This window comes from Corynebacterium sp. LK28, assembly GCF_014335105.1.
Taxonomy (GTDB): domain Bacteria; phylum Actinomycetota; class Actinomycetes; order Mycobacteriales; family Mycobacteriaceae; genus Corynebacterium; species Corynebacterium macclintockiae.
Genome location: NZ_PDGZ01000010.1, coordinates 115,344 through 217,563 on the forward strand (window position 1 = coordinate 115,344; position 102,220 = coordinate 217,563).

General features: G+C 61.6%; 87 protein-coding genes and 1 pseudogene (1 of these 88 running past the window's edge). 70 read left to right on the top strand and 18 right to left on the bottom strand.

Annotated elements, in window-relative coordinates; genetic code table 11:
- The 8 genes from CRD15_RS05265 to CRD15_RS05300 all read left to right on the top strand — a co-directional run.
- On the top strand, nt 1-1,031 hold the 3' portion of the coding sequence (locus tag CRD15_RS05265) for an amino acid adenylation domain-containing protein (RefSeq protein ID WP_034972471.1). It extends 637 nt beyond the left edge of the window; only the last 1,031 of its 1,668 coding nucleotides appear in the window; its start codon lies beyond the left edge, outside the window; it ends in the stop codon at nt 1,029-1,031.
- A gap of 95 nt (nt 1,032-1,126) precedes the next feature.
- The gene (locus CRD15_RS05270) at nt 1,127-2,134 is read left to right on the top strand and encodes an ABC transporter substrate-binding protein (protein WP_034971081.1); all 1,008 of its coding nucleotides are present in this window, start codon (nt 1,127-1,129) and stop codon (nt 2,132-2,134) included.
- Between the two features lie 128 nt (nt 2,135-2,262).
- A complete protein-coding gene (locus CRD15_RS05275; protein ID WP_187402090.1) occupies nt 2,263-9,612 on the top strand; it encodes a condensation domain-containing protein in 7,350 nt (2,449 codons plus the stop codon).
- 57 nt (nt 9,613-9,669) lie between these two features.
- Nucleotides 9,670-11,727 carry a siderophore-interacting protein gene (locus tag CRD15_RS05280; RefSeq protein ID WP_187402091.1) on the top strand — a complete coding sequence of 686 codons (2,058 nt, stop codon included), beginning with the start codon at nt 9,670-9,672 and terminating at the stop codon, nt 11,725-11,727.
- Nucleotides 11,728-12,044: 317 nt separating this feature from the next.
- The gene (locus CRD15_RS05285; protein ID WP_034971083.1) at nt 12,045-13,001 is read left to right on the top strand and encodes an ABC transporter substrate-binding protein; all 957 of its coding nucleotides are present in this window, start codon (nt 12,045-12,047) and stop codon (nt 12,999-13,001) included.
- A 126-nt stretch (nt 13,002-13,127) separates the two neighbouring features.
- A complete protein-coding gene (locus CRD15_RS05290; protein ID WP_080716627.1) occupies nt 13,128-14,105 on the top strand; it encodes an iron ABC transporter permease in 978 nt (325 codons plus the stop codon).
- Between the two features lie 5 nt (nt 14,106-14,110).
- On the top strand, nt 14,111-15,151 hold the full coding sequence (locus CRD15_RS05295; protein WP_034971306.1) for an iron chelate uptake ABC transporter family permease subunit: 1,041 nt from the start codon (nt 14,111-14,113) through the stop codon (nt 15,149-15,151).
- The gene (locus tag CRD15_RS05300; RefSeq protein WP_034971085.1) at nt 15,151-15,945 is read left to right on the top strand and encodes an ABC transporter ATP-binding protein; all 795 of its coding nucleotides are present in this window, start codon (nt 15,151-15,153) and stop codon (nt 15,943-15,945) included. Before CRD15_RS05295 ends, CRD15_RS05300 begins: the two co-directional genes overlap by 1 nt.
- Here CRD15_RS05300 and CRD15_RS05305 read toward each other — a convergent pair.
- Together CRD15_RS05305 and CRD15_RS05310 are read right to left on the bottom strand one after the other, a co-directional pair.
- Nucleotides 15,942-16,865, bottom strand: coding sequence for a siderophore-interacting protein (locus CRD15_RS05305; protein ID WP_034971086.1), 924 nt, complete (start codon nt 16,863-16,865; stop codon nt 15,942-15,944). The genes CRD15_RS05300 and CRD15_RS05305 overlap by 4 nt on opposite strands.
- Before the next feature lie 145 nt (nt 16,866-17,010).
- Nucleotides 17,011-17,382 carry a hypothetical protein gene (locus CRD15_RS05310; RefSeq protein WP_043012330.1) on the bottom strand — a complete coding sequence of 124 codons (372 nt, stop codon included), beginning with the start codon at nt 17,380-17,382 and terminating at the stop codon, nt 17,011-17,013.
- Between the two features lie 650 nt (nt 17,383-18,032).
- On the opposite strand from CRD15_RS05310, the gene rplN reads away from it, so the two are divergent.
- The 3 genes from rplN to rplE are packed head-to-tail and all read left to right on the top strand — an operon-like array spanning nt 18,033 to nt 19,291.
- Nucleotides 18,033-18,404: a 50S ribosomal protein L14 gene (gene rplN, locus CRD15_RS05315; protein ID WP_034971088.1), complete on the top strand. Its 372-nt coding sequence runs from the start codon at nt 18,033-18,035 to the stop codon at nt 18,402-18,404.
- Nucleotides 18,405-18,719: a 50S ribosomal protein L24 gene (gene rplX / locus CRD15_RS05320; protein ID WP_005291939.1), complete on the top strand. Its 315-nt coding sequence runs from the start codon at nt 18,405-18,407 to the stop codon at nt 18,717-18,719. It abuts the gene before it with no gap.
- 2 nt (nt 18,720-18,721) lie between these two features.
- Nucleotides 18,722-19,291: a 50S ribosomal protein L5 gene (gene rplE / locus CRD15_RS05325; RefSeq protein ID WP_034971089.1), complete on the top strand. Its 570-nt coding sequence runs from the start codon at nt 18,722-18,724 to the stop codon at nt 19,289-19,291.
- A gap of 125 nt (nt 19,292-19,416) precedes the next feature.
- On the opposite strand, the gene CRD15_RS05330 is transcribed toward rplE, so the two are convergent.
- On the bottom strand, nt 19,417-19,791 hold the full coding sequence (locus CRD15_RS05330) for a hypothetical protein (protein ID WP_187402092.1): 375 nt from the start codon (nt 19,789-19,791) through the stop codon (nt 19,417-19,419).
- 249 nt (nt 19,792-20,040) lie between these two features.
- Here CRD15_RS05330 and CRD15_RS05335 point away from each other — a divergent pair, with 249 nt between their 5' ends.
- The 17 genes from CRD15_RS05335 (at nt 20,041) to rplQ (ending at nt 32,028) form a co-directional block, all read left to right on the top strand.
- Nucleotides 20,041-20,748 carry a hypothetical protein gene (locus CRD15_RS05335; RefSeq protein WP_187402093.1) on the top strand — a complete coding sequence of 236 codons (708 nt, stop codon included), beginning with the start codon at nt 20,041-20,043 and terminating at the stop codon, nt 20,746-20,748.
- A 285-nt stretch (nt 20,749-21,033) separates the two neighbouring features.
- The gene (gene rpsH / locus CRD15_RS05340; protein ID WP_034971093.1) at nt 21,034-21,432 is read left to right on the top strand and encodes a 30S ribosomal protein S8; all 399 of its coding nucleotides are present in this window, start codon (nt 21,034-21,036) and stop codon (nt 21,430-21,432) included.
- A gap of 18 nt (nt 21,433-21,450) precedes the next feature.
- Nucleotides 21,451-21,987: a 50S ribosomal protein L6 gene (rplF, locus tag CRD15_RS05345; protein ID WP_034971094.1), complete on the top strand. Its 537-nt coding sequence runs from the start codon at nt 21,451-21,453 to the stop codon at nt 21,985-21,987.
- Nucleotides 21,987-22,391, top strand: a complete 405-nt coding sequence (gene rplR / locus CRD15_RS05350) for a 50S ribosomal protein L18 (protein ID WP_034971095.1) — start codon at nt 21,987-21,989, stop codon at nt 22,389-22,391. Before rplF ends, rplR begins: the two co-directional genes overlap by 1 nt.
- Nucleotides 22,392-22,431: 40 nt before the next feature.
- Entirely contained in the window at nt 22,432-23,085 is a 654-nt protein-coding gene (gene rpsE, locus CRD15_RS05355; RefSeq protein WP_187402094.1) for a 30S ribosomal protein S5, read from the top strand.
- Between the two features lie 3 nt (nt 23,086-23,088).
- The gene (rpmD, locus tag CRD15_RS05360; protein WP_034971097.1) at nt 23,089-23,274 is read left to right on the top strand and encodes a 50S ribosomal protein L30; all 186 of its coding nucleotides are present in this window, start codon (nt 23,089-23,091) and stop codon (nt 23,272-23,274) included.
- 2 nt (nt 23,275-23,276) lie between these two features.
- The gene (rplO, locus tag CRD15_RS05365) at nt 23,277-23,726 is read left to right on the top strand and encodes a 50S ribosomal protein L15 (protein WP_034971098.1); all 450 of its coding nucleotides are present in this window, start codon (nt 23,277-23,279) and stop codon (nt 23,724-23,726) included.
- 324 nt (nt 23,727-24,050) lie between these two features.
- The gene (gene secY / locus CRD15_RS05370; RefSeq protein ID WP_034971099.1) at nt 24,051-25,385 is read left to right on the top strand and encodes a preprotein translocase subunit SecY; all 1,335 of its coding nucleotides are present in this window, start codon (nt 24,051-24,053) and stop codon (nt 25,383-25,385) included.
- Nucleotides 25,382-25,927, top strand: coding sequence for an adenylate kinase (locus CRD15_RS05375; RefSeq protein ID WP_035001359.1), 546 nt, complete (start codon nt 25,382-25,384; stop codon nt 25,925-25,927). Before secY ends, CRD15_RS05375 begins: the two co-directional genes overlap by 4 nt.
- A 145-nt stretch (nt 25,928-26,072) precedes the next feature.
- Nucleotides 26,073-26,867, top strand: a complete 795-nt coding sequence (gene map / locus CRD15_RS05380; protein ID WP_034972460.1) for a type I methionyl aminopeptidase — start codon at nt 26,073-26,075, stop codon at nt 26,865-26,867.
- Nucleotides 26,868-26,989: 122 nt separating this feature from the next.
- On the top strand, nt 26,990-28,183 hold the full coding sequence (locus tag CRD15_RS05385) for a dicarboxylate/amino acid:cation symporter (protein ID WP_034992874.1): 1,194 nt from the start codon (nt 26,990-26,992) through the stop codon (nt 28,181-28,183).
- A gap of 191 nt (nt 28,184-28,374) precedes the next feature.
- Nucleotides 28,375-28,596, top strand: coding sequence for a translation initiation factor IF-1 (gene infA / locus CRD15_RS05390; RefSeq protein WP_005519800.1), 222 nt, complete (start codon nt 28,375-28,377; stop codon nt 28,594-28,596).
- A gap of 240 nt (nt 28,597-28,836) precedes the next feature.
- Complete coding sequence (gene rpsM, locus CRD15_RS05395; protein ID WP_005291872.1) at nt 28,837-29,205, top strand: 30S ribosomal protein S13; 369 nt, start codon at nt 28,837-28,839, stop codon at nt 29,203-29,205.
- Nucleotides 29,206-29,208: 3 nt separating this feature from the next.
- Nucleotides 29,209-29,613, top strand: a complete 405-nt coding sequence (rpsK, locus tag CRD15_RS05400; RefSeq protein WP_005291870.1) for a 30S ribosomal protein S11 — start codon at nt 29,209-29,211, stop codon at nt 29,611-29,613.
- A gap of 26 nt (nt 29,614-29,639) precedes the next feature.
- On the top strand, nt 29,640-30,245 hold the full coding sequence (rpsD, locus tag CRD15_RS05405; RefSeq protein WP_034971104.1) for a 30S ribosomal protein S4: 606 nt from the start codon (nt 29,640-29,642) through the stop codon (nt 30,243-30,245).
- 142 nt (nt 30,246-30,387) lie between these two features.
- A complete protein-coding gene (locus tag CRD15_RS05410; RefSeq protein ID WP_034972456.1) occupies nt 30,388-31,401 on the top strand; it encodes a DNA-directed RNA polymerase subunit alpha in 1,014 nt (337 codons plus the stop codon).
- Between the two features lie 54 nt (nt 31,402-31,455).
- Nucleotides 31,456-32,028, top strand: a complete 573-nt coding sequence (gene rplQ / locus CRD15_RS05415; RefSeq protein WP_187402095.1) for a 50S ribosomal protein L17 — start codon at nt 31,456-31,458, stop codon at nt 32,026-32,028.
- Between the two features lie 581 nt (nt 32,029-32,609).
- Here the strand turns inward: rplQ and CRD15_RS05420 are convergent.
- A complete protein-coding gene (locus tag CRD15_RS05420) occupies nt 32,610-33,224 on the bottom strand; it encodes a cation transporter (RefSeq protein WP_187402096.1) in 615 nt (204 codons plus the stop codon).
- A 105-nt stretch (nt 33,225-33,329) separates the two neighbouring features.
- Between CRD15_RS05420 and truA the strand changes: the two genes are divergently transcribed.
- The gene (gene truA, locus CRD15_RS05425; RefSeq protein ID WP_187402097.1) at nt 33,330-34,232 is read left to right on the top strand and encodes a tRNA pseudouridine(38-40) synthase TruA; all 903 of its coding nucleotides are present in this window, start codon (nt 33,330-33,332) and stop codon (nt 34,230-34,232) included.
- Here the strand turns inward: truA and CRD15_RS05430 are convergent.
- Nucleotides 34,136-35,395 (bottom strand): hypothetical protein, encoded by a 1,260-nt coding sequence (locus CRD15_RS05430; protein ID WP_187402098.1) that lies wholly within the window; start codon nt 35,393-35,395, stop codon nt 34,136-34,138. The genes truA and CRD15_RS05430 overlap by 97 nt on opposite strands.
- 137 nt (nt 35,396-35,532) lie before the next feature.
- Here CRD15_RS05430 and eccB point away from each other — a divergent pair, with 137 nt between their 5' ends.
- Nucleotides 35,533-36,813, top strand: coding sequence for a type VII secretion protein EccB (gene eccB, locus CRD15_RS05435; RefSeq protein WP_187402099.1), 1,281 nt, complete (start codon nt 35,533-35,535; stop codon nt 36,811-36,813).
- A 185-nt stretch (nt 36,814-36,998) separates the two neighbouring features.
- Here the strand turns inward: eccB and CRD15_RS10115 are convergent.
- Together CRD15_RS10115 and CRD15_RS05440 are read right to left on the bottom strand one after the other, a co-directional pair.
- Nucleotides 36,999-37,814: pseudogene (locus tag CRD15_RS10115) on the bottom strand (S8 family serine peptidase); the annotation flags it as partial.
- Complete coding sequence (locus CRD15_RS05440) at nt 37,814-38,965, bottom strand: EsaB/YukD family protein (RefSeq protein WP_043012321.1); 1,152 nt, start codon at nt 38,963-38,965, stop codon at nt 37,814-37,816. The pseudogene CRD15_RS10115 and the gene CRD15_RS05440, both read right to left, overlap by 1 nt.
- A 275-nt stretch (nt 38,966-39,240) precedes the next feature.
- On the opposite strand from CRD15_RS05440, the gene CRD15_RS05445 reads away from it, so the two are divergent.
- From CRD15_RS05445 to CRD15_RS05495, 11 genes are all read left to right on the top strand, one after another.
- A complete protein-coding gene (locus CRD15_RS05445) occupies nt 39,241-42,417 on the top strand; it encodes an FtsK/SpoIIIE domain-containing protein (RefSeq protein WP_187402125.1) in 3,177 nt (1,058 codons plus the stop codon).
- Between the two features lie 51 nt (nt 42,418-42,468).
- On the top strand, nt 42,469-43,818 hold the full coding sequence (locus tag CRD15_RS05450) for a type VII secretion-associated protein (protein WP_255463751.1): 1,350 nt from the start codon (nt 42,469-42,471) through the stop codon (nt 43,816-43,818).
- A 193-nt stretch (nt 43,819-44,011) separates the two neighbouring features.
- Nucleotides 44,012-44,299, top strand: coding sequence for a WXG100 family type VII secretion target (locus CRD15_RS05455; RefSeq protein ID WP_034971117.1), 288 nt, complete (start codon nt 44,012-44,014; stop codon nt 44,297-44,299).
- A 39-nt stretch (nt 44,300-44,338) separates the two neighbouring features.
- Nucleotides 44,339-44,620, top strand: coding sequence for a WXG100 family type VII secretion target (locus CRD15_RS05460; RefSeq protein WP_034971118.1), 282 nt, complete (start codon nt 44,339-44,341; stop codon nt 44,618-44,620).
- Between the two features lie 395 nt (nt 44,621-45,015).
- Nucleotides 45,016-45,951 (top strand): PRC and DUF2382 domain-containing protein, encoded by a 936-nt coding sequence (locus tag CRD15_RS05465; protein ID WP_187402101.1) that lies wholly within the window; start codon nt 45,016-45,018, stop codon nt 45,949-45,951.
- Between the two features lie 251 nt (nt 45,952-46,202).
- Nucleotides 46,203-46,646: a 50S ribosomal protein L13 gene (gene rplM, locus CRD15_RS05470; RefSeq protein ID WP_034971121.1), complete on the top strand. Its 444-nt coding sequence runs from the start codon at nt 46,203-46,205 to the stop codon at nt 46,644-46,646.
- On the top strand, nt 46,646-47,206 hold the full coding sequence (rpsI, locus tag CRD15_RS05475) for a 30S ribosomal protein S9 (RefSeq protein WP_034971122.1): 561 nt from the start codon (nt 46,646-46,648) through the stop codon (nt 47,204-47,206). Before rplM ends, rpsI begins: the two co-directional genes overlap by 1 nt.
- A 180-nt stretch (nt 47,207-47,386) precedes the next feature.
- Nucleotides 47,387-48,730, top strand: coding sequence for a phosphoglucosamine mutase (glmM, locus tag CRD15_RS05480; RefSeq protein WP_187402102.1), 1,344 nt, complete (start codon nt 47,387-47,389; stop codon nt 48,728-48,730).
- Nucleotides 48,731-48,821: 91 nt separating this feature from the next.
- Complete coding sequence (locus CRD15_RS05485; protein ID WP_034971124.1) at nt 48,822-49,130, top strand: hypothetical protein; 309 nt, start codon at nt 48,822-48,824, stop codon at nt 49,128-49,130.
- Nucleotides 49,127-50,542: a hypothetical protein gene (locus tag CRD15_RS05490; RefSeq protein WP_187402103.1), complete on the top strand. Its 1,416-nt coding sequence runs from the start codon at nt 49,127-49,129 to the stop codon at nt 50,540-50,542. Before CRD15_RS05485 ends, CRD15_RS05490 begins: the two co-directional genes overlap by 4 nt.
- The gene (locus CRD15_RS05495) at nt 50,536-50,766 is read left to right on the top strand and encodes a hypothetical protein (protein WP_034971125.1); all 231 of its coding nucleotides are present in this window, start codon (nt 50,536-50,538) and stop codon (nt 50,764-50,766) included. The genes CRD15_RS05490 and CRD15_RS05495 overlap by 7 nt, the downstream gene beginning before the upstream one ends.
- 51 nt (nt 50,767-50,817) lie before the next feature.
- On the opposite strand, the gene CRD15_RS05500 is transcribed toward CRD15_RS05495, so the two are convergent.
- Nucleotides 50,818-51,693, bottom strand: coding sequence for a dienelactone hydrolase family protein (locus tag CRD15_RS05500; RefSeq protein WP_034971309.1), 876 nt, complete (start codon nt 51,691-51,693; stop codon nt 50,818-50,820).
- 61 nt (nt 51,694-51,754) lie between these two features.
- Between CRD15_RS05500 and glmS the strand changes: the two genes are divergently transcribed.
- The 6 genes from glmS to groL all read left to right on the top strand — a co-directional run bounded on the left by glmS (nt 51,755) and on the right by groL (nt 60,790).
- A complete protein-coding gene (glmS, locus tag CRD15_RS05505) occupies nt 51,755-53,617 on the top strand; it encodes a glutamine--fructose-6-phosphate transaminase (isomerizing) (RefSeq protein WP_035001340.1) in 1,863 nt (620 codons plus the stop codon).
- Nucleotides 53,618-53,695: 78 nt separating this feature from the next.
- The gene (alr, locus tag CRD15_RS05510; RefSeq protein ID WP_237743897.1) at nt 53,696-55,381 is read left to right on the top strand and encodes an alanine racemase; all 1,686 of its coding nucleotides are present in this window, start codon (nt 53,696-53,698) and stop codon (nt 55,379-55,381) included.
- Between the two features lie 286 nt (nt 55,382-55,667).
- On the top strand, nt 55,668-58,184 hold the full coding sequence (gene tsaD / locus CRD15_RS05515; RefSeq protein ID WP_187402104.1) for a tRNA (adenosine(37)-N6)-threonylcarbamoyltransferase complex transferase subunit TsaD: 2,517 nt from the start codon (nt 55,668-55,670) through the stop codon (nt 58,182-58,184).
- 80 nt (nt 58,185-58,264) lie between these two features.
- Nucleotides 58,265-58,693 carry a hypothetical protein gene (locus CRD15_RS05520; RefSeq protein WP_034971136.1) on the top strand — a complete coding sequence of 143 codons (429 nt, stop codon included), beginning with the start codon at nt 58,265-58,267 and terminating at the stop codon, nt 58,691-58,693.
- 165 nt (nt 58,694-58,858) lie between these two features.
- Nucleotides 58,859-59,158, top strand: coding sequence for a co-chaperone GroES (gene groES, locus CRD15_RS05525; protein WP_013889160.1), 300 nt, complete (start codon nt 58,859-58,861; stop codon nt 59,156-59,158).
- Between the two features lie 12 nt (nt 59,159-59,170).
- Complete coding sequence (gene groL, locus CRD15_RS05530) at nt 59,171-60,790, top strand: chaperonin GroEL (protein ID WP_187402105.1); 1,620 nt, start codon at nt 59,171-59,173, stop codon at nt 60,788-60,790.
- A 122-nt stretch (nt 60,791-60,912) separates the two neighbouring features.
- Here the strand turns inward: groL and CRD15_RS05535 are convergent, their stop codons facing one another.
- Nucleotides 60,913-61,218, bottom strand: coding sequence for a WhiB family transcriptional regulator (locus CRD15_RS05535; RefSeq protein ID WP_034971141.1), 306 nt, complete (start codon nt 61,216-61,218; stop codon nt 60,913-60,915).
- A 376-nt stretch (nt 61,219-61,594) separates the two neighbouring features.
- Between CRD15_RS05535 and CRD15_RS05540 the strand changes: the two genes are divergently transcribed.
- Nucleotides 61,595-62,224: a sigma-70 family RNA polymerase sigma factor gene (locus tag CRD15_RS05540; RefSeq protein WP_370546845.1), complete on the top strand. Its 630-nt coding sequence runs from the start codon at nt 61,595-61,597 to the stop codon at nt 62,222-62,224.
- A gap of 130 nt (nt 62,225-62,354) precedes the next feature.
- On the top strand, nt 62,355-63,257 hold the full coding sequence (locus tag CRD15_RS05545; RefSeq protein ID WP_187402106.1) for a hypothetical protein: 903 nt from the start codon (nt 62,355-62,357) through the stop codon (nt 63,255-63,257).
- Between the two features lie 43 nt (nt 63,258-63,300).
- Here CRD15_RS05545 and CRD15_RS05550 read toward each other — a convergent pair whose 3' ends face one another.
- A complete protein-coding gene (locus CRD15_RS05550; RefSeq protein WP_034971311.1) occupies nt 63,301-63,699 on the bottom strand; it encodes a DUF5319 domain-containing protein in 399 nt (132 codons plus the stop codon).
- Nucleotides 63,700-63,855: 156 nt separating this feature from the next.
- On the opposite strand from CRD15_RS05550, the gene CRD15_RS05555 reads away from it, so the two are divergent.
- The 6 genes from CRD15_RS05555 (at nt 63,856) to CRD15_RS05580 (ending at nt 70,970) form a co-directional block, all read left to right on the top strand.
- Nucleotides 63,856-65,106: a DUF4143 domain-containing protein gene (locus CRD15_RS05555; protein WP_187402107.1), complete on the top strand. Its 1,251-nt coding sequence runs from the start codon at nt 63,856-63,858 to the stop codon at nt 65,104-65,106.
- A 181-nt stretch (nt 65,107-65,287) separates the two neighbouring features.
- Nucleotides 65,288-66,823: an IMP dehydrogenase gene (guaB, locus tag CRD15_RS05560; protein WP_034971145.1), complete on the top strand. Its 1,536-nt coding sequence runs from the start codon at nt 65,288-65,290 to the stop codon at nt 66,821-66,823.
- Nucleotides 66,824-66,862: 39 nt separating this feature from the next.
- Entirely contained in the window at nt 66,863-68,029 is a 1,167-nt protein-coding gene (locus tag CRD15_RS05565; RefSeq protein WP_034971146.1) for a GuaB3 family IMP dehydrogenase-related protein, read from the top strand.
- Nucleotides 68,030-68,054: 25 nt separating this feature from the next.
- Nucleotides 68,055-68,486 (top strand): hypothetical protein, encoded by a 432-nt coding sequence (locus tag CRD15_RS05570; RefSeq protein WP_034971147.1) that lies wholly within the window; start codon nt 68,055-68,057, stop codon nt 68,484-68,486.
- Nucleotides 68,487-68,535: 49 nt separating this feature from the next.
- Nucleotides 68,536-70,125, top strand: coding sequence for a glutamine-hydrolyzing GMP synthase (gene guaA / locus CRD15_RS05575; protein ID WP_187402108.1), 1,590 nt, complete (start codon nt 68,536-68,538; stop codon nt 70,123-70,125).
- A 158-nt stretch (nt 70,126-70,283) separates the two neighbouring features.
- Nucleotides 70,284-70,970 (top strand): hypothetical protein, encoded by a 687-nt coding sequence (locus tag CRD15_RS05580; RefSeq protein ID WP_187402109.1) that lies wholly within the window; start codon nt 70,284-70,286, stop codon nt 70,968-70,970.
- Between the two features lie 90 nt (nt 70,971-71,060).
- Here CRD15_RS05580 and CRD15_RS05585 read toward each other — a convergent pair whose 3' ends face one another.
- Entirely contained in the window at nt 71,061-71,492 is a 432-nt protein-coding gene (locus CRD15_RS05585; protein WP_034976979.1) for a hypothetical protein, read from the bottom strand.
- 233 nt (nt 71,493-71,725) lie between these two features.
- On the opposite strand from CRD15_RS05585, the gene CRD15_RS05590 reads away from it, so the two are divergent.
- The 3 genes from CRD15_RS05590 to CRD15_RS05600 are packed head-to-tail and all read left to right on the top strand — an operon-like array spanning nt 71,726 to nt 75,341.
- Nucleotides 71,726-72,496, top strand: a complete 771-nt coding sequence (locus CRD15_RS05590; RefSeq protein WP_187402110.1) for a hypothetical protein — start codon at nt 71,726-71,728, stop codon at nt 72,494-72,496.
- 29 nt (nt 72,497-72,525) lie between these two features.
- Nucleotides 72,526-74,247: a DNA polymerase Y family protein gene (locus tag CRD15_RS05595; RefSeq protein WP_370546847.1), complete on the top strand. Its 1,722-nt coding sequence runs from the start codon at nt 72,526-72,528 to the stop codon at nt 74,245-74,247.
- Between the two features lie 38 nt (nt 74,248-74,285).
- Nucleotides 74,286-75,341 carry a sucrase ferredoxin gene (locus CRD15_RS05600; protein WP_187402112.1) on the top strand — a complete coding sequence of 352 codons (1,056 nt, stop codon included), beginning with the start codon at nt 74,286-74,288 and terminating at the stop codon, nt 75,339-75,341.
- Between the two features lie 91 nt (nt 75,342-75,432).
- Here the strand turns inward: CRD15_RS05600 and CRD15_RS05605 are convergent, their stop codons facing one another.
- The 3 genes from CRD15_RS05605 to CRD15_RS05615 are packed head-to-tail and all read right to left on the bottom strand — an operon-like array spanning nt 75,433 to nt 78,119.
- Nucleotides 75,433-76,113 carry a methionine ABC transporter permease gene (locus CRD15_RS05605; RefSeq protein WP_034971153.1) on the bottom strand — a complete coding sequence of 227 codons (681 nt, stop codon included), beginning with the start codon at nt 76,111-76,113 and terminating at the stop codon, nt 75,433-75,435.
- Complete coding sequence (locus CRD15_RS05610; protein WP_187402113.1) at nt 76,110-77,210, bottom strand: methionine ABC transporter ATP-binding protein; 1,101 nt, start codon at nt 77,208-77,210, stop codon at nt 76,110-76,112. The genes CRD15_RS05605 and CRD15_RS05610 overlap by 4 nt, the downstream gene beginning before the upstream one ends.
- A gap of 48 nt (nt 77,211-77,258) precedes the next feature.
- Nucleotides 77,259-78,119 (bottom strand): MetQ/NlpA family ABC transporter substrate-binding protein, encoded by an 861-nt coding sequence (locus CRD15_RS05615; protein ID WP_187402114.1) that lies wholly within the window; start codon nt 78,117-78,119, stop codon nt 77,259-77,261.
- A 156-nt stretch (nt 78,120-78,275) separates the two neighbouring features.
- Between CRD15_RS05615 and CRD15_RS05620 the strand changes: the two genes are divergently transcribed.
- Together CRD15_RS05620 and CRD15_RS05625 are read left to right on the top strand one after the other, a co-directional pair.
- The gene (locus tag CRD15_RS05620) at nt 78,276-81,746 is read left to right on the top strand and encodes an error-prone DNA polymerase (protein WP_255463752.1); all 3,471 of its coding nucleotides are present in this window, start codon (nt 78,276-78,278) and stop codon (nt 81,744-81,746) included.
- A gap of 68 nt (nt 81,747-81,814) precedes the next feature.
- A complete protein-coding gene (locus CRD15_RS05625) occupies nt 81,815-83,254 on the top strand; it encodes a PHB depolymerase family esterase (RefSeq protein ID WP_370546849.1) in 1,440 nt (479 codons plus the stop codon).
- A gap of 19 nt (nt 83,255-83,273) precedes the next feature.
- Here CRD15_RS05625 and CRD15_RS05630 read toward each other — a convergent pair whose 3' ends face one another.
- Nucleotides 83,274-84,551, bottom strand: a complete 1,278-nt coding sequence (locus CRD15_RS05630; protein ID WP_187402116.1) for a DUF4272 domain-containing protein — start codon at nt 84,549-84,551, stop codon at nt 83,274-83,276.
- A 76-nt stretch (nt 84,552-84,627) separates the two neighbouring features.
- Here CRD15_RS05630 and CRD15_RS05635 point away from each other — a divergent pair, with 76 nt between their 5' ends.
- Nucleotides 84,628-86,421: a S9 family peptidase gene (locus CRD15_RS05635; RefSeq protein WP_034980250.1), complete on the top strand. Its 1,794-nt coding sequence runs from the start codon at nt 84,628-84,630 to the stop codon at nt 86,419-86,421.
- Nucleotides 86,422-86,595: 174 nt separating this feature from the next.
- The gene (locus CRD15_RS05640; RefSeq protein ID WP_035007025.1) at nt 86,596-87,873 is read left to right on the top strand and encodes an alpha-hydroxy acid oxidase; all 1,278 of its coding nucleotides are present in this window, start codon (nt 86,596-86,598) and stop codon (nt 87,871-87,873) included.
- 10 nt (nt 87,874-87,883) lie between these two features.
- Here the strand turns inward: CRD15_RS05640 and CRD15_RS05645 are convergent, their stop codons facing one another.
- Nucleotides 87,884-89,152 carry a trans-acting enoyl reductase family protein gene (locus CRD15_RS05645; RefSeq protein ID WP_187402117.1) on the bottom strand — a complete coding sequence of 423 codons (1,269 nt, stop codon included), beginning with the start codon at nt 89,150-89,152 and terminating at the stop codon, nt 87,884-87,886.
- Nucleotides 89,153-89,182: 30 nt separating this feature from the next.
- Between CRD15_RS05645 and CRD15_RS05650 the strand changes: the two genes are divergently transcribed.
- The 8 genes from CRD15_RS05650 to CRD15_RS05685 all read left to right on the top strand — a co-directional run bounded on the left by CRD15_RS05650 (nt 89,183) and on the right by CRD15_RS05685 (nt 98,986).
- Entirely contained in the window at nt 89,183-89,731 is a 549-nt protein-coding gene (locus tag CRD15_RS05650; protein ID WP_034992960.1) for a tRNA (cytidine(34)-2'-O)-methyltransferase, read from the top strand.
- Between the two features lie 850 nt (nt 89,732-90,581).
- Entirely contained in the window at nt 90,582-93,188 is a 2,607-nt protein-coding gene (locus CRD15_RS05655; protein WP_370546852.1) for a SpaA isopeptide-forming pilin-related protein, read from the top strand.
- 247 nt (nt 93,189-93,435) lie between these two features.
- Complete coding sequence (locus CRD15_RS05660; RefSeq protein ID WP_043014973.1) at nt 93,436-94,926, top strand: SpaH/EbpB family LPXTG-anchored major pilin; 1,491 nt, start codon at nt 93,436-93,438, stop codon at nt 94,924-94,926.
- Nucleotides 94,927-94,959: 33 nt separating this feature from the next.
- Complete coding sequence (locus CRD15_RS05665; RefSeq protein WP_034971168.1) at nt 94,960-95,880, top strand: class C sortase; 921 nt, start codon at nt 94,960-94,962, stop codon at nt 95,878-95,880.
- Between the two features lie 12 nt (nt 95,881-95,892).
- Nucleotides 95,893-96,873 (top strand): pilin N-terminal domain-containing protein, encoded by a 981-nt coding sequence (locus CRD15_RS05670; RefSeq protein WP_187402128.1) that lies wholly within the window; start codon nt 95,893-95,895, stop codon nt 96,871-96,873.
- A gap of 175 nt (nt 96,874-97,048) precedes the next feature.
- Nucleotides 97,049-97,678 carry a hypothetical protein gene (locus tag CRD15_RS05675; RefSeq protein WP_034992890.1) on the top strand — a complete coding sequence of 210 codons (630 nt, stop codon included), beginning with the start codon at nt 97,049-97,051 and terminating at the stop codon, nt 97,676-97,678.
- A 74-nt stretch (nt 97,679-97,752) separates the two neighbouring features.
- Entirely contained in the window at nt 97,753-98,610 is an 858-nt protein-coding gene (locus tag CRD15_RS05680; protein WP_034972408.1) for a bifunctional methylenetetrahydrofolate dehydrogenase/methenyltetrahydrofolate cyclohydrolase, read from the top strand.
- Entirely contained in the window at nt 98,603-98,986 is a 384-nt protein-coding gene (locus CRD15_RS05685) for a DUF3017 domain-containing protein (protein WP_080716620.1), read from the top strand. The genes CRD15_RS05680 and CRD15_RS05685 overlap by 8 nt, the downstream gene beginning before the upstream one ends.
- 30 nt (nt 98,987-99,016) lie before the next feature.
- Here CRD15_RS05685 and CRD15_RS05690 read toward each other — a convergent pair whose 3' ends face one another.
- Complete coding sequence (locus CRD15_RS05690; RefSeq protein ID WP_187402119.1) at nt 99,017-100,183, bottom strand: homoserine O-acetyltransferase; 1,167 nt, start codon at nt 100,181-100,183, stop codon at nt 99,017-99,019.
- Between the two features lie 28 nt (nt 100,184-100,211).
- Nucleotides 100,212-101,543: an O-acetylhomoserine/O-acetylserine sulfhydrylase gene (locus tag CRD15_RS05695; protein WP_187402120.1), complete on the bottom strand. Its 1,332-nt coding sequence runs from the start codon at nt 101,541-101,543 to the stop codon at nt 100,212-100,214.
- Nucleotides 101,544-102,220 lie beyond the last annotated feature (677 nt).

The following is a 102,220-nucleotide window of genomic DNA, read 5'->3' on the forward strand; positions in this document are numbered from 1 at the left end:
AATGGAGCGCCCGGATCGTGGGGCCTGGCGAGGAACTTCGTGTGCTGCAGAAGGCGCCGGCGGTGTTTGATGTGGGTATCGCGGAGATCCTGAACCCCCTGGCTAATGGTGGAACGGTGGTGATGCCCGATTCACAGTGGTGGATGGGGGATATCGATGGCTTTTTGGATTTGCTGGTGGATTACCAGGTCAGTGTGCTGTCGATGGTGCCGAGTATGCTCGGCACGCTGTTGGATGTCATGGACGACATGGGTGAGCCTCTGGAAAGGTTGGCTGGGCTCAAGCATCTGCTGCTAGGTGGCGAGGCTGTGCCCAGTGCGCTGGCAGAACGGTGCCTGCGACAGATTGGTTGCCGGGTGCATGGACTTTATGGGCCCACGGAGGCCGCGATGGATGTGCTGTGGGTTGAATATACCGAGGAATTGCTGGCTGAGCTGGCGGGATACAGCGCGGGGGATGGTCGGCAACCGTCGCTGTTGGGTCTGCCTCAAGACAATGTGAGCTGTTATCTGCGCGATGAGGATGGGAAAGAGGTTACCGATCCGGGCCAGGTGGGTGAGCTCTGCATTGCCGGGGTGCAGGTGGCTACTGGCTATTGGCGCCGCCCGGAGCTAACGGCACAATCTTTTGTGCCCAGTTGGTGCCCACAGGTCGATGGCGGCCGTATGTACTGCACCGGAGATCTAGCACGATGGAACCAGGCGGGGTTGCTGGAATTCGTAGGTCGGGTGGGTGACCAGGTGAAGATCCGGGGCAACCGAGTGGAGTTGGGAGAGGTGGATGCGGCGCTGCGACGGGTTCCTGGTGTGCGGCAGGCGGCCAGTCGTGTCGTTGGCGAGGATTCATCAGTGCTGGTGGGCTATGTGGTGTGGGATCAGGAAGCAGTGGTGCTACCGCCTACGGAGGTGGCTGCTGTGCTGCGCGAATCGGTACCGGAGTACATGGTTCCCAGCCGTGTAGTGACTCTCCAGGCATTGCCGCTGAGCAGTAATGGGAAGCTGAATCGTCGCGCCCTCCCCGATCCAAATTAAGTTAAAAAAGTCTCAGATTACCCTTGTTAGCCTATCCTAGGTAATGGTAGCCTTACCTAATCTTGTTCGTTTAGTGAAATGGAAACCCATTCAGAATGAAGAACTCAAACGTTGTCCGTGCGCTCAGCGTCGCCGTGCTCTCCACTACCCTGGTGTTGGGAGCCTGCAGCTCCGATGCAGATGACAAGGCGGAAAATACTTCCTCAGGCGCAAACTCCGCAGCGAATTCCGGCGATAATGCCTCCGAAGTCAACATCAAGCACGCCAGGGGGGAAGACACATACCCCGTAAACCCCGAGCGCGTCGTTGCCATTGGTCCAGCCATCGACAACCTGCTGGCTATGGGCATCAAGCCCTCCGCCGTGGTGGTGTCTGCTAAGGACATGAATGCCCCGTGGCGCGACGGCAAGTTGGATGGCGTGGAGATTATCAAGCAGACCGATTTCAAGACTCTGCCGAAGGAAGAGATCGCCGCCGCTGCTCCGGATTTCATCGTCGGGGACTACTGGACGATCTCCGAGGATAACTACGCACAGCTCTCCGAGATCGCGCCCACTCTGGGTGGTATTGGCACCGAGGGTGAGGGGATCGGCTGGAAGTCGCAGCTGAAGGAGCTCGGCAAGATCTTCAACAAGGAAGATAAAGCTCAAGAAGTCATCGACCAGGATGAGAAAGTCTTCTCCGATGCGAAGTCCGAGCTGCCGAATATCGAGGGTAAGACCGGTGTGGTCTCCCAGTTCGCTCAGGGATCCTTTGGAGCTGTGGCCGACCCGAAGGATCCAGGAGCCTCCTTCATCTACGACCTGGGTATGAAGTTCCCGGAATCTCTGACCGACGGTTCTATTGAGGTAAAGCAGGGGCGCGTGACTCTGTCGCCAGAAAACGTCTCCGCCCTGGCTGCGGACTTCATGGTGATCTATAACCGCACCGGTGACATCGCGGAGGTGGAGAAGATCCCGGGCTACTCAGACCTGCCACAGGTCCAGTCCGGCGCCACCCTGGCGGGTAACGAGGCTGTGGTTGCCGGCCTGAACACGCCGACCGCCCTGTCCCGTGCATGGGTCTTGGAGCAGGTCAAGCCTACCTTGAAAAAGATCTCTTAGTCTCTTTTTCTCCAGCACCCCTCGCGAGTGTGTCGCCCGGTGTGGCAGCGTGGGGTGTTTTCTTATGCCTTTTCTTGTTCGCGCACTCGCCTCCCCGCTGCCGCCCGCCGACTCACAAGGAACTTTACTTGTCTTCTACGCTGCCGTTAACGAGCGCTCAATACGGTGTCTGGAACGCCCAAAAGCTCAACCCCGAATCGCCCTACTACGTGGTTGGTGAGGTACTGCACCTGGGGCCAGGGCACATTGAGCTGGAAACTCTGCAGCACTCCATTGCACAGCTGCAACAGGAAGCTGAGACATTGCGCGTGCGCGTCACGACGGATGGCCTTACCCCGCAACAGTCCGTGGTACAGGAAGGCCCCGGCGTCGACCGCGTGATTGACGTGCGGCACGCCGCGGATCCCCAGCGCAGCGCGGAAGCCTGGGTGGATGCGCTACGCGCCGAATGCGCCGAGACGATGCGCACCATGGTGGATCAGCCGTTGTGTCGTTATGTCATTATTCTTCTCGACGACACCGAGACCTGGGTTGTCCAGCTTTATCATCACCTTATTGTCGATGGCTTCTCGGCTTCCCTGCTCACGCGTCGCCTTAGTCAGATTTATACCGCTCGCGTGGCAGGAAAGCAGGCTCGTCCATTCCGGGCAGCTTCGCTGTCCGAACTGGTGGCGCTGGATCAGGAGTACCGCGAATCCGCGGAGCATACCCGGGATAAACAGTATTGGACGTCCGTACTCGCACAGCTTCCGGAAGTTCCTGAGCGCGCCACGATGAATACGGCCACAAAAGCAGAAGGCACAGGGCAAACCACAATCACCACCACCGTGCGTCTGGGGTCGGAGATCATGGAGACGGCCACGAAAGCCGCTACTGATGAGCAGATTACGTGGGTAGAGCTCATGATCGCACTGTACGGGGCGTTTGTTCACCGTCTGTTGGCTCCACGCTCGACCAGCGAACAATTCCTGGCTGTGCCCGTGATGGCACGCTCGCATACGCGAGAGCTCCGCACGCCTGCAATGGCCGTCAATGTGCTGCCACTGCGAGTCAACGTCGACAATCAACAAACGGTGCAAGAGTATCTACACCATGCGGTGGAGTCGCTGCATGGTCTACTGGCCCACCAGCGACTGCGTGGAGAGAGCCTACCGCAGATCACGGGGGACTCCCGGGTGGCTGATGTGCTACACGGAGTGGGAGTGAATGCTAAGGCCTTCACCACCCGGGCGGATTTCGCGGGGGTTCCGGGGCGGTTGCGCAATGTGGCGGGTGGGCCGCCGGAGGATTTGGGATTGGTGCTCACCCCGGCCGAGGATGGCGGACTGGACATGGCTTTTGAGACGGATCCGGCCCGCGTGAGTGCCGAGCATGCGCGGGCTCGGTTGGAGGCACTGCGGGAGTTCACGTGTCAGGCGCTTGAAGACACGTCCCGAAAGATCGGGGAGCTGCCACTGCATAGCCAGAGACGGCGCGTGGAAATGTTAGAGCAGCGGCGCGCCCAAGGTGTCGAAGTGGCCGAAAATAGCCGATCGCAGGACGCTCTGAGCACCGCTTTGTCCACGCTGCGAAACCACACACAGGCACATCTGGTGGTTCACACTGCCGATGGCTGGGATACCGAGCCCGGAACTGAGATGTTGGATCGCGAGATACTGGGCGCTGCAGTGCTGAACAGCAAGGATCTCCACGCTGCAGTACATCGCCTGGCTAGTTACTTTCGCCGTGAGGTTCTGGGAAGCGACAGGTGGCGCCAGGCGGAACAAGTCACCGAGCAAGATAGGGCGCGACCAGTGCTCGCTCTCGAGATGGAGCGGGGGCGCGAATTGGCCCTTGCTGTGCTAGCCGCTTTCGCCGCGGGTGTGCCCTTCGTCTATATCGATCCCACCAGTCCTGCCCAGCGCCGTGAGCAAATCCATGCGAACGCTGAACCGGTAGCTAGTGTGGATGCGGCGGCCATCCGCTACGCCCTAGCCTTGGGCAGTACCACCTCGGAGGAGAACGCCGTAGAACGGTCCGCGGAATCGGCAGCCTGTCCAGACCTGGAGCAATTGGCCTACCTGATCTATACTTCTGGATCCACCGGCAAGCCCAAGGGCGTGGAGGTTCCCCGCCGTGCCATTAGCTCTCTGTTTGCCCAACACCGCAGCGGATTGTACGACAGGCCGCACGCGGTGGTGGCGCATACGGCGTCTTTCAGTTTCGATGCAGCATTCGACCAGTTGCTGTGGCTGCTGGCGGGCCACGACGTGCACCTCTACCCAGAACAGGCCACTGGGGATGCAGACAAGCTGGTGGAACACTTCGCTACACAGCAGATCAATGTGGTGGATACGACTCCCTCCATGATGAAGGCGTTGTTGGCCGCGCAGTTATTGGAGAAAGTACCGAGCCTGCAGTTAGTGGTTTTGGGTGGCGAAGAGCTGCCCGCTGAGCTGTGGGATCACCTGGCGGCCACCGGCCTGGAGGTCGTCAATGCCTATGGCCCCACCGAAAGCACTGTAGATGCCCTTTTGGCCCGAGTGGAGCCGGGCGTGGCACACCTGGGGCGGCCCGTTGCCGGTATGCGTGCCTACCTGGTGGATAACGCCCTGCAGCTGGTAGGAGACCAAGAAGTAGGCGAACTGGTTCTAGCCGGTCCACAGCTGGCACTCGGCTACCGTGGCCTTCCGGAGGCCACCGATGCGGCGTTCAAGGAGGACGTTCGCATCGACCCGCGTCGGGCTCCGGAGCGCATTTACCGCACCGGGGATCGGGCACGATGGATTCCTGGGCGGGGCTACCAGTTTCTGGGGCGTGCCGATGAGCAAGTCGAGATCAATGGGCAGCGCGTGGAGCTGGCCGAAGTGGAAGCTGTACTAGCCAGCGTGAACGGCGTGCGGCACTGCGCCGTGGCACCACTGAATCGCAGTGGGCAGGCCGCTGTGTTGGTTGCTGCGGTGGTAGGGGATTGGCCCATGGACGCTTCAGATCTGACCGCTATCCGGCACCAGTTGCAAGCTGCTTTACCCGCCGCGGCGATCCCCCGGCGCATCCATCCAGTGCGAGCGCTGCCCACCACCACCTCCGGCAAGATCGACCGGGAGGCCATCGCCGGATACGGACTGCAGCCGCCGACCGCTGGTGCGAAGGAGGATACCGCAGCCCCCGAGGCGACCGAACGCGTGGAGGTCTCTAGCGCAGGTAACGCAACTACAAGCGGTAAAAACGACCCGCTTGCGCCGCTCGACCCTGCCCACCTCCTGCTGCATCGCACGGTGTGTGATGTCCTCCATCTACCGCCGCAGCAGACTGATCCTGATCAGGACTTCATCAGTTTGGGAGGGGAGAGTATTGCTGCTCTTCATGTGGCCTCTCGCGCACGTCAGCAGGGGCTGCTGTTGCAGCCGAAGGACCTAATGGGCGGCATTGCGTTAGCGCAGATTCCATTGGCCTTCCGTCCTCCGCAGAATCCGCAGGCTCCGCAGGCTGCGCGCCCGACCGACCTTAGTTCTGGTGAAGACCTGGGCAAGGGGGGTAATTCGATCTCCAATAATGGGGACAATCAATGGCTGGATTGGGGTGTATTGCCGTGGAGTCCGGTGGCACGCACGCAGATTGCAGCTGCGCCCACTGTGCATGCGATGCGTCGCCACGTGATGTACCGGTGGCTAGATATGCCACCCGGGTGCGGCCAAACCGATGTGCTACGCGCGGTGGAGGTGCTTCAGCGCCGGCATGCGAGCCTGCGGATGTTGCTGGACTGGGACAACGTAGTGCAGCTGATCCCGCGTGTGCCACTGGCCAACGCCGAGGAGATTGTGGTGGAGCTTGCGCCGGACGGCCCAGATCCGGTGGAGCAGCTGGCCGCCCGCATAGCCCCCGATCGTGGAGTGATGTGGCAGGTCGGACTGTGCGGGGAAGGCGCGCTGGTGATGGTGCACCACCTGGCAATCGATGCGCTGTCCTGGCCGAACCTGCAGCGCGAGTGGAATGCTGTATTAATTGACGCCAACGTGAAGCTTCCCGCGCTCACCGGCCTCCTGCGCGCCCACGGGATGCAGAGTGCCGTGGAGCACCAGGCCGTGCAGAACGTGCCACCGGGATCGGCGGAGCTGTCGGTCTTGCCGGAGTTGCCGGAGAAACTGCTATGCCCACGGGGACAGGCCACGATGATGTGGCGAAAAATTGCGATGCCGGATGCTGCGGCGATGAGTGCCGAGCTGGCGCAGCGTTTTCGAACAGACCGACAGGTCGTGGTGGTGTCATTGTTAGCGCAAGCGCTGCAGGCCGTAGGTTTGACCGAGCTTCAGCTGGTGGTGGAAGGGCACGGCCGCGATGGCGGCACCGGTGCCACTCGTTCTGGTGACTATGGCAGCACCGGTAGCGCGGTGGATTGCATGGAGCTGATCGGTTGGTTCACTATGGAGGAGCGTTGGGCTTTCTCTGCGAGGGCTGACGGTGCCTCCGTTCATTCATCCGCCAATTCTCCGAGGTTTATGGCAGCGTGGGTTCGCGCTGGGCGCGAGGCCGAGTCGCAGGCTCAGCCGTGGGATCCAGCTTCGTGCCCTCCAAACCGTCGTGTGGTGATTAATGTTCTGGATGCCCAGCCGGAGGAGAGCTTCGGCGTGTTGGAATCCGACGACCGGCGGATGACGGAGGCTCTGACGATAAATGTCTTCCTCACCTCGGACGGCGCAGACGTGGAATACGTGGCGGACCTGGCAGCACTCAGGGATGCATCCCCGACCGTGCTGGAGAAACTGCACGAACAGCTACAGCGTGCGGCGCGGGACCTGCTGGTCGCGGATCGGTTGGTACTGCGCCAAGCACTACCTAGCGACTACCGGGCATTCGATACACAGCCGACGAACCCTCGGCTAGGCCACAGCTCAACCAACCAGCCCACACCGACCCTCAGCGTTGCTCATCTGCGCTCCCTGGAAGCCGCCCACGGTCCCCTGGAAGACATTGTCCCGGCTACTGCTTCCCAGCAGGGGCTGCTGTTCCACGGATTGGCCGGAACCGACCGCTACGTTATTGCCGCCGCCGTGGACCTTACTGGTGTGGCCTCCCCAGAGCTTATCCACCAGTCGATGCGGGCAATTCTGCGCCGCCACGCAGCACTGCGCGCCGTGTTCGATTGCAGCGACCTCCCGCTGATGCTGATTCCGGAGCGGCTCGATCTGCCCTGGACAATCCACGATTGCAGAGACTTCTCACCGGCTGCAGCGCATGCGTTCGTGGAACAGCTACGGGAGTTGCGTGGCCACCGCGCCGTGGACCTGGAATCCGGCCCGCTAGTCACCGCAGACCTGGTGCTGTTGCCAGAGAGTAACCGACTAGAAACCAACCGCCCTGCCACACTTGTGCTGGGCAGCCATCACGTCCTCACCGATGGCTGGTCCACCGCCGTGATGCTGCAGGATTTGCAGCGACTGCTAAGCGGCGAGGATCTGGACCCCGTGCCCTCCTTCGCGGAATTTGCCCGAAGCCTGTGCCAACGCAGCGCCGAACAACTGGAGCGGGAACACCGCGCCTGGCAACAGATTTTCACCGGCACCGATCAGCCCCATGAGGCCAGCCGCACAGGCGAGCACGGAGGTGTGATTGCTGGCTTGCGGCCGGTGGCGTCAAGTAAAAAGAGCACAACAGAAGCCCCAGAGGTGCCGCACGTACTGCACCGCGACACAGATGGGCGGGTGGCAACCGCCGCGGCGAGCCTAGGAACCACACCCAGTGTACTGGTACAAACCGCATGGTTGCTCACGCTGGCTGCGCTGCATGGTGGGCGCCGAGTGACTACGGGGGTGACTCTTTCCGGCCGGTCCGCGGAGCAGCCGCGAATGGCTAGTGCGGTGGGCATGTTCATCACCACACTCCCGTTGCACGTACAACTCGAACCGGGGCACACGCTGCGCCATACCGTGCGACAGGTGGCAGACACCATGGCGCTGATCAGCGAGAACCAGACCACGCCGCTACAGGAGATCGAGACCCTGGTGGGAAGTGCACCGTTGTTCGACACCGCGGTGGTGTACGACCATCACGCACACTTCGGTGCACCGAGCGGTCCACACACAGTGGAGACCTCCGAGTCGTGCCCGCGCATCCAGGGGCTGCGCACCAGCGGTCGCACGCATTACCCGCTGACTGTCGTGTGCCCGCCCGGGGACGTTTTGGAGATTACGCTGGTGCACCGTCCGGATGTGGTGGAACGCATTCTTCCTGACGCCGCCGCGAGGTGGTTCGGCACATTCCTCAATGCACTGTGCGACGCCGCCACCGGTAGGGATCTCCGGTTGGTGGAGTTGCTTCCGGAGCGCGGCGAGTTTGAGGAGCCAGCGGACGGGCAAATAGAAGTAGATGGGCACAGCGAAGTAGAGGAAGCGGATAGGTGCAATACTGGTAACCGGGAGCTTTCTGAGGACAACCCCGTATGCGCCCAGGTGCAGGCCGCCATGGAGAGCTTGCTAGGCAACCCGATCGGCCCCGAAGAGAACTTCTTCACCTCCGGTGGTGACTCCCTGCTGGCCATGCGTTTAATGGGTGTGCTGCGCAAGCAGGGCATGCAGTTGAAGATCCAGGACATTGTGGATGCTGGTACTCCGGCAGCCATCGCGGAACGGCTGGGGCAGGGCACTGGTGGAGCTATGAAGGCTAAGCAGCCGCCGAAGCCGCAGCAATCCCAGCGCTTACAGACTGCAGAGCATTCGCAACGCCGCCCGGTGTGGTGCCTCCATCCGATCGGCGGACATGGCTTGGCCTTCGCCCCGCTGGCCAGCCTTCTGGCGGACACTGAGTTCGACACCCGCCTGATCGAACTACCGTCCCCGCTACCCCAGGTGGAAACACTGGCCGAGCTAGCGGAGCTCTACACCGAACAGATCCTGGCCGAGCAACAAGAAGGACCCTTCACGTTGGTGGGCTACTCCTTCGGTGGCGTGGTGGCTGAAAACATCGCTGCCGCGTTGCAGCGCCGGGGCTATGAGGTGCGGTTCTTAGGAATTCTTGACGCCTACCCCAGCGGCAGCAGCCCCAGCTCCGGTACGCATTCCTTGCCGCCGGGCACGCCCGATGGCAGGACAGCCTTTGGTGACTACGACGTTCGGGCAATTGCGCGTGCCGATGGGATGTCGCACGAATTGGGTACTGTGGGCGTCGATATAGAAAGCAACATCCGTTTCTGCATGCAGTTGCTACACACAGCAGCACCCACCAGCTACGAAGGCCGGGTCGAGCTAGTGGTGGCAACGCAAAACAACAGTGATGTGGCACACGGGCAGTGGGATCCGGCTGCTGCGTGGAGGCGCCGTCCGGGGGCGTATCCGGTGCAGGTGAGCGAGCTTGAACTTACGCACGCGCAGCTGGTGAAAGCCGATGGCTGGAAGAACGTTTTCCAGCAATGGGCACCGCGGCTGCTGGACAAGAGTTCGGCTGACCGGCCAGCACCCGAGGCGACAGGTATCGACCCTGCGCATGCCGACCCTGCGCACTGACCCGCTACACACCGACTCACCGCACACCGCCAACCCAGAAACGAGAAAGGAATGACCATGGCGAGGAATAGCCGAGACAGGGAAATCTACCCCATTACGATCCGCGAACTGCAGGTCGATGACATCGAGGACATCACACCAGGGATGCGTCGCATTACTCTGACGGGCGAACAACTACGCGCCCATAGTGCGTTCGGCGTAGACGCACCACCGCTAGTCAGCGATGGTTTCGACGACGATATCCGCATCATCTTCCCAGACCCGGCCACCGGGGAGCGCCCTCACCCCATCACACGGGAGGACGCGACGGTGCTATGGCAAGAGGAGGTCAAAGATCTGTTTCGGACATATACCGTCCGTTCATTCGACGCCTCCCAGGGCCGCCTCGTCGTAGACTTCGCGCGGCATGGCCAAGGCCTGGCCGAGGACTGGTCCGCACGAGCTCGACCGGGAGATCCCCTGTATATCGCAGGGCCGAAGTCTTGCGCAGCGCTGCCCACCCACACTCCGTGGCTACTGATGGTGGGCGACGAGACGGCGCTGCCGGCGATTGCTCGCTGTATAGAGTCTTTGCCCGCCGGGTATAGGGCAGTGGCGATTATTGAGGTTGCCACGCGGGCACATGTCCAGCGACTGGAGTTCGAAGCACAGGTGGACATTCACTGGCAGGTGCGAGACGAGGGCGGGGACTTCGTGGCGAAAGCTACCGAGTTGTACGGAGAACACCCAGAGTGGGCGGCCGAGCCCGCCGCGATGCCCTATGTATGGGCTGCGGGAGAGGCCGGGCGATTGAAGGCGATCCGACGCTGGGTTCGAGCTCTGGGGATTCCGCGGGAAAACGTGGAGATTACGGGGTACTGGCGCGCAATGGCACCGGCACAATCGGAAGCAGGGGCGACGGCTACGCAGGGCGACAGTGAGGGGGCGGAGACAGGGGCTGTGATGAGCCACCGTAATGCGTTGATTGAGCTGCATGAACTCACCGAAATGGGGTCGGCGATTCTGGTGCGCCAAGCCGTAGGGTTGGGGATTTTTGGCCTGATTGATGAGGGCGCGGATCGAGTGGATCAACTGGCCGCAGCAACTGGCCTGCAGCAGGAGCTGGCTCTCCGGATTGCGCGCTACCTGGAGGCAGTGGGGTTAGTGACTTTGTCGGCGGATGCAGCACTGGATAGCTCAGCGGAGGATGTGGCGGACCAACGGGCGGTTCGAATCGGCCTCACTGCGCTGGGCAGCGAGTTGGCAAACCCGGATTCTCCAGTAAGGGATTGGATTACCGGGCCGGCAGCCGCCAAGACCGCAGCACTTGGCCAGCTAGGGCAGGCACTGCAGAATCCGGCTGATACGGGCGAGCACCGCTGGGACTATATTGTGCAAACCCAGCCACAACTGGCCGTGGAGGAACACGAACAGGCGGCCTCCAGCGCTCAGTGGTCGGCCCCGGCCGCAGCGGAGATTCTGAGCAGCAAGCTACTAGCGCGACAGGATGCTGGCTCGCTTCGGTGCGCGGTGGGAGGTCCGGCCGCGGCGGTGTATGCGGATGAGATTCTACGTAAGATACCGCAGGCCAACGCCGTGGTGTTGGGGTCGTTTTCGGAGGCAGAAGATGACGCAAGGATTTCAGTAGGCGCAACAACTGCAGCGATGACGGAGCCTGGGGCCAGCGCAGAGGAGGTTATGCTGCGCGATATTGCTCCACGCCGCCGGGATCGTGCTCGCTATAGTGCACTGCACGCTCCAACGGTTGGGCGTAGCGGTGAGGATGTGCGCCGGGCGGATTGGGCTGGCACAGTGGCTACTTTGTGCGAGCAGGTAGATGCTGTGGTGCTGGTTGATCCGTGGCGACGTTGGCCAGCTATAGAGCTGCAGCAGCTGGTAGCTGCCGTACTACGTTCTGGGGCGCAGCTGTTCCTGGTGACCCCAGTGTTGCAGGAAAGCGGGGCAGAGGATCATGACTACGAGGAAGATTTATCACGCCTCGTTCTGTATGGATCGCAGCTGCCCACGGCCCGTGTGATTGCGAAGCACCTGGCTGCCGTGGGTGCGGTAGCGCGTTCGCAGCAGGCGGTGGGGTGGAGTGCCCAGCTGTTCGAGGTGGGGAGGGGAGGTAGGTAACTGCCGGTGGTAGGGCGAACCTCAGGACATTTGTCTCGGGCGAAGCGTGTGGAGGAGCGGCGGACGTTTGGTGGTTTGCTAAACCGTTTCTAAAGTGCCCCCTGTCGGCTGGCCCCTAGCGGCTGAGCTGCCTCCATATCGGCGGCTACACATCCCCCAAAATAATTAACTTAGGGCAGCCTTTTGTGTGGTTAGCCTAATCTGTGTAAGATGGGCGCGATTGCTGAATCCACCGTAGCTGAAAGAGGCCATCAGTCTCTTGGGGCTACGGGTACTTTACAGCGCCTCAAAGAGTTCCTTACACGTTAGGCTTCCACATGTTTCGAAACAATTCGCTGACCCGTCGAGCGGCACTGAAGACCGCCGCTGTCTTGGCAGCATCCACTCTTGTTCTGTCTGGTTGCTCCCGAGGCGATGACGCGGCGGCGTCAAAAAATGAGGGCACCGGGGACGAGCGCATCGCCGCAGTTGGCCTGGGAGACAGCGATACTTTGCTCGCTCTAGGCATCCAACCAGTCCTCGTAGCGCCCTGGGGTGCTGAGGGAGATGTTGATGCGTCTGGCGTCGGCCCATGGGCTACCGAAAAGCTCGGCGACAACAAGCCTGAAGTAGTTTACGGTACTGCCAACGGATTCACTGCTGAAATCCTGGAGAAGATTTCCGCCGCTGATCCGGACAAGATCATTGCGGTGAACTCTGCCGTAGACGCGCAGGCGAAGAAGGCGCTTAATGACATCGCCACAACCACCGTCAAGCCAGACGGTGCCACGGACTGGCAGATCCCCTGGCGGGATCAGGTCAACCAGATCGCCGCTGCGGTGGACAAGAAGAGCGAAGGCGACAAGCTAGTCGAAGAGACGCAGAAGGCATTCGACGATTTCCAAAAGCAGCACCCTGAACTAAAGGGCAAGCGCGCAGCAATCGTCATGCCCTACGAAGGAAAAATCGGCCTCTACACCTCCGGTGACGGTCGAGGCCAGTTCATTGAGAACCTTGGCTTCGAGATCCCGAAGGAACTTGAAGGCAACAAGGGGGAGTTCTATCGCGACATCGCGCCAGAACACTATAGCGACCTCAACAACGTGGATTACCTGTTTGTCCTTGATTATCAGGGCGCGGCCGAAACCTTGAAGAAGGATCCGACCTTCAGCACATTGGATGTGGTTCGCAAGGGTAAGGTTCGTTGGATGGAGCAGAATGTAGGAAATGCCATGAGCATGCCAAACCCGCTGACCATCCCGTGGGCGACCAACAAGTTCGCTGACGCAATCTAGCTGCGGGATTCTGTGCTGAAGTTTCGATTCCCTGACACTGATCCTCTCCGCCAGCAGGCTGACCGTCAGGCAAAACGGCGCACCTTGCCTTTCGCACTTGGTGCACTGCTGTGCCTGGTGCTGTTGATGGTCGCTTCCCTGTACTTGGGTTCAAGGGGGCTTTCTTTTGGCGACGTGACCAGTATCCTCGCGCACGGCTCGAATCCAGCTGCGGAGACCGATGTGTCCACAGAGCAATCCACCATTATCTGGGACCTACGAGTTCCGCGTACTCTGCTAGCGGTGGTCGCGGGTGCGGCCCTCGCGATGGCGGGTGCCATTGCCCAAAGTTGGACGCGAAATCCCCTCGCGGACCCCGGCATTATCGGGGTGAACGCCGGTGCCGGTTTCGCGGTCGCCGCCGCCCTGACTATGGGCTGGGCGACCACGGTTGGAGAGCGGGCCATCATGGGTCTGATCGGCGCTACCGCTGCGGCCATCATCGTGTTGCTCGTCTCCCGAGTATCACGCGATCCGTTGACATTGGTGCTGGTAGGAGTGGGTGTAACCTTCGCCCTACAGGCTGCGACGAATATGCTGAGCCTCTATTCCTCCGACACCCTGGAAGGGCTGCGTCGCTGGACAGTCGGTTCTACGGCGGGACGCGGGATGGATGACGTGGCGATGGCCACCATTGGTCTAGCGCTGGGTGCCCTGTGCGCGGCACTCGCAGCGCGCCCGCTAGATTTGCTATCGATGGGCGAAGACACCTCCCAGGCACTCGGAGGATCGCCAGTGCGTGCGCGTTTGCTGGCAGCGTCCGCGGTGATTGTCCTTGCCGGTTCGGCCACGGCCACCGTGGGGCTAGTTACCTTCGTGGGCTTTGCTGTACCCCACCTGTTGCGCCCTTTCACTGGCCCGGCGCTGACCCGCCTGTTGCTACCTACGGCCGTTGTCGGCGGCGCCGCGGTGCTGCTGGCCGATATTGTCGGCCGCTTCGTACTGCAACCTAACGAGCTAGAAATGTCGATCGTCCTGGCAGTCATCGGTGCGCCGGTGATGATCCTTGCAGTCCGTCATCGGAAGAACTCCCTGTCCTCTCCTGACATGGAGGTGACGGTGTGATTGCCATGGAAGAATTCCAGAAGACCAAACGCACCCGAACAATTCGAACTTTGGTCTCTACCCTGGGCTTCGCCCTTATCGCGGCGCTGTGCTATTGCGTGATTTTGGGGCAGGGTGCGGTGAAACTCAGCCCTGCGGAGGTTATAGACGTCCTCACTGGCGGCGGTACACGGCAGGCTATCAATGTGGTGTGGGATCTCCGTCTACCCGTAGCAATCGCCACGGTGGTGGTCGGCGCTGCGCTCGGCCTTGCCGGTGCGTGGACCCAGACTATGGCCCGGAACCCGCTGGCCAGCCCGGATATTCTGGGTGTCTCTGGTGGTGCTGCGGTACTCGTCGTGGCAGGCACTGTGCTCTCGCGACCGGAGTGGAGCGAAAGCATACCCACCTACTGGTGGCGTGTGGGGCTCGCGCTCGTGGGGGCCGCAATGATCGTTGTTTTGCTCATTGTCCTCGGCGGTTTCGGTACGTCGCAGCGCGTAGTGGTGGTGGGCCTAGCGCTGTCTTTCCTAACCCAATCGCTTGTTCAGTATCTGTTGCTCAAGGCAGAGCTGACCCGTGCGGCCGATGCGCAGACCTGGCTCGCTGGATCCACGGGCTTCGTCCGTTCGGAAGCGCTGTTGCCTATGGGGTTGGGTTTGGTTCCTTTCGTCCTTGTAGGCCTCTTTGTTGCTCGTGACGTTCCTCTTCTTTCTCATGATGACGCCACCGCCTCCACACTCGGAGTGAATGTTCCAAGGTCACGTGCTGTCTTACTTGTAGCCGCGACGGGAATTGTTGCAGTTGTGGTCGCTTTCGTTGGCCCGATCGGGTTTGTGGCTTTGCTGGCGCCTCAGGTTGCCAAGCTGGTGGCTGGCACTCCCACACCTCACCCGGTGTGTTCTACCGCTGCCGGCGCAGCTCTGATGGCCGCGTGCGCTGTTATAGCCGGCGCCCTGCCTTTTACGGCACCGGTCGGTTTGGTGACCGCGATTATTGGCGGCCCTGCGCTGGTTTGGCTCGTGTGGCTGGCCGCGCGACGCGGAAGTATGAAAGGAATGATGTGATGAACGTTCACGTTGATAGCGTCACTGTGGGCTACAACGGTGGCCCAAGTATCGTCAAGGAAGTCTCTTTCGATGCGCAACCAGGGCAGGTCACTACGCTGCTCGGCCCCAATGGCTGTGGTAAGTCCACGCTGCTCAAGGCGCTTTCTCGGCTTCTTACTCCCGCCCAAGGGCGAGTTCTGGTGGGGGAGAAGGACGTGCATAGTTTGGGAGCGCGCGAAGCTGCACAGCTCATCGCGCTGTTGCCACAGCATCCGCTGTGTCCTTCTGGGCTGACCGTTGGAGAGCTCGTGGAGCGCGGACGGCACCCTTACCGTCGTGCGTTATGGGGCGGGGGCGCGACGGCGTCCCAAGATAAAAAGAAAGTTCTTGAGGCGCTGGAGAAAACGGGGACCGACGAGCTTGTCGCTCGTGACGTGGCGGAGCTATCGGGAGGCCAAAGGCAGCGTGTGTGGATGGCAATGGTGTTGGCGCAAGATACGCCGGTCGTGCTGCTGGACGAACCAACTACGTACCTAGACCCGGCGCATGCGATGGAGATTCTAGGTATCGTGCGCGAGCTCGCCCAGGAGGGCAAGACGGTCGTGATGGTACTGCACGACCTCAGCTTGGCCGGTAGCTTCAGCGACACAATGATCATGATGAAGGGCGGAAACAAGATCGCCCAGGGAACTCCGAAGGATGCGCTGACGGCGGACGTGCTGCGCGATGTCTATGGTCTGCAGGCCGAGGTGTGGGAAGACCCCCGCGGTCCGGCGCCGATCATCGTGCCGCGAGGAATTGTGGCTAATTAAGGTCGCGCCCTGCCAAGGAACCAATACGGGCACCACTGCACGGAGTCACTAGGGAGGTGCCAATTGGTTATCGCATGTCGACGAACCATTTTGCAGAGCTTCCCCTCGCCCGCAACCCAGACGTACTTCGACTGCGTTGCGGGATGGTCGGTGCGCTCGAGTTGCTGCAGGTGCGACATGGTCGCCGCCTGGAATTCCGTTGTCGTGCTAAAAAGGATCTCCAGGCTGCCCAGCCTATTTTCCCAGTCAGCTCTTAACAGAGGTTCCAGGTCGTGATGACTCTCGGCGATCACGATGAGGTGCATGTCGCGCAATTGTTCTGGCGCGAAGGCCTGCGTGTACTCCAAGATGGCGCGAACAGAGGGTACTGCGGATGGATCCGCGACCAGTGTTTGCGCATTCTGCGCGCGATGCCATAGCCCTTGGCAGGTCCAGATACCGACCTGGTCGCCGGCGCGAGTCCTAAGAACCCAGGCGAGCCCTGGTCCGACGTCGTTCTTGCAGGGGTTATTGACGCCATGTGTCACCACGTCAAAAGTGATTCGTCCCTGCTCTGGGTCGAATGCGCGAACTGTGTACCAGCGTAGATTCGGGCGTTGGCTAGCCGGCATAGCTGCTACGCTTGCTCGTATATTGGCACCGCCATCGTGGGATGGTAGGTGGAGCTCCCCACTGGGGTTCGGGGGCATTAAGAGTCCAAAGAACTCGTCGGGGCCGGAGAGTCGGAAGCCGACGAGCTCGGGGGAATGGACGGTTATCCGTCGCAGGTTTTCGGCTGGGGCGCTGACGCTGTAGACGGTGGCCCGGATGATGTGGTGGCTGGGGCTAGAAGGGGCGTGGATTAGCTTGTGATCAGCGAAGGCGGCGCGTTGGGTGGCGCTAACTGCGGGAGGCTCTAGTGTGGTCTGCCGTACTGCCATAATAGTGGTGAGCCTACCCTTGCTTCTCTAGAAATGGAAATGAGGTCCTGGAGTATGGCAGCGCAAAACCCCGCGGCGATCTTAGATCGCGGCGGGGCTTGGGGTCTCAGCTGAACGGACTCGTTCTAGCTTGAGAAGGCTGTTCTTACTTGAACAGCTTCTCGATCTTGCCGAAGTTGGAAGCCAGGGTAACGATGCCGGCAACCAGAGCACCAATGGTGGTGATCAGGGTGACGACGCTCTTCATCTTATCCAGGCCGGAGGTCTTGTCGTTCCAGCCGAAGAACTTGTCGGAGGAGTTAGCCAGCTTCTCCTGGCGCTCCTTCTTCTGCTTCTCCTTGTCGGTCAGCTCCTTGCTCGGATCGGTGTCGGTCTTGCCGCCGTCGTCGGTGCCGTTCCCGGTGTCGGTAGCAGCGGGGCCTGCGGTCGTGGTGTCGTCAGCAACTGCAGCGGTGGTACCAGCAACTGCAACGGTAGCGGCGGTGGTCAGAGCCAGGAGGGACTTCTTGAGCTTCATGTGTTAAATCCTCACAAAAAAGTTGGGGGCTTCGGCCTGTTCTCGGCCCGAGGTACGCCACACAACCTAGCACGGGTGCTGTATGGAAGCACAGTGGGAAATAGCTCTCCGTCCGTCTAAAGAGTCCTTGGTGGGGGCTGAAAGCCGTTTGAATGATTACTGGCGCGCGGCATTTCGGCATCGCACAAACGCGCTGCTTGGGACGAGGGGTGCATTTAGTGGGCGAGGGGCGGCGATCTTGAAAAGCTCTCAGTTTATAGTTGATGACGCGCTGGCGTGGGGAAATGTGGCTAGAAATCTGAATAATGCGCGGTTGTGGCGCTTCGTGAGGCACTGTCCGGAGCTCCCTTAAAAACCCCTTTGATGTCCAAAAATACTGATCTGCAAGGTGGCGTCATTAAGAAATGAGAAAGGGGCCAGCGGGGGTAGCGTAAATCACCCCCCGGTGGGTCAAATGGCGCCTCTACTCCCGAAGGACTGATAAGAGCGATTTTGTTGGGTCAGTAGGGGTGTGGAAGAATGTAGCGGTTGCCAGAAGGTGCATCGAGTTCACGAAGAACTGACTGCCACGCTGGCACAGACCGCGTGCGCGAGGGTCGGAAATCCCACGCACGATTCGCAAAAACATCTAGGTCAATTAGGAGACTCAAGTGATTCAGCAAGAATCGCGTCTGCGAGTTGCCGACAACACCGGTGCCCGGGAAATCCTGGTCATCCGTGCTCTCGGTGGTTCCGTTCGACGCTCCGCTGGTATCGGTGATGTCGTCGTAGCAACCGTCAAGGAAGCTGCACCGGGCGGCACCGTCAAGGCTGGCGACATCGTCAAGGCTGTCATCGTCCGCGCTAAGAAGGAGACCCGTCGTCCGGACGGCTCCTACATCGCATTCGACGAGAACGCGGCTGTCATCATCAAGGCAAACGACAACGATCCCCGCGGCACCCGTATCTTCGGCCCGGTCGCACGTGAGCTTCGCGACAAGAAGTTCATGAAGATCGTTTCCCTGGCTCCGGAGGTGCTCTAAATGAAGATCCGTAAGGGCGACACCGTACTGGTTATCTCCGGCCCGGACAAGGGTGCCAAGGGCAAGGTCATCGAGGCCTACCCGCAGCGCGACAAGGTCCTGGTCGAGGGCGTCAACCGAATCAAGAAGCACGTTGCAAACTCCGCTCCAGAGCGCGGCGCTGAGTCCGGCGGCATCGTTACCCAGGAAGCTCCGATCCACGTGTCCAACGTGATGGTCGTTGACTCCGACGGCAACCCGACCCGTATCGGCTACCGCTTCGACGAAGACGGTAAGAAGATCCGCGTGTCCAAGCGCAACGGGAAGGACATCTAACGATGAGCGAAAACTACACCCCACGTTTGAAGACTCGCTACCGTGAGGAGATCCGCGAGAAGCTGAACGGCGAGTTCAGCTACGAGAACGTCATGCAGATCCCGGGCGTCACCAAGGTTGTCGTCAACATGGGTGTCGGCGACGCTGCTCGCGATTCCAAGCTGATCAACGGCGCAATCGAAGACCTGACCAAGATCACCGGTCAGAAGCCGCAGATCCGCACCGCGAAGAAGGCTATCGCTAACTTCAAGCTGCGTGAAGGCATGCCCATCGGTGCCCGCGTTACCCTGCGTGGCGACCGTATGTGGGAGTTCCTGGACCGCCTGCTGACCGTCGCGCTGCCGCGTATTCGCGACTTCCGCGGCCTGTCCGACCAGCAGTTCGACGGCCACGGCAACTACACCTTCGGCCTGACCGAGCAGACCATGTTCTACGAAATCGACGTGGACAAGATCGACCGTCCGCGCGGTATGAACATCACCGTCGTGACCACTGCTACGAACGACGACGAAGGCCGCGCACTGCTGCGCGAGCTGGGCTTCCCGTTCAAGCAGAAGGGCTCCGCTGAGTAATTCAGTGCTGAGTCGCTAACGCAACAAAGACCCCCGCTTCCCCTTCGAGGAAACTTCGAAGGTAGGGAAGCGGGGGTCTTTCTATTTGTCTAGGTGCGCGCCAATCGGCACGGCTCGGTGGCCTCTTACTTGGAGGAACCCGGGATGCCTGCGAAGGTCTTTACGATCTTGCCGATGAAGCCCATGACGTCCTGGATCTTCTTCAGTACGGAGGTGGACTCGTCCCAGCCCATCAGCTTGTCGATGGAGCCCTTCAGCTTCTGGCCCTTCTCGCTGTCAGCGGAGCCGTTAGCCGGCTTGGACTCGTCCTCTGGCTTTGCTTCGTCGGCAGGCTTGGTCTCGTCGGCGCCAGCCTCGTTGTTGCCAGCCTCGTTCTCGGTGGCAGCAGCGGCCGGTGCGTCCTGCGCAGCCGGTGCCTCTTCAGCGGTAGCAGCCGGGATGCCAGCCATTGCGACGGAGGACGCTGCAGCCAGGGTGACGAGGGACTTCTTGAACTTCAAAGGAATCTCCTTTTCTTGAGGGGTGTTCGGATATGCGCGTTAAACGCGACTGTGGCCGACGAATCAACTGCGAATTGATTCGCGGCCAATAGCTTCGTACAAGGTGTACGTAAGGCATGTGTAATGAATGTGGGCTCAGTTTTTCAAGGCGCTGCCGAATAATGTGACATAACTCATGTAACGCGGGGGAGGCTGTCACGTTCGCCCTATTTGCCCCAGCGCCCAGCTCAGCGAATGTAGGTTGAAAGCGTGGATAATCCCTACAATCACCCCAGCGCTTTCGCCCTGAGCTGGCAAGGCTTCCAACACCTTCAGTCGTTGGATCCGATGTCTCTTGCCGCGCTGTGCGGTGGCCGCGCGCACATGACCATGGTCGCGGTGCAGCAACTCCTTCGCGAAGGTGACCTGCAGGTCGGGAACCTTGCCGACAAGCTCGGCCCGATCGCTCGGGTTCTACCGTCCACGCACAAGAACCACCTCTCAGTCTTGCGGCTCGTCACGCCTCTTCGTGCAACCCAGCCGTATCCTCGCGCGGTTCTGCGCCGCACCAAAGGTCGCCTGCGCTTCTTTGGTCGCCGCCGTTTATCGAAGGCGGTTGATTCTTTTGTGACGCCCCTTATTTCCGCCGGCCTTGTTCACCGACCAAAACGCCTACGTATTCGCGGGATTGGCGACTGCCGGGATCCTCAGCTCACGGAGGTAGGCGTGCAAGTACGCGATGCCCTGCGCAATCAGCTGGCAAGCGGGGGTGGCTATCAGACTCTCGCTGAGCGGGCGGGGGACTGGGAAAAGGATGTGCTCGCGGCGGTCTACGGCGAACGCTTCGTCCGCTCCCTTGATCCGCACCTGTGGGGGAGTATCACAGTTACGTTTGGTGGCGTGCCCGCGCGCGGACCTTTCGGGTTCGGCCGCGACTGGGATTGGGATGTGACGGACTTGCTGGATTTCTGGCCCTAGGGGCGTCCAGACCCAAACAGCGGCGATTTGGGTAAACCCGCAGGTGATTGCTAGAGTTATCGAGTCTTGCGTTGCCCCGTGCCCAAAACAGGGTTAGCAACGTGAGCAGTGTAAACATCAAACCACTTTGTTGTAGGCCCCTCGCCCAATAAAGCGGCCGCGCGGACACGGCGGCGAGCACCCCACGTTATTTAGCATGGGGCGCGCAAGTAGCCAGCAAGCGCGCGGTACACGCATCCTGGGTGGGCTGGGAACCGCAATGAGAAAGGCTATGGGTCAATACTTATGACCATGACTGATCCCATCGCGGACATGCTGTCCCGCGTGCGGAACGCATCTAACGCGTTCCACGATTCCGTCTCCATGCCTTCCTCCAAGATCAAGGCGAACATCGCTGAGATCCTGAAGGAGGAGGGTTACATCGCTAACTACACCGTCAATGACGCCAAGGTTGGCAAGACCCTGGACATCGAGCTGAAGTACGGCCCGTCCCGCGAGCGTTCTATCTCCGGACTGCGCCGTGTTTCCAAGCCGGGTCTTCGTGTGTACGCAAAGTCCAACGAGCTGCCGCAGGTTCTCGGCGGCCTGGGTGTGGCTATCATTTCCACGTCCCACGGCCTGCTGACTGACCGTGAGGCACAGAACAAGGGTGTGGGCGGAGAAGTTCTCGCCTACGTCTGGTAACTAGAGGAGGTCTAAACCATGTCTCGTGTTGGCAAGGCACCGGTGGCTGTCCCCTCTGGCGTCACCATCAACATCAACGGCCAGTCTGTAGAGGTCAAGGGCCCGAAGGGCACCCTGAACCTGGACATTCCGGCCCCGATCACCGTGGCACAGGAAGGCGATGAGATCGTCGTTTCCCGCCCGGATGATCACCGCAAGAATCGTTCCCTGCACGGCCTGTCCCGTTCCCTGGTCTTCAACATGATCGAGGGCGTGACCAAGGGCTACACCATCAACATGGAAATCTTCGGTGTTGGTTACCGTGTGCAGCTCAAGGGCAAGAACCTGGAGTTCGCACTGGGTTACTCCCACCCTGTGCTGATTGAGGCACCGGAGGGTATCACCTTCGCCGTGGATGGGAACACCAAGTTCTCCATCGCTGGTATCGACAAGCAGAAGGTCGGACAGATCGCCGCGAACATCCGTCGTCTGCGTAAGGACGATCCTTACAAGGGCAAGGGCATTCGCTACGAGGGCGAGCAGGTCCGTCGCAAGGTCGGAAAGACGGGTAAGTAATGAGCAACACTGCACAAAACGAAAAGCGTCTGCCGGTGGGCAAGGATATTTCCACCCGCCGTCGCACCGCACGCGCACGTCGTCACTTCCGTATCCGCAAGACCCTCTCCGGCACCCCGGAGACCCCGCGTCTGGTCGTTCACCGCACCTCTCGCCACATGCACGCACAGGTCATCGACGATGTTGCAGGCCACACCCTGGTCGCAGCTTCCACGATGGAAGCCGATGTGCGCGCAATGGAGGGCGACAAGAAGGCTCGCGGTGCGAAGGTCGGTCAGCTGATCGCCGAGCGCGCCAAGGCCGCTGGCATCGAGGCCGTCGTCTTCGACCGTGCGGGCTACAAGTACCACGGCCGCGTCGCCGCTCTGGCCGACGCTGCCCGCGAAGGTGGTCTGAAGTTCTAATGACCAACTCCACGAACAACACCAACGGAAGGAACGCGTGATGTCGGGACGTGAACGTAACGGCGGACGCTCCGCCGAGAACAACGACAACAACGAGCGCAACGAGCGTAACGGCCGCAACGATCGCAACAACGATCGCGGCGGACGCAACGATCGTCGCAACCAGCAGGACGAGCGCAGCCAGTTCATCGAGCGCGTGGTTACCATCAACCGCGTCTCGAAGGTTGTGAAGGGCGGTCGCCGCTTCAGCTTCACCGCGCTGGTTATCGTCGGCGACGGCCAGGGCATGGTCGGCGTCGGCTACGGCAAGGCTAAGGAAGTTCCTGCCGCAATTCAGAAGGGCGCAGAAGAGGCTCGCAAGAACTTCTTCCGCGTTCCGATGATCAACGGCACCATCACCCACCCGGTTCAGGGTGAGGCTGCTGCAGGCATCGTCATGATGAAGCCCGCAGCTCCTGGTACCGGTGTGATCGCCGGTGGCGCTGCCCGCCCGGTGCTGGAGTGCGCCGGCGTGCAGGACATCCTGTCGAAGTCCCTGGGCTCCGACAACGCCATCAACGTTGTCCACGCAACCGTAGACGGCCTGAAGCAGCTGGTCCGTCCGGAAGAGGTTGCCGCTCGCCGTGGCAAGCCTCTGGACGAGGTTGCTCCGGCCGCTATGCTGCGCGCACGTGCAGCGGGACAGGGGGCATAAGAAATGGCTTTGAAGATTACCCAGACCAAGGGCTTGGTCGGAACCAAGCCGAAGCAGCGCAATTCCATGCGCTCCCTCGGCCTGAAGCGCATTGGCCAGGCAGTTGTCCGCGAGGATAGCCCGATCGTCCGTGGCCAGATCAACGTTGTGCGCCACCTGGTCGAGGTCGAAGAAGTGGCAGGAGAGTAAACATGAGCGATCCAATTAAGCTCCACGACCTCCGCCCTGCTCCGGGCGCCAAGAAGGCCAAGACCCGCGTGGGTCGTGGTGAGGCGTCTAAGGGTAAGACCGCAGGTCGTGGTACCAAGGGCACCAAGGCTCGTAAGCAGGTTTCGGCAGCATTCGAGGGTGGCCAGATGCCACTGCACATGCGCCTGCCTAAGCTGAAGGGCTTCCGTAACCCCGCGAAGATCACCTACCAGGTGGTTAACGTTGCTGACCTGGAGAAGGCATTCTCCAAGGGTGGCGACGTCACCGTTGCTGACATCGTTGCAGCTGGCCTAGCTCGCAAGAACCAGCCGGTGAAGATCCTGGGCAACGGCGAGATCAGCGTGAAGCTGAACGTCACCGCTAACAAGTTCTCGGGTTCTGCAAAGCAGAAGATCGAGGCTGCAGGTGGCACCGTCACCGAGGCTAAGTAAGCGGCTGGCTAGATCCTAGCCGAACTTAGCCCTCACCCATCGCCCTGCCAGTGCGTTATTGCGCTGGCAGGGCGATTTTTTCTTTCCTATTGACGCCCACGTACCCACCGCCCCTCGTCTCCGGGAAGCGATACAGTCAGACCGTGAAGCGGTACTTGATATATTGCGTGCTATAGGTGGTACAGTTTCCTAAGCATTTGTCCTGTCTGCTAACCTGGCTAGGTTGCAATTAGTGTCGCCTCTTTACGCGGGCGTATCTTAAAGTGCAGGTGCGCTAGCGAATAGATCCCGCACAAAGGTAAGAAACTACACAGGAGGCCAAGTTTGTCCGCCATCTCCTCGGCGTTCAAGAACGATGATCTCCGCAAGAAGATTTTGTTCTCTCTTGCGATGGTTATCCTCTATCGCATCGGCGCCCAGATCCCAACCCCCGGCGTAGACTACGGCGGGATCCAAGCGCAGATCAATAGCCTGACGGATAGCTCGGCGATGTACTCGCTGATCAACCTGTTCTCAGGTGGCGCGCTGCTGAAGCTGTCTGTCTTCGCTGTTGGAATTATGCCGTACATTACGGCGTCCATTATTGTGCAGCTGCTGACCGTGGTGATCCCGAAGTTTGAGCAGCTGAAGAAGGAAGGCCAGTCCGGTCAGGCCAAGATGACGGAGTACACCCGTTACCTGACCGTCGCCCTCGCGCTTCTGCAGTCCGCCGGCATCGTGGCGCTGGCTGACCGTAAGCAGCTGCTGGGTCAGGGCGTGCCGGTGCTGAAGGAAGATACCGGCATCTTCGGCCTGATTGTGATGGTCATGGTCATGACCTCCGGTGCTGTGCTGCTGATGTGGATGGGCGAGTTGATCACCGACCGCGGCATCGGCAACGGTATGTCGCTGCTCATCTTCGCGGGTATCGCCACCGCGTTGCCGGGGCAGGGTGCATCCATCCTTGCAAGCTCCGGTGGCTTTGTGTTCGCCGGCGTGGTTGTTGGTGTGCTGATCCTGGTGGTCGGAGTGGTCTTCATCGAGCAGGGTCAGCGCCGCATCCCGGTCCAGTACGCAAAGCGCATGATCGGTCGCCGCCAGTACGGCGAGACCTCCACCTACCTGCCGCTGAAGGTCAACCAGGCTGGTGTGATCCCCGTGATCTTCGCGTCCTCGCTGCTGACCGTGCCGATCCTGATTACCCAGATCATCCAGTCCGGCAATCCGGAGGCCGCTGGCCAGGACAACTGGTGGAACCGCAACGTTATGACCGTGCTGTCTGACCCTGCGGCATGGCAGTACATCCTGGTGTACGTCGGTCTGATCATCTTCTTCTCCTTCTTCTACGTATCCGTCCAGTACGATCCCTACGATCAGGCGGATAACATGAAGAAGTACGGTGGCTTCATTCCAGGCATCCGCCCGGGTCGCCCGACCGCGGAGTACCTTGGATATGTGATGAACCGTCTGCTGATCGTCGGTTCCATCTACCTGGCTGTCATCGCTGCACTGCCGAACATCCTCATCAACATGGGCGTGCAGACGACTCAGGCCAGCGGCCAGGGCCAGATGCCCTTCGGTGGTACCGCCATCCTGATTCTGGTATCCGTTGCCCTGACCACGATCAAGCAACTCGAATCGCAAGTCATGCAGTCTAACTACGAAGGATTCCTGAAATGAGACTAGTTCTGCTCGGCCCTCCCGGCGCTGGCAAGGGCACTCAAGCTTCCCTGCTGTCCGATGCTCTGAAGATCCCGCACATCTCTACCGGTGATCTTTTCCGCGCCAACATCTCCCAGGGCACCGACCTGGGCAAGCAGGCGCAGGAGTACATGGATGCCGGCAAGCTGGTTCCAACCTCCGTGACTGCCAACATGGTGCGCGATCGCCTGAGCCAGGACGATGCCACCAAGGGCTTCCTGCTAGACGGCTTCCCCCGCACCATCGAGCAGGCTGAACTGCTGGAGCAGATGCTGCAGGAAGACGGCCACTCCCTGGACGCAGTGATCAACTACGTAGTCTCCGAGGATGTCGTCGTCGATCGCATGCTGGCCCGTGGACGCAACGATGACAACGAGGACACGATCCGCACCCGCCTGGAGGTCTACCGCAACGAGACCGCCCCGCTGATCGACCACTACAAGGACATTCTGCTGAACATCGACGCGGAGGGCACCGTGGAGGACATCTCCACCACCACGCTGAACGCGCTGGACAAGTAAACACCCGCGCAGTTCACAGCTGATCCCGCCAGCCGGCCCCACACGGTCCGACCTGGCGGGATTTGTGGTTCTGGGCGGCGAGGGGGCGTCATGGAACCAAGAAACAACAAGAACAGACAAGAAGTACAGGAAGAAGACAACACCAATGGGCTTCCGGCGTAGGAACAAAAAGATTGCGGCGAAGACACCCGAGCAGCTAGATGCGATGCAGGCTGCAGGCGAGATCGTGGGGCTGGCGCTGCAGGAGGTCAAGAAGGCGGCGGCGCCGGGCAAGACGACGCTCGACCTCGACCGCGTGGCCGAGCAGGTGATCCGCGACCACGGTGCAATCCCAACTTTCAAGGGCTACGGCGGTTTCCCGGGCTCCATTTGTGCGAGCCCGAACGACATGATCGTCCACGGCATCCCAGCCGCAGATGTGGTGTTGAAGGAAGGCGACCTGATCTCCATCGACTGTGGAGCTACGCTGAATGGCTGGGTGGGGGATTCCGCCTGGACTTTCGGGATCGGGGAGATCGCTGAGGAGCACGATCGGCTGAACCGAGCAACCGAATGGGTTCTGCACGAAGGGCTGAAGGCTATGATCCCGGGAAATCGGCTGACCGATGTGTCCTGGGCACTGGAGAAAGCGACGGACGCAGCCGAGGAGAAATTCGACGTGGAACTGTGGATCGTCGACGGCTATGGCGGCCACGGTATCGGGCGCACCATGCATGAGGATCCGTACCTGGCCAACGAAGGCCGCGGCGGGCGCGGGCCGGAAATTCAGGAAGGATCCGTGCTGGCCATCGAGCCGATGCTGGCGCTGGGGACTGCCGATTCCCGCGTGCTCGACGACGAGTGGTCGGTGGTGACGTTGGACGGCAGCTTTTCCTCGCACTGGGAGCACACAGTCGCCGCGACCGCCGACGGGCCGCGGATCCTGACGCCCCGGAAGTGACGCCGGGGGATGGTGGGCGGAGGGTGATTATTGGAGAAAGAAGTAGTCAGAGTAGGCTAAACATAATCGTTTCATGAGAACCTACAAGCTCCTATGAGCGCCGACATGAGGGAAGAACTGGCATGAACCTATCCCGAGTACTTAAATCGCTGCTTTTCAAGATCATCGTTGCCATTGGCCTGGGCATTCTGTGCAGCCTGTTCTTCCCGGAGTGGGCCGGCCGTACATTCGCTACGTTTAATGGTCTGTTCTCCGGTTTCCTGGGATTCTTTGTTCCGGTTCTGATCTTCTCCCTCATCACGCCGGCGATCGCCAGCCTGGGACGTGGGGCAGGGAAGTGGCTAGGCGTGACCGCTGGTATCGCTTACGTCTCCACCATCATCTCCGGCCTGATCGCCTATGGAGTGGCAGAGGGCACCTACCCGTCCCTGTTGAGCAATGAATCCATGATCAAGGCGGAAGACATCGACGAAGGTGCGCTGCAGCCGTTCTTCTCCGTTGAGATGGATCCGCCGATGGGCGTGATGTCGGCACTGCTGCTGGCCTTCACCGTCGGCATTGCTTTGGCTTCGATGCGCACGGAGGTGCTGTACAGGGGAGCCGAGGAACTTCGCGAGGTCAGCATGAACGTCATCCAGAAGTTCATCATTCCTCTGTTGCCGATCTACATCTTTGGCGTGTTCCTGACTATGGGTATGAACGGCAACTTGAAGTTAACCCTGACCCAGTTCTCGAAGGTGCTGATCCTGGCTGTTCTAATGACCTGGGTGATCCTGGCGCTCCAGTTCCTGCTGGCCGGGCTTTTTGCCGGACGCAATCCACTGACTGCCCTGAGGAACATGATGCCCGCCTACTTCACCGCGCTGGGTACCTCGTCTTCCGCGGCAACCATTCCTGTGACCCTGGAATGCACACGCAAGAACGGCGTTTCCCAGTCCGTGGCTGACTTCGTGGTGCCGCTGTGCGCCACGGTGCACCTGTCCGGCTCTATGCAGAAGATCGCCCTGTTCGCATTCTCCATTGTGTACATGACGGGAATCGACATGTCCCCGGGGATGGCGCTGGGCTTCATCTTCCTGCTGGGTGTGATGATGATTGCCGCTCCGGGCGTTCCGGGTGGCGCCATTATGGCAGCCGTTGGCCTGCTGCAGTCCCAGCTGGGCTTCGATGATGGCCAGGTGGCACTGATGATCGCTGCCTACATCGCCATCGACTCCTTCGGTACTGCATGTAACGTCACGGGCGACGGTGCGATCGCGCTGACTGTCAACCGCTTGGCGAAGGGACAGCTGCGCCGCGAAGAGCAGCACGCCTAAACCAGCGTTTTGGTATCCCCGCAGGTCGCGTGTATTGTAATCAGGTGGTGCATGGGCTTTCAGTACCCGACGGGTTCGATGATTCGGACCATGGCTGTTTAAGACAGTCAGCCTGAGTGCGGAAAAACCAGTGCCACATGTAGCAAAACATCACCCATCCAGCTAAAAGAGCTGGGGAAGCGTTGGAGGATATGGCAAAGAAGGAAGGCGCCATCGAGGTTGAGGGTCGCATCGTCGAGCCTCTGCCAAATGCGATGTTCCGTGTCGAGCTGGACAATGGCCACAAGGTATTGGCTCACATTTCCGGCAAGATGCGCCAGCACTACATCCGTATCCTCCCGGAGGATCGGGTTGTCGTGGAGCTGTCTCCCTACGACCTGACCCGCGGGCGCATCGTTTACCGCTACAAGTAATACGTCAAGCCTCCACACATCCAATCTAGGAAGTGCTCTTAACAGCACTTTTTAGTCACTACCTCTGGCCGCGGCGGCCGGAGCCCTCCTTCCAACACCTCAACAGTTGGGGTGTTGGTTTCGCACATTCAGGCACCTGGTGCCTACACAGTCCCTTCCGTGGCTGCGCGCGAAATACTCGAAGGATCAACAGGGACGAGTGTGGAGAAAACCGCCGCTAAACCGGAAGGAAAATGCCCTATGGCACGCCTTGCTGGTGTTGACCTGCCACGCGAAAAGCGCATGGAGGTCGCACTGACCTACATCTTCGGAATCGGCCCCGCCCGTTCCAAGGAGCTGCTGGAAAAGACCGGCATCTCCCCTGATCTTCGCTCCAAGGATCTGACCGACGAGCAGCTGTCCGCTCTGCGTGACGTTATCGAGAACACCTGGAAGGTGGAGGGTGACCTCCGCCGCGAGATCCAGGCCGATATTCGCCGCAAGATCGAGATTGGTTCCTACCAGGGGCTGCGCCACCGCCGTGGTCTGCCGGTTCGTGGTCAGCGCACCAAGACCAATGCTCGTACCCGCAAGGGACCCAAGAAGACGATCGCAGGAAAGAAGAAGTAACCTATGCCTCCGAAGACTCGTTCCGGCGCGCGCCGTACTGGCCGTCGCGTCGTAAAGAAGAATGTGGCCAACGGCCACGCATACATCAAGTCCACCTTCAACAACACCATCGTGTCCATCACGGACCCGAAGGGCGCTGTGATTTCCTGGGCTTCCTCGGGCCACGTCGGCTTCAAGGGCTCCCGTAAGTCCACCCCCTTCGCTGCTCAGATGGCTGCCGAGTCCGCTGCCCGCAAGGCAATGGACCACGGCATGAAGAAGGTTGACGTTTTCGTTAAGGGTCCGGGCTCCGGCCGCGAGACCGCTATCCGTTCCCTGTCCACCGCGGGCCTCGAGGTCGGCACCATCGCCGACGTCACCCCTCAGCCGCACAACGGCTGCCGCCCGCCGAAGCGTCGTCGCGTCTAAAGAGAAGAAAGGATTAGGGATTAACAATGGCTCGTTATACCGGCCCCGCAACCCGTAAGTCCCGTCGCCTCCGCGTCGACCTCGTCGGCGGCGACAACTCCTTCGAGCGTCGCCCCTACCCTCCGGGGCAGGCTGGCCGTGCTCGCATCAAGGAGTCCGAGTACCTGCTGCAGCTGCAGGAGAAGCAGAAGGCGAAGTACACCTACGGCGTACTGGAGAAGCAGTTCCGCCGCTACTACGCAGAGGCCAACCGTCGCCCGGGTAAGACCGGTGACAACTTGGTCATCCTGCTGGAGTCTCGCCTGGATAACGTTGTTTACCGTGCAGGTCTGGCACGCACCCGTCGTCAGGCTCGCCAGCTAGTTTCCCACGGTCACTTCACCGTGAACGGCAAGAAGATCAACGTTCCCTCCTTCAAGGTCTCCCAGTACGACATCATCGACGTGCGTGAAAAGTCCCGTTCGATGCTGTGGTTCGAAGAGGCTCAGGAGAACCTGGTCGATACGATCGTTCCTGCTTGGCTGCAGGTCGTACCGGCAACCCTGCGCATCCTCGTGCACCAGCTGCCCGAGCGCGCTCAGATCGACATTCCGCTGCAGGAACAGCTGATCGTCGAGCTCTACTCGAAGTAAAACTGACGGTCTAATTCGTTAGACTTACTTCGGATAGAACACCAAACGCGGTTTCTACCGTCCGCACCGTCCACCAAACCCGGTGGCGGTTGTCCCCGTAACGGCGTCATATAGCGGTCGCCGAAAAAGGAGAAGCTTAAACATGCTCATCTCGCAGCGCCCCGCGCTCACCGAAGAGTTCATCGATGATTCCCGCTCCCGGTTCGTTATCGAGCCACTGGAGCCGGGCTTTGGCTACACGCTGGGTAACTCCCTGCGCCGGACCCTGCTGTCGTCCATCCCGGGCGCGGCAGTGACCTCCCTGCGCATCGAGGGTGTGCTCCACGAGTTCACCACCATCCCGGGTGTGAAGGAAGATGTTTCCGACATCATCCTGAATATCAAGTCCCTGGTTCTGTCCAGCGACTCCGATGAGCCCGTCGCGATGTACATCCGCAAGGAAGGCCCGGGCGAGGTTACCGGCGCTGACGTTGAGGTTCCGGCTGGCGTTGAGGTCCACAGCAAGGACCTGCACATCGCCACGCTGAACGAGCAGGGCAAGCTGGAGATCGAGATGACCGTCGAGCGTGGCCGTGGCTACGTTCCGGCTGCCCCGGCTTCTTCTGAGATCGGACGTATCCCGGTCGACCAGATTTACTCTCCGGTTCTGAAGGTCAGCTACAAGGTCGAGGCAACCCGTGTGGAACAGCGCACGGACTTCGACAAGCTGATTCTGGACGTGGAGACGAAGAACTCCATCACCGCCCGCGATGCCATGGCATCCGCAGGTAAGACCCTGGTGGAGCTGTTCGGTCTGGCTCAGGAGCTGAACTACGAAGCAGAGGGCATCGAGATCGGCCCGTCGCCGCAGGAAAGCGAGCACATCGCTGCCTACAGCATGCCGATCGAGGACCTGAACTTCTCCGTCCGCTCTTACAACTGCCTGAAGCGTGAAGAGATTCACACCGTCGGCGAGCTGGCTGCCCGCACGGAGTCCGACCTGCTGGACATCCGTAACTTCGGCCAGAAGTCCATCAACGAGGTCAAGGTCAAGCTGGCTGGCTTGGGCCTGGGCCTGAAGGACGCTCCGGAGGGCTTCGATATCACTGATATCGAGGGCTACGACGCAGAGACCGGCGAGTTCATCGACACCGAGGGCGAGGACATCGCGGAATAACCGGTGGTTAACCGCACGCGCTCACTGATTTAAAGATCCACACGAGGAGAACTAATGCCTACCCCAAAGAAGGGCGCCCGCCTGGGCGGTTCTGCTTCCCACCAGAAGAAGATCCTGTCCAACCTCGCTGCTCAGCTGATTGAGCACGGCGCCATCAAGACCACGGACGCTAAGGCTAAGCTGCTGCGCCCCTACGTCGAGAAGATCATCACCAAGGCCAAGCGCGGCACCCTGGCGGATCGCCGCAACGTGCTGAAGCTCATCCCGAACAAGGAAGTTGTTGCTTACCTGTTCAACGAGCTGGCTCCGAAGTTCGAAGGCCGTCCGGGTGGCTACACCCGCATCATCAAGCTGGAGAACCGCAAGGGCGACAACGCTCCGATTTCCCAGATCTCCCTGGTGACGGAGCAGCTGGTTTCCACCGAGGCAGAGCGTGCTAACCGCGTTGCTGCTTCTAAGGCCAAGAAGGCTGAGGCTGAGGCTGAAGAGGCTAAGGCTGAGGAGACCAAGGCTGAGGAGGCTCCGGAGGTTGAGGCTGACACCGCAACCGACGAGGCTGCCAAGGCAGAGGCCGCTGAGGCTGAGGCTGAAGAGGCTAAGGCTGACGAGGCTGCCGAGGACAAGTAAGTCCGGCGCCCCCGCCAAGCTCTCAGGCGGGCCACGGTTACCCATCCGGGTAGCTCGTGGCCCGCCTTTTTGTTTTTGTTTATGGACGCCACCCGCCCCAACCATCACCGATGTCGTTGAGGCGTAACAACTCGCCTGTGCAAGGTCTGTAAAGTCCGCCACTGGGCTGGCATGTGTCGCTGAAACGGAATTTTGTGTCTGCGGTGGTGGGTGAGCGGTGGGGTCGGACTGGCATATGTCGCTAGAACGGAATTTTGTGTCTGCGGTGGCGGGTGAGCGGTGGGGTCGGACTGGCATGTGTCGCTAGAACGGGAATGCGTTATTGGGAACCAATTGCAGTTGCGTAAATCTGCAGGTCAGAGAGTTTTCATCTTCGTCTGTGTCCATTTTCGGATCACAGATTCCCGTTCTAACGACATTTGCCGGATTTTAGGGGCCTGTATTCCCGTTCTAACGACATCTGTGCAGGCATTGAGCAGCGAAGCAGGAAAGCAGGGGAAAGACAGGGCGAAGCAGGGGAAAGACAGGGGGAAGCAGGGGAAGCAGCGAAGCAGGGGAAAGGCAGGGGCAGTAGCCGGCGGCTAGTCCAGCTCTAGCTCCGGTTCCTCGGCCCGGGCCTGCTCGAACACTTCCTTCGCCGCCGACAGGTTAATCAGGCCGATAATCACGCCGACCACGATGTCCGGCCATGCGCTGACCCAGAACATCATCACCACGCCCGCGCCGAGGATCAGCAGGTTGGCCGCCGCATCATTGCGCGCCGCCAGCCAAGCACCCTGCACCAGCGCACTATCCGCCCCGCGCAGTCGCAGCAAAAGGACTGCGCAGACCAGGTTGATTACCAGCGCGCCGATGGCCGTCACGCTCAGAGTCGTCGGTTCCGGCGGATGCCCCGTCCACACCTTCCAGGCCGCCGTGCCGAAGGCGGCGAAAGCTGGAATCAGGATCAACCCCGCCAGGGCGTAGCTGGCCTTTCGCCGACTGGCCACCGACCACCCCAGCGCGGTCAGCACCAGAACGTTGATGAGAGTGTCTTCGAGGAAGTCTGCGGCGTCCGCAAATAGGGCGGCAGAACCAATGACCAGCGCAATAGTCACCTCAACGGCGAAGCCAAGGCCGTTGAGTGCGGCGACCCATGCGACCAGACGTCGCGCGCGGGAGTCGAGGGTGGAGGCGGAGAATTCGTTGTCGTGCACGCAGACTAGACTAAGGCGCGCACGCTGCCTATAGCGAATGCAGCAGCTGAGCAGCAATAGCTAGTCGAGTTTGTCGAATGACCATCCGAAGGAGGCGCCCCGCCCATGCCCGATACACCGCAGGCTAAGCAGGACCCGAGCGACCTGGTGCGCGTCCGTCTGGATGTCGCCTACGACGGCACGGGTTTTCACGGCTGGGCCACGCAATCCGGTGGCCTGCGCACGGTCGCGGGAGTGCTGCAGGAAAAGCTGTCCCTGGTCACCCGTCATCCGATCGAGCTGGTCGTCGCCGGCCGCACCGACGCGGGAGTACACGCCAGCGGCCAGGTCTGCCACGCGGACATCCCTGCGGATGCCTTCGAGCAGCGCTCGCTGACCCGCCCGGAGGACCTGGTGCGTCGCCTATCGCGGATGTTGCCTGTTGACGTGCGGTTGCACGGGGCTAGTGTTGCTCCGCAGGGTTTTGACGCCCGCTTCTCCGCGCTACGCCGGCACTACATCTATCGCGTGACGACTCACCCGGCTGGGCCCGTGCCAGTGCGGGCCCGGGATACGGCAGCGTGGCGCTACCCGATTGATCTGGCGAAGACTCAGGCGGCTTCTGACGCACTGATTGGTTTGAACGACTTCGCGGCGTTCTGCAAGGCCCGCGAGGGTGCCACGACTGTCCGCGAACTGCAGGAATTCCGCTGGGTGGACGTCTCCACGGAGGCAGAACCGCAGACCTACGAGGCGCACGTCACCGCCGATGCTTTCTGCTGGTCGATGGTGCGTTCCCTGGTGGGGGCGGCACTGACAGTCGGATCGGGCAAACGACCGGAGGATTTTACCTCGGAGCTTTTGCAGGAGACGAAGCGCAGCTCCGCGGTGCCGGTCGCGCCCGCGGAAGGGTTGAACCTGGTGCGGGTGGATTACCCGGCCGATGAGGAGCTGGCGGAACGCGCGCGGACGACCCGCGCCAAGCGCTCGCCGGTGGGCAACGGAAGTGAGCCGTCCACCGACCTGTGATGGTGGCGATGCTTAGGCGCTGCGATTCGTGAGCGTTCGCCGCGCGTCTGTTTGGTGGGCGCTTGCGGCGTCGGCGCAGTTTGCCGTCTCGGTACAGCCTGCCGCGCAAGTGCGGCCTGCGGTGCGACTTGTGCCGCGGGCTGTGGGGCGGGTTGAGGGGCGGGCGCAGTGATGGCAAAGAAGTTGAAGTATTCCCGGTGTTCGCCGTGGAGGAGCACCGTTCCCGTTCCGACCGGCGGCACCGCGATGAACACATCCGCGCGCAGGTTCACCGTCGCTAGCGTGGAGCGTTCCAGCGACCGGAGCCTTTCCCTCCCCAGCCGCAGCACATTTTCCGCTGCGCCAAAACCACCAGCGCTGAGGCCACCGCCACCACCGCCACCACCGCCAGCACTTAGGCCACCCGCGCTGGTCGCCGCCCCGCGCGCAGAGGAACGTGGCCCCGGCGAAGCGGGAACCTCCACGAACAGGATCGACGTCTTTGCTCCACCGGTGTTCAACCCGGGCAGACTCGCTGTATCTTCTGTCGGGTTTTCGCCCGCGCCCTCCCACGGATCAGACTGCCTCGCGCCGATGCGGTGCACCGCGAACAGCGCTTCTGGCCAGTTCATCGACCCCTCCAGGGTGCGCAGCTGCGGGGCAGTGCCGAACACTGCGAACGTCGCGCCGGGGATTGGATGTACCAGCATTGATTCGCCGGAATCTGTAAGGCCGATAAACCAACCGGGTGCAGCGGGAACCGTCAGCTGCTCAGCCAGCCCGGTGACCTTGGTTCCCACCGGCGGTGCCTCTGCGGGCAGCGCCCACACCCCGCACCCGCTGGCGGCAAAGGGCATCCGCGCCGCCGCGTGCTCCGGCACGCCTACAAGGGTCGCTTGGGAATCGCCCAACCAGCCGCGGCCGAACGGTGGGGTGGGGGTGGTTGTGGTGGACAGGTTGGCGTCCATAAGAGAAAGCCCCAGACCACCGGCCAACCGGTCGGCAGAAATCCGCCGCGACGACGGCTCGCCCCACAGCTTGTCGTGCACGCACAACAGCCGGAACCAGCGCGTGCCCTGATCCGTCGTAGCGCGGCTGCGGTCGAACGCGAACCAGCCCGCTACGATGCACGCGATAGCCAACAAAGCACACAAAACCCATGGCCATAGAGCCGCAAAATCCATTTGTCCCATCCCCAAAATTGTGAAAAATCCCCCGAATGCGAAGCTTCCCCTCGCGCCAGCAATTCAACCATGGAATACTTGGCAGCGCTAGCGGGGGCTAGACAGCACAAAAACAACAAGGGGGGAGCGCAGTAACCATGCGCACAACGGGGATACAAGTATCTGGATTTAATTTTCTGCTTCGCAGGTTAGAGCTTGCGCTGGTCATTGGGGATCCGCGGATGGCTCACGATCCGCTGCGGAGCCAACGGCGCGCGTTGATTGTCGGCGTGCTGCTGAGTCTGCTGATCGCCGGTGGTGCGGTGATGCTGGGGTTGCTGCGCCCGCAGCCCAGCCTGGACGGCGCGGATCTGGTGGCCGACGAGACCGGCACGCTGCACGTCCGACTGGCCGATACCTACCATCCGGTCACGAATGTTGCCTCGGCACGGCTGATTCTGCAGCAGCCCGTCGAGGTGCAGAAAACCACCGCTGAGCAGCTATCAAAGGTGCCGCTCGGGCAGCCACTGGGGATCGGCCAGGTGCCGGGGCTGGTTAGCGCGCCGGATCGCGAGTGGCTGTACTGCGACCGAACCACTGGCGCGGGCGCTACAGGTAGTGCAAGCGCGGCGGGGACTGCGGGCACGGCGCATACAGCAGGGACTGTCGTGGCTGTCGAACGCATCAAGACCCATCGCCATGCTCTACTGGCTGCCCCTTCGGGTTATTGGCTTATCGACGCCACCACTCGCGCCCGCATAACCCCAGACGCAGCCAGGGCTTTCGGCACCGAGGCGGTTCCGGCCAGCGATGAATTGGCACAGCAGTTCCACCGGCGCCCCGACATTGCCATGCCGACGGGGAAGACGAAGATGCCCGCGCCCTTCGACAAAGCGGGCAGGGTTGTGAAGGCCGGTGACCGGGCGTTTCTGGTGGATCGGGCCGGCGTGGGGGAGGTTAAGGGGGCGCGGCGCTCCTACGCGGAGGCCAGCAGCCCGGAGCCGCCGGTGGAGGTCGCGCTGTCGGAAGTGATGCGCCAGCCGAGCGTGGATGTGCTGTCTGGGATCCCCGAGTTTGATGGCGAGCAGCCCGTATCGTGGGCGCAGCCACCCGTGTTGTGCGCGGGGCCGGAGGGGGTGGCGGAGCCGGTTGGGGCGGCGGGGACGGAATACCCGAGCCCCTTCTACGGGCCGCGTGGAACGTCCGCACTGAAGACGGAACGTGGATACGTGCTGGTCAGCGAGAATGGTGTGCGCTACTCCGTGGGTAGCGAAGCCGAGCTGCACGCCCTGGGCTTTAAGGCCGAACGAAGTGTTCAGTTCGCCCGCATTGCCTCGCTGCCGGACGGAGGTTTGTTGTCCGAGGAGAAAGCCCGGCAGACAACCGTCGCGATGATGCCCAGCGCTAGCACCAGGGACAGCACGACCGGTACAGAATAGTCGGCAGGTTCCTGCCCGTACGGCTGAGTGCTGACGGTCTGCAGGGTGTAGTCGGCGCTCGTCGAATCGCTACCACCTCGCGCCTGGGCGTCGCGCAGGTCTAGCGCCCTATCCACCGCCGCGGCGGGGTTGACCACCAACATCTGTTTGCCCAGACCCGGCCCGCTCGCGCCGGGGGAGGCCGTGGAGGCCAATAGCTCCCGCACCTCGCGCGCCGTCAACTGTGGGGCGACCTGCCAGACCAGCGCCGCCGTCGCGCTGACAACCGGGGTGGCGAAGCTGGTGCCTTCAAAGGGTGTGGGATTTCCGACGATGGTGTGTACCTGCTTGCCGATCACCACGCGCCCTTCGGCTGGCCCGCCCGGCGCGAACAGATCCACCCACTTTGTCGGCGCGTTGTAGTGCGCGGGCACGCGCCCCTGGTCGGCGCGGCCACCTTCGTGCGGAGATTGCGGGCTCACTCGTGGCGCGACTGCGCCCACTGCCAGCACCGGATCCAGACTGGAGGGGAATGTAGGTGCCCCCTCCGGACATTGACCCGTGTTACCGGTCGAGGCCACCACGAGCACCCCGGCTTTCTCCGCACGGCCGATCGCTCCCCGCAGGGCGGCCGTATCTTCGCAGGCCACCATGGATATGTTGATGATCTTCACCCGCGCCTTCAGTGCCCGATCAATCGCGCGGACTAGCTCCTCTACTGTGCCTTCTGCCCGGTCGGGGGCCGAGTTATGCCGGAAAGAATGCACCTTCGCCTCCGGCGCGATCGTTTGCAGCACACTGGTCACCACAGACCCGTGCAGCACGCAAAAATCCCGGTCGCCCACCACGCCCGGCCCGGCAGAGCCCGTATCAATCACAGCCACGTTCACGTCCCGGCCCCGTGACAGGGCGTGAAGAGCTGGGTACGAGGAGGCGTCAATATCCGGCAACGGCAAGGTACCCGCCTGGGCGACAGTGCCTTCCTGGCAGTTCCCGTGCGGCGAGGAATCTTTGACGATCATCAGCCGATCCCCCGAATCGCGTCGAACAACCCCGTGGTGTGCAGTGCCAGGGGGATGGCCAGGCAAAACGCGATGGCCTCCACCATGTCGATCGCGCGCCCCAGCATCGGCGACTGCACCCGCAGCGCAGGCAGACCCACCAGCACCAGGCACAATGCGCCCCAAGGTTCGTGCAATGCCAGCCACAGAATCGTCGTCGCCGACAGCACCGCCAGCGCCACAGAGTGCACCGGCCGGGTGCTTCGCGCGCTCACACCGAGGACCGCCACCATCACCAACAGCACGGCGGTCCAAAGATCCAGCGATTCGCCCCACGGTGCCAGCTGGTAGATACACGCGCCCAGCACTGCCACGATGGCGACCACCAGGCTGGAGTGCACCTCCACCACCTGACCTGCGCGGGTGGTCGTGGGCTCTGTAAACACACCGGTCGCGGGCACTTTCGGTAGCTTGATTCCCGCTAGGCCAATGGCAATCTGCCCGGAGTAAGCCAACGCGAACATCGCCAGCAGCAGCGTAATCCCCGGCCAGAGATTCACCGCCGCAAACACCACCCATGTGACCGTCACGATCCGCGCCGGGCCACTGCGCCACACCAGAAGCGCGGCCACGAAACAGGCGCACAGGACGTTCACGTGCAGCCCCAGCCCGAAGCCCAGAATCGCGGCGAGGTAGCTGAAGTTGCGGTGGTGCAGGGAGGCCGCCGCTGCGGCAAGTGCTGCCACGGCGGTTGCCACGATCGTTGCGGTGTCTGCGGAATTGTTGAGGGTAAGGACGCCCCCAGCTCCAACCAATTGATTGTCCAAAGGATGCCACGCTGGCGCTGCTTGCAGGCTAAACAGCGAAACGATGGCTGCGGCAATCCAGGCCGCGGGGCTGGTGGGGATCGGGCCGGACAGTTCCTCTACGGCCTCGGCGGGCGGGGCGGGAACTGTGGCGACCTGCAAAGTTAGTGACTCGCCGGGGCGGACCCCGGCCTCCGCCAACGTGTGCTGTGGCGCGACGTGACCGACGGCGCGGTGCAAAACCCAGTGTTCCCCCGGTTCAGCGTCGACAAGGTGCGGGATGAGCTCCGCCACCGGCACGTGGTCGGCGATCGCAGCGTTGATGGTGGTGCCTTTAGCGGGCACGGAAATGCGTAGGGCAAGCACTTTATTCCCCCTGGTAAAAAGCGTGTAAAGAGTGTTGGGCGCGGCCCTTTGCCGCTGTTGGTCGGCGAGCATCCCCCCTTGGATCCTCGCCAGTGTGGCTTACACGGCACAGATAGTAGCCGAGGCACAGAGATTGCGCTTGCCCTGCGGTGGATCCGGGGAAGGTTTAGAATCTGAAACCACATCCAGGGGGTTGGATGGGGATAACACGGGATAACACCGGATAACACGGGATGTCCCTGGGGACTAGAAGGAAATTGGGGGATTTCTCCATCATGCAGACACAGGCGCCACCGACGCTGCCTAAAGACAAACAGCCTTTCATCAGGTTGCTCATGCCCGCCGTGATGTTGATCGCGGTGGTGGGAATGATCGCCGCCATGGTGCTGTCCGGGTCTGGGCGTAACCCCATCAGCTTCATCTTTCCGCTGATGATGCTGGGAAGTATGGCGATGATGTTCCAGCCAGGGGCCAACATCGATGAGACTCGGCGCTCCTTTCACCGCCATATCGACGCGCTGAAGGACAGCGTGCAGCGCAGCCACGACGAACAACTGCAGACCATGCTGGCGGCCCACCCGCACCCGCAATCGCTGTGGACGCATGTGCATACGGGAACCGACGTCACCGCCAAGCCGGGAGTGGTGCGTATCGGTACCGCAGTGCAAACCCCGGACGACCCGCTGGAGGTGCCGGTCAACGCGCCGCCAGAGGACCTAGAACCAGTCAGCGCCATGAGCCTGCGCGAGGTGGCCCTGCGCTACGCAACTATCGAAGCCCCAGTGTCGGTGGATCTAGCTAGTTTCCACTGCATCGTGCTACTCGGCGATGGTGCGCCTGGCCTAGCCCGTGCGATGCAGGCGCAACTGGCAATGCAGGATCCGGACATCATCGGAATCACCGGCCCCTTCGAGCAGTGGTTACCGCATGACGGGCCCCGCAAGGTCCACTTTTGTACTGGCGATAGCCCGGTGATCGCCGGGGCGGTGGTCACGGAACCAAGTGATGAGTGGGTGGAAAACGCCAAAGGGAATGGCCTGTTATTGCAGGTGGACGATGCCGATGGCGGGTGCTTGCTGAGCGCTTGGACCGTTGACGGCTGGGTGCCTTTCGGGGTGGCCGATCAGCTCAGTGAGGTAGAGCTGGCGCAGATCTGCCGCGCCCGGTCCACCGTGAAATCCAGCACGTCGCTGTTGGAACTGCCGGGTGGGGACTTGCGTGCGCCGATCGGGTTTTCCGGTGCGCCGGTGTATCTGGACATCAAAGAATCAGCCCTAGGAGGAATTGGCCCGCACGGCCTTTGTGTGGGCGCCACAGGCAGCGGCAAGTCGGAGTTGTTAAAGAGCGTGGTGATTAGCTTCGCCCACCAGCACAGCCCGGAGGAGCTGAACTTCGTGCTCGTGGACTTCAAGGGCGGCGCCAGCTTCCTGGGAATGGATCGTTTGCCCCACACGTCCGCGCTGATCACCAACCTGGCTGAGGAGGCGGGGCTGGTCGACCGAATGCAGGATAGTTTGCTGGGGGAGATGCATCGGCGTCAAGAAAAGCTACGCGCCGCAGGCTTGACCACGGCGGCCGAATACAATCGCGCCTACCCCGGACAGATGCCCGCGCTTTTTATCGTGGTCGACGAGTTCTCCGAGTTGCTGCACGCCCGACCCGAGTTCGCCGAGGTATTTGCCGCGATCGGTCGGCTGGGGCGAAGCCTGCGGATGCACCTGCTGCTGGCCACGCAGCGGCTGGAGGAGGGGCGACTGCGTGGCCTGGAATCGCACCTAAGCTACCGCATTGCGCTGCGCACGTTCTCCGCCTCCGAATCCCGCGCACTGATCGGCACTACCGAGGCCTACGACCTGCCCACCACACCCGGCGCAGCGATCCTTTCCGCGGGCGACAAGGTGCGCTTCCACTCGGCCTATGTCTCTGGGCCGGAATTGCCTCGCGACCAGCGTCTAGTGCGCGAGCTAGGAGCCACAGTGGAAGCAGAAACTACTACCATGCAGATGGTCATCGACCGGCTGGAGGGGCCGAACAAGAACCCGGTGTGGCTGCCACCTCTGCCAGAAGACCTGCCTGCTAGCGACATCATGGAATCCCGCGCGCCGGGCGTGGCCCGCATCGGTTTGGAGGATCTGCCGTTCGAGGGGCTGCAGGTGCCGTTGGATATTGACCTGCGGCGCAAGCACTGGGCGATCGTCGGCCAGCCACGGACAGGTAAGACAACGGCGGTGCGCAGTCTGGTGCTGGGGTGGGTCTTAAGCTCCCCGGGGTGGCCGGTGTACATTTTCGACCCGGGCGGCGGCCTGCGGGATCTCGCACGCTTGCCGCAGGTCGCGGCGGTTGTGGGGCCGGACGGCCTGGCTCGGCTGTTCGACGAGATGGAACAGACGGAGGGGCAGCGCCTGCTGATTATCGATGGCCTGGACCAGGTGGGCGCGGTCAACGGGGGCACAGGCGAAGAGGAACAACGACTCATTCGCCTGGCCACCACCGGCCTGGAGCGCGGTCTGCACGTGGTGGTCACAGCCCTGCGGTGGAACTTCCGCCCTTCGCTACGGGACGTGCTGACTGGACAGCTGGAACTGCGGATGACCCCGCTGGATGCCCACTTCCGCGATGCCCAGAAGTCCCTGCCTGACGTGCCGGGCAGGGGCGTGTCAGCCCGCGGTAAGCATGTGCAGTTTGCTAACTCCAACGCACAGGACATCGAGCACGTGCGCATGGAAAGCGTGAAACGCGGCGAGCCTGAGCTATCCATGCGGGTGCTGCCGGAGCGCATCGGGTGGGAAGAGTTGGCCGATCCGCAGGCCTTCGCCATCGGCGGGCCACGCCTGGATCCGGTGCGCTGGGATCACGCCACGTTCCCGCACCTGGTGGCGATTGGCCAGGCCGGTAGCGGTGTGACCACGGCGTTGCGTGCGGTGATGCAATCCGTAGCCGAAAGCCAGAGCCACAGCGGTGAGCCCCCGGAGTTTCTGGTCACGGATACGCGCCGGGGCCTTCTGGGAGTGGCGGGTTACCGCGTCCCGGAGGACTTCCGTGCTGACCTGGCGGGTTGGGTCGATACGCTGCGGGCACGCATTCCGGGCAGTGACGTGGCACCCCAGCAGTTGCGCGAGAAAAGCTGGTGGTCCGGGCCGGAACTCTTCGTCATTGTCGACGATGCGGATGCTGATCCGGGGCTCGACCAGCTGGTTCCTTTGCTGCCCTACGCTGCGGATATCGGCTTACATGTGGTGCTTGGTCGCCGGTCGGGGCAGTTTGCCCGCGCTGCGTATCAACCGCTGATGCAGGCCTTGCGCGACCAGAGCGCCTGGTTGCTGTTTTCTGCGCCGCGTGAGGATGGGCCGATTGCCGGGGTTCGTTTAGTACGACGCCCACAGGGGCGCGCCGCCTACGTTCACAAGGAAACCTGGGACGTGCATGTGGCGGAGATTGCTGATGAAGGCTGACGTGGACGAGTGCCTGTCCGCGAGAAAACTAATTGGGGGAAGAGTATGAGGATGGATCAGAGGCTGGGTGATTCCCGGGGGCTGTTGGCGGAATCGCTGTCCTTGCAAGAATCGGGTGTGTTGGTCAGTGGGATGACCGTCACGGACCTTTCCACAGGGTTCGTGGTGGCCGGAGATGCGCAGACACAGCATCCCGAGTACCTGCTGTACAGCACGACATCGGGCTCCGAAGGGGTGCCGGATGTCGAGTTTCAGCGGTCGGGTTTGAGCCTGGGGCGGCTGTCGGAACTCTTTGAACTGGTAAGCGAAGTGTTGGAGCAGCGCAAAGACTATCCGGACGTGGTGGCGGTGAATCCGCCGGAGCCACGCGTGTATTTCCCCTGGGGAATAGGGCTCCGGGCAGTCGACGTGCTGGTGACGGGATCCTTCGCCGTGGAGGTGGTGCGCTACCTGCGAATCATGGGTATCCGGGCGCGCTTGGTGGATAACGAAACGGTGCTGCGTGTGGCCAGTGAGTTGGCGGTAGCGGAGCAGCAATTGGAACACCTGGGTCTAGCACGGACTTCGGAAGCGGTGTTACCGGCGGAGCCAGCGGAAGAATCCGATGCAGAGGCGGATGCCCGAACACTCGAGGAGCGGGATGTGCGAGGGGAACGAGAGGAACGAGATGAATGGGATGAGGAGGATAAGGAGAGCCGGAGGCTTGCGATCGCCTTGGCAGCTTTGGCGCTGTTCATCGTCGGCGGCGTGATTGCGACGTTTACTGTCTTTGACTCACAGCCGACTGAAGGAACAACGCAGGAGCCTGATCTAGCCGCAGCCCCCGATGAGGCTGTGCAGAGTGGGGAAGTGCAGAACTCCGATGTGCAGAGCCCCGATGTACAGAGCCCTGATGTACAGAGCCCTGATGTACAAGACGGGGAGGTGACGACGAGGGAACCGTTCCCCGAGCCTCGCAAGAACGGTGCCACCGTGGCAGAGCACAGCGCGCGACGTGCGGATATCCCAATCAGTGTAAACGTAGATGGCTGGCACCTTGGGGGTGCGACGAGGTCGCGGGAAGAGTACGTCGGTGACGATGACGGAATGCGCGTGCTGGTGGCGGCGAAGCAAACCCCGCTGAAGACTCAAAACGAGCTGGACGCAGCTCTGTTGAACGCGCTGAATGACGTGGGGCGGGTAGAGGCGAATGGAGTGACCGTCGTATCGACCCAGCCGGTTAGCTACGAGGAGACCTATGCGAACTCGACCACGTTGTGGCACGTGAGGCTCGTTGACGGCCACCAGATTTCGGTGGGCTGCCAGTACCGGCAGTGGAATAAGCAAAGGGAAAAGGTGTGCCAGGAGTTCGTGAACACCGCCCGGCCGGAAAAGGTGGAGGGCGGCCCGCCTGAAGTGTAGCGATCGCAACCGTTGGCGCCGATCACAAAGAAATTCACCAGAAGCAGTGAACCTTTAAGTGGGCCGGTGAGTATAACTCTTTTGATGGCGCCATCAACAGGGGATACCCGGCGACATAGAAGACATGGAAGGCACGCATCAGTGCTTGCATGTAACAGTTTTGCATTCAGATACTTTGAGGGGGAGTTAGAGCATGAGCTTTAAAACAGATGTCAGCACGATGAACCAGGCGGCGTCGAACGTCGACCGTGTGAAGAACGAGGTGCAGGGGGAGCTGTCTCGACTACGTGGGGTAGTGGAAGAGGTTTCTGGTAGCTGGAAGGGTCAGGCACAGGCTTCGTTCCACTCGCTTATGCAGCGGTGGGATGACAATGCGCGAAAGCTGAATGAAGCGCTGCAGAGCATTGCGGACAACATTCGCGCTAACGCCGGTGACTTCGATAGCACCGACGCAGACAATGCTTCGACGTTCAACGTCTAGGAACAAGAGAAGGCCAAGAAGAGAAGAAGGGGATAGAAGATGATTCAGTACAACTTTGCACAGATCAGTAATGCCGCGGACGATATTAACCGTGGCAATTCCACGATCAATGGTCTGCTCGGCGATCTGAAGCGAGACCTGCAGCCCATGGTGAATGAATGGGAAGGCGCTGCTTCCGACAGCTACCAGGCTGCGCAGAAAAAGTGGGACGATTCCGCGCAGGAGATCAACGATGTGCTGGGACAGATCTCCCGCACGGTTCGCCAGGCGAATGATCGTATGAACGAAATCAACACCAACGCTGCAAACAGCTGGGCCTAAACACTTGTAAGAGCTTCGGTTCGCTGTTCTTCTTCGTCAGAGCTTTCAGCCCTCCCCGAGCAGTTTCGGGGAGAGCTGAACGCTTTCTTTTCTGACGCGGTCACGCGTGGGTAGCGACAGTGAAGCCGGGTTGATCGGAAACGTAATGGAATCTTAACCCTGGGGATTGAGCTGGCGGTTCGTTGATGAAATCTGCTTCAGCAGGTCGTTTGCGCCGATGTTGGTTGAAAAGTCAATAAATCCATACGTAGCGTCGTCGATGTACGGGAAACAGAAAGACAATCAGCGATCACCACGCTGAAGTCACACCACTATGTAACTCCCAAATGTTGGTACTCACCAAGCAAAACCTAACCCGTATTGCGTACCGACTTGGCGAAAGGATTTATTAGCTAATGAGCAACGACATCAAGGATCTGTTCAAGGCAACCGCTTACGACAACGCCGGCGACAAGCTGGGCAGCGTGAAGGAAATCTTCGTTGATGACCAGTCCGGCCAGCCGACTTTCGTTGAGGTCAACCACGGCCTGTTCGGCATGAACTCCAGCCTGGTTCCGATGCGCGGCCACAAGTTCGACGGCGAGAACCTGAACCTGGCCTTCGCAAAGGATCGTGTGAAGGACGCGCCGGACTTCGACGCTGACCAGGCGCTGACCCCGGAGCAGCAGAACGAGATCTACCGCCACTACGGGCTGGACAATGTCGAAGACACCACCCGCTACGGCGACACCGCTGGTCAGCAGGGCACCGGCGAAGAGCGCAGCACCCTGGAGCGCCACGAGGCTGCCGGTGGTAGCGCCGCAGATGGTGTTGGCGCTGCTGGCGCTGGTGTTGCAGGTGCTGGCGCTGCTGGCGCTGGTGTTGCAGGAGCTAACTCCGGCGCTAGCGAGCGCGACGCTGCACAGACCGGCGATGCTGCTAACACCGCCGCTAACCGCGAGGCTGCCGTAAACAACGAAGGCGAGATCATCCGCTCCGAGGAGCGTTTGAACGTTCAGAAGGATAAGGTCCAGACCGGCGAGGCTCGCCTGCGTAAGTACGTCGTCACCGACACTGAGACCGTCGAGGTTCCGGTCACCCGCGAAGAGGTTCGCGTCGAGCGCACCCCGATCTCCGCAGACGAGGCTGCCAACTACAAGGGCTCCATCGACGAGGGCGGCCAGGAAGCATCCGTGACTCTGAGCGAAGAGCGTGTCTCTGTCAACAAGGAAACCGTGCCGGTGGAGAAGGTATCCCTGAACAAGGAGCAGATCACCGAGACCGAGCGCCACACTGAGGAGCTCCGTAAGGAGCAGATCGACACCGACGTAGACGGCGGCGTCAACTCCTAAAAAACCTCAACTCCCGACAACCGCACGATCCCCGGCTCCGCACCTTCCCATCGAGGAAGGGGAGACGGGGATTTTTGGTGTTCGAGCCGGACTGTAGTAAATTCCCAAGGGTTGTGTGCATGCCGCTCGAAAGGTTTCGAGTTCATGCATTTCTGCGGGTCACAACCGGCCGCCGCAGAAGCGCTCAAGTATTCAGCTTTAAGTGCTCATCTGGCTGGCAGTTCCAAGATCAAGACTTTTAGGAGTCCACTGTGACTACTTTCCACCCGAAGAGCGGTGACATTACCCGTAAGTGGTACGTCATCGACGCCACCGATGTGGTGCTGGGTCGTCTTGCTGTTACCGCAGCTGACCTGCTGCGCGGCAAGAAGAAGCCTTACTACGCACCCAACGTTGACTGCGGCGACAACGTCATCATCATCAACGCCGACAAGGTTCACGTTTCCTCCAACAAGCGCGAGCGCGAGATGCGCTACCGTCACTCCGGCTACCCGGGTGGTCTGAAGACCATGTCCCTGGGTCGTTCCCTGGAGCTGCACCCGGAGCGCGTTATCGAGGAGGCAGTGAAGGGCATGATGCCGCACAACAAGCTGTCCCGCGCGTCCATCAAGAAGCTCCGCGTCTTCGCTGGCCCGGAGCACACTTTCGAGGCCCAGAAGCCTGAGACCTACGAGATCAAGCAGGTGGCACAGTAATGACCGAGTACAACGAGAACGTAACCGACGAGCAGAACGTTGCCGTCGAGGACAACTACGAGGGCGAGTACACCGCTGCCGACGCAGTGAACGAAGAGTTCGTTGCCACCATCGGTGACTCCGTCGCTTCCGAAGACGACGCTGAGCAGGTTGCTGCTGAGCCGGTTCTGTACGAAGGCCCCATCCAGACCGTTGGTCGTCGTAAGGAAGCTGTCGTCCGCGTCCGCATGGTTCCGGGCTCTGGCGAGTTCGTTTGCAACGGCCGCACCCTGGAGGACTACTTCCCGAACAAGCTGCACCAGCAGCTGATCAAGGCTCCGCTGGTTCTGCTGGACCGCGAGAACCAGTTCGACATCCACGCAAACCTGAACGGTGGCGGCCCCTCCGGTCAGGCTGGTGCTTTCCGCCTGGCTATCGCCCGTGCACTGAACAAGTACAACCCGGCAGAGCGCACTGAGCTGAAGCGCGCTGGCTTCCTGACCCGCGACGCTCGTGCAGTGGAGCGCAAGAAGGCCGGTCTGCACAAGGCACGTCGTGCCCCGCAGTACTCCAAGCGTTAAACCGCCTCCTTCCTTTTTTGGTGGCGACGCCCCCCCCTCATCCCAGCCGTACAACATGTCGGCTGGGGCGAGGGGGTTTCCCTTTTGTCGCGCTTTCTATCCTTTTCTTCAGGCCTCTTTTTCTAAGCCCGGGAGTGGCAGGCATAGTGTCAGGGGGTTGACCGGGTAACATTTCGCCCCATGGGTAAATTGTTCGGAACTGATGGTGTGCGCGGCCTGGCGAACAAGAAGCTGACTGCGCCGTTGGCGATGAAGCTGGGTGCCGCCGCCGCGCGCGTGTTGGTATCCAAGGAGGAAGTGGGCGGGCGCCGCCCCACCGCCGTGGTCGGCCGCGATCCGCGCGTATCGGGGGAGATGCTGATGGCTGCGCTGTCGGCAGGCATGGCCTCGCAGGGCGTGGATGTGCTGGACGTCGGCGTGATCCCGACCCCGGCCGTAGCCTTCCTCACCGATGATTTCGGTGCCGACATGGGCGTGATGATCTCCGCCTCCCACAACCCAATGCCAGATAACGGCATTAAGTTCTTTGCGGCTGGTGGGCGCAAGCTGCAGGATGATGTGGAAGACGCCATCGAGGCCACGATGCTGGAGCTGCCCGAATCCGGACCAACTGGTGCCGCAATCGGACGCATCCTCGACGAGTCCCACGATGCGCTGGAACGCTACCTGGTGCACGTAGGCACGGCCATTAATCACCCACTGGATGGCATCCGCGTAGTGGTGGATTGTGCCAATGGAGCGGCATCGACCGCTGCCCCGGAAGCGTATCGCCAGGCCGGAGCAGACGTCGTGGCTATTCACAGCCGCCCGAATAGCTTCAACATCAACGATGGTGTGGGCTCTACCCACATTGACGTGCTGCAGAAGGCCGTCCTGGAGCACCAGGCGGACCTGGGGCTGGCACACGATGGCGATGCGGACCGTTGCCTGGCCGTCGATTCCGAGGGCAACGTGGTGGATGGCGACCAGATCATGGCCATCATTGCGCTGGCGATGAAGGAAAACGGAGAGCTTAAGCAGAACACCCTCGTGGCCACCGTGATGTCCAACCTAGGACTGAAGCTGGCCATGCGGGCAAACGGAATCAAGGTCCTGGAAACCCAGGTCGGCGACCGCTACGTGCTGGCCGAGCTGTTGGCCTCTGATCTTTCGCTGGGCGGCGAGCAATCGGGGCACGTCATTATTTCTGAGCACGCAACCACCGGCGACGGCACCCTGACCGGACTGACCTTGATGGCGCGCATGGCGCAGACGGGCAAGCCTCTGTCTGAGCTGGCGAAGATAATGACGGTGCTGCCGCAGACGCTGATCAACGTGCCGGTGGCGGATAAGTCCGTCATCGCCGACGACGAGCGGGTGGTGGAGGCCATCGCGAAGGCGGAGGAGGATCTGGGCGATGCCGGCCGTGTGCTGCTGCGCCCCTCTGGCACTGAAGAGCTGTTTCGTGTGATGGTGGAAGCTGCTGATCCTGGGACGGCGCGTCGTATCGCCGGCAAGCTAGCGGCTGTTGTGGCGGAGGTTTAAGCCTGCCCACGATGTTGGGAATCTTCCGTGAACCTTTTGTGCTTCCGCACGGTCTAACTGTGCGGAAGGATCAAAGGGGGAATAAAAGGTCGTGGAAGAGTTACAAGTGGATCCGCTGGTCGCTGCGGACAGAGCAGCGAAGGTGCGGGGCGAACAGGAAAGCTGGGTATCCCATCTGGGTGGAAACCGCCCTCAAGTTTCTGCCGCTATTTTTGGCGCGGGGCTGCAAGAAAAGGCTCAAGAATTTCTTTCCCTTGTGGATCAGGGGCATTCGGTGCGCATCAGCCATGCCGAGCGCATGGTCAAAGCGGGGGAAGATCTTGTCGGGTTAGCTGGCCGCGTGGGGGACGCGGATCAGGATAACTCCACACGCTTGGGTGAAGGGAGCGTGTGGGCATGACGGCTTCGTTGGATATACGTCTGAACGCTGCGCTTGATGTGATGGCCCGCTTCGGTGCACCGGTGGAGGAGGCGAAAGCTGCGGCGTCATTTACCAATGGCATGAATCCCGAAGCGATCAGAGTGTCGCTAGGGCCGGCGAGCAACAGCAAGCGACAAGCGCCGGGAGGCGAAGCGGAGAAAGACGCGAAAGATAGCTTCCGTGGCTTGGGGGATGGTCGGCCGGGGAAGGCGACTGAGAAGGCGGGGAAGGAGCAGCGGGATCACGAGCGATGCGTCCAGGATCGTTGCGTGGCGGTGCGAAATACTGCCGATGTGATGGGGGAATCCTCGGAGACCGCGGTGAGCTCTATCGAGGGGATCGCCGAAAAGCTAGAGCTTTTTGCGTTTCTGGGGGTCGGCCTGGTTGGCGGTGGAAAGCCGCTGTTGGAAGTGCTGGCGAAGCTTGCGGGAAAGTTGTCGAAGAACATCCTGCACAGTCGTAACAACTGTCTGAATAAAACCATGGACACGTTGATTAAGGATGCAAAGCCCGCCGCCGAACCCGGCAATTCCAAGAAGCCTGTCTGCGAGGATCCGCGCCCTGCGGAAACGAAGTGTCCCGAGCAAGCTAAGGAACCTCCGCGGTGCGAGCAGCCAGTACAGCCCGCAGAGAAGCCCGCGGTTACCCCGGCGGAAAAGCCTGCAGAGCCACCTGCGGTAAAGGCTCCGGCGCCGGTGCAAGCGGAAGAGCCACAGACGGTCACTCGTCCGGCGATGGCCCAGACACCTGTGCCAGCGCCACCTCCACTAGCAGGCTGCCTACAGATCAACATGCAAGGTGCGATGAGGCTGTGGGGCGACTTTGTCCATTGCGTGACGGAGCTTCTCACCCCGCCAGTTGAGGAATGTCCGGTGCCGCAGTCGGATCCTGCATCGCAACCAGATCCAACGCCGCAACCAGACCCGAAACCGGAACCAGAACCCAAGCCGGAACCGGAACCAGCTCCCGAGCCGAAGCCCGCGCCGGAACCAGACCCGAAACCTGAACAAGTCGTGCAGAAGGACGAATGCGAGGAAGCCCAGCATAAGCCTGCACCCGCACACGTCTGCGAGGAAAAGCCCGCCCCTGAGCCGAAGCCTGAACAGGCAGAGGCAAAGCCGGAGCCGGCACCTAAGCCGGAGCCAGCTCCAGCGCCGCAACCGGATCCACAGCCGGAGCCTCCGCGCTGCGAGCCCCCAGTCCCAGAGCAGAAGACGGAACCCAAACCAGCCCCAGAGCCCACTGCGCCTGCCGCGCCATCACAGCAGTGGAAGCCTGATATCTGGGTTGCGGCAGCGGGCTCTGCCTCGATTGAAATGGAAGGCGCCTCTGTGGAACTGGCAGGAGCTGCGGCGGTGGGCGTCGGAATAGAAAGGAGCGGTGAGTGGTGAACCGACAGGAGGAACTAGCGACGCGCTACCAGCGCATCGTCGATGAGTATATGGCAGAAGTAGAAGAATCGGTGCGGGAGTTCGAAGAAACCCTGAAGGAATGCACCCGGCAGCTTGAGGAAGCGAAGGAGGCGCGGCGGGGAGCGAAGGCAGACCAGGTTGGGGAACCCCGCCAGGTGGGCAAGCACGGCGCCCAAGGAATGCGCGGAAGGATCTTCGACTAGTCACATCCGGAGCCCCGGGTAGATCAACCCATCAACCCGGAGGAGACCAACCTAGAAGATTTCGCTCAGGCGCTCTTCCAGATCCACGTTCTCGGGCAGGTTCTTGTACAGCTCGTGCTGGGTGGCAGTGCGGGTCTTCTTCAGCTCCGCATGGCTATCGCGGAAGGACTTGTATTTGCCCTTATCCTCCGCCAGAACAAAGCCCGTCAGCAGGCCACGGACCAGCTCCTGCTGGCTGAACTGCGGCAGGCCAGAGCCCAAGGCAAAGTTGCGGCCGTAGTTTTCGCTAAAGCTGGTGGAAGAAGCGCTCAGCAGTTCGCGGTAGACCACGTCACCGCCCCAGTTGGCGGCCATACGCTTCGCGTTGCCCCTCGGGGTTTCGCCCAAACGGCCAGCCTCCAGGACCAGGCCAGGGGCCTTTACGTACTTTGCGGCTTCCGTTGCATCCGGGGAAGTATCCGCAGGGTACACAGCCATAACGCCGGCAATGGTGGGTTCGGTTTCGTAGCCCTTCAGCTCGCTGCGGTGACTACGCCCCGTCGCAGCCAGCACGGCAGCCGAGGCACCCATGCCATGACCAGCGAGGTACAGATTGTTTGGCTGCACCGTGACGTTGCCGTTGCCGAGGCGCACACCGGCCAGGATCTGCAGTGCGGTCTCCAGGTCGGCGGCGAAGCCACGGTGGTTGGCCGCCAGGCCGGTCTCCGTATCCGGCGCGGCTACGGCGAAGCCCCAACTAGCCAGGTGGCGCAAAGTTGCGTGGTAGCTGTGTACCCCAACACGCCAGTCGTGACCGAAGGCGATGCCCGGAATCCCCTTGCCCTCGGCGGGGGTGTACACACGCCCCGGAATTCCGGCGAAGTTCAGGTCACCGACCATCACGCGGTGTGGGCCGCGCTTGCCCAAGCGAGTAATTAGGTTATTAATCTTATCTGCCACAGCCCCACAGCTTACCGAAATCAAGTGGCCATTGTGTATCGTCAGAGGCATGTGTGCAATTGTTGGCTACGTAGGTAACTCCGAGGCTCTCCAAATCGGGTTGGACGCGCTGGAGCGAATGGAATATCGCGGATACGATTCCGCAGGCATCGCAGTTGTCGAGCAGGACTCCCTGCACATCGAAAAGAAGGAAGGCAAACTGCAAAACCTCATCGACCGTATCGATGAGGTAGGTCGCGATGACTTCCACGGCACCGCCTGCATCGGCCATACCCGCTGGGCAACCCACGGTCGGCCTAATGACGTCAACGCGCACCCGCACCGTTCCTTCGACGGCAAAGTCGCCATCGTCCACAACGGCATCATCGAAAACTTCTCCACCTTGCGTGCAGAAATCGAAGCCGCTGGCATCGAATTGGAATCCGAAACCGACTCCGAAGTCGCCGCACACCTGCTGGCGCTTGCCTACAACGAGGGCGAGACCGCAGGCGACTTCCAAGCCTCCGCGCTGAAGGTTCTATCCCGACTCGACGGTGCTTTCACCGTACTGTTCGTTCACGACGATCACCCGGGCACCATCGTCGCCGGTCGTCGTTCCACCCCGCTGATCGTCGGCGTGGGCGAGGGCGAGATGTTCCTGGGTTCCGACGTTGCAGCCTTTATCGACCGCACGAAGAACGCCGTAGAGCTGGGGCAGGATAACGCGGTGGTTATCACCCCCGATTCCTACGACATCTACGACTTCGACGGCAACCCGGTAGAAGGCAAGCCCTTCACCATCGATTGGGACCTGGATGCTGCACAGAAGGACGGCTTTGATTCCTTCATGATGAAGGAAATCCACGAGCAGCCCGCTGCCGTCCGCGACACCCTGGCCGGTCACTTCGACGGCCGCCGAATCGTGCTGGACGAGCAGCGCCTGTCCGATGAGGATCTGCGTGGCGTAGAAAAGGTCTTCGTTGTCGCCTGTGGCTCGGCCTACCACTCTGGCCTGCTGGCTAAGTACGCCATCGAGCACTGGGTTCGCCTTCCCGTAGAGATCGAGGTCGCCAGCGAGTTCCGCTACCGCGACCCAGTTCTGGACCAACGCACCCTCGTCGTTGCTGTCTCCCAGTCCGGCGAGACCGCCGACACGCTGGAGGCGGTGCGTCACGCGAAGATGCAGGGCGCCCGCGTGCTGGCTGTCTGCAACACCAACGGTTCGCAGATCCCACGCGAATCCGATGCCGTGCTGTACACCCACGCCGGCCCGGAGATCGGTGTGGCTTCCACGAAGGCTTTCCTGGCGCAGGTTGCGGCGAACTACCTGGTCGGCTTGGCTTTGGCTCAGGCGCGCGGCACGAAGTACGCCGACGAAATCGCGGAGATTTACTACGCGCTGGAGGCTATCCCCGAGAAGATCGAGAAGACCCTCGAGCTGCGCGACCAGATCCTGGAGCTGTCGAAGGAACTCGGCCCGGTGAAGACCATGCTGTTCCTGGGCCGCCACGTCGGCTTCCCTGTCGCCCTCGAGGGCGCGCTGAAGCTGAAGGAGCTGGCCTACATCCACGCCGAGGGCTTCGCCGCCGGTGAGCTCAAGCACGGCCCGATCGCCCTGATCGAGGACGATTTGCCCGTCGTCGTGGTCGTTCCCAGCCCGAATGGCCGTCCGGTGCTGCACTCCAAGATCGTTTCTAACATTCAGGAGATCCGCGCCCGCGGTGCGAAGACCATCGTTATCGCCGAGGAAGGCGACGAGGCCGTGCGCCCCTTCGCCAACTGGCTGCTGGAGATCCCGGGTACTACGTCGCTGATGCAGCCGCTGCTGTCCACGGTGCCGCTGCAGTTCCTGGCCGCCGACATCGCCCGCGAGTGCGGCAACCAGGACATCGACAAGCCGCGTAACCTCGCCAAGTCCGTCACTGTCGAGTAGCTGCGGGTTCTTTCTTAGTGACGCCCCCTGCCGTGCCCTTTTCCTAGGATTCCAGGAGGGGTGGCTAAGGTTATGAACATGTCGGATCGTCACCTTGCGGAATTAGTCGTTGACCTGGATGCCATTGCGCACAATGTGCGCGTGTTCCAGGAGGCTGCGGCGCCCGCCGGGGTGATGGCAGTAGTGAAGGCCGATGCCTACAACCACGGGGTAGATGTGGTTGCTCCCGCCATGTTGGACGCAGGCGTGGAACAGCTCGGCGTGGCCACGCTAGGGGAGGCATTGCACCTGCGCGGGATCCTCAAAGACTTGGGGGAGCGCTATCATTCCACCCCGATCACCGCGTGGATGTGGATGCCGGGCGATGAGTTGGCGGACGTCTTTGCTGCAGGAATTACCGTTGGCGTGCCCTCACTGGCACACGCGAAATCTCTGGTGGAGCAGGCCGAGCGGGCGCTACGGGAAACGCAGGTCAGTGCTCCCGTGCGCGCCTCCCTCATGGTGGATACAGGCCTTTCCCGTTCCGGGGTAAGCCCTGCCGAGTGGCAGCAGACCGTGGAGCTGCTGGCGGCCCACACAGATTGCGTGGACATCACCGGCGTGATGAGCCACATGGCCAGCGCTGACGAGCCTCAGTCGGAAGCAAACGATCTGCAGGCCACTCGCTTCGCGCAGGCCATCGAGTTCTGCCGCAACCACGGTCTGCCGGTGCCCTGCAATCACATTGCAAACACACCGGCAACGCTCAACCGCCCTGATTTGGCTTATGAGTTGGTACGACCGGGCGTCGGACTATACGGCATCGACCCGGCAGGCGCGGGCGTAGAGCTACGACCGGCTATGACGCTGCGCGCTCGCGTGATAACGACTCGCGTGGTGCCCAAGGGGGAGGGCGTGAGCTACAGCCACACGTGGCGGGCGCAACGCGATACCCGCACTGCCGTGGTGGCGCTGGGTTATGCCGATGGGCTGCCCCGCAGCGTCTCCGGCAAGATGCAGGTGACGATCAACGGGAAGGCTTATCCGCAGATCGGACGGGTCTGTATGGATCAGATCGTCGTGGAGCTGGGGCCGGCGGACGGCGCAGAGGCGGAGACCAGTGCCGTTCAGCCAGGCGACTGGGCGGTGATCTTCGGCGAAGGCGGAACAAGCATCGACGAATTCGCGGAGCTGGCCGGAACGATCAGCTACGAGGTGCTGACGATGCCACGCGGCCCACGGATCGCACGGGTGTTCCGCGGAGGGAGCCCCGACTTCTCCGGCGATGGTTCCCGCACCGTGGCGACCGCCGATGACATGCGGCACCTGGGCGAACAGCTGGGGGCGCAGCTAGAGGCAGGAACCGTCGTGGTGCTGTCCGGTCCGCTGGGCGCGGGCAAGACGACTCTGACCCAGGGGTTGGCGGCCGGTCTGGGGGTGAAGGGGCGCGTGCAATCGCCGACGTTCACCATCGTGCGGACCCACCGCGCCGGGCAGCGTGGGGTCGGGCTGTTGCACATGGATGCCTACCGCCTGCTGGGCGCGGATGTGGACGAGGGGATCGAACCGGGGCGTCACATCGACCGCAATGAGGTGCTTGATGCACTGGAGAGCCTGGACATCGACGCGGATATCGACGACGTGGTCGTGGTCGCGGAGTGGGGGCGCGGCGTGGTGGAGCCTTTGAGCGACAAGGTGCTGGATGTGCAGATCGACCGGGGTAGCGTGAGTGGCGCCGCGGATGCTGCCAGCGAAATCCGCACCGTGACCTGGCGCTGGGTCTAGCGTTCCGCCGCGGCGTATTCTGGCAATTTCTTAGGAAAATCTATGGAACCTCTCGGCAAGACTTGCTTTTTGTCCCTGCGCTGTGTAAAAATAGTTGACGAATCACCGTGAGGGGTGTTTCACAAGACGCTGGCACTGAAGGGCCTGATCAACCCGCCAGGCGTACACAGTCCCTGAGAGGTTTACTGCGAGAGCCTCTCGGGGACTTCTTGTTTTCCGGGTTGCTGTCTGGCTGCTCCACCCGTGCGCTTGGTGCCCACCCCGCACCCCGGCCTAGAATATCCCCATGATTAACGTGCTGGCCGTCGATACCTCCACCAATTACGTCACCTGCGGTGTTGTTCAGGTCTCCGCGAACGGCCAGGTGCGCGTGCTCACCGAGCGCCTCGTGGATAACGTCCGCGGCCACATGGAGCTCCTCGCGCCCAATATTCAGGCCTGCTTGACCGAGGCGAAGCTGTCCCCTCGCGACCTGCACACCGTCGTTGTGGGCACCGGCCCGGGGCCATTCACGGGGCTGCGGGTAGGTATGGCTACTGCTGCTGCTTTTGGTGACGCCCTCTCGATCCCCGTCCACGGCATTCCCAGCGCGGCCGCCACGGCCTGGGAGCACGCAACCTCCCAGGTCGGATCGAAAGCCTTCGGCGACTACCTGATCGTCTCCGATGCCCGGCGCCGGGAGTTCTACCACTCGCGTATAAGTTTCTTCCCGGGGTCGGCAGGGCGATTGTGCTCTGAGGTGCAGGTTCCGGCGTCGGTTCACTCTCCCGACGTGGTGCGGGATATCCAGCAGGAACTCGACCGCTGGCCTTTGCGGGTGCTAAGCGCTTCCGCGGTCGCGGACCAGGTTCAGGAGCTTTTCGGGTCCCTGGAGAATTGCCAGGTGGAGAGCCTGGATGCCCATCCCACGCCTCGGGGACTAGTGCTTGCGGCGCTGGAATCCCTCGGTTCCGTTCCGGGACTGTTGGCCGACGCGCCCGCACTCCGCGCGCTCTACCTGCGCCGCCCGGATGCACAGGAGCCGAAAGCAAAGGCGATTTCTAAGGCGCTGGACTTCTCCCGCGTGCAGGAGTTGGGCGTCCAGGAGGAAAAAGCGGGTCAGAACAGCGCCTTCGCAGTCGACCCTGACATCGCCGGTGTAGACAGGGAGGCCAATGGCCAAGCTGCCCGGGTCCGCCTGCTTGCGCCCACCGACGCACCCGTCTGCGCGGACATAGAGCAAGTCCTCTTCCCCGAGGATTCCCCCTGGTCCGCGGAGGCCTTCGCCAGTGAGATCGCCGCGCCGCATACCCACTGCCTCGGCCTGGAAGTCACCGATTCCACGAACGCGCCTCAGCTGGTCGGCTATGCCATTCTCGCCGTCGGCGGCCCCGCCCAGGATCCGGAAGGGGAGATCCACACCATCGGCCTCCTCCCCGAATTCCAGGGCAGTGGTCTATCCAAGCTTCTGATGGATCCGCTCATCGCCGTCGCCGATCGCCTGGGCGCCCCGGTATTCCTCGAGGTGCGCACCGACAATCAGCCCGCCGTCGGCCTATACGAACGCTACGGCTTCACCATCGAGGGCACGCGCAAGGCCTACTACCAGCCCTCTGGTGCCGATGCCTTCACCATGGTGCGCCCTGGTCCTATTGATGACGCCACCCCAGCTTCAGAAGCTGACGCCTCAGAGGGCGGTGACCAGGGGCGGCCGCGCTACATCATGGGCATCGAGAGCTCCTGCGATGAGACCGGCGTGGGGATCGTCGCTAGCACTGCCACTGATGATGGCGACACGGCGCAGCTAGAGATCATTGCCAACCAGGTGGCTTCTTCGATGGAGCAGCACGCCCGCTTCGGTGGAGTAGTCCCGGAGATCGCCTCCCGCGCGCACCTCGAAGCAATGCAGCCGACCATGCGGGCCGCCTTGGCGGAGGCACGCGAGCGCGTCCCCGGTTTCCGCATCCCGGACGTGGTGGCCGCGACGGTGGGCCCGGGTCTGGCCGGAGCGTTGCTGGTCGGCGCGGCGGCCGCGAAGGCTTACGCCTTGGCATGGGAGGTGCCGTTCTACGGAGTGAACCACCTGGGCGGGCATGTGGCTGTCGGAACTCTCATAGAGGATGTCGCAGAGGGAGCCGGCGCCAGCACCGGCACTGACAGAGACCTCAGCAACGCCATTGCCCTGCTAGTTAGTGGCGGGCACACGCAGATTCTGCATGTCACTGGCGCGGGCGCGCCGATGGAGGAACTCGGCAGCACGTTGGACGATGCCGCCGGCGAGGCCTACGACAAGGTCGCCCGACTGCTGGGACTGGGGTACCCCGGCGGGCCGGTCATCGACCGTCTGGCCTCCCGGGGTAACCCGCAGGCCATTGCGTTTCCCCGCGGAATGATGCGACAACAGGATTCACGCTACGACTTCTCGTTCTCCGGCCTGAAGACCGCTGTCGCCCGATACGTGGAAACTGCGGATCGGGAGGGTGCAACCATTCCCATTGAAGATGTGTGCGCTTCCTTCCAAGAGGCAGTGGTGGACGTCCTCGTCACCAAGGCCTTGCGCGCCTGCGAGGATAAGAATGCCCGCGTGATGCTGCTCGGCGGAGGTGTTTCTGCGAACAGACGGCTGCGGGAAGTAGCGGCCGAAAGGTGCGGAGAAGTGGGCGTCGAACTAAAAATCCCGCAGGCAAAGCTCTGCACCGACAACGGCGTGATGATTGCGGCACTGGCCGCGCGACTCGTTGCGGCAGGGGAGGAGCCGAGTGGTTTATCGACGCCGACTGACCCTTCGCTGGACGTGGAAGAGCCTGTCCTGCGCAATCCCTAATTTGCTGGCAAAATGTGGGGTGCCTATGTAAAAAGCGAAAGCCTTTCATCAAGTATCCATCAAATATCTAGGAGCTCACAATGGCACGCAGCATGCTGGTAACGCCCGACCTACAGGCGAAGGAACTCGACATCGAACTTTCGGAGGCCGCCGACGTACTGGGGGGTAGTGCACAGGATCGCCTGCACGTCGTTTTCGTGGAGAGTGGCCTGACGGTTGCTGCTGTTTATTCCTCCGACGCGCGTAAGGCTGAAAACCCGGAGCCGAACCCACTGGCTTCCATGGGGCGCAAGGAACAGGAAACGGGCGATTCCGCCTTTATCTCCGACCCGACCCGCGCGATCCTCGGCCCGGTTCTGTTCGTGGGTGACGAGGGCGCGGACCTGACGGACGAGGACATCGAGTCGATCCACAACGGCATTCGTGCGGTAGAGAATTACAAGGCAGATAACGCCAAGGACTACCAGCTCTGGCACGACGCAGTGATTAACCTGACGAAGGGTATCTAACGCCGGGGGTTTGTTGAGCGTTAGCACTTGCGAGGGTAGAGTGCCAGATAGGTTGTTTGACTCACAGTTGTTCACCCGCGACGACGGCTGTATCTGGAAAACCAACCGGCACAACAGTTCACAAGAGTGAAACCCTACAGCTCGAATACACGGAGGTATTCAATCGTGGCTAACGTCAACATCAAGCCCCTCGAGGACCGCGTTCTCGTGCAGATCGTCGAGGCAGAGACGACCACCGCATCCGGCCTGGTCATCCCGGACTCCGCAAAGGAGAAGCCGCAGGAGGCAACCGTTATCGCAGTAGGCCCCGGCCGCTGGGCAGATGACGATGACCGCATCCCGATGGATGTTAAGGAGGGCGACACCGTCGTCTTCTCCAAGTACGGCGGCACCGAGCTGAAGTACAACGGCGAAGAGTACCTGCTGCTGAGCCAGCGCGACATCCTGGCCGTCATCGAAAAGTAAGCAGGTAGCTGCATGTCGAAACTCATCGCATTTGATCAAGAAGCCCGTGAAGGGCTGCAGAAGGGCGTAGACGCCCTGGCGGACGCGGTGAAGGTGACCCTAGGCCCGCGCGGCCGCAATGTCGTGCTGGACAAGGCCTTCGGTGGCCCGACCGTAACCAACGATGGCGTGACCATTGCACGCGACATCGACCTGGCGGATCCTTTCGAGAACCTGGGTGCCCAGCTGGTCAAGTCCGTAGCTATCAAGACCAACGACATCGCCGGCGACGGCACCACCACCGCCACCCTGCTGGCGCAGGCTCTGATCAACGAGGGCCTGCGCACGGTGGCTGCCGGTGCCAACCCGATTGCCGTGAACCGCGGTATCGCGGAGGGCACCGAGCGTGTTCTGGAGCTGCTACGCGAGATGGCACAGCCCGTTGCTGACAACGCGGCCATCGCCAACGTTGCTACCGTTTCCTCCCGTGACGAGAAGATCGGCGCCATGGTTGCCGATGCTTTCGACAAGGTGGGCAAGGACGGCGTGGTGACCGTTGAAGAGTCCCAGTCCATCGAAGACGAGTCCATCGTCACCGAGGGTGTGTCCTTCGACAAGGGCTACCTGTCCCCGTACTTCGTCACGGATCAGGAGACCGGCCACGCTGAGCTGGAGAATCCGCTGATCCTGCTGGTGCGCGAGAAGATCTCCTCTCTGCCGGACTTCCTGCCGGTGCTGGAGAAGATCGCTAACTCCGGCAAGCCGCTGCTGATCGTCGCCGAGGATATCGAGGGCGAGCCGCTGCAGATGCTGGTGCTGAACGCGATCCGCAAGTCCCTGAAGGTAGCAGCGGTGAAGTCCCCGTACTTCGGTGACCGCCGCGCGGCGTTCATGGACGACCTGGCCATCGTGACCGGCGGTACCGTGATTGACAGCGAGCTGGGCCACAAGCTCTCCGAGACCACTCTGGAGCAGCTGGGCTCTGCCCGCCGCGTGAACATCACGAAGGAAGAGACCGTACTGGTCGACGGTGCGGGTTCCGCAGAGGCAGTGGAGCAGCGACGTAACCAGATTCGCGGCGACATCGAGCGCACCGACTCTTCTTGGGATAAGGAGAAGTTCGAGGAGCGTCTGGCGAAGCTGTCCGGCGGCGTAGCTGTGATCCGTGCCGGTGGCGCTACCGAGACCGAGGTCAACGAGCGCAAGCTGCGCATCGAGGATGCCATCAACGCTGCCCGCGCTGCTTCCCAAGAAGGCGTTATCGCCGGTGGCGGCTCCGCGCTGGTGCAGATCGCCGCCGAGATCGAAGAAATGTCCCGCCAGGCGGAAGGCGACGAGAGCATCGGCCTGCGCTCCCTGGCACGCGCGCTGCGTCGCCCGACTTTCTGGATCGCCGACAATGCTGGCCTGGATGGTGCTGTTGTGGTTGCCAAGACCGCTGAGCAGCCCAATGGCTCCGGTTTCAATGCCGCCACCCTGGAGTACGGCAACCTGCTGGAGCAGGGCATCATCGATCCGGTAAAGGTGACCCACTCCGCTGTGGTTAACGCCACCTCTGTCGCCCGCATGGTGCTGACGACCGAGACCGCTGTGGTGGATAAGCCCGCCGACCCAGCCAAGCAGGCTGGTGCCCACGCAGGCCACGTGCACTAGTCATTCTGACTAGGCGCCTGGTCTCTGTGTCTGGTCGCTGTGCTTGGCTACCCGGCGGGTTAGCCAGGAACAAAGCGGGGGATGCTTCCCATTGTTTTGGGAAGCATCCCCCGCTTTCCTTTTTAGGAGGCTGCGCGGCGACCGCGGTTGCGCGAGGTGGGGCGCAGGATAGCGTCTCGCTCAGATTCGCTGAGGCCGCCCCAGATGCCATAGGGCTCGCCAACGCTGAGTGCGTGGCTGCGGCACTGCTCAATGACTGGGCATTCGCGGCAGATAGCCTTGGCGCGGTGCTCACGCATGGCGCGGGCGCGGCCACGCTCGCCGTCCGGGTGGAAGAAGACGGAGGAATCGGCGCCGCGGCATGCGCCGTGGAGTTGCCATTCCCAAGTCGAAGAAGCTGGTCCCGGAAGTTGGCTGGGCTGTGGCATTAGGTGGAAACTCCTCGTGAAAGTAAAGATGCTCACTTGTAGTGACGTCAGAGAGGTTCCAATCCTTAGATGAACTTTAGGTAACGAGGGAGTGCCCTAAGAGTATCTAGAGTCCGCACTAATGGAAGTTGATTACGTTTCCATATGCTTTCACCTGCACTAACGCCCTTAGTTGAACAATGGATTAACTTGTTCTGCGCCACGCCCAGATTCCCCCAAAGGGGGGTTAGGCTGGGCTCTTAGCTTTGCTCGACTTCACAGCTGGAGCACAGGTGATGCCCGAAAAAGCTGCGGGGCAAGCTGTATATATATGAATATTCTTGGAAAAAATGGGAACATGTTCTGAACGTGCGCAATTGCATGCACGTGAGGAGTAATGGATAGTTCAACCCAGGTTGATGAAGACGTTCGAAGGTATAGCGGAGTAAAAACGATGGCTGCATTGTGGGATGCGGATGAGGAGATTCAGGATCTCCTTCCAGCGGCCATTGCTCAGGATCGGCGCGCTGTGAACCGGCTAATAGAACTTGTACACCCTAAGGTTGTCGTGTTCTGCCGTGGCAAGTTGGGGATGAACTCTTACCCGACGCCCGATGATGTAGCCCAGGATGTCTGCATCGCAATCGTTAAGGCGTTGCCGCGCTATGAGGATAAAGGCGCCCCTTTTATGGCCTTCGTTTATCGCGTGGCGCGGAATAAGGTTACTGACGCCTACCGTGCGCAGCAGCGGGACATGTCCGACCCTGCGGATGAGCTGCCAGAGGAAGAGTCTTTCGAAGAATCCCCTGAACAGGTGTATTTGAGCCAGGATGCCTGTAACGATTTTGCAAAGAAGCTCGATATCCTAAGTGAGAAATCAAGAGAAATCCTTATTCTGCGCGTTATTCACGGTTACTCCGCCGAGGAAACTGCGGAGATTGTAGGCTCCAAGCCCACTGCCGTCCGCGTTGCACAACACAGGGCAGTGGCGAAGTTGAAGAAGCATGGAATCATCACAAGCTCCTAGAGTCCTCCTGACAGGGCGCCTAGGAGCTGCGCCCCGGCTAGTGGATAGCGCGTGTGGCGTGGAGGCGAAGTCAGGGTATAAATTGTTAGCTACCGCCAGGTAGCGATCAGAACGAAAAGAGCTTAGCGCTATGGCACAGAATGACGACACCCAGGGATACGAGGAGAACTTCTCCTCGATCCTGGATCTCGATCGCATTCTTGACGCGATCGGGCAGGGGAAACCCATTCCGGAGACCGAGAGCTTCGACGCTCATGATCCGGTTTTCGCAGAGCTTGCTAACGCACGTAAGGATCTCTACCGCGATATTCCGCCTGCGCCAGATATGAGCCATCTCGTTGCCGATGACGGCAATGTTGCGTATGGCGATTTTGGCGCGCAAGAGGAATCGGGGGAGTCCGCCGAGGGGAATTCTCGCTTCCTGCGTGCTGGTGCAAAGGCCGCAGCGGCCGGGGGGCTTTCTGTTACCAGCATGCTCATTGCAGGTGGCGTAGCTGCCGCTCTTGCCGTGGGTGGACTGGGGTACGCGGCGTACTCCAACTCGCACGATCCGCACATCAATCGTGAGACAGCAGCCAAGGAGGGCACTGCTGAGGTGCAGAGCCTCGAGGGTTCCGGTGACGGGGTAGCCGGCGGACGAGGTGGCGTCACCAACGAAGAGAACCTTGCGGAAGGTGACAAGGGCGAGCGCGAAGAGAAGGTCAGCAGTAAGCGAAGCCCCAAGAATGAGCCGAAGAAGACAAGCGCGGCGAGCTCGTCGGCACCCAAGGCAACGGTAGCGGAGATTCCGACGACGACCATCCTCCTGGGTGGAACGGGCACCCCGGTTCAGGGTGCCGAGCCGGCAATGCCGTTGGGAGCTCCCGGGCCGACCAGCACCGTTGACGGGACGACGACCACGAAGTCGCCTAAGCCGACCAGCACGTCTAGCGCTGTGCAAAGCACCACCGTGCCCGCGCAGCCGAAGGTGCCGACGCTCACTGACTACACGGCGCCGCGAGCCGGCGGTAGTGATGAGCCAGCAGACAAATAGTTAGCTGCTTGCTTTAAGGGCCGCTGACTGTTCGGCCTGCAGGCTATTTGCCCCACATAAATGGTGGGCGCAGGCCGTGGAGCGCGAAATCGATCGCGTCCGCGTAGCCGAGGCAGTAGTCCCACGTCACGTAATCGTGAGGATTCGGCTGTGCGGATGGCTCATGTACGGGGACGAGCTCGTTGTTCAGCATCGTCTGAATGTTGGACTCGATGATGTCCCAGTCGTAGAAGTGATTCTCTTCGCAGTCCTCGCACAGCATCGCCACGCCCCGCACCCCGCGGGGTTCTAGAAGCTTGCGGAAATCCCGAACGTTCTTCAAATCCTCCCGTAGAGCCTGAACCTCATCGGGTGACAGCGGCGGAACGGACTCATCAAACTCGTCGGGATCCAGGAACGACGCTGGGTCGTTTGGGTCATCGGCGAAAGGGTCCGGCGGCATCTGATCGTGGTTAAAGCTCACACAAACACCGTACCCTGTGGCCGGTGGTAGAGGACAACAACGCCAACTGCCTACAAACTGCGGGATGAAATGACTACAAGCTGCGGGATGAAACGCTGATAAACTGTGGGATGAAATAGCTACAATCTGCGGGATGTGAATAAAGTGCCTGGTAAAGAAGCTGTAAATTACCTGCCGAGGGTCGAAGACGAACGACTCAGGAGCGCCCTGGCGCGTGCCGGTGGGGTGCTAATCGAAGGGCCTAAAGGCTGTGGCAAATCTGCTACGGCAAGGCAAGTTGCAGGCAGCCTCGTGCAAGTGGACACGGATCTCAATCTAGAGACACAGCTCAATACCCTTCCGGACCTGGCGCTGCAGGGTGAAACCCCGCGCGTTTTTGACGAATGGCAGGAAGAACCCCGACTGTGGAATCTGGTGCGGCACGAGATCGATCGGCGGCAAGCCCCGGGGCAATTCATCCTTACGGGTTCAACGGCGCCGGGGGAGGAGAATTCCCGCCATTCAGGAGCCGGCAGGATCGCGCGGCTGCGGATGCAGACCTTCAGCTTCTTCGAGTCTGGGCATTCAAACGGGGCTGTCTCCCTGGCGAAGCTGGTGGAAGAAGGAGGACTAGCGCACAATAACGAAACTGTGCTGGACGTGCGAGAGATTATTGATCGTATGGCCCACGGTGGGTGGCCCGGGAATAGACACTTTTCCACGGCCGCAGCGCAAGAGAACCTGCGTAGCTATGCCGAAACGGTAGCGCACGTAGACATTAATGTCACCGACAGTAGGCGCCGGGATCCTGTGAAAGTTCAGGCACTCCTACGTTCCCTTGCGCGTGGCGTAGGGACGGAGCAGTCCATCAGTGCGATCGCTACAGATATAGACATTGATCGAGCAACCGCCAGCGAGTACCTCACCGCCCTGCAGCGCATTTTCATTGCCGAAGAACAGCGCGCCTGGTCCTCACATTTACGCTCGCGTGCCAGCCTGCGCAAGGTTCCAAAGCGCCACCTTGCAGATCCTGCATTAGCCGCAGCAGTGCTAGAAGCGACTCCGGGGAAGCTATTGCAGAACCTCGACTTCACGGGGCAGATGTTCGAATCCCAGGTGGTGCATGATCTGCGCGCGCTTTCGGGCAGGCAGATCTTCCACGCTCGCGATGCATCCGGGCTCGAGGTGGATGCAGTTTTCGAGATGGCGGGCAAGACAGTGTTGGTGGAGATCAAGTTGGGGCAAAGCCCCCAAGTGCTGGACAAGGCTGCCCAGAACCTACTGGCCTTTGCTGACAGGTTTACGTGGGACACACCCCCGCTTCTACTAATTGTTACAGGGGGCAACTTGAGCGTTCAGTTGCCAAGTGGTGTATTCGTCACTTCGCTGGCGCACTTGGCGCCGTAGCTCGAACCACGTCGCGCGCTACCCGACTACTCAACCCCGGCAAACAAAAAGGCGCATCAAAGGGTTATTCTGTAGTACATCAGCGACAAGACGGCGAAAACTCCCCTGGCAATCTCGTCCGGGAGGGTTTGGCTACCAGCAATTTCTAGAGGAAGGTCGGGCAACCGTGACGAACCCTGAGATGAACGCGAAAATCTACCCAGTTGCCACCGGGGGTGACGATCCCAACAAGGTTGCCCTGGTCGGCCTGACTTTCGACGACGTCCTACTGCTGCCCGCCGCATCCGAGGTGATCCCTTCTGGCGTGGATACTTCCACCCAGTTCACCCGCAACATCAACCTGAACATTCCGGTGGCTTCCGCCGCGATGGATACCGTCACCGAGGCTCGCATGGCCGTCGCTATGGCTCGCCACGGCGGCATCGGTGTGCTGCACCGCAACCTGTCCATCGAGGATCAGGCGCAGCAGGTGGAGATCGTCAAGCGCTCCGAAGCTGGCATGGTCACCGACCCGGTTACCGCGTCTCCGGATATGACGATTCAGGAAGTAGACGACCTGTGCGCCCGCTACCGCATCTCCGGCCTGCCGGTCGTGGATGACGAAGGCGTGCTGGTCGGCATCCTCACCAACCGCGACATGCGCTTCGAGACCGACTTCAGCCGCAAGGTCTCCGAGGCCATGACCCCCATGCCACTGGTCGTCGCCCAAGAAGGCGTGTCCGCCGAAGCCGCCCTGAGCCTGCTGTCTGAGCACAAGGTAGAGAAGCTGCCGATCGTCGATGGTGCTGGCAAGCTGACCGGCCTGATCACCGTCAAGGACTTCGCTAAGCGCGAGCAGTACCCGCTGGCAGCCAAGGATTCCTCCGGCCGCCTTCTGGCCGCCGCCGGCATCGGTACCGGCGAGGACGCATGGACCCGCGCAGGCAACCTGGTGGACGCCGGCGTGGACGTCCTGATTGTCGATACCGCCCACGCACACAACCGCGGCGTGCTGGACATGGTTTCCCGCGTGAAGAAGGAATTCGGTGACCGCGTGGACGTTGTCGGCGGCAACCTGGCCACCCGCGAGGCAGCACAGGCAATGATCGAGGCCGGCGCTGACGCCATCAAGGTCGGTATTGGCCCGGGTTCCATCTGCACCACCCGCGTCGTCGCGGGCGTTGGCGCCCCGCAGATCACCGCCATCATGGAGGCATCCGTCCCGGCCAAGAAGGCTGGCGTGCCGATCATCGCCGACGGAGGCATGCAGTTCTCCGGTGACATCGCCAAGGCGCTGGCCGCTGGGGCGTCCACAGTAATGCTTGGCTCCATGCTCGCCGGATCGGCCGAGACCCCCGGTGAGATCGTGACCATCAACGGCAAGCAGTACAAGCGCTACCGCGGCATGGGCTCCATGGGCGCCATGCAGGGACGTGGCCTGACCGGCGAGAAGCGCTCCTACTCCAAGGACCGCTACTTCCAGGCGGATGTGAAGTCCGAGGAGAAGCTGGTGCCGGAAGGTATCGAAGGCCGTGTGCCGTTCCGCGGCTCGATCAGCTCGATTCTGCACCAGCAGGTCGGCGGCCTGCGCGCTGCTATGGGCTACACCGGTGCGGCCACGATCGCGGAGCTGCAGAATGCGCGCTTCGTGCGCATCACCGGCGCGGGCCTGCGTGAATCCCACCCGCACGACGTGCAGGGAATCATGGAAGCGCCGAACTACAACCCGAACCGCTAAAGCACGCCAGCTTAAGCACGCTAAAGGAGCACGCCCTTCATGCAGGAATACGTGGACATCGGACGCTCGCGCACCGCGCGCCGGGTGTACGGCCTGAACCAGATCGACATTGTGCCGTCGAGGCGCACCCGCAGCTCGCACGATGTGGATACGTCGTGGAAAATCGACGCTTATTCCTTCGACATCCCCGTGATGACGCATCCGACCGACTCGATCGTCACTCCCGAGTTCGCCATCGAGTTCGGCCAGCTTGGCGGCCTGCCGGTGATCAACGCCGAGGGTCTGTGGGGGCGCGTGGATGACCTGGACGCGGCCCTGCGCGGGGTTGTTGAAGCTGCCCGAAAGGCCGAGGCTTTCCTATTCGAAGAGCAGGGGAGCGACGCCACCTCGGTCCCAGATCTCTACGGCGCCAACGCGGAGCTGCAGCGCCTCCACGCGCTGGAACTGAACGTGGACCTGCTGCAGGAGCGCCTGGACAAGGTGCGGGAATCCGGCGTGCGCTTCGCCGTCCGTGTGTCCCCGCAGAACGCCCGTGAGCTCGCGCCGGTACTGATCAAGTCCGGCATGGACCTGCTGGTGGTCCAGGGCACCCTGGTCTCTGCCGAGCACGTACACCGCGACGGCGAGCCGCTGAACCTGAAGGAGTTCATCGGCAGCCTGGACATCCCGGTGATCGCCGGTGGCGTGGTGGACTACACCACCGCCATGCACCTGATGCGCACCGGTGCAGCGGGCGTGATCATCGGCTCCGGCCACACCACCAACAACGAGTCCCTGGGTATCGACGTGCCGATGGCCACCGCCATCGCCGACGCGGCTGCGGCACGCCGCGACTACTTGGACGAGACGGGTGGCCGCTACGTTCACATCATCGCCGACTCCTCGCTGCACAATTCCGGTGATGTAGCCAAGGCCATTGCCTGTGGCGCGGATGCTGTCTCTCTGGGGCTACCCCTGGCCACCGCAGCCTCCGCGGGTGCGCCGAACTGGTATTGGCCGTCCACCGCGGGCCACCCGAAGCTGCCACGTGGCCTGGTGGAAGAGGTAGGTCTGGGCGAGACACAGCCACTGGAAGAGCTGCTGTTCGGCCCGACCACCAACCCGATCGGTGGAGAGAACATCATTGGCGCTCTGCGTCGCTCGATGGCCAAGTGTGGTTACACGGACATTAAGAGCTTCCAGAAGGTCGACCTGGTCGTCCGTTAGTACAGAAAGAACACAACTGATTCGAATGAAGATTTCCCAGTGGTGGCAGCGCACAACTGAACGGCTGCCGATGCAGCTGGCGGTGCTGTCGTGGGCGTCAATAATAATCGGTGTGATCGGCATCATCGCCACGATCGTGGTCTACCTGGGCTACCAGCCGCAGCATGGCGACGAGACCGTGAAGATGAACGTCGGCGCGACCGGTGTGATGGTGGGGCTGTACTTTTTTGCCTTCGCGCTGTTCGGAGCGATGATTATCCAGGGGCGTACGTGGGGTTTGTCGGGGCTGGTGCTCACGCATGTCACGCTGGTGTTCATCACAGTCACGGTGATTAAGGCGGGTGTGTTCTGGCTCGCGTCGATCTTCGGCGTGATTGCTGCGGTATCTCTGGCCCTGATTTTCTCCCCACCGTCGATGGATTGGTACAAGCAGCGCTTCGTGGACGGACGGAGCTAGTAAGCGACCGGTGTGCTCCCTGGCGCGCAGGTGCGTTAGAGTTAGGGGCGTGACTCAACAAGACCCAGCTGCCGCCGCTCCACGGCCCGTACTTGTCGTGGATTTCGGCGCGCAATACGCACAGCTCATTGCCCGCCGGGTGCGCGAGGTGAACCTGTACTCCGAGGTCATCCCGCACACCATGTCCGCCGACGAGGTCGCCGCGAAGAACCCTGCGGCTCTGATCCTTTCCGGTGGCCCTTCTTCTGTTTATGCAGATGACGCCCCTTCGCTTCACCCCGAACTGTTGGAGTTGGGGGTGCCGGTATTCGGCATCTGCTACGGCTTCCAAGCAATGACCCAGGCCATGGGCGGAACCGTGGCAAAGACCGGCCTGCGCGAGTACGGCCGTACCGAGCTGCAGATCCAGTCGGAGGCTGGCGTGCTGCACGAGGGCATGGGGGATAGCCAGCAGGTGTGGATGAGCCACGGCGACTCCGTCTCTGAGGCGCCGGAGGGTTTCACCGTGACCGCCCGCACCGAGGGTGCGCCGGTGGCTGCTTTCGAGTGCCCGGAAAAGCGCATGGCGGGCGTGCAGTACCACCCTGAGGTGCTGCACTCCCCGAAGGGGCAGGAGGTGCTGCGCCGCTTCCTGCTGGAAACCGCTGGGCTGGAGCCGACGTGGACCGCAGGCAACATTGCCGAGCAGCTGATTGAGCAGGTGCGCGAGCAGGTCGGCGACGAAGGGCGCGCGATTTGCGGCCTTTCGGGTGGCGTGGATTCCGCCGTGGCTGCTGCGCTGGTGCAGCGCGCGATCGGCGACCGACTGACTTGTGTGTTCGTCGACCATGGTCTGCTGCGCGCCGGTGAGCGCGAGCAGGTGGAGAAGGACTTTGTGGCCGCCACCGGCGCGAAGCTGGTGACGGTGGACGAGCGCGAGGCGTTCCTGCAGAAGCTGGCTGGCGTGACCGAGCCGGAGGCTAAGCGTAAGGCCATCGGCGCAGAGTTCATCCGCTCTTTCGAGCGCGCCGTTGCGGGCGTGTTGGCCGATGCCCCGGAGGGATCCAGCGTGGACTTCCTGGTGCAGGGCACCCTGTACCCGGACGTCGTGGAATCCGGCGGCGGCTCCGGCACCGCGAACATCAAGAGCCACCACAACGTCGGTGGCCTGCCGGACGACGTGGAGTTCGAACTGGTGGAGCCCCTGCGCCTGCTGTTCAAGGACGAGGTTCGCGCGGTGGGCCGCGAGCTGGGCCTGCCGGAGGAAATCGTGGCACGCCAGCCGTTCCCGGGTCCAGGCCTGGGTATCCGCATCATCGGTGAGGTGACGGAGGAGCGTCTGGAGACTCTGCGTGCTGCCGACGCGATTGCCCGCGCTGAGCTTACTGCCGCTGGCCTGGACGACGTGATCTGGCAGTGCCCGGTGGTGCTGCTGGCTGACGTGCGTTCCGTGGGCGTGCAGGGTGATGGCCGCACCTATGGCCACCCGATTGTTCTGCGCCCGGTATCCAGTGAGGACGCGATGACGGCCGACTGGACCCGCATTCCTTTCGACGTGCTGGAGAAGATCTCCACGCGCATCACCAACGAGGTGGAGGAAGTAAACCGCGTGGTGCTGGACGTCACCAGCAAGCCGCCGGGAACCATCGAGTGGGAGTAGAAGCGGTTTCGCTCTGTCTTAGAGATTTTTTAGAAGAAACTTCCGAAATACTGATTTTGCTACGCTAACTAGGCTAAGCTGTGCGTTGTCGTTACTTGCAGTGCTCTGCACGTTTTGCGGCAGTCTGTTCTGTTCTTTCCTAGAAAAGGTATTTCCTCATGGCTTCTAAGTTTGTTCGTAGCGCAACCGCCATTGCCGCAGTATCTGCATTGGCTTTCGGTGGTGTGAGTGTTGCATCCGCTGCTCCGGCTGGCTCCCTGGGAGGCCTGACTGGCTCCCTGGGTGGCAAGAAGGACCTGGATACCCCGGAGGGGGACAGGGTGAAGCTGGGTAACGTCGGTGGTCCGGCCTTCAACGTTGACCTGTACAAGCAGATTCACGGTGCGACCACCGTGGCTCCGGGTGCTACCGTCAAGACCCGCATTGAGGTGCAGGGTGTGAAGGGCAAGACCAGCATCAACGAGGTTATTGAGTGGATGCCGAAGGGCTTCAAGCTGGTCAAGGTTGAGCGCATTAAGGGTGGCCTGCTGGGCGACTCTGTCCACCAACTGGGCCAGTCTGAGTACGCCGTGACTCAAAACAAGGACAACACTGAGGTTCACGTCTCTTGGGAGGAGGGCCTGCTGATCAAGCACAAGCCCACCGTCGATACCGCCACTCCGCTGCTGCTGGACTTCACCTGGAAGGCCCCGGAGAAGGAAGGTACTTACAAGAACGGTGCTGGCCTGAAGATCGGCGCTGTTGTTAACAACAACAAGACCTTCGATACCGGCACTCCGATCGTCGTGAAGAAGGGCGCCGCTCCGTCCGGCAGCCTGTCCGGTTCCTCGATCGCTGGCTCCTAATTCAGAAGCTAAAGCCAATTTTTTCGGCCCGCACCCCCGGCATTTTGGGGAGTGCGGGCCGTTTTGTATGCGCGCTGCGTTTCTGCAGCGCTATTTCTTCTTGTTCCTCTTGGCTGTGCCGATTGGCTTGATGTGCGCGGTGCCGTCAATGTGTGGGTAGATAAGCCAGGTATAAGCGCCGGCGATTACCCAGGCGATGGCTACGAGGAGCCACGAGCGTGTGCTGAGTAGCGGGATGGTCATCAGCGCGATCCAGAGCGGGAATAGTGGCGCGACCTGGGCGGCGCTGGTGCGGTAGCGCTCGTCGCGCTTCTCTACTTCTTCACGCACCTTCTTGCGGTACGGGTGGCTAAACGTTAGTAGCAGCGCTGCGCCGACCGTTGTTACCAGCACGATGACCTGAAATCCTGGCGCGAGCGGAGCGGCCATGATTCCCACCGCTAGGCCGAATAACACCGAGGCTATGGCGCGCACGGCGGTCGGTGGGGTGATGACGGGCTCGTTGCGGGTTTCTTGGCTCATGGTTGTCCATATTAGGTGACGCCACATTCCCCGCCCCTTGTAACCTGCGCTTTTGGCTGTTCGTTTGACGCTGTGGAGGGGGAGGGATATATTCAACACAACTTAGTTAGAACATGTGTTCTAATCTGTGTTTGTGGGGCGGAGGGCTGTCCGCAGGTGCTGATAGAACATGCGGTGCTGGTTGCCGTGAGTTGGTTGCAGCGTTTGTTGCACAGGGAAGGGAGGTGAAGGCGATGGCGCAGGTCGAGGCGACGGCGACGATTGCAAGTTTGCGGCAAAAGATGCGGCAGATCGAGGCGAAAAGTGCTGCGGTGGGGGAGGGGGCGTCCCAAATAAAAGAAAGCGTGCGTGTAGCGCCAATGCCACAATGGCTGGCCGGGCACCTACCAGGTGGCGGGGTGGCGCGTGGGCAGGCGACGCAGATATCGGATTGTCCGGCGGTGCTGGTGGATGTGCTGGCGCATCTCACGGCGCAGGGAATGTGTGTGGCGGTGGTGGACTATCCGCGGCTGGCGATCGCGGCAGTGGCGGCCGCGGGTGGTGACGTGGAGAGGCTGGTGTTGGTGCCGGACTCCACTCCACACACGGCGGCGGTGTTAGGCACGCTGATAGAGGGGATGGACGTGGTGCTGTTCGCGGCGGGCAGGCAGGGTGCACAGAGCGTACAGAGCGCACAGAGCGTACAGGGGGTACAGGGTGCACGGGGTATGCAGCGCGGTGCCGTGCCCCCGACATTTGCGCGGCCGGTGGAGGCGCGACTGCGCAAAAGCGAATGTGCCCTATTGGTGTGTGGGCGCGCGTGGCCGCAGGCGAGAATGCACGTGGAACTGCAGGTATGTGGTGTGCTGGGGCTGCGCCGTGGAAGCGGACGGATCCGTGCCGTGGAAGTCGAAGGGCGCGTATGGGGCAAGGCTCAGCCGCCCAGTGCGGTGCGGGCGACGATCGGGGCAGAAGAAGCGATGGGAGCCGAGAGCGCTGCGGAGGTAGGAGAGCAGTGGGCTTAAGTAGGACGAAGGTAAACAGCACAGCGCGGGTGGCTGTGCTGTGGTTCCCGGATTGGCCGGTGTATGTGCAAGCTCAATCGCGGGGATGGGACGTACTGGCACCTGCCGCGGTGATCGCCGATTATCGCGTGTTGGCCTGCAATGCTGCCGCGCGAGCTCAGGGGATCAAGATCGGGATGAAACAACGGCACGCATTGGCGGCATATCCGCAGCTCAACGTCGCGGAGGATGACCCGAGTAGGCAGGCCTCGGTACATGAGGACGTGCTGGCGGCGCTGCAGGACGTCAGCGCAGTGGTGGAGACCTTGCGCCCCGGACTGCTGGCTTTTCCCGTGGACGCTTTGGCCAGATACTACGGGGACGAAGATACCGCTGTGGAGAAGCTGCTGGACGCTGCAGTGCGAGTGCATGCCGACTGCATGGCTGGGGTGGCAGACGACCTTGTGTCCGCAGTGTGGGCAGCACGGCAGGGGAAGAGTATCCCTCCGGGAGGCAGCGCGGCGTTCATCGCGGGGTTGCCGATCAACGTGCTGGGGATAGAACCAGAGCTGCGCGCGCCCGCGCACCTTAGTTCCACGCTGCAGCAGCTGGGGCTGCGCACAATGCGGGACTTCGCGGCACTGCCCCGCGCCGACGTGGCCGCTCGCTTTGGGCAAGAGGCCGTGGAATGGCACCGTATAGCCAGCGGACACGTGGAAAGAGCGGTGGCGCCCGCCCGCCGGCGTGAAGAACCGGAGGTGCGCTATGAGGCCGAGGAACCCATCGCACGCACCGAAACCGCAGCTTTCATCGCCCGTCACGTAGCTACCGCGCTGCACAACACACTTTTCGCCGCGGGGGAGGCCTGCCTGCGCCTGGCCGTGCGTGCCTACCTGGAGCCCCCGGCGAACTACACCGGGCCGACCGTCATCGAGCGGCTCTGGCGCTGCCGCGAGCCCCTATCGGAGCAGGACACCGCCCAGCGGGTGCGCTGGCAACTCGATGGCTGGCTCACCCGACTGCGGGCGGGGGCAGCTGATGGTGGAAACGTGCATGGTGGAAACACGTATGGTGGGGACGCGCATGACGGGGACGCGCATGGCGGGGAAGCAGACTGGGCGGACAATACCGCCGGTGTGACCTGTATCGAGCTCGTGCCCGTGGAGACCGTGCCGGCGGGGAGCCTGGCCACCCCACTGTGGGGCGGGCCGGACGAAGGCATCCGCGCTGCCCGCGCCGCGGCCGGTCGAGCGCAAGCACTGATCGGCATGAACCGGGTACTGCGCCCCATTCACAGGGGCGGGCGTGCCGTTGCTCGACGTATCGCCACTGTGCCCTACGGAGAGGACGACCCGGAGGCTATCACCGCGTTGCCGACCCGCCAGTGGGAAGGCCAGCTGCTGCACCCCCTGCCCGGGCTGATCGGGGCCCCAACCAGCGGGGTAGTCCCGGCCAGCGGGGCAGCTGATACCCATAACCCCAGCGCTGCGCATCCCGCCGCCAGACTGATGCTGCTGGACCGCCACAGTGCCCCCGTCCATGTCACTGGCCGGGGTTTGATGAGCGCGCCTCCGGACACTCTGCGCTGGGGTGCCCGACAGCTCCGCATCACCGGCTGGGCTGGCCCCTGGCCCGTCGACGAACACTGGTGGGCGGAAGGGAAGCGCTATGCCCGGCTGCAGGTCTCGGCACGCGAAGGTACATCGGAATCTGTGCACGCATTCTTGCTGGTGTGCAAAGGAAAGCAATGGCGGATCGAAGCAACCTACTAGCCCCTACGGATTCTTTGTAACTTGCTACCCTGGGAACCATGCCAACAACCAGAAATGCGCAGGCTGGACAGCCAAATTCGGGACAGGTTACCGCCGCTGAGGCCTCCGGCGGAATCTATGCGGATATGTGCTCCCAGCGGACCGACGAGACGTTGCCGGGCACCGCCAAGCCCGGTCGGTTGATCCTCGCTCTCGAGTACGTCACCAATTGGGGACACGACATCCTCGACGGCACTGCGCTGGGGGAGGAACTCTCAAAGAAGATAGAGAAATTCCTCGACGAAAACGGCGCCCAACTGCAGTTCATTCGCAGGCCTGGTCGCGAAGGCCAGCAGCGTGCCGCCAACCCCACCCGGCAGCTCTACATCAGCTGGGCCGAAGGTTATGGCGACGATCCCACGCCCATTCTCGAAAGCCTGCAGGTCTCCGGCCCTGAAGCGCTCCTAGAACTCGACCTCAGCGCCCCCGGCGCAGCTGGTGGCCAGCGCATCGACGGCCCCCTGCTGCTGGTGTGCACCCACGGCAAGCGCGACAAATGCTGTGCCGTATTCGGTCGCCCCGTCGCCGAAGAACTCACCGCAGAATATGGCCAGCTGGTGTGGGAATCCTCCCACACCAAGGGGCACCGCTTCGCACCCTCCATGATCCTGCTGCCTAGCAACTACTCCTATGGCCAGCTCGGAACCGCCGGCGCGCGCAGCATGTTGGAACACGCCAAGCAGGGCGAGCTGTGGCTGGAAGGTTGCCGTGGCCGCGGCCTGTGGGATCCCATCGGTCAGGCAGCCGAACTCGCCGTCGCAGAGAAGATGGCTGGCGAAGGCTACCCCGTCAAGCTGGCGAGCATGCGCGTGAGCAAGCCGGAAAACACAGAGGCCACGAACCCTGATGCAGACTCCGCCACAGAGGTGCGCGTCGTGACCATTGCCCCAGAAGCAGGCACGGATGCTAACCCAGAAGCTGCCGTAGAAGTCGGCTCAGAATCCAGTCCAGAAAAGGAAATCACGGTCCGCTTGCACTCGCGCCCAGGCGGAACCTCCGTTCCCTCCTGCGGTAAGAAGCCCAAGCAGACCGTGACCTGGGTCGCGGAATTCTAAACGCACAACAAAACCCCGGGGCAGTTCATCTTTGAACTAGCACCCGGGGGTTTGCTGCCTAGGGCTTTTGCTGCCTAGCGTTCCCCGCTAACTAGCGGCGCATGATCTTCTTCGACAGCCAGTTTCCGCCCAGCTGCGCAATCTGAACGATGACGATGATCACTGCAACGGTCGTCCACGTGACGGCGTCATTAAACGAGCGATAACCGTAGACAATCGCGAAGTCGCCCAGACCACCTGCACCGATGTAGCCGGCCATGGCGGACATATCGACGATGGCGATAAACATGAAGGTGAAGCCCAGGATCAGCGGGCCCAGTGCCTCGGGGATGATCACCGTGAAGATGATCTTCAGTGGCGAGGCACCCATCGCCTTGGCGGCCTCGATCACGCCCGGGTCGATTGCCACGAGGTTCTGCTCGAAGATACGCGCAGCGCCGAACGTGGCGGCGACGACCATGCCGACGATGGCGGCGTCCGTACCAATACGGGTCTGCACCACCAGATCCGTCAGCGGCCCGATCGCGGTCAGCAAAATGATGAACGGGATGGGGCGGATGAAGTTAACCAGGAAGTTCGTAACCCAGTAGATCACCGAGTTCTGCAGAATGCCGCCCTTGCGGGTGGTGTATAGCAGCAGGCCGATGATCAGGCCCAGGATCGACGAGATCACCAGCGTGATCGAGACCATGTATAGCGTCTCGAAGATCGCCTTTTGGAACGTGTTGCCGTAGCGGTCCCAATCCATTTGCGCGAGGGTCATCGTGTTCATCGGATCTCCTCAATCTCGGTGGAAGCCTGCATATGGCTGTGGAATTCCTCGATGGCTTTTTCGCCCTCGGCGTTGTGGGCCGTGAGGCGCAGGGTGAGGCGACCGAAGCTGTGGTTCTGGAGGGTGGTGACGCCACCGTGGACGATGTTTACCGTCACCCCTGCAGTGGACAGCTTCGAGACGGCATCGAAAAACCCGATTCCCTCGGCCATGGTCACAGTGAAGAGGCGACCATTCTCGGTCTGCAGTGCCTCCGCTTCGACCATGTCGGGGGTGTTGCGTAAGGAAGTGGCCACGAAGTTGGCGGCAGTCTGCGTCTGGGGGTTAGAGAACACCTCGTAGACGCTGCCCTGCTCCACGATGCGGCCGCTTTCCATCACGATGACGGAGTCCGCGATGGAACGCACAACCTCCATCTCGTGGGTGATGACCACGATGGTGATGCCGAGTTCCCGGTTGACCTTGCGCAGCAGTTCCAGCACGTCGCGGGTGGTGGAAGGGTCGAGCGCGCTGGTGGCCTCGTCGGCCAGCAGCAGGCTGGGGTTGGTGGCCAGCGCGCGGGCGATGCCGACGCGCTGCTTCTGGCCACCGGACAGCTGCTCTGGGTAGGCCTTGCCCTTATCGGACAAGCCGACGAACTCCAGCAACTCCTTCACACGCTCTTCCCGCTGCTGCTTGGGCATGCCTTGCAGGCGCAGTGGGTAGGCGACGTTGCCCGCCACATTCCGGGAGGAAAACAGGTTGAACTGCTGGAAGATCATGCCGATGTCGGAGCGCAGTTTGCGCATCTGCGATTCCGGCAGCGGAACGATGTCCTGGCCATCCAGCAGGATCTGCCCGCTGGTGGGGCGATCCAGGCCGTTGATCTGGCGGACGAGGGTGGACTTGCCGGCTCCGGAGTAGCCGATGATGCCGACGATGGAGCCTGCCGGGATGTGGGTGTTGATGTCCTGGAGGGCGTGAATTTCCTTCCTGCCCTGCTTGAACACCTTCTTCACATCGCGGAAGACAATCTCCGTGCCGGTGTTGTCTGTGCTGCGAGTGCCGGTGGTGCCGGCACTGGGCTGATCGACGCTGGTTTGTGCGTCTGAAGCCATAGGGGAACCTCTTTTAAGAGTTGGGTTTTTCGAAAATTGGGGTGAGGGCTACTTTTTGACCTTGCCCTCGGTGTCCTTCAGGATCTTAGCGAGCTCGTCCGGGCCCATCTTGACCTCGACGGAGGTGCCCTTGGACTGCTCGTTCAGCGCGTCCTGAACTTCCTTGGAGTGCCAGATGTCAACAAGCTTCTTCAGATCCTTGTCGTCCTTCTTCTCCTCGGTGGTGACGAAGGCGTTGATGAACGGCTTTGCGGCCTCTGCCTTCGGGTCATCCTGGACGATGGCGGACTTCGGGTCGATGTTGCCGCGCTCCAGGAAGGAGTTGTTGATGACGGCCGGGGTGCCGTCCTTGTAAGCGGTCACGGTCTGTGCGGCGTCCACCGGGGTGACCTTGACCTTGGACTTGCCCTCATCGATGTCGGCCGGGGTGGGGGACAGGATCTTGTCGTCCTTCAGCTTCACCAGGCCAGCGGATGCCAGGACGTGCAGGGCGCGGCCCTGGTTTGTCGGGTCGTTCGGGATGGCGACCTCGCCGGCTTCCTCGATGTCCTTGACCTCGCTGTGGTCCTGGTAGTACACGCCCAGCGGGATGATCTCGGTCGCGCCGATCGGCACCAGCTTGGAATCGTTGTTGACGTTGTAGTCAGCGAGGAACATCAGGTGCTGGAAGTTGTTGACGTCGATCTCGCCTTCCTGCAGCGCGCGGTTGGGCAGGCTGTAGTCACCGAAGGGAACCAGCTCGACGTTCAGGCCTTCCTTCTTGGCCTGTTCTTCAAAGACCTGCCACTGCTTCTGACCCTGGTCGGTGGTGCCGATCTTGATGGTGTCGTCGTCACCGCCACATGCGGAGAGGCCGAAGACCATAACTGCCGCAGCTACACCAGCTGCTACTTTACGGCGAAGGGACATGGGATCCTCCTGGGTTGTCTAGTGCCCGACGCTTCGTTGATTGCCCGGGCTGAACTGTGCGTTTAAGGTAGCAGTCTAAACCAAAATGAACAACTTAGTCTAGTTTTGATCCAAACCAGCCCCAGAGCTTTTTCGGGTTGGCGGATAATAGAATATATGTTCTATACTTGCGCTGTGTCTGAAGAACCCCGCGACCCTGCCATTTCGCGTCGCACGCTGCGCCGATCGCAACCTAGGAGCTTCTCCCCGGGCACACCGCTGAGCTGGAAGCAGCTCGAAGGCGTGCTGTCTGGTGTGGGGCCGGGCTTGCGCAACCTCCGCGCAATCGGGGTGGCAGAAGGCGATCGGAAGACTGGAATTGAGGTAGCTGAAACCGAAGGGGCGTCCCAAAGAAAAACAGCGACACCCTTCGCTGAGCTCCACGCCTGCAGCGCCTACAACTTCCTGCGTGGTGCGAGCCAGCCCGAAGAGATGGTTGCGGCGGCGCGCGACCTGGGCTTGAGTGCCCTCGCGTGTGTGGATCGCGACGGTTTCTACGGGGCGGCGCGCTGTGCCACGGCGGTGGCCGAGAGCGCTGGCACTGAGGGCGCTGGCACGGCGGGCACTGGCACGGATTTGGCGACGGTCTTCGGCGCGGAATTGAGCCTCGACGTGCCGCTCACGGTGCTGTGTAAAGGGCGCGAAGGCTATGCGCGCCTGAGCCGTCTTATTGCGGACGCCCGCATGGCCGACCCGGACAAAGATTCCGTCCGGTACCCCGATCTGCCCCAGCTGGCGCAGGCCGCGGACGGCCACTGGCTGGTGCTGCTCGATTGGCGGTGGATGGGCGCGGCTAGTCCGGAGGAAACAGCTCCGGCTGAGCGCCTGGTGGAGCTTTTCGGGCCGACCAACGTCGTGGTCGAGCTACAACACACGATGAACCCCGCGGATGCCGACCGCAACGAGCGCCTCCATGCCCTGGCGGTGCGCCACGGCCTACGCGAGATCGTCAGTAGTGCCCCGACGTGCGCGACCCCGAAGCATTCCCGGTTGGCTGGGGCGAAGGCGGCGCTGCGCGAACGGCGGGACGTCGCCACCGCGGAGCCGACCACCCACCCCGTCGGCGGATCGTGGCTGCGCTCGGGGGAAGAGATGCTGCAGCTCGCGGGCGATTGCGAGTGGTTGGCGCGGGCCGTGGAGACCTCCGTGCAGGTCGCCAACGAATGCGCCTTCACCCTGGACCTCGTTGCGCCGAACCTGCCGCACTTCCCCGTGCCGCCGGGGTATACGGAGATGTCCTGGCTGCGTGCGATCACCGAACGCGGTGGCACGGAACGCTACGGCCAGCGGGGATCCTCTGCCGCCGCCAACCAAGCGTGGGCCACCATCGACCGCGAGCTGAAAACGATCGAGCAGCTGGGCTTCCCGGGCTACTTCCTGATCGTCCACGACATCGTTGCCTTCTGCCACGAGAACAACATCTTCTGCCAGGGGCGAGGATCCGCGGCCAATTCCGCGGTCTGCTTTGCGCTGGGGATCACGACGGTGGACGCTGTGGCGTCCGGCCTGCTTTTCGAGCGTTTCCTCTCCCCGGAACGCGACGGACCACCCGACATCGACCTCGACATCGAATCGGGGCGGCGCGAGGAGGCGATTCAGTACGTGTACTCCCGCTACGGCCGCGACAATGCCGCGCAGGTGGCGAACGTGATTACCTACCGCCGCCGAGGCGCGACCCGCGATGCCGGCCGCGCGCTTGGCTACGCGCCGGGGCAAATCGATGCCTGGACCCGCCACCCGGAACAGACCCCCGACATTGTGCAGGACCTGGCCGAGCAGATGCTGGATCACCCCCGCCACCTGGGCATTCACTCCGGCGGCATGGTGATCTGTGACCGCCCGATCGCACAGGTCGTGCCGACGGAATGGGCGCGGATGGAAGGCCGCTCGGTGGTGCAGTGGGATAAGGACGACTGCGCGGCCGTGGGGCTGGTGAAGTTCGACCTGCTAGGGCTCGGCATGCTGGAAGCGTTGCACCATGCGGTGGACCAGGTGCGCGCCCACCGGGGCCGGGAGGTCGAACTGTGGCGGCTGGACCCCACAGAGCCGGAGGTTTACGCCATGCTGTCCCGCGCCGACGCGGTGGGGGTGTTTCAGGTCGAATCCCGCGCGCAGATGTCCACCCTGCCGCGACTGAAACCGCGCACCTTCTACGACCTGGTGGTGGAGGTCGCGCTGATCCGCCCCGGCCCTATCCAGGGTGGCTCCGTGCACCCGTACATTCGCCGCCGCAATGGTCTGGAGCCCGTGACCTTCGACCACCCGTGCCTGGAGCCCGCGCTGACGAAAACTCTGGGCATTCCGCTGTTCCAGGAGCAGCTGATGCAGATGGCCGTGGACGCCGCGGGCTTTACCGGCGCCGAAGCTGATACTTTGCGCCGGGCGATGGGGTCGAAGCGTTCCCCGCAGAAGATGGAGCGGTTAAAAAAGCGCTTCTACCAGGGGCTGGAATCCAAAAACGGGATCCGGGGCGCGGTGGCTGATCGGTTGTGGGACAAGATCGTGGCCTTCGCCAGCTACGGCTTCCCGGAATCACACTCGCAGTCTTTCGCCTCTCTGGTCTACTACTCCGCGTGGTTCAAGTACCACTATCCGGCGGAGTTCTGCGTGGCCCTGCTGCGTGCCCAGCCGATGGGGTTCTACTCGCCGCAGTCCCTGCTGGCGGACGCTCGCCGTCACGGTGTGCAGATCCTCCCCGTGGACGTGAACGCGTCGGGCGTGCAGGTTGATGCGGTTGTTTCTTTAATGACGCCCCTACGGAACAACCGGCCCACGGGAGTTCACGGGCTGGGGCGTGGCACGGCCGAACCGGTGGGAAAGATCCGGCTGGGGCTCAGTGGTGCGGGCGGAGTGAAGGGGATCTCCGCCGAGGTGGCGGAGCGCATCGTGGAGGCGCGCGAACGGATCGGCCGCTTCACCAGCGTGGAAGAACTATCCCGCGAAGCCGGGCTGAGCGTTGCACAGGTGGAGAAGCTGGCGCGGGCGGGGGCGTTGGGGAGCCTCGGGCTATCACGTCGCCAAGCCGTGTGGGCGGCCGGGGTGGCAGCGACCGAACAGTCGGGAATGCTTCCGGGGACGTCGGCTGTGCATGCGCCGGCGTTGCCTGGGATGAGTGCTTTCGAGATGGTGGCGTCCGAACTAGCGACAACGGGCGTGACGACGGCCGAACATCCGGTGCAGCTGCTGCGCGAATACCTGGATCAGTGGCACCGACGTGCGGGCGGCCCGGGCGGCGCAGGCGGTGCAGCGGTGATGACGGCCGACAGTTTGCTGCACGTTCCCGACGGCACCCGCGTGCGCGTGGCGGGAGTGGTGACGCACAGGCAGCGCCCAGCTACCGCAGGCGGAGTGGTGTTTTTCGGCTTAGAGGACGAGACTGGGTTGGCGAATGTCGTCGTCTCGCAGGGGCTGTGGGCGCGGCAGCGGGCGGTAGCGTTGAACGCAAAGATCCTGGTTGTGAGGGGAATCGTGCACAACGCGGAAGGTGCAGCCACCGTGACGGCGGACCTTTTGGAGCAGGTGGAGACACAACTGCGGCCGGCCGGCGAGATCGCGGGAGCACACGCAGGTTCGCGCGACTTCCGCTGACCAGTGGTGATCACAAACACGGGGTGGGGTGATTGACACAGCGGAACGTGCAAAGAACAATCGTGCACGTGAACCGCAACCCTTTCGACCCCGAGAACCCCAATGCGCAGCGACGCGCGCGCGAAAACTCGGCTCGAAAGGCACGCCACAGTATCGCGGATTCCACGCAGGTGAACAGCGAGGATTCCTGGCGGGGGAGGCGGCGCCGCCACGAAGCACGGCCCGCAGCGCGGCATCGCAGAGAGGACCACGGCGGTAGCTGGAAGGGCGCGCACCCCAGCGTGTCGGGCGAGAATCGTCGCGAGCCTGAAGGGATTTCCCGCAGCCGCCCCACTGGACAGCATTTCCGCCGCCGTCGAATTGCAGCGGCGATGTTCGTCGCATTCCTGCTGGCCTGCGCGGCGGGAGTGGGTGCGGCGGTGCAGAAACTGAGTAGCTCGCGGCACGAGGATCCCCAGGCACACAACACGGTGAACGAACCTGCGGACTATGCGCCGACGGAAGCGGTGGCTATCCCACCGGCCACGCCGGACGTGCAGCTCACCCCTGCCGTGGCGCGCATTCCCCAGAAGCTCCGCCCGATCCATGACGAGCTGAAGCCCGGGCAGAACAGGGAACTGCAGCTTAAGTCCAGCGATCGCGAGCGCAAGTACATCATCAACGTTCCGAGGGGCGCGTTGCCTTATTCCAAGAAGGGCAATCCGACTGCGCACCCGGATGCGAAAACCAAGCCCCTGCCGCTGATCTTCGCCTTCCACGGCTACCGCGAGCAGGCGGATCAGATGGCGCGGTACACGGGTTTGGCGGATAAGGAGGCGATCGTGGTGTACCCGCAGGGCGTGGACAACGCCTGGGAGGGTGCCCCATACGCGAAGGTGAAGCGGGGTGAGGATGTGCGCTTTGTCCGCGACATACTGGATGCCGTGTCCTCTACCTACCAAGTCGACGCGAACCGGATCTACGCCACCGGCATGTCCAATGGCGGAGGGTTCGTGGGCAAGTTGGCCTGCGAACTGCCGGAGGAGTTCGCCGCTTTCGCCGCAGTCTCGGCGGCCTATTACTCGGGTACTTGGCGCGCGTGCGCAGAGAAGGGCTCGGATCCGAAGCGGCCGGAAACCGTCCACTTCAAGCGTGGTCAGACAAGCCCCTACCTGGATATTCACGGTCGTAAGGACCAAACGATCCACTACGATGGCGGCCCGCGCTATGGGGACGAATACCTAGGGGCCTACGAGTTCACACAGCAATATGCGGCACGTTCGCACTGCGTGGGCGCCCCGGTCACCACGCGAGTGACCGACGCGATCCAGCGCGTGCAATGGCCAAACTGCGGCCACGGAATGGAAGTCACCCACCTGGCCATCGGCGATGCCGGGCACACGTGGATGGGCGAACGGACGGGCGAGGCCGGCAAGGCTGCGGCCGACCCTTCCCGCGAAAGCAAGTCGAAGGCAGTGACCGCGACTGGTGAGGTCGCCGCGTTCTTCGAGGTACACCGTCGCAGCTAGCTGCGGCTTGCCCGCTGCTTTAGGTGGACAGGTCGACGTCGTCGTAAGCGATGGTGGGATCCGTGAGCCAGGCGAGGGCACGGTGGCGTTCGACCAGGATGGAATGATCCTGCGGCTGTAGCTGCGCGGAACCGGTCTGCCCAACACCTGCCTGACCCGAGGCCTCCAGCTGCTGTTCGACCGATACCCAGCGCAGCGAATAGATGTATTCGAAAGCCTCGCAGATCTCCGACAGGCTGCGCATAGGCAGTGCGGCAGCATCCTGGTTTTCGCGGTCGATGCTGCGCAGAGCGCTACGCAGGGCAGCCAGATCGACGGGGGTGAAGCTGAAGACATCGATATCCATCAGGCCGAGTGCCCAGGCCAGGAACTCTGACGCGGTGTAAGCCCAGGCCAGCTGATAGGCATCTTCCTGCAGATCCTGGCTGTAGGTCGGGGCACCGGTCGCCTCACCGGTCGCCTCACCGGACGCTTCGCCGGGCACTGCGCCGGGCACTTCACCGGGCATTTCACCGGCAGATTCTTGCGCAGCCTCCACCCGCTCGAGGAATGCCTGTTCCACCTTGGTCAGATTGCCGAAGGTGCGCTGGGCTCCTGCCCGCAGTGCAGCGAAATTCACAGCCTCGCCGCGCAGCACGCTGGCAGCGGCGGTCGCTACGACGGAAAGCGCAACGGCTCGGTTGAATACTTCCTCGGCGGGGCGAAGCAGAATCTCGGCCTCGGAACGCACCGGCGGCAGCGTCGGGGCTACCTGGTAACCCTGGCGCCATAGTGCCCCGCGCACCCGCCGCATCCGATCCTCGGAGCCGGGGTGCCGGGGCACGGAGTTAGCCTGCGCCCCGTTCGCCGGGGAGCTGCCGACCAGTGCGGGATCCAGCAGATCTGCACCGCTGGCGTTGCGCACGGTTCCGTCGGCCAGGAAGAACACGGCGTTGGCTTCACGTGCCCAGTCGGCGAACTCGCCCAGGTGGGAAAAGTCGAAGTCATCTTCGCGCTCAAACACGTAGTGGCGGCGTACGCTCCGGATGTGTTGCACTACGGCGAGCACGTAGGAGTTGAAATTGCCGAAGCGTTCCTCCCCCTGCTCGGCCGCGTATCCCGCGAAGCCCGCGAGGTGTTCCAGCAGTTCCAGGGTTTGCTTGTCATCTTCCTCACCAGCGCCGTTGGCTGCAGTCTTCAGGTAAGGCTGCGCGGGCGAATCGAAGCACAATTCGCGGGACGCAATGGCTGGCGCCCCAGCCCCCTGGAAGGGCACGTCTGCTCGGACGGTGGAATAAGCGTTCACATAGATGCTCATGCCTCAATAGCATAGAGTTTCTTTGCCCCACCTGCTGGGACAAGTCGCACATGCGCTTCGCTAGAATACTAGAGTCATGCGCCATACGACTGCCCCTTCGCTCGCGCCCAACGGCACTGCTATTGCCTATATTGTCCGCGACGGTGGCTATCCTTATGCCGTCCAAGCGGAGCTCACCGAGGACGGCGTGGGCAGGGAAAGACCAGTGCAGCTGCCCATCGAAGGCCCGGTCACGCGCGTTTTACACTCCCCGGATGCGCAGTGGATCGCCTGCGAGGTTTCCCCCAAGGGCTCGGAGAAACTCGAGACCTTTACGGTATCTACGGACCCTGGGGTGCAGGGGGCGTCACCACTAAGAAACACTTTCGATGCCCGCACGCGCCTGGTGGAGTGGGATCGCGACAAGCTGGCGATGGATGCCGTGGCGGCCGACGGCATGACGGAAGCGCGTCTGGTCGACCCGAATACGTCGCGCTACCAGGTGATGGATCGCCGCATCGATGCGCTGCTGGTCGCCGCGGAGGCCGGGTACAGCCTGATGCGCGTCGGCCCGCGCGGCAACCGCGAGCTGCTGCTGGTCACCCCGCAGGGCCGCTGGATGCCGCTGCTGCCGCCAGAGCCCGGCGCCACGACGGAGGATGGGCGGATCCTGCCGATCACGGACAGTCGCTTGGTGATCCTGGTGGTCACCGACCACAGTGCGGATCGCCGTCGCCTGTTGCGCCTGGTGGTGGACATAAACGGCGAGCGCCCGGTGTGCGTCGAGCGCGAGGAAATGATCAGCAACCCCGAGGCCGACGTCGACGAGTTCGCCATTAGCGAGGACCTGTCGACCGCCGCGGTGCTGTGGAACCAGGCGGGCATTTCCAACCTGGAACTGCTGAGCCTCGGCGAGGACCAGCGCGTGCAGGTCCGCCGCACCATCGAGCTGCCGGGCATGGTGGCCGCGGGACTTTCCATCACGGACGACGGTCAGCTGCTGGCTTTGACGGTCGAAGGGCCGAACCTGCCGCCGACGGTGGAGGTGCTGCGCCTGGAATCGGGGCGCGTGGAACCACTAGACCCGGACCGCACCGACCGCCTGGACGAACGCGCCCGCCAGGGAGACGTCCCCGAACTGGTGTATTACACCGCCCGCGACGGCCTGGAGCTTTCCGGTTGGCTGTATCTGCCGGAGAACCCCGCGCCGGGCCGCCCCGTGTACGTGCACCTGCACGGAGGCCCCGAAGGCCAGTCCCGCCCCGCCAACCACGACGTGCTTGCCGACATCGTTGCCGCTGGTTACACCGTGTTTACCCCTAACATTCGCGGTAGCAAGGGCAACGGTCGCGCGTTCATCCACGCCGACGATCGTTACGGTCGCTTCGCCGCGATCGACGATGTGGCGGATACTGTTTCTTTTCTTTGTGACGCCGACCTGTGCACCCCCGGGCGCGTATTCCTCGGAGGTCGCAGTTACGGCGGGTTCCTAGCTGTGCTGGCGGCGGCCCGCTACCCCGACATGTTCCTGGGCGTAGTGGATGCGTGCGGCATGACGAGCTTCGAGACGTACTACGAGTCGACGGAGCCGTGGTTGGCCAGTGCTGCCTCCCCCAAGTACGGCTACCCGATGCACGACGCAGAGCTGCTGTGGGAAATCTCCCCGCTGTACAAAGCGGAGCAGATCACCACTCCGGTGCTGTTTATCCACGGGGCGAACGATTCCAACGTGCCGCTGCAGGAATCCAAGCAGCTTTACGACGCGCTGGTGGAGCTGGGGCGCACCCCGGAATTCCTAGAAGTGCCGGGGGAGGGTCACCAGTTTGTGAAGCCGAAGTCGCGGCAGCTGATCGGCGAGCGGGTCCTGGAGTTCTTCGCGACGTTGAGTTAGCGCAGACAGAGGCGTAGGCAGGGGGCGCAGACAGAGGCGCTGGCAGGGGCGCTGGGACGGCAAAGGTTGGAGAAGCGTCCTATCGTGGAAGTTGTTAGATCCCTTTTATGGCGACCTACAAAACACACGCTAAGGAATCCGAGCGAAGAGACTCTGTGAGGAGAGCGACTTTCAATGGCACATCAAAAGCGCCAAATCCCTAATCCTGTTGAAATTTTCGATCTGCTGAAGTTTAAGAAGCCCACCCTGGATTTCAAGGCTCGCCGATTGAGCGACGCACAGACGATCTGGGATCTGCGGGCCATTGCCAAGCGCCGCACCCCGGCGGCCGCCTTCGACTACACCGACGGCGCAGCTGACAACGAGATTTCGATGAACCGTGCGCGTCAGGCGTTCCGCGACGTGGAATTCCACCCGTCGATCCTGAACGATGTGTCGAACGTCGATACCACCACGGAGATTTTCGGTGGCACGTCCTCCCTGCCCTTCGGTATTGCGCCGACCGGCTTTACCCGACTGATGCAGACCGAGGGCGAACTCGCGGGCGCGAGCGCCGCGGGGTCCGCGGGCATTCCGTTCTGCCTGTCCACCCTAGGTACCACCAGCATTGAGGACGTGCAGAAGGCCAACCCGAACGGCCGCAACTGGTTCCAGCTGTACGTGATGAAGGAGCGCGAAATCTCCTACGGCCTGGTGGAGCGCGCAGCTAAGGCTGGCTTCGACACTCTGTTGTTCACCGTGGATACCCCGGTGGCAGGTAACCGTCTGCGCGATGCCCGTAACGGCTTCTCCATCCCGCCGGAGATCTCCCTGGGTACCGTCATCAACGCCATCCCGCGCCCCTGGTGGTGGTGGGACTTCCTGACCACCCCACCGCTGGAGTTCGCCTCCCTGACTAGCACTGGCGGCACCGTCGGCGAGCTGCTGGATTCTGCCATGGATCCCTCCATCAAGTTCGAGGACCTGAAGACCATCCGCGAGATGTGGCCGGGCAAGCTGGTCGTCAAGGGTGTGCAGAACCTGCCGGATTCCAAGAAGCTGGCTGACCTGGGCGTGGACGGAATCATCCTGTCCAACCACGGTGGTCGCCAGCTGGATCGCGCTCCGGTGCCTTTCCAGCTGCTTCCCGAGGTTGCCCGCGAAGTCGGCAAGGACCTCGACGTGGCCATGGATACCGGCATCATGAATGGCGCCGACATCGTCGCCGCGATTGCCAAGGGTGCGAAGTTCACCCTCATCGGCCGCGCTTACCTGTACGGCCTGATGGCCGGTGGCGAGGCCGGCGTGGCTCGCGCCATCGAGATTCTGGCCAGCGAGGTGCGCCGCACCATGCGCCTGCTGCAGGTTTCCTCCCTGGACGAGCTCACCCCCGAGCACGTCACCCAGCTGAACACCCTGAACATCAACCGGGTGAATGGCGTGCCCGATGAGGAACAGAGCCTGTTCAACTAGGCCTGTTCAGCTAGTCGCTGAACTTCATGCCCGCGTCGCTGAGTCGACGCACGTAGGGCATGCCCAGACCGGTGGCCGGAGTAAGCACTCCGCCGCCGGTTTTTCCTTGGTATGGGGAGCCCGTCGGCAGTTCGGCGTCACAAAGAACAAGAGTGAGCGCCGCTTCGCTAAGCATCAACGACGTTCCCTTGTACCCCGGGTCAGCGGCCAGGCTGATGGTGTTGGTGTAGGTGGCGCCGGAGGGGCTCACGCCGATGTGCGTGGTGTGGAAGAAGCCTGCGTTGCGCTCGGCTTCGCTGGGGCCCTCGCCGGGCTCCGGAACCCAGCGGGAGAGGAACTTGCGCAGCTTGTCTTGGCTCAGCGCTGCCACCGCCGTGCCCAGCACTGCACCCATCGTGAAGGCCCGCATGCGTCCCTTGAACCCCTTGCCGGTGTACAGGTATTCGCTGTAGCGCAGCTTGTCGCCGAATTTGTGACCCAGCAGCGCGTGGGAGCGGCGCACAACGCGCGTGTTCGAGCCTGCCATGATGAAAGGCCCTGCCCAGACGTCGTCTTTCGTGCCGCCGATGTCGCTGTCGCGCACTACGCCAAAGTCCGGCTGTTTGCCCAGGTCGGGCTCGTTGTCGCGGTCAGGGGAGAGGGTGTATGGGGCGGCCAGTAGCCGCTTCTTCTCTGGCGCTCCCTTGATGGCGGCGAACTGTTCGCGCATCGAGTCGATGGTGCCGCCCGACAGTCCGCCTTTCATCTTCACGATCATTGTGGCGGTCTCTAGGGTGTCTTTATTTTCGGACGCCCTCTGTCCCAGCAGCAGCATTCCCAGGTCACTTGGCACGGAATCGAAGCCGCACGCGTGAATGATGCGCGCCCCGCTGGCGGTGGCGATGTCGTGGTAGGAGTCCGCGGATTCGCGCATGAAGAGGGGCTCTCCGGCTAGGTCGACGTAATGCGTGCCGTGGGTGGCGCATTCGCGGACCAGGGGGAACCCATAGCGGTAATAGGGGCCGACGGTGGAGATAACCACACGGGTATCGCGAGCCAGCTTCTCCAGGGAACGGTTATCGCTGGAATCGGCGATGATTAGAGGGAAGTCCGCCGCCCGTGGGTGGCTGGCGGTCAGCTTCTCGCGCAAAGCCTCCAACTTGGCCTGATTGCGGCCGGCCAGGGCGATGCGTACGTCGGCGGGGGCGTGCGCAGCCAGGTATTCGGCGGTGAGGGTGCCGACGAACCCGGTGGCGCCCAGCAGGGTGATATCAAAGCTGCGAGAGGGGGAGTTGTTCATGGCTACATTTGTACCGGTTAGATTGGGTTAATGACGTCTGAAAACCAGTATTCGGGTGCGGCTGCGGAATCTGCCCCTTTCCAGCAGCCTTTGAATCCACCGTTGCACGTGGTGTTTGACCGGCCGGAGATTCCGCCGAACACCGGTAACGCGATCCGCATGTGTGCGGGGACGGGGGCTTCGTTGCACCTGGCGGGGCCGCTGGCTTTTAAGTTCGACGACAAGCATGTGCGCCGGGCTGGGTTGGATTATCACGAGCTGGCGGACGTGCATGTGCACGAGGGGATCGATGCGGCGCTGGCTCACGTGACTGATCCGGCACGCGGCTCGGGGCGGGTATTCGCCTTTACCGCACAGACGGGTACGTGGTTCACGGAGGTGGACTACCGGCCGGGCGACGTGCTGCTCTTCGGTCCGGAGCCGACGGGCCTGGCCGAAGAGGTGTTGGCCGATCCGCGGGTGACGGCGAAGGTGCGCATCCCGATGCTGCCAGGGCGGCGATCCATGAACTTATCGAATGCGGCGGCGGTGGCGGCCCACGAAGCGTGGCGCCAGCTGGGCTTCGCTGGCGGGGTTTAGAGCGGTGCCGGAAGGGCGCCAGTGCTGTCCGGTGAATTCGATGTGAAGGTTCGAGTAAGAGTAGTTTAAGTCAGCTATCTATACGTTGAGCAGCACCTGCGAGGCTAATATACTTATCCACATTGGGTGCGAGCTTGAAGGCTTAACTTTCATCTCGCTAAGAAGGAATGGGTATCCGTTTTTTAGGCAAGGCTCAACAGCTGAGGTCGAAGAACGGATCTAAGGCTGGAAAAGGGTAATGGCTCGCGTATTAACCGGTGAAAACCTTAAGTTGGCCGAAGATCGCCACGGGGCGGCGCTTAGACGGGCATGCATCTCTCTTCTAACCGTTGCTGCCCTGCTGGGTGCACTCGTGACCATCGCGGGAGCCATTGGAGGAATAAATGTTCCTCCGGCGCAGGCGCAGACTCCAACGGGAAACTGTAAAGAAGAGAAACTGCTGGATACGCAGCTCTACACACCTCTTTCGGATGCGAGGAATGACGAAGATCTAAAGCAAGTTGCAGCTACCGACAAGAGCAACGCCAAGAGGTTCCGCATTAACATCAAGAGTGGTACGCGGGGTGTGGATCTGCCGCTGACCCGGGTAGAAATTAGCGCTACAAGGTCCTTAAATGGGGATCTAGGTGGGTTCTTTGTTACTAAGAAGGAGACCAGCAACGGGGTTGAATACAACTCGTCTACCACGCCACCGCCCGGAGGCGGTCGGGTCGGTACCAACGGTAAGGCTGTGCAAACCACCGGTATTACGGTGCAAGGTCGTAGTAGCGCAGGGAAGGTAAATTCCGTCTCTTTTGACCTTAAAGGTACAGGGACGGGATTCAATACTTGGCCAGGAAATATCCTACAGGTGTTGACGAACGCGCCGACGACAAACGGTAACGATTACTCGGTCAAGGTTTATGGCATTGTGTCCGTGCCGTGTAAGTGTGAGGAGGCGACAACCCGTAAACCTCCCCGAGAGCTCACCCAAGACGAACTCAATAAGGGCACGGCTGTTTACGTGTCGGCCACGCCGAATGGTGGTCAGGCGGGAAACACGAGCACACAGCTCAACCTGCAGATCGAGGGTAGCAGTACTTTTACCCCCATCGGCAAGCCCTCCAACTGGGTGTACAACGCGTTGTCCTACAACACGAAGGATCACTGGATCTACGCCATAAGCCAGGCGAACCACAATTCGAGCCTCCAGGAATGCCACCCCGCAGGTCATCTTCTGCAGATCGATCCGACCACGGGTGAGGTGTACGACCTCGGGCTGGTCAAGAATGCTCAGGGGGCGACCCTTTTCCACAAGGCGACCAGCGGAAGGCCAAACGACCTGGATCTAATCAACACCGGCACCTTTGACCTACGTGGATCGAACGAAGTGATGTGGGTGGGCAACACCGCAACATCCGGTACCCGACAGCTGTATAAGATTCCCCTGCCAGCGGTAGATGCGAAGGATCCACGTGGCGAGATTGCCCGCGATCGATACAACGTACCTTTCCAAGCTGGAGCAGAGGATCATGTTGTTCTCCCCAATGCCCCACAGTACCTCTGGGGTCTGGTGAGTCCCGCCCGCATGCAGCAAGACGGGGCGAACCCAAGGACAGCCGTCATGTTTGAGCGCATCAACATGGATACGGGCGAACGGAAAACGTGGACTATCCCGGCGGATCAGCTTAAAGACCCGTCCGGTAATACAGCGATTGCGGATAAAGTCTGGGGTAAAGCCTGGCTATACGGCAACGGCAACCTCGGCCTCGGTACCGGTGGCAGTACTGCCGACCAGGTGGGTATGCAGATCAGAGTGTTCGACCCATCCGGAGAAAGTCCACACTTCCAGCTGGTCTCTCGGCTGTCGGACCTTCCTGCTTCCTACAACACCGATGCAACGAGTAACCCCGGAGTGCAGATCCCTTCGGACCTTAAGGCAAGGAAAACTACTTTGGAGCCGGGAGACCCCCGCCTGGAACCCGGCTTGCCCAGGGACAAGAAGTATTGGGCGCTGGAGGTTGAGAACATCGGAAAGGGTGCTTCGTCAGGTTTCACCTTGTACGACATTCTGCCGGCAACCTACGAAGACCTCGTGGCATACGACCAGATTGTTTACGAGGGGTACGACGGTGGGAATGTCCACACTCAACCTGCCACCAAGAATCCCGAAACGGGTGAGATGACAAAAGCCTACTTCTTCGGCCCCATACCTGCCGGAGGTAAGGCGACCGTCATTATTGGCGCGACGTTGAAGTCCGGTGCGGAATGTCGTCCGAACACGGCGCATGTGATTAACCATGACAAAGACGAAGATCCGACGAACGCTATTGCCTACGATTCCTGTCCCGGTGCATTGAGCAAGACTGCCATCGACACCAACGGTGACGGAAAGGTTGGCTTCGACGACATCACTTCCATTACGGATGGCCAAGGCAACGTTACGTACACTGCCGCCTATGACGTGACGGTTAAGAGCTTTGATGACCTTAACGAATACGTTTACCCGGTGCCCACCGATACCCCGAAACTGCCCAAGGGGGCGAAGCTCACCGGTGCGGAGGTGTACTTCACTGATGAATACACGTCCAAGGACGAGCAACCAGGAAGCACGCCTTCGTGCGTGGTAGAGCCCGACGTGCTGCAAACGGGAAGCTTCCGGCTAGGCAACTGTGACCGAGTACGTTCCGAGGACTCCCCAGAAATGTGGGAAAAGCGCACCATCGACGCAGTTGGACGGCAGGCTACCAAGAATGGCGACGGCACTCATCGGTACCGAGTCAAACTGAAGTTCACCCTTGATAAGGCAGAATACGATAAAGCTCGAACTGAATCGGCCGGAGGCGGAGAAGGTGGCGTCACACCCGGTGACGGTGCGGGCACACCAGCGTGCAGTGCAGAGCGCGGCGGCTTCGCCAATAGCGTGAAGATGGGCGACCTCGAAGACGAGGGTTGCTATCCCGGACCCGATAAGACCCGCTTCTACCTGTGGAAGGTCGATTCGGACTCCGCAGGAAACGTCACGACTATCCCCGCGCGCGACGGCGATAAATACGGGGCGCAGTTCGCGATCTACGACCAAGACCCCACGGGGCCGGCGGCGAACAAAATTGCCGACCTCAAGGTCACAGAGGATGGAAAGTACCTCTGGACTGAGCTGGACTACGGAACCTACTTCTTGTTGGAGACGAAGTCGCCGGACGGCTATCAACTCTTGCCTACCCCGGTGAAAATCAGCATCAAACGAGATGCCAATGGCAAGACGATCGTGGAGTCGGACCAGCAGAATGCACTGTTTGCCGCGTCTAAGCCAAGTGACCTGCCACAGGACTATCCAGACGGTGCATGGCTGCAGGTGGCCAATGTGCACCAGGGCGTGATGCCAAAGACCGGTGGCGACGGTGTGATGCTGCCCATTCTCGCGGGGCTTCTCATCGCAGCCACAGGAGCCATGGGCATACGCCGACGACTGAACTAACCCTGACGTGCACAACTTCTAAAGAGGAGAACAATGTTTCAACCCAGTACCCCAGGCCGGTGCCGAGATGGACCCGGGTGGGCACGATGACCTGAAGCCAAGAAGCCACATTGCTCACACAAGGATCCGTTACGACGGCGCGCAGTGTTCACCGCAAGTAGCTCGCCACGAGTATTGCCAACCATGTGCCCTCGACCACTCGGATCAACTTCCACTACTCATTCACTTGTAAGAAAGAAGGACTTTCATGTCTAACGCAACTGTCGGCAAGCGCGTAGGCGCGCTGTCCGCTGCATTCGCTATCGCACTGGCTGCCGGCACCGTCGGCGCCGAAGTAGTCTACGAGGCCCCGACCGCACAGGCGCAGGCCGTCAGCACCATCGACAACAACCAGCAACTTTCCCTTACCCTGCACAAGCGCATCGGCGCTGAGGGCGAGCAGGGCGACGGAACCGAGATTACGAACCCTTCTGGTGAACCAGCCAAGGACGTCAAGTACAAGATTGAGCTGGTTCAGCCACTGAACAACAGCGGCGACTGGGAAAAGGCACGCAAGATTACCAATCCTTCCGAAGCTAAGGCCTGGACAGGCGACGGTGCGTACTCCAAGGAAGGCACCACCGGCGAAGATGGCACCCTGAAGTTCGAGGACTTGCCAAAGGGCCTCTACAAGGTCACCGAAACCGAAGTCCCGGATAATTCGGGTCTGGTGCCCGGCGCTCCGTTCCTGGTGTATGTGCCGATGACCAAGTCGGAGGGCAAGGGCTGGATCTATGACGTTCACGCGTACCCGAAGAACTCCAAGGTGACAATCACCAAGGAAGTTGAGGACCAGAACGCACAGGCAGGCCAGGACTACAAGTACACGATCACCACGGGTGTTCCGGCTGTTGCTAAGAATTCCACGCTGAAGAAGTACATCGTCAAGGATGTACTTGATCCGCAGCTGGACGCTGTAAACGCCACTGTCGAGGTGAAGTACGGAGAGTCCGCTGACAAGGCTCAAGCATTGGTGGCAGGCACCGACTACCAGTTGGTAAAGGTCGACCAGGAGATCAGGGTCGAATTCACCGGAACTGGCCGCGACAAGCTGAAGTCCACCGACCTCGTGTTCACCACCATCACGACTAAGACCAATGGCTTCATCGAGCACGTTCCCAACGACGCAACGCTGATCACCAATAACGGCTCTTCCGACCACGACACAGAGAAGACGTCGGATAAGGTTCACACCTACTGGGGCAAGGTCACCATCAACAAGACCGACGGCAACGATGAGAACAAGAAGCTGCAGGGTGCAGAGTTCCAGTTGGTGCAGTGTGAAGACGACGGTAAGGGGGCCTGGAAGCAGAAGGAAGGTACCGATCCTCTGAACGTCCAGGGTAAGAATAAGTGGACCACCAACGAGCGGGGCACTGTCACCATCGAGGGCGTGCACGTTACCGACTTCGCCAACAACCAGGCCGACTCGGAGACCAACTACTGCTTGCAGGAGACCAAGGCACCTGTAGGCTACGCAACCAACGATGCGCTTGAGCACTTCAAGCTGAACAAGGGCGATGTCGATGATAAGGGTGTGCCGGCCAAGGCAATCGAGTACACCGCCAACATCAAGAACTACACCGACGAAAACCACCTGCCGAACACCGGTGGCGCAGGCTTCTGGGCCATCGTTCTGGCTGGTTTGGCAATTATCGGTGGCGGTTTCTACGCAGCTCGCCGAAGCACCCAGCAGTAGGGGCTAGGCAGTTCGAACGGGAAAGCAACGGACATGACAAGCACAATTGGTAGGCATCGAAAGAGCGCACCGCGATCACTCTTTCGTCGCACCTTCCTCCCCATCCTCTTAGTGGTGGTGGGGCTGCTTGTCATGCTTTATCCCGTTTACGCCACGCAGTGGAACAACCACCAGCAACAAAAGATCGCGGAAAAATACGAACAAGACTTGAAGGAAACGGACCCTCAAGCCCTTAGTCGAGCGGTAGAGGAAGCCCGCAGGTACAACACGACGCACAAGGACGGACCGATCCTCGATCCGTGGCTGGCTCGCGTCAGCGAGGATAACCCCGCGTACGAAGAGTATCTCTCCCAGCTATCTGGCCAGAGCGCCATGAGCCAGGTGGTTATCCCGTCCATCGAATCGCGCCTACCCGTTTATCACGGGACCTCCGACGAGGTTCTGCAAAAAGGTCTTGGGCACCTCTACGGTTCCTCCTTACCTGTAGGCGGGAAGGGAACTCACGCGGTTATTACCGGCCATACAGGCCTGTCCAACGCCACGCTGTGGGATAACCTCGTGGATGTGCGGAAGGGCGATGCGGTTTACGTATCCACCTTCGGCGAGAAGATGAAGTACGAGGTGTACGACACAGAGGTTGTCTTGCCGGAAGAGGTTGACAGCCTCAAGACCCGGCCGGAAGAGGACCTACTGACCCTCATCACTTGCACCCCCTACGGCGTGAATACCCACCGGCTCCTGGTGCATGCACACCGCGTTCCAATGGATGAGGACGAAGGCAACGTGTTCGATGATCGCGGCAAGCTGATGCAGTGGTGGATGTGGCTACTGCTCGCCGCCGCAGTGTTGATCATCGCACTGATTACTTGGTGGTTCCTTCGCGAGCGGAAGAAGCAGAAAGCCAGACAATCCGAACAGGTAGTAGTAGGCGAAGAAGAAATGGAAGAGGAATAAGCCGTGAACCTCATGAACACCGCGTCACAGGTACAGTGGGCGCCGGTGCACCGTGCCGGGCTGCGCCGCTCCGTGTTCGGTTTGGGCGCAGTCGTGGCTCTGGTCGGCACTCCGCTCGTTGCCCCCACCCCTGTTGTGCCGCAGGCTAACGCGAAGCAGCACACCATCACAGGCCAGGTCGAAGGCCTGGATGTGAAGTTTATTGATGCTACCCGTCTCGGTACTCTCACGGTGGTGAAAAGCGAACCAAATTGGTGGGACGACCGAGGGGGCAAGAAACCCTTTGGGCCTATCGACAACATTCGCTTCACAGCGCAGCGTGTCCAGGGGATTGACCTCACTACCGAGAAGGGGATGAATCAGGCGAAGCGGCTCTCGGTAGCCGATGCTCGTCGGCAGGGGTTCGATAGAACCTTTGAGGCGTACACAGATAGTTCCGGTAAGGCAGTGTTCACCGGCCTCCCGGTCGGCTTGTACTTGGTCACGGAATACGAGGGCGCGGATCCTACTAAGGAATACCGCCAGTCCAGTCCTTTCCTCATCACGATCCCTATCGGAGAAACCGGCAGCTGGAACTACAACGTGACGGTGAATACGAAGCCGAAGCCGGAGGACAATCCAGGAACGCCGCCAGATAAGCCAGGAACGCCGGAGGACAATCCAGGAACGCCGCCAGATAAGCCAGGAACGCCGCCGGATAAGCCCGGAACGCCGCCGGACAATCCAGGAACGCCTCCGGATAAGCCCGGAACGCCGCCCGATAAGCCAAGCACTCCAGGTACCCCGCCGCCGGAGCACCCGGATACTCCAGCACCGCCAAATAGCCCAGGCGGTGGTCATGAAGGCGGCGAGTCTTCAAGCATCATCGATCGACTGGCGCAAACCGGAGCGCATCTGTGGTGGGTGGCGCTTATCGGAGCCATGCTCGTTGTTGTGGGTGCATTTACCTTGCTTCGCCGCCGACGTGATCTGGCTGAATCACAGGAGAAATAAAGTAACTGTGGGAACATTCCCACCGTGCAGATTCTTCTATAAGTATGGAAGAAAAACCTCATCCCGCCCCGCGGCATAGTCCCAACGTGCGGCGGTTTTTCATGCTCTTGGCCATGTTCGCCCTAATGCCCAGAATCCCCAGCCAAAGCGCCCGCCGTCTGACAGGATCTGTAGCATGACGTACCCTCCCTACGACCCTCCTGCCCCGATGCCCGTCTACGGTTACGCCCCGCCGCAGCAAACTGGTCAAGACTCTCGCTTCATGCCTCTGCTCATCGGCTGGCTTGCTGCCTTCCTTATGCCGATTGTGTATTGCATCCTGCGCTTCGTGTTTTATGGCAAGGACTGGGTGGGGATACTTCTAATCGCCGGCGCGGTCGGCCCGCTCTTCTTCGGCATTCAGTGCCTCCTCAATTTCGTGGCGCTCGCGATCCCGAAGTGGTGCAATGATTCCCTCGCTATCTTCTGGGGTGGCATGCTCGTATGGTGGGGCGGCGGTGCGGCTTTCGCAGTGGTGCCGGGGTGGGAGTTCCGCGAGGAAATCCGGGAGTACGGAGAGAAAGCTTGGCCCACCGGGGGACCTGACGACTGGGATGTAGCGACCACGGAAGATGGGCAGCGCTACATCGAAATCCTCGATACCTGGCTGGATACCGAAACGACTTTGCAGCATACTCTCACAATCCCCGCCCTGGCCGCATTGGCGGGAATCGCCATCGTCATCATTGGAGTGGTCGTGGCCGCCATGAACCCTGTTCGTCCAACCGTCACCCATGCGCCGTACTGGCCCGGGAGGCCCTACTAGTTTCTTGTACTGGTTGCTCTATTAGCCATGACGCCACCTCGAACCCATCCGCCCCGCGTGGAATAATAGGCCGCATGGCAGCAACTAAATTGGATGGAAAACTCTACCGCGACGAAATCTTCGCCGATCTGGAAAAGCGCGTTGCCGCGCTGAAGGAAAAAGGCGTGACCCCCGGCCTGGCCACCGTGCTGGTGGGAGACGACCCGGCCAGCCACTCCTATGTGCGGATGAAGCACAAGGATTGCGAGCAGATCGGCGTGAACTCCATCCGCAGGGACCTTCCGGCGGACGTTACCCAGGAAGAGCTGAACGCCGTCATCGACGAGCTGAACGCGGACGATGCCTGCACCGGCTACATTGTGCAGCTGCCGCTACCGAAGCACCTGGATGAAAACGCGGTTCTGGAGCGGATCGATCCGGACAAGGACGCAGACGGCTTGCACCCCGTGAACCTGGGCAAGCTGGTGCTGAACGAGCCCGCCCCGCTGCCCTGCACCCCTAACGGTGCGATCCACCTGCTCCGCCGCTTCGGGGTGGAACTAAACGGTGCGAAGGTCGTAGTCGTCGGTCGCGGAGTAACCGTCGGCCGCCCGATCGGCCTGATGCTTACCCGCCGCAGCGAGAACTCTACCGTCACCCTGTGTCACACCGGCACTAAGGACCTGGTCGCAGAGACGAAGGCCGCCGACGTGATCGTCGCCGCCGCCGGCGTGCCGCACATGATCACCGCCGACATGGTGAAGCCGGGCGCGGCGATCCTGGACGTGGGAGTTTCCCGCGGCGAGGACGGCAAGCTGAAGGGCGACGTACACCCCGACGTGTGGGACGTCGCCGGCGCTGTTTCTCCGAATCCTGGGGGAGTGGGCCCGCTGACCCGCGCCTTCCTGGTGCGCAACGTCGTCGAGCGCGCGGAGAACCTGCTGCGTGACTAACGGCAAACCAGGGGGTGAGCCCTCGCGAGCTCGCCCCGCCCGCATTGGCGATGCCCGCCAGCGGTTGCTCGATAACCCCCACGACCGGCACAACGCTCCGTCGCGGCTAACCCACCCCATCCAGTGGGCACTGCTGGGATTATTCGGGCTGATGCTGCTGGCGGTGGTGGCGCTGTTGCTGGTGGACAGGTGGCGTCGAGCTAGCGTGATGCTGGGCGGCGCGATGGTCTACCTGGCCGTGCTCCGTCTACTCCTGGATTCCCGGGTGCTGGGCGTGTTGGCGGTGCGGTCGCGCAAGTTCGATACAGCCTTCACCGCCGCCATCGGCTTGGGCATCCTGTGGATCGCCGTCAGTGTCGATCCGCTGACAACCTAAGCCGCGCACGACCAGCGCCAGCCGAGCGCCCTACTGCTCTTCGCCCTCGGCGATGATCTCCGCCTTCGCCAGGAACTTCACCAACACCTGTCCCATCTGGCGCGACTCGATCAGGAACCCGTCGTGGCCGGTCGGCGAGGTAATCTTCGACATCCCGATGAAGTCGCCCAGGTTGCGCGACAGGTGCTCCTGCTGGTGCAGCGGATACAGAATGTCGGTATCCACACCCACCACCATCGTCGGCACCTGGCACGACCCTAAGGCGGCGTTCATACCACCGCGCCCCCGGCCCACGTCGTGCCTGTTTAACGCGTCCGTCAGCACCACATAACTGCCCGCGTCGAACCGCGCGACCAGCTTCTCGGCCTGGCGGTCCAGGTAGCTTTCCACCGCGAAGCGCTGTTGCGGATCCCGGTACGCACCATAGGGGTTCTCACCGCGCTGCGGATCCACACCAAAGCGCTCATCGACCTCCAGCTCGCCGCGGTACGTCAGATGCGCGATGCGGCGCGCCTGGCCCAACCCGTGCGAAGGAACTTCGCCCTTGTCGTAGTAGTCGCCGCCATGCCACGCCGAGTCTGCTTCAATAAAACGGATCTGGCTGGATTGCAGCCCAATCTGCCACGCGGACGCACGCGCGCTCACCGCGATCGGTAGCGCCGCCGAGATCATCTCCGGGTACATGAGTGTCCACTCCAGCACCCGCGCCCCGCCCATCGACGCGCCGATCAAGGCATGGATCTTTGTGACGCCTACACGCTCCAACAACTGCCGTTCCGCCGTAACCATGTCACGGATCGATAGGCCAGGGAATCGAGAGCCCCACGCCTTGCCGTCGGGGTGCGGCGAACTGGGGCCGGTGGACCCCTGGCAGCCACCCAGCACATTGGCGCATAGCACCAGGTAACGGGTGGTATCGATCGGCTTGTTGGGGCCCACCATATCCGCCCACCAGTCGGCGGCGTTTCCATCGCCGGTGAGGGCATGCTCGATCAACACGACCGGCCGTTCCTCCGGGGACAGTCCCGGTTCGGGACCTGCGGAGAACTCCGCGTAGTCCGCGTCGCCCTGCGAAGAGTCGTAGAACGCGAAGAGGCGGAGTTCGGCGTCGAAAATAGTCACACCCGTCTCCGTGACCACGTCGCCGATAGGAACCGTGCGCGACGCGCCAGAAGCGGGGAGGAACTCGGGGTTCATACGTGACTGCCTAGATCGCTCGAATCGCCTAGATAGCCTCGAAGCCGCGCTTGAGATCGTCGATGATGTCGGCGATGTCCTCAATACCCACGGACAGACGGACCGTTGCGTGGGAAACGCCTGCGCGCGCGAGGCCCGCCGCATCGGACTGAGAGTGCGTGGTGGTGGCCGGGTGAACCACCAGGGAGCGCACATCGCCGACATTCGCCAGGTCAGAGTGCAGCTGTAGAGCATCAATGAAGGCCCAGGCTTTCGCCTTTGCATCCTCTGAGTTCGGGTCGTCGACCTTCAGATCGAAGCTTAAGACAGAGCCGGTGTAGTCCAGGCCGAGCTCCTCCTTGACCTTGAACCACGGGGAGTTTGGCAGACCCGCGTAGTTCACGGTGGCGACCTGCGGCTGCTCGGCCAGGAATTCCGCCACGGCCTTCGCGTTCTCGTTGTGCTTGGCGATGCGCAGAGTCAGCGTATCCAGGCCTTGGGCCACAACCCATGCGTTGAAGGCGGAGAGGGTGGCGCCCGTGTCGCGGATGATGCCGGCGCGGAGCTTCATGCCGAATGCTGCCGGGGCCAAGTCCACGTACTTCAGGCCGTGGTAAGCCGGGTCCGGATTGACGAAGCCGGGGAAGACAGGCTGGCCGTCGCGCTCGACGGACCAGTCGAAGGAACCGCCGTCGACGATGATTCCGCCCAGGCCAGAGCCGTTGCCCGTGTAGAACTTGGTCAGGGATGCGACTACGATGTCCGCGCCCAGCTCCAACGGCCGGACAAGGGCCGCGGTGGCTAGGGTGTTATCCACGATCAGCGGCACCTGGTTTTCGTGGGCTACGTTGGCAACGACCGGAATGTTCAGTACGTCTGCCTGCGGGTTTGCGAAAGTTTCCGCGAAGAAGGCCTTGGTGTTCGGGTGGACGGCGGCCTGCCAGGACTCCGGGTCGTCAGGGTTTTCCACGAAGGTCGTTTCGATGCCCAGCTTCGGCAGGGTGTGCTGCAGCAGGGTCTCGGTGCCGCCGTACAGGCGCGGGGAGGCGACGATGTGGTCGCCGGCGTTTGCCAGGATGAGGATTGCGGCGGTCTCGGCGGCCATGCCGGAGGCGAAAGCGACTGCGTGAACGCCGCCTTCCAGGGAGTTTAGGCGATTTTCCAGCGCCTCGACTGTGGGGTTGGTTAGGCGGGAGTAGATGGGGCCCAGGTCTTCCAGGTGGAAGCGCTGCTTGGCGTGCTCTGCGTCGTTGAAAACGTAGCTGGAGGTGAAGTGGATCGGCAGGTTGCGAGCGCCGGTATCGCCGACGGGCTGGCCCGCGTGAATCTGGCGGGTGGCGAAGCCCCACTTCTCGGCGTTGTCGTTGTTGTACTTCGGCATGGGTGTGTTCCTCTGGGGTGTTACTTGGCTTTGTTGTTTGGCTCTGTTGTTTGGCTTTGTTGTTTAACGACGATAGACCCACGCGCGCTAAAAGTAAACCGCTCTGTCTACTTTTTTCTTAGCGACGCCGCAAAGTACCAGCTAAACGCATATATGCGCCCCGTAAATTACCTATACCGCTTGGTCTAGAACTGCGTTTTTTCTGCCTGCTATGTTGCTGCTGAGCTCCGCGGCTCTACTGGGGTGTGGTGCTCTTATGGGGAGCGCCTCTTCTTGGGTGAAGTGTCGGAAAAGTTGCAAAACGTTATTGGTGGCAATATTCATTAGTGTAAATGCGCTGGTCACAGGGCTGTGCGACCGAGCCTCGTTTTTGACCACGAGACGTTTGGCAACTTTTCCGACATTTAAGGCGCTATGGGATGCTGGTGGCGCCCCTGTCGCTCAAGGTTCTGCAAGTTTTCCGACACTTAAAGGCTTGTTTGCTGGTGAAATGTCGCTAGAACGGGAATGCGTTATCGACATCGGTTTGCAAATATGTAAAACCGCTGGTCAAAGAGTTGGCACTGGGATTGCAAATCCTGAAGGCGCGACAGATTCCCGTTCTAACGACATGTGCGGTGGGGGAGGCAGAAATTGTGAGGCGGTCGTGGAGCTAGTGGGGCGGGCGTGGGGCTAGT

Bases quoted from the DNA above. Each gene is read 5' to 3' on its own strand.
- rplX (WP_005291939.1), top strand. From the start codon at position 18,405: ATGAAGATCCGTAAGGGCGACACCGTACTGGTTATCTCCGGCCCGGAC.
- rplF (WP_034971094.1), top strand. From the start codon at position 21,451: ATGTCTCGTGTTGGCAAGGCACCGGTGGCTGTCCCCTCTGGCGTCACC.
- CRD15_RS05490 (WP_187402103.1), top strand. From the start codon at position 49,127: ATGACGGCTTCGTTGGATATACGTCTGAACGCTGCGCTTGATGTGATG.
- CRD15_RS05695 (WP_187402120.1), bottom strand. From the start codon at position 101,543: ATGCCGAAGTACAACAACGACAACGCCGAGAAGTGGGGCTTCGCCACC.
- glmS (WP_035001340.1), top strand. From the start codon at position 51,755: ATGTGTGCAATTGTTGGCTACGTAGGTAACTCCGAGGCTCTCCAAATC.
- CRD15_RS05305 (WP_034971086.1), bottom strand. From the start codon at position 16,865: ATGGCAGTACGGCAGACCACACTAGAGCCTCCCGCAGTTAGCGCCACC.
- CRD15_RS05450 (WP_255463751.1), top strand. From the start codon at position 42,469: ATGGATCAGAGGCTGGGTGATTCCCGGGGGCTGTTGGCGGAATCGCTG.
- CRD15_RS05295 (WP_034971306.1), top strand. From the start codon at position 14,111: ATGGAAGAATTCCAGAAGACCAAACGCACCCGAACAATTCGAACTTTG.
- CRD15_RS05410 (WP_034972456.1), top strand. From the start codon at position 30,388: ATGCTCATCTCGCAGCGCCCCGCGCTCACCGAAGAGTTCATCGATGAT.
- CRD15_RS05375 (WP_035001359.1), top strand. From the start codon at position 25,382: ATGAGACTAGTTCTGCTCGGCCCTCCCGGCGCTGGCAAGGGCACTCAA.
- CRD15_RS05310 (WP_043012330.1), bottom strand. From the start codon at position 17,382: ATGAAGCTCAAGAAGTCCCTCCTGGCTCTGACCACCGCCGCTACCGTT.
- CRD15_RS05680 (WP_034972408.1), top strand. From the start codon at position 97,753: ATGGCAGCAACTAAATTGGATGGAAAACTCTACCGCGACGAAATCTTC.
- CRD15_RS05650 (WP_034992960.1), top strand. From the start codon at position 89,183: ATGACGTCTGAAAACCAGTATTCGGGTGCGGCTGCGGAATCTGCCCCT.
- infA (WP_005519800.1), top strand. From the start codon at position 28,375: ATGGCAAAGAAGGAAGGCGCCATCGAGGTTGAGGGTCGCATCGTCGAG.
- rpsI (WP_034971122.1), top strand. From the start codon at position 46,646: ATGACCGAGTACAACGAGAACGTAACCGACGAGCAGAACGTTGCCGTC.
- CRD15_RS05285 (WP_034971083.1), top strand. From the start codon at position 12,045: ATGTTTCGAAACAATTCGCTGACCCGTCGAGCGGCACTGAAGACCGCC.
- tsaD (WP_187402104.1), top strand. From the start codon at position 55,668: ATGATTAACGTGCTGGCCGTCGATACCTCCACCAATTACGTCACCTGC.
- rpsM (WP_005291872.1), top strand. From the start codon at position 28,837: ATGGCACGCCTTGCTGGTGTTGACCTGCCACGCGAAAAGCGCATGGAG.
- CRD15_RS05385 (WP_034992874.1), top strand. From the start codon at position 26,990: ATGAACCTATCCCGAGTACTTAAATCGCTGCTTTTCAAGATCATCGTT.
- map (WP_034972460.1), top strand. From the start codon at position 26,073: ATGGGCTTCCGGCGTAGGAACAAAAAGATTGCGGCGAAGACACCCGAG.
- CRD15_RS05270 (WP_034971081.1), top strand. From the start codon at position 1,127: ATGAAGAACTCAAACGTTGTCCGTGCGCTCAGCGTCGCCGTGCTCTCC.
- rpsK (WP_005291870.1), top strand. From the start codon at position 29,209: ATGCCTCCGAAGACTCGTTCCGGCGCGCGCCGTACTGGCCGTCGCGTC.
- CRD15_RS05640 (WP_035007025.1), top strand. From the start codon at position 86,596: ATGGCACATCAAAAGCGCCAAATCCCTAATCCTGTTGAAATTTTCGAT.
- CRD15_RS05635 (WP_034980250.1), top strand. From the start codon at position 84,628: ATGCGCCATACGACTGCCCCTTCGCTCGCGCCCAACGGCACTGCTATT.
- CRD15_RS05630 (WP_187402116.1), bottom strand. From the start codon at position 84,551: ATGAGCATCTATGTGAACGCTTATTCCACCGTCCGAGCAGACGTGCCC.
- CRD15_RS05290 (WP_080716627.1), top strand. From the start codon at position 13,128: ATGGTCGCTTCCCTGTACTTGGGTTCAAGGGGGCTTTCTTTTGGCGAC.
- CRD15_RS05615 (WP_187402114.1), bottom strand. From the start codon at position 78,119: ATGTCCCTTCGCCGTAAAGTAGCAGCTGGTGTAGCTGCGGCAGTTATG.
- rplR (WP_034971095.1), top strand. From the start codon at position 21,987: ATGAGCAACACTGCACAAAACGAAAAGCGTCTGCCGGTGGGCAAGGAT.
- CRD15_RS05300 (WP_034971085.1), top strand. From the start codon at position 15,151: ATGAACGTTCACGTTGATAGCGTCACTGTGGGCTACAACGGTGGCCCA.
- rplE (WP_034971089.1), top strand. From the start codon at position 18,722: ATGAGCGAAAACTACACCCCACGTTTGAAGACTCGCTACCGTGAGGAG.
- CRD15_RS05660 (WP_043014973.1), top strand. From the start codon at position 93,436: ATGTCTAACGCAACTGTCGGCAAGCGCGTAGGCGCGCTGTCCGCTGCA.
- CRD15_RS05665 (WP_034971168.1), top strand. From the start codon at position 94,960: ATGACAAGCACAATTGGTAGGCATCGAAAGAGCGCACCGCGATCACTC.
- groL (WP_187402105.1), top strand. From the start codon at position 59,171: ATGTCGAAACTCATCGCATTTGATCAAGAAGCCCGTGAAGGGCTGCAG.
- CRD15_RS05605 (WP_034971153.1), bottom strand. From the start codon at position 76,113: ATGAACACGATGACCCTCGCGCAAATGGATTGGGACCGCTACGGCAAC.
- CRD15_RS05600 (WP_187402112.1), top strand. From the start codon at position 74,286: ATGCCAACAACCAGAAATGCGCAGGCTGGACAGCCAAATTCGGGACAG.
- CRD15_RS05460 (WP_034971118.1), top strand. From the start codon at position 44,339: ATGATTCAGTACAACTTTGCACAGATCAGTAATGCCGCGGACGATATT.
- CRD15_RS05670 (WP_187402128.1), top strand. From the start codon at position 95,893: ATGAACACCGCGTCACAGGTACAGTGGGCGCCGGTGCACCGTGCCGGG.
- truA (WP_187402097.1), top strand. From the start codon at position 33,330: ATGCCCGATACACCGCAGGCTAAGCAGGACCCGAGCGACCTGGTGCGC.
- CRD15_RS05445 (WP_187402125.1), top strand. From the start codon at position 39,241: ATGCAGACACAGGCGCCACCGACGCTGCCTAAAGACAAACAGCCTTTC.
- CRD15_RS05580 (WP_187402109.1), top strand. From the start codon at position 70,284: ATGGCTTCTAAGTTTGTTCGTAGCGCAACCGCCATTGCCGCAGTATCT.
- CRD15_RS05645 (WP_187402117.1), bottom strand. From the start codon at position 89,152: ATGAACAACTCCCCCTCTCGCAGCTTTGATATCACCCTGCTGGGCGCC.
- glmM (WP_187402102.1), top strand. From the start codon at position 47,387: ATGGGTAAATTGTTCGGAACTGATGGTGTGCGCGGCCTGGCGAACAAG.
- CRD15_RS05430 (WP_187402098.1), bottom strand. From the start codon at position 35,395: ATGGATTTTGCGGCTCTATGGCCATGGGTTTTGTGTGCTTTGTTGGCT.
- rplO (WP_034971098.1), top strand. From the start codon at position 23,277: ATGAGCGATCCAATTAAGCTCCACGACCTCCGCCCTGCTCCGGGCGCC.
- rpsE (WP_187402094.1), top strand. From the start codon at position 22,432: ATGTCGGGACGTGAACGTAACGGCGGACGCTCCGCCGAGAACAACGAC.
- CRD15_RS05280 (WP_187402091.1), top strand. From the start codon at position 9,670: ATGGCGAGGAATAGCCGAGACAGGGAAATCTACCCCATTACGATCCGC.
- CRD15_RS05540 (WP_370546845.1), top strand. From the start codon at position 61,595: ATGGATAGTTCAACCCAGGTTGATGAAGACGTTCGAAGGTATAGCGGA.
- CRD15_RS05455 (WP_034971117.1), top strand. From the start codon at position 44,012: ATGAGCTTTAAAACAGATGTCAGCACGATGAACCAGGCGGCGTCGAAC.
- rpsD (WP_034971104.1), top strand. From the start codon at position 29,640: ATGGCTCGTTATACCGGCCCCGCAACCCGTAAGTCCCGTCGCCTCCGC.
- CRD15_RS05545 (WP_187402106.1), top strand. From the start codon at position 62,355: ATGGCACAGAATGACGACACCCAGGGATACGAGGAGAACTTCTCCTCG.
- CRD15_RS05535 (WP_034971141.1), bottom strand. From the start codon at position 61,218: ATGCCACAGCCCAGCCAACTTCCGGGACCAGCTTCTTCGACTTGGGAA.
- eccB (WP_187402099.1), top strand. From the start codon at position 35,533: ATGCGCACAACGGGGATACAAGTATCTGGATTTAATTTTCTGCTTCGC.
- alr (WP_237743897.1), top strand. From the start codon at position 53,696: ATGTCGGATCGTCACCTTGCGGAATTAGTCGTTGACCTGGATGCCATT.
- CRD15_RS05520 (WP_034971136.1), top strand. From the start codon at position 58,265: ATGGCACGCAGCATGCTGGTAACGCCCGACCTACAGGCGAAGGAACTC.
- CRD15_RS05620 (WP_255463752.1), top strand. From the start codon at position 78,276: ATGTTCTATACTTGCGCTGTGTCTGAAGAACCCCGCGACCCTGCCATT.
- rplQ (WP_187402095.1), top strand. From the start codon at position 31,456: ATGCCTACCCCAAAGAAGGGCGCCCGCCTGGGCGGTTCTGCTTCCCAC.
- CRD15_RS05565 (WP_034971146.1), top strand. From the start codon at position 66,863: ATGCAGGAATACGTGGACATCGGACGCTCGCGCACCGCGCGCCGGGTG.
- CRD15_RS05690 (WP_187402119.1), bottom strand. From the start codon at position 100,183: ATGAACCCCGAGTTCCTCCCCGCTTCTGGCGCGTCGCGCACGGTTCCT.
- rpsH (WP_034971093.1), top strand. From the start codon at position 21,034: ATGACCATGACTGATCCCATCGCGGACATGCTGTCCCGCGTGCGGAAC.
- guaB (WP_034971145.1), top strand. From the start codon at position 65,288: ATGAACGCGAAAATCTACCCAGTTGCCACCGGGGGTGACGATCCCAAC.
- CRD15_RS05675 (WP_034992890.1), top strand. From the start codon at position 97,049: ATGACGTACCCTCCCTACGACCCTCCTGCCCCGATGCCCGTCTACGGT.
- rpmD (WP_034971097.1), top strand. From the start codon at position 23,089: ATGGCTTTGAAGATTACCCAGACCAAGGGCTTGGTCGGAACCAAGCCG.
- CRD15_RS05465 (WP_187402101.1), top strand. From the start codon at position 45,016: ATGAGCAACGACATCAAGGATCTGTTCAAGGCAACCGCTTACGACAAC.
- CRD15_RS05610 (WP_187402113.1), bottom strand. From the start codon at position 77,210: ATGGCTTCAGACGCACAAACCAGCGTCGATCAGCCCAGTGCCGGCACC.
- CRD15_RS05570 (WP_034971147.1), top strand. From the start codon at position 68,055: ATGAAGATTTCCCAGTGGTGGCAGCGCACAACTGAACGGCTGCCGATG.
- CRD15_RS05585 (WP_034976979.1), bottom strand. From the start codon at position 71,492: ATGAGCCAAGAAACCCGCAACGAGCCCGTCATCACCCCACCGACCGCC.
- CRD15_RS05550 (WP_034971311.1), bottom strand. From the start codon at position 63,699: ATGCCGCCGGACCCTTTCGCCGATGACCCAAACGACCCAGCGTCGTTC.
- CRD15_RS05590 (WP_187402110.1), top strand. From the start codon at position 71,726: ATGGCGCAGGTCGAGGCGACGGCGACGATTGCAAGTTTGCGGCAAAAG.